At 51.9% G+C, this 115,343-nt stretch carries 104 protein-coding genes (2 of these 104 only partly in view); 53 read left to right on the top strand and 51 right to left on the bottom strand.

What is annotated here, in order from left to right:
• The 8 genes from ABKW30_RS09225 to ABKW30_RS09190 all read right to left on the bottom strand — a co-directional run.
• Nucleotides 1-2,095, bottom strand: partial view of a TonB-dependent siderophore receptor gene (locus ABKW30_RS09225; RefSeq protein WP_348598550.1) — the 5' portion only. Its footprint begins 323 nt before the window's first position; only the first 2,095 of its 2,418 coding nucleotides appear in the window; the start codon lies at nucleotides 2,093-2,095; its stop codon lies off the left edge, out of view.
• A 194-nt stretch (nucleotides 2,096-2,289) separates the two neighbouring features.
• Nucleotides 2,290-3,282: a FecR domain-containing protein gene (locus ABKW30_RS09220; protein ID WP_348598549.1), complete on the bottom strand. Its 993-nt coding sequence runs from the start codon at nucleotides 3,280-3,282 to the stop codon at nucleotides 2,290-2,292.
• A 95-nt stretch (nucleotides 3,283-3,377) separates the two neighbouring features.
• Complete coding sequence (locus ABKW30_RS09215) at nucleotides 3,378-3,890, bottom strand: RNA polymerase sigma factor (protein ID WP_348598548.1); 513 nt, start codon at nucleotides 3,888-3,890, stop codon at nucleotides 3,378-3,380.
• 187 nt (nucleotides 3,891-4,077) lie between these two features.
• Entirely contained in the window at nucleotides 4,078-5,514 is a 1,437-nt protein-coding gene (locus ABKW30_RS09210; protein ID WP_348598248.1) for an ISNCY family transposase, read from the bottom strand.
• Between the two features lie 179 nt (nucleotides 5,515-5,693).
• Nucleotides 5,694-6,728 carry an L-threonine 3-dehydrogenase gene (gene tdh, locus ABKW30_RS09205; protein WP_348598546.1) on the bottom strand — a complete coding sequence of 345 codons (1,035 nt, stop codon included), beginning with the start codon at nucleotides 6,726-6,728 and terminating at the stop codon, nucleotides 5,694-5,696.
• A 2-nt stretch (nucleotides 6,729-6,730) separates the two neighbouring features.
• Nucleotides 6,731-7,927, bottom strand: coding sequence for a glycine C-acetyltransferase (locus tag ABKW30_RS09200; protein WP_348598544.1), 1,197 nt, complete (start codon nucleotides 7,925-7,927; stop codon nucleotides 6,731-6,733).
• Between the two features lie 169 nt (nucleotides 7,928-8,096).
• Complete coding sequence (locus ABKW30_RS09195) at nucleotides 8,097-9,914, bottom strand: ABC transporter ATP-binding protein (RefSeq protein ID WP_348598542.1); 1,818 nt, start codon at nucleotides 9,912-9,914, stop codon at nucleotides 8,097-8,099.
• Between the two features lie 31 nt (nucleotides 9,915-9,945).
• Nucleotides 9,946-11,139, bottom strand: coding sequence for an aminotransferase class V-fold PLP-dependent enzyme (locus tag ABKW30_RS09190; RefSeq protein WP_348598540.1), 1,194 nt, complete (start codon nucleotides 11,137-11,139; stop codon nucleotides 9,946-9,948).
• Nucleotides 11,140-11,238: 99 nt separating this feature from the next.
• Here ABKW30_RS09190 and ABKW30_RS09185 point away from each other — a divergent pair, with 99 nt between their 5' ends.
• On the top strand, nucleotides 11,239-12,060 hold the full coding sequence (locus ABKW30_RS09185) for an IclR family transcriptional regulator (RefSeq protein WP_348598539.1): 822 nt from the start codon (nucleotides 11,239-11,241) through the stop codon (nucleotides 12,058-12,060).
• Nucleotides 12,061-12,063: 3 nt separating this feature from the next.
• Here the strand turns inward: ABKW30_RS09185 and ABKW30_RS09180 are convergent, their stop codons facing one another.
• From ABKW30_RS09180 to ABKW30_RS09150, 7 genes are all read right to left on the bottom strand, one after another.
• Nucleotides 12,064-12,561 (bottom strand): RidA family protein, encoded by a 498-nt coding sequence (locus ABKW30_RS09180; protein ID WP_348598537.1) that lies wholly within the window; start codon nucleotides 12,559-12,561, stop codon nucleotides 12,064-12,066.
• A gap of 9 nt (nucleotides 12,562-12,570) precedes the next feature.
• On the bottom strand, nucleotides 12,571-13,800 hold the full coding sequence (locus tag ABKW30_RS09175) for an amidohydrolase/deacetylase family metallohydrolase (RefSeq protein WP_348598535.1): 1,230 nt from the start codon (nucleotides 13,798-13,800) through the stop codon (nucleotides 12,571-12,573).
• A gap of 2 nt (nucleotides 13,801-13,802) precedes the next feature.
• On the bottom strand, nucleotides 13,803-14,672 hold the full coding sequence (locus ABKW30_RS09170; RefSeq protein WP_348598533.1) for an ABC transporter permease: 870 nt from the start codon (nucleotides 14,670-14,672) through the stop codon (nucleotides 13,803-13,805).
• Nucleotides 14,672-15,613, bottom strand: coding sequence for an ABC transporter permease (locus tag ABKW30_RS09165; RefSeq protein WP_348598531.1), 942 nt, complete (start codon nucleotides 15,611-15,613; stop codon nucleotides 14,672-14,674). The genes ABKW30_RS09170 and ABKW30_RS09165 overlap by 1 nt, the downstream gene beginning before the upstream one ends.
• Before the next feature lie 72 nt (nucleotides 15,614-15,685).
• Nucleotides 15,686-17,215 (bottom strand): ABC transporter substrate-binding protein, encoded by a 1,530-nt coding sequence (locus tag ABKW30_RS09160; protein ID WP_348598529.1) that lies wholly within the window; start codon nucleotides 17,213-17,215, stop codon nucleotides 15,686-15,688.
• A 144-nt stretch (nucleotides 17,216-17,359) separates the two neighbouring features.
• Nucleotides 17,360-18,652 (bottom strand): L-rhamnose catabolism isomerase, encoded by a 1,293-nt coding sequence (rhaI, locus tag ABKW30_RS09155; RefSeq protein WP_348598527.1) that lies wholly within the window; start codon nucleotides 18,650-18,652, stop codon nucleotides 17,360-17,362.
• Nucleotides 18,653-18,673: 21 nt separating this feature from the next.
• Entirely contained in the window at nucleotides 18,674-20,770 is a 2,097-nt protein-coding gene (locus ABKW30_RS09150) for a bifunctional rhamnulose-1-phosphate aldolase/short-chain dehydrogenase (protein ID WP_348598525.1), read from the bottom strand.
• A gap of 206 nt (nucleotides 20,771-20,976) precedes the next feature.
• On the opposite strand from ABKW30_RS09150, the gene ABKW30_RS09145 reads away from it, so the two are divergent.
• From ABKW30_RS09145 to ABKW30_RS09115, 7 genes are all read left to right on the top strand, one after another.
• Nucleotides 20,977-21,783, top strand: a complete 807-nt coding sequence (locus ABKW30_RS09145) for a DeoR/GlpR family DNA-binding transcription regulator (protein WP_348598524.1) — start codon at nucleotides 20,977-20,979, stop codon at nucleotides 21,781-21,783.
• A 52-nt stretch (nucleotides 21,784-21,835) separates the two neighbouring features.
• The gene (rhaS, locus tag ABKW30_RS09140) at nucleotides 21,836-22,834 is read left to right on the top strand and encodes a rhamnose ABC transporter substrate-binding protein (RefSeq protein WP_348598522.1); all 999 of its coding nucleotides are present in this window, start codon (nucleotides 21,836-21,838) and stop codon (nucleotides 22,832-22,834) included.
• Between the two features lie 63 nt (nucleotides 22,835-22,897).
• Nucleotides 22,898-24,424, top strand: coding sequence for a sugar ABC transporter ATP-binding protein (locus ABKW30_RS09135; protein ID WP_348598520.1), 1,527 nt, complete (start codon nucleotides 22,898-22,900; stop codon nucleotides 24,422-24,424).
• 2 nt (nucleotides 24,425-24,426) lie between these two features.
• Nucleotides 24,427-25,425, top strand: a complete 999-nt coding sequence (locus tag ABKW30_RS09130; RefSeq protein WP_348598995.1) for an ABC transporter permease — start codon at nucleotides 24,427-24,429, stop codon at nucleotides 25,423-25,425.
• Nucleotides 25,422-26,423: an ABC transporter permease gene (locus ABKW30_RS09125; RefSeq protein ID WP_348598519.1), complete on the top strand. Its 1,002-nt coding sequence runs from the start codon at nucleotides 25,422-25,424 to the stop codon at nucleotides 26,421-26,423. The genes ABKW30_RS09130 and ABKW30_RS09125 overlap by 4 nt, the downstream gene beginning before the upstream one ends.
• Nucleotides 26,423-26,743: an L-rhamnose mutarotase gene (gene rhaM, locus ABKW30_RS09120; RefSeq protein WP_348598994.1), complete on the top strand. Its 321-nt coding sequence runs from the start codon at nucleotides 26,423-26,425 to the stop codon at nucleotides 26,741-26,743. The genes ABKW30_RS09125 and rhaM overlap by 1 nt, the downstream gene beginning before the upstream one ends.
• Nucleotides 26,740-28,092 carry an FGGY-family carbohydrate kinase gene (locus tag ABKW30_RS09115; RefSeq protein ID WP_348598517.1) on the top strand — a complete coding sequence of 451 codons (1,353 nt, stop codon included), beginning with the start codon at nucleotides 26,740-26,742 and terminating at the stop codon, nucleotides 28,090-28,092. The genes rhaM and ABKW30_RS09115 overlap by 4 nt, the downstream gene beginning before the upstream one ends.
• Here ABKW30_RS09115 and ABKW30_RS09110 read toward each other — a convergent pair.
• The 3 genes from ABKW30_RS09110 to ABKW30_RS09100 form a co-directional block, all read right to left on the bottom strand.
• Entirely contained in the window at nucleotides 28,085-29,269 is a 1,185-nt protein-coding gene (locus tag ABKW30_RS09110; protein WP_348598515.1) for an MFS transporter, read from the bottom strand. The two genes, ABKW30_RS09115 and ABKW30_RS09110, sit on opposite strands and share 8 nt — an antisense overlap.
• Nucleotides 29,270-29,404: 135 nt before the next feature.
• A complete protein-coding gene (locus tag ABKW30_RS09105) occupies nucleotides 29,405-30,907 on the bottom strand; it encodes an argininosuccinate lyase (RefSeq protein ID WP_348598514.1) in 1,503 nt (500 codons plus the stop codon).
• A 79-nt stretch (nucleotides 30,908-30,986) separates the two neighbouring features.
• Nucleotides 30,987-32,321 carry a dicarboxylate/amino acid:cation symporter gene (locus ABKW30_RS09100; protein ID WP_348598512.1) on the bottom strand — a complete coding sequence of 445 codons (1,335 nt, stop codon included), beginning with the start codon at nucleotides 32,319-32,321 and terminating at the stop codon, nucleotides 30,987-30,989.
• A gap of 247 nt (nucleotides 32,322-32,568) precedes the next feature.
• Here ABKW30_RS09100 and ABKW30_RS09095 point away from each other — a divergent pair, with 247 nt between their 5' ends.
• Both ABKW30_RS09095 and ABKW30_RS09090 read left to right on the top strand, forming a co-directional pair.
• Nucleotides 32,569-34,419, top strand: coding sequence for an ATP-binding protein (locus ABKW30_RS09095; RefSeq protein ID WP_348598510.1), 1,851 nt, complete (start codon nucleotides 32,569-32,571; stop codon nucleotides 34,417-34,419).
• Nucleotides 34,419-35,759, top strand: a complete 1,341-nt coding sequence (locus ABKW30_RS09090; protein WP_348598507.1) for a sigma-54 dependent transcriptional regulator — start codon at nucleotides 34,419-34,421, stop codon at nucleotides 35,757-35,759. Before ABKW30_RS09095 ends, ABKW30_RS09090 begins: the two co-directional genes overlap by 1 nt.
• A gap of 4 nt (nucleotides 35,760-35,763) precedes the next feature.
• On the opposite strand, the gene ABKW30_RS09085 is transcribed toward ABKW30_RS09090, so the two are convergent.
• The gene (locus ABKW30_RS09085; protein WP_348598993.1) at nucleotides 35,764-36,804 is read right to left on the bottom strand and encodes a LacI family DNA-binding transcriptional regulator; all 1,041 of its coding nucleotides are present in this window, start codon (nucleotides 36,802-36,804) and stop codon (nucleotides 35,764-35,766) included.
• 267 nt (nucleotides 36,805-37,071) lie between these two features.
• Here ABKW30_RS09085 and ABKW30_RS09080 point away from each other — a divergent pair, with 267 nt between their 5' ends.
• The 7 genes from ABKW30_RS09080 to ABKW30_RS09050 all read left to right on the top strand — a co-directional run bounded on the left by ABKW30_RS09080 (nucleotide 37,072) and on the right by ABKW30_RS09050 (nucleotide 44,556).
• Nucleotides 37,072-38,052, top strand: a complete 981-nt coding sequence (locus ABKW30_RS09080) for an ABC transporter substrate-binding protein (RefSeq protein WP_348598505.1) — start codon at nucleotides 37,072-37,074, stop codon at nucleotides 38,050-38,052.
• A gap of 67 nt (nucleotides 38,053-38,119) precedes the next feature.
• Nucleotides 38,120-39,652 (top strand): sugar ABC transporter ATP-binding protein, encoded by a 1,533-nt coding sequence (locus ABKW30_RS09075; RefSeq protein ID WP_348598503.1) that lies wholly within the window; start codon nucleotides 38,120-38,122, stop codon nucleotides 39,650-39,652.
• Nucleotides 39,649-40,635, top strand: a complete 987-nt coding sequence (locus ABKW30_RS09070; RefSeq protein WP_348598502.1) for an ABC transporter permease — start codon at nucleotides 39,649-39,651, stop codon at nucleotides 40,633-40,635. Before ABKW30_RS09075 ends, ABKW30_RS09070 begins: the two co-directional genes overlap by 4 nt.
• Complete coding sequence (locus tag ABKW30_RS09065; RefSeq protein ID WP_348598500.1) at nucleotides 40,632-41,609, top strand: ABC transporter permease; 978 nt, start codon at nucleotides 40,632-40,634, stop codon at nucleotides 41,607-41,609. Before ABKW30_RS09070 ends, ABKW30_RS09065 begins: the two co-directional genes overlap by 4 nt.
• Before the next feature lies 1 nt (nucleotide 41,610).
• Complete coding sequence (locus ABKW30_RS09060; RefSeq protein ID WP_348598499.1) at nucleotides 41,611-42,630, top strand: aldose epimerase family protein; 1,020 nt, start codon at nucleotides 41,611-41,613, stop codon at nucleotides 42,628-42,630.
• Nucleotides 42,631-42,687: 57 nt separating this feature from the next.
• Nucleotides 42,688-44,007, top strand: coding sequence for an NAD(P)H-dependent oxidoreductase (locus tag ABKW30_RS09055; protein ID WP_348598497.1), 1,320 nt, complete (start codon nucleotides 42,688-42,690; stop codon nucleotides 44,005-44,007).
• A 189-nt stretch (nucleotides 44,008-44,196) separates the two neighbouring features.
• The gene (locus ABKW30_RS09050; protein ID WP_348598495.1) at nucleotides 44,197-44,556 is read left to right on the top strand and encodes a hypothetical protein; all 360 of its coding nucleotides are present in this window, start codon (nucleotides 44,197-44,199) and stop codon (nucleotides 44,554-44,556) included.
• Here the strand turns inward: ABKW30_RS09050 and kynA are convergent, their stop codons facing one another.
• From kynA to ABKW30_RS09035, 3 genes are read right to left on the bottom strand one after another with little or no spacing between them, the layout of a single operon-like run.
• On the bottom strand, nucleotides 44,557-45,396 hold the full coding sequence (kynA, locus tag ABKW30_RS09045; protein ID WP_348598493.1) for a tryptophan 2,3-dioxygenase: 840 nt from the start codon (nucleotides 45,394-45,396) through the stop codon (nucleotides 44,557-44,559). It abuts the gene before it with no gap.
• A complete protein-coding gene (kynU, locus tag ABKW30_RS09040; RefSeq protein ID WP_348598492.1) occupies nucleotides 45,393-46,628 on the bottom strand; it encodes a kynureninase in 1,236 nt (411 codons plus the stop codon). Before kynU ends, kynA begins: the two co-directional genes overlap by 4 nt.
• Nucleotides 46,629-46,643: 15 nt before the next feature.
• The gene (locus ABKW30_RS09035) at nucleotides 46,644-47,384 is read right to left on the bottom strand and encodes a GntR family transcriptional regulator (RefSeq protein WP_348598490.1); all 741 of its coding nucleotides are present in this window, start codon (nucleotides 47,382-47,384) and stop codon (nucleotides 46,644-46,646) included.
• 106 nt (nucleotides 47,385-47,490) lie between these two features.
• On the opposite strand from ABKW30_RS09035, the gene ABKW30_RS09030 reads away from it, so the two are divergent.
• From ABKW30_RS09030 to ABKW30_RS09015, 4 genes are all read left to right on the top strand, one after another.
• A complete protein-coding gene (locus tag ABKW30_RS09030) occupies nucleotides 47,491-48,465 on the top strand; it encodes an ABC transporter substrate-binding protein (RefSeq protein WP_348598487.1) in 975 nt (324 codons plus the stop codon).
• Nucleotides 48,466-48,563: 98 nt separating this feature from the next.
• A complete protein-coding gene (locus tag ABKW30_RS09025) occupies nucleotides 48,564-49,346 on the top strand; it encodes an ABC transporter ATP-binding protein (RefSeq protein ID WP_348598992.1) in 783 nt (260 codons plus the stop codon).
• Nucleotide 49,347: 1 nt separating this feature from the next.
• Nucleotides 49,348-50,262, top strand: coding sequence for an ABC transporter permease (locus ABKW30_RS09020; RefSeq protein WP_348598485.1), 915 nt, complete (start codon nucleotides 49,348-49,350; stop codon nucleotides 50,260-50,262).
• A 22-nt stretch (nucleotides 50,263-50,284) separates the two neighbouring features.
• A complete protein-coding gene (locus ABKW30_RS09015; RefSeq protein ID WP_348598483.1) occupies nucleotides 50,285-51,112 on the top strand; it encodes an alpha/beta hydrolase in 828 nt (275 codons plus the stop codon).
• A 67-nt stretch (nucleotides 51,113-51,179) separates the two neighbouring features.
• Here ABKW30_RS09015 and ABKW30_RS09010 read toward each other — a convergent pair whose 3' ends face one another.
• The gene (locus ABKW30_RS09010; protein WP_008121075.1) at nucleotides 51,180-51,446 is read right to left on the bottom strand and encodes a helix-turn-helix transcriptional regulator; all 267 of its coding nucleotides are present in this window, start codon (nucleotides 51,444-51,446) and stop codon (nucleotides 51,180-51,182) included.
• A gap of 260 nt (nucleotides 51,447-51,706) precedes the next feature.
• On the opposite strand from ABKW30_RS09010, the gene ABKW30_RS09005 reads away from it, so the two are divergent.
• Nucleotides 51,707-51,877 carry a hypothetical protein gene (locus ABKW30_RS09005; protein ID WP_348598480.1) on the top strand — a complete coding sequence of 57 codons (171 nt, stop codon included), beginning with the start codon at nucleotides 51,707-51,709 and terminating at the stop codon, nucleotides 51,875-51,877.
• Between the two features lie 31 nt (nucleotides 51,878-51,908).
• Here ABKW30_RS09005 and ABKW30_RS09000 read toward each other — a convergent pair whose 3' ends face one another.
• On the bottom strand, nucleotides 51,909-52,550 hold the full coding sequence (locus tag ABKW30_RS09000; protein ID WP_348598478.1) for a 3-oxoacid CoA-transferase subunit B: 642 nt from the start codon (nucleotides 52,548-52,550) through the stop codon (nucleotides 51,909-51,911).
• Between the two features lies 1 nt (nucleotide 52,551).
• Nucleotides 52,552-53,274 (bottom strand): CoA transferase subunit A, encoded by a 723-nt coding sequence (locus ABKW30_RS08995; protein WP_348598475.1) that lies wholly within the window; start codon nucleotides 53,272-53,274, stop codon nucleotides 52,552-52,554.
• An 80-nt stretch (nucleotides 53,275-53,354) separates the two neighbouring features.
• Here ABKW30_RS08995 and ABKW30_RS08990 point away from each other — a divergent pair, with 80 nt between their 5' ends.
• Nucleotides 53,355-53,942 (top strand): PAS and helix-turn-helix domain-containing protein, encoded by a 588-nt coding sequence (locus ABKW30_RS08990; protein WP_348598473.1) that lies wholly within the window; start codon nucleotides 53,355-53,357, stop codon nucleotides 53,940-53,942.
• Here ABKW30_RS08990 and ABKW30_RS08985 read toward each other — a convergent pair whose 3' ends face one another.
• The 5 genes from ABKW30_RS08985 to ABKW30_RS08965 all read right to left on the bottom strand — a co-directional run bounded on the left by ABKW30_RS08985 (nucleotide 53,943) and on the right by ABKW30_RS08965 (nucleotide 59,146).
• Nucleotides 53,943-54,728, bottom strand: a complete 786-nt coding sequence (locus tag ABKW30_RS08985; protein ID WP_348598471.1) for an ABC transporter permease — start codon at nucleotides 54,726-54,728, stop codon at nucleotides 53,943-53,945.
• Nucleotides 54,725-55,558 (bottom strand): ABC transporter ATP-binding protein, encoded by an 834-nt coding sequence (locus ABKW30_RS08980; RefSeq protein ID WP_348598469.1) that lies wholly within the window; start codon nucleotides 55,556-55,558, stop codon nucleotides 54,725-54,727. Before ABKW30_RS08980 ends, ABKW30_RS08985 begins: the two co-directional genes overlap by 4 nt.
• A gap of 11 nt (nucleotides 55,559-55,569) precedes the next feature.
• Nucleotides 55,570-56,589, bottom strand: a complete 1,020-nt coding sequence (locus ABKW30_RS08975) for an ABC transporter substrate-binding protein (protein WP_348598467.1) — start codon at nucleotides 56,587-56,589, stop codon at nucleotides 55,570-55,572.
• A gap of 160 nt (nucleotides 56,590-56,749) precedes the next feature.
• Nucleotides 56,750-57,865: a Fic family protein gene (locus ABKW30_RS08970; RefSeq protein ID WP_348598465.1), complete on the bottom strand. Its 1,116-nt coding sequence runs from the start codon at nucleotides 57,863-57,865 to the stop codon at nucleotides 56,750-56,752.
• Nucleotides 57,866-57,934: 69 nt separating this feature from the next.
• Nucleotides 57,935-59,146 (bottom strand): ROK family transcriptional regulator, encoded by a 1,212-nt coding sequence (locus ABKW30_RS08965; protein WP_348598463.1) that lies wholly within the window; start codon nucleotides 59,144-59,146, stop codon nucleotides 57,935-57,937.
• 196 nt (nucleotides 59,147-59,342) lie between these two features.
• On the opposite strand from ABKW30_RS08965, the gene ABKW30_RS08960 reads away from it, so the two are divergent.
• From ABKW30_RS08960 to ugpC, 6 genes are all read left to right on the top strand, one after another.
• Nucleotides 59,343-60,581: an extracellular solute-binding protein gene (locus tag ABKW30_RS08960; RefSeq protein ID WP_348598461.1), complete on the top strand. Its 1,239-nt coding sequence runs from the start codon at nucleotides 59,343-59,345 to the stop codon at nucleotides 60,579-60,581.
• Between the two features lie 81 nt (nucleotides 60,582-60,662).
• A complete protein-coding gene (locus ABKW30_RS08955) occupies nucleotides 60,663-61,544 on the top strand; it encodes a sugar ABC transporter permease (RefSeq protein ID WP_348598458.1) in 882 nt (293 codons plus the stop codon).
• Nucleotides 61,544-62,389: a carbohydrate ABC transporter permease gene (locus ABKW30_RS08950; RefSeq protein ID WP_348598457.1), complete on the top strand. Its 846-nt coding sequence runs from the start codon at nucleotides 61,544-61,546 to the stop codon at nucleotides 62,387-62,389. Before ABKW30_RS08955 ends, ABKW30_RS08950 begins: the two co-directional genes overlap by 1 nt.
• On the top strand, nucleotides 62,386-63,408 hold the full coding sequence (locus tag ABKW30_RS08945; protein WP_348598456.1) for an aminotransferase: 1,023 nt from the start codon (nucleotides 62,386-62,388) through the stop codon (nucleotides 63,406-63,408). The genes ABKW30_RS08950 and ABKW30_RS08945 overlap by 4 nt, the downstream gene beginning before the upstream one ends.
• A gap of 1 nt (nucleotide 63,409) precedes the next feature.
• The gene (locus ABKW30_RS08940; protein ID WP_348598455.1) at nucleotides 63,410-64,351 is read left to right on the top strand and encodes a carbohydrate kinase family protein; all 942 of its coding nucleotides are present in this window, start codon (nucleotides 63,410-63,412) and stop codon (nucleotides 64,349-64,351) included.
• The gene (gene ugpC, locus ABKW30_RS08935) at nucleotides 64,348-65,424 is read left to right on the top strand and encodes a sn-glycerol-3-phosphate ABC transporter ATP-binding protein UgpC (RefSeq protein WP_348598454.1); all 1,077 of its coding nucleotides are present in this window, start codon (nucleotides 64,348-64,350) and stop codon (nucleotides 65,422-65,424) included. The genes ABKW30_RS08940 and ugpC overlap by 4 nt, the downstream gene beginning before the upstream one ends.
• Here ugpC and ABKW30_RS08930 read toward each other — a convergent pair.
• From ABKW30_RS08930 to ABKW30_RS08915, 4 genes are all read right to left on the bottom strand, one after another.
• Complete coding sequence (locus tag ABKW30_RS08930) at nucleotides 65,421-65,789, bottom strand: YbaN family protein (RefSeq protein WP_348598452.1); 369 nt, start codon at nucleotides 65,787-65,789, stop codon at nucleotides 65,421-65,423. The genes ugpC and ABKW30_RS08930 overlap by 4 nt on opposite strands.
• Nucleotides 65,790-65,874: 85 nt before the next feature.
• A complete protein-coding gene (locus ABKW30_RS08925) occupies nucleotides 65,875-66,495 on the bottom strand; it encodes an ATP-dependent Clp protease proteolytic subunit (RefSeq protein ID WP_348598450.1) in 621 nt (206 codons plus the stop codon).
• A 35-nt stretch (nucleotides 66,496-66,530) separates the two neighbouring features.
• Nucleotides 66,531-66,878: an SRPBCC domain-containing protein gene (locus ABKW30_RS08920; RefSeq protein WP_348598448.1), complete on the bottom strand. Its 348-nt coding sequence runs from the start codon at nucleotides 66,876-66,878 to the stop codon at nucleotides 66,531-66,533.
• Complete coding sequence (locus tag ABKW30_RS08915) at nucleotides 66,875-67,189, bottom strand: metalloregulator ArsR/SmtB family transcription factor (RefSeq protein ID WP_348598446.1); 315 nt, start codon at nucleotides 67,187-67,189, stop codon at nucleotides 66,875-66,877. Before ABKW30_RS08915 ends, ABKW30_RS08920 begins: the two co-directional genes overlap by 4 nt.
• Nucleotides 67,190-67,383: 194 nt before the next feature.
• Between ABKW30_RS08915 and ABKW30_RS08910 the strand changes: the two genes are divergently transcribed.
• The gene (locus ABKW30_RS08910; RefSeq protein ID WP_348598444.1) at nucleotides 67,384-67,797 is read left to right on the top strand and encodes a DUF2147 domain-containing protein; all 414 of its coding nucleotides are present in this window, start codon (nucleotides 67,384-67,386) and stop codon (nucleotides 67,795-67,797) included.
• Between the two features lie 138 nt (nucleotides 67,798-67,935).
• Here ABKW30_RS08910 and ABKW30_RS08905 read toward each other — a convergent pair whose 3' ends face one another.
• The 3 genes from ABKW30_RS08905 to ABKW30_RS08895 all read right to left on the bottom strand — a co-directional run bounded on the left by ABKW30_RS08905 (nucleotide 67,936) and on the right by ABKW30_RS08895 (nucleotide 73,577).
• Entirely contained in the window at nucleotides 67,936-68,643 is a 708-nt protein-coding gene (locus ABKW30_RS08905) for a hypothetical protein (protein WP_348598442.1), read from the bottom strand.
• Nucleotides 68,644-69,280: 637 nt separating this feature from the next.
• Nucleotides 69,281-70,201 (bottom strand): response regulator transcription factor, encoded by a 921-nt coding sequence (locus ABKW30_RS08900; protein WP_348598439.1) that lies wholly within the window; start codon nucleotides 70,199-70,201, stop codon nucleotides 69,281-69,283.
• Nucleotides 70,191-73,577: an ATP-binding protein gene (locus ABKW30_RS08895; protein ID WP_348598436.1), complete on the bottom strand. Its 3,387-nt coding sequence runs from the start codon at nucleotides 73,575-73,577 to the stop codon at nucleotides 70,191-70,193. The genes ABKW30_RS08900 and ABKW30_RS08895 overlap by 11 nt, the downstream gene beginning before the upstream one ends.
• Nucleotides 73,578-73,834: 257 nt before the next feature.
• Between ABKW30_RS08895 and urtA the strand changes: the two genes are divergently transcribed.
• The 18 genes from urtA (at nucleotide 73,835) to ABKW30_RS08805 (ending at nucleotide 89,873) form a co-directional block, all read left to right on the top strand.
• Nucleotides 73,835-75,127 carry an urea ABC transporter substrate-binding protein gene (gene urtA / locus ABKW30_RS08890; RefSeq protein WP_348598434.1) on the top strand — a complete coding sequence of 431 codons (1,293 nt, stop codon included), beginning with the start codon at nucleotides 73,835-73,837 and terminating at the stop codon, nucleotides 75,125-75,127.
• 82 nt (nucleotides 75,128-75,209) lie between these two features.
• Nucleotides 75,210-76,826, top strand: coding sequence for an urea ABC transporter permease subunit UrtB (gene urtB, locus ABKW30_RS08885; RefSeq protein WP_348598432.1), 1,617 nt, complete (start codon nucleotides 75,210-75,212; stop codon nucleotides 76,824-76,826).
• Nucleotides 76,823-78,010: an urea ABC transporter permease subunit UrtC gene (gene urtC, locus ABKW30_RS08880; protein ID WP_348598431.1), complete on the top strand. Its 1,188-nt coding sequence runs from the start codon at nucleotides 76,823-76,825 to the stop codon at nucleotides 78,008-78,010. Before urtB ends, urtC begins: the two co-directional genes overlap by 4 nt.
• A gap of 3 nt (nucleotides 78,011-78,013) precedes the next feature.
• Nucleotides 78,014-78,766, top strand: coding sequence for an urea ABC transporter ATP-binding protein UrtD (urtD, locus tag ABKW30_RS08875; protein ID WP_348598429.1), 753 nt, complete (start codon nucleotides 78,014-78,016; stop codon nucleotides 78,764-78,766).
• Between the two features lie 2 nt (nucleotides 78,767-78,768).
• Nucleotides 78,769-79,464, top strand: coding sequence for an urea ABC transporter ATP-binding subunit UrtE (gene urtE / locus ABKW30_RS08870; RefSeq protein ID WP_348598428.1), 696 nt, complete (start codon nucleotides 78,769-78,771; stop codon nucleotides 79,462-79,464).
• A gap of 16 nt (nucleotides 79,465-79,480) precedes the next feature.
• Nucleotides 79,481-80,314 (top strand): urease accessory protein UreD, encoded by an 834-nt coding sequence (locus ABKW30_RS08865; protein WP_348598426.1) that lies wholly within the window; start codon nucleotides 79,481-79,483, stop codon nucleotides 80,312-80,314.
• Between the two features lie 15 nt (nucleotides 80,315-80,329).
• Nucleotides 80,330-80,632 (top strand): urease subunit gamma, encoded by a 303-nt coding sequence (locus tag ABKW30_RS08860; protein WP_348598424.1) that lies wholly within the window; start codon nucleotides 80,330-80,332, stop codon nucleotides 80,630-80,632.
• 19 nt (nucleotides 80,633-80,651) lie between these two features.
• Nucleotides 80,652-81,230 carry a HupE/UreJ family protein gene (locus tag ABKW30_RS08855; RefSeq protein WP_348598423.1) on the top strand — a complete coding sequence of 193 codons (579 nt, stop codon included), beginning with the start codon at nucleotides 80,652-80,654 and terminating at the stop codon, nucleotides 81,228-81,230.
• A 5-nt stretch (nucleotides 81,231-81,235) separates the two neighbouring features.
• Complete coding sequence (locus tag ABKW30_RS08850) at nucleotides 81,236-81,541, top strand: urease subunit beta (RefSeq protein ID WP_348598421.1); 306 nt, start codon at nucleotides 81,236-81,238, stop codon at nucleotides 81,539-81,541.
• Between the two features lies 1 nt (nucleotide 81,542).
• Nucleotides 81,543-83,255, top strand: coding sequence for an urease subunit alpha (ureC, locus tag ABKW30_RS08845; protein WP_348598420.1), 1,713 nt, complete (start codon nucleotides 81,543-81,545; stop codon nucleotides 83,253-83,255).
• Between the two features lie 10 nt (nucleotides 83,256-83,265).
• Nucleotides 83,266-83,775, top strand: a complete 510-nt coding sequence (locus tag ABKW30_RS08840; protein ID WP_348598418.1) for a DinB family protein — start codon at nucleotides 83,266-83,268, stop codon at nucleotides 83,773-83,775.
• Nucleotides 83,772-84,251, top strand: coding sequence for an urease accessory protein UreE (locus ABKW30_RS08835; RefSeq protein ID WP_348598416.1), 480 nt, complete (start codon nucleotides 83,772-83,774; stop codon nucleotides 84,249-84,251). The genes ABKW30_RS08840 and ABKW30_RS08835 overlap by 4 nt, the downstream gene beginning before the upstream one ends.
• Nucleotides 84,214-84,906, top strand: a complete 693-nt coding sequence (locus ABKW30_RS08830; protein WP_348598414.1) for an urease accessory protein UreF — start codon at nucleotides 84,214-84,216, stop codon at nucleotides 84,904-84,906. Before ABKW30_RS08835 ends, ABKW30_RS08830 begins: the two co-directional genes overlap by 38 nt.
• Nucleotides 84,903-85,520, top strand: a complete 618-nt coding sequence (gene ureG, locus ABKW30_RS08825; RefSeq protein WP_348598412.1) for an urease accessory protein UreG — start codon at nucleotides 84,903-84,905, stop codon at nucleotides 85,518-85,520. The genes ABKW30_RS08830 and ureG overlap by 4 nt, the downstream gene beginning before the upstream one ends.
• A gap of 122 nt (nucleotides 85,521-85,642) precedes the next feature.
• Complete coding sequence (gene repA / locus ABKW30_RS08820) at nucleotides 85,643-86,866, top strand: plasmid partitioning protein RepA (protein ID WP_348598410.1); 1,224 nt, start codon at nucleotides 85,643-85,645, stop codon at nucleotides 86,864-86,866.
• Nucleotides 86,863-87,867, top strand: coding sequence for a plasmid partitioning protein RepB (repB, locus tag ABKW30_RS08815; RefSeq protein WP_348598408.1), 1,005 nt, complete (start codon nucleotides 86,863-86,865; stop codon nucleotides 87,865-87,867). The genes repA and repB overlap by 4 nt, the downstream gene beginning before the upstream one ends.
• Nucleotides 87,868-88,026: 159 nt before the next feature.
• Complete coding sequence (gene repC, locus ABKW30_RS08810; RefSeq protein WP_348598406.1) at nucleotides 88,027-89,286, top strand: plasmid replication protein RepC; 1,260 nt, start codon at nucleotides 88,027-88,029, stop codon at nucleotides 89,284-89,286.
• Between the two features lie 104 nt (nucleotides 89,287-89,390).
• Nucleotides 89,391-89,873 carry a class I SAM-dependent methyltransferase gene (locus tag ABKW30_RS08805; RefSeq protein WP_348598404.1) on the top strand — a complete coding sequence of 161 codons (483 nt, stop codon included), beginning with the start codon at nucleotides 89,391-89,393 and terminating at the stop codon, nucleotides 89,871-89,873.
• Nucleotides 89,874-89,979: 106 nt separating this feature from the next.
• On the opposite strand, the gene ABKW30_RS08800 is transcribed toward ABKW30_RS08805, so the two are convergent.
• On the bottom strand, nucleotides 89,980-91,674 hold the full coding sequence (locus tag ABKW30_RS08800; protein ID WP_348598402.1) for an adenylate/guanylate cyclase domain-containing protein: 1,695 nt from the start codon (nucleotides 91,672-91,674) through the stop codon (nucleotides 89,980-89,982).
• Nucleotides 91,675-91,839: 165 nt separating this feature from the next.
• On the opposite strand from ABKW30_RS08800, the gene ABKW30_RS08795 reads away from it, so the two are divergent.
• Nucleotides 91,840-92,934 carry a glycosyltransferase family 4 protein gene (locus tag ABKW30_RS08795; protein WP_348598401.1) on the top strand — a complete coding sequence of 365 codons (1,095 nt, stop codon included), beginning with the start codon at nucleotides 91,840-91,842 and terminating at the stop codon, nucleotides 92,932-92,934.
• The gene (locus ABKW30_RS08790; RefSeq protein WP_348598399.1) at nucleotides 92,931-93,683 is read left to right on the top strand and encodes a polysaccharide deacetylase family protein; all 753 of its coding nucleotides are present in this window, start codon (nucleotides 92,931-92,933) and stop codon (nucleotides 93,681-93,683) included. The genes ABKW30_RS08795 and ABKW30_RS08790 overlap by 4 nt, the downstream gene beginning before the upstream one ends.
• On the opposite strand, the gene ABKW30_RS08785 is transcribed toward ABKW30_RS08790, so the two are convergent.
• Nucleotides 93,680-94,510 carry an MBL fold metallo-hydrolase gene (locus ABKW30_RS08785; protein ID WP_348598397.1) on the bottom strand — a complete coding sequence of 277 codons (831 nt, stop codon included), beginning with the start codon at nucleotides 94,508-94,510 and terminating at the stop codon, nucleotides 93,680-93,682. The two genes, ABKW30_RS08790 and ABKW30_RS08785, sit on opposite strands and share 4 nt — an antisense overlap.
• Nucleotides 94,511-94,712: 202 nt before the next feature.
• Here ABKW30_RS08785 and ABKW30_RS08780 point away from each other — a divergent pair, with 202 nt between their 5' ends.
• Entirely contained in the window at nucleotides 94,713-96,452 is a 1,740-nt protein-coding gene (locus ABKW30_RS08780; RefSeq protein WP_348598396.1) for a metallophosphoesterase, read from the top strand.
• A 5-nt stretch (nucleotides 96,453-96,457) separates the two neighbouring features.
• On the opposite strand, the gene ABKW30_RS08775 is transcribed toward ABKW30_RS08780, so the two are convergent.
• The 11 genes from ABKW30_RS08775 to ABKW30_RS08725 all read right to left on the bottom strand — a co-directional run bounded on the left by ABKW30_RS08775 (nucleotide 96,458) and on the right by ABKW30_RS08725 (nucleotide 111,916).
• On the bottom strand, nucleotides 96,458-96,925 hold the full coding sequence (locus ABKW30_RS08775) for a Crp/Fnr family transcriptional regulator (protein WP_348598395.1): 468 nt from the start codon (nucleotides 96,923-96,925) through the stop codon (nucleotides 96,458-96,460).
• Between the two features lie 29 nt (nucleotides 96,926-96,954).
• Nucleotides 96,955-99,669 carry an ABC transporter ATP-binding protein gene (locus ABKW30_RS08770; RefSeq protein WP_348598393.1) on the bottom strand — a complete coding sequence of 905 codons (2,715 nt, stop codon included), beginning with the start codon at nucleotides 99,667-99,669 and terminating at the stop codon, nucleotides 96,955-96,957.
• A gap of 158 nt (nucleotides 99,670-99,827) precedes the next feature.
• Nucleotides 99,828-100,958, bottom strand: coding sequence for a glycosyltransferase (locus tag ABKW30_RS08765; RefSeq protein WP_348598391.1), 1,131 nt, complete (start codon nucleotides 100,956-100,958; stop codon nucleotides 99,828-99,830).
• On the bottom strand, nucleotides 100,955-102,199 hold the full coding sequence (locus ABKW30_RS08760; protein WP_348598389.1) for a glycosyltransferase family 4 protein: 1,245 nt from the start codon (nucleotides 102,197-102,199) through the stop codon (nucleotides 100,955-100,957). The genes ABKW30_RS08765 and ABKW30_RS08760 overlap by 4 nt, the downstream gene beginning before the upstream one ends.
• Before the next feature lie 12 nt (nucleotides 102,200-102,211).
• The gene (locus ABKW30_RS08755; RefSeq protein WP_348598388.1) at nucleotides 102,212-103,426 is read right to left on the bottom strand and encodes a glycosyltransferase family protein; all 1,215 of its coding nucleotides are present in this window, start codon (nucleotides 103,424-103,426) and stop codon (nucleotides 102,212-102,214) included.
• A 77-nt stretch (nucleotides 103,427-103,503) separates the two neighbouring features.
• Nucleotides 103,504-104,679 carry an ABC transporter permease gene (locus tag ABKW30_RS08750; protein ID WP_348598386.1) on the bottom strand — a complete coding sequence of 392 codons (1,176 nt, stop codon included), beginning with the start codon at nucleotides 104,677-104,679 and terminating at the stop codon, nucleotides 103,504-103,506.
• Nucleotides 104,676-105,674: an ABC transporter permease gene (locus tag ABKW30_RS08745; protein WP_348598384.1), complete on the bottom strand. Its 999-nt coding sequence runs from the start codon at nucleotides 105,672-105,674 to the stop codon at nucleotides 104,676-104,678. The genes ABKW30_RS08750 and ABKW30_RS08745 overlap by 4 nt, the downstream gene beginning before the upstream one ends.
• A 2-nt stretch (nucleotides 105,675-105,676) precedes the next feature.
• Nucleotides 105,677-107,602, bottom strand: coding sequence for an ABC transporter substrate-binding protein (locus ABKW30_RS08740; RefSeq protein WP_348598382.1), 1,926 nt, complete (start codon nucleotides 107,600-107,602; stop codon nucleotides 105,677-105,679).
• Nucleotides 107,596-109,485 (bottom strand): ABC transporter ATP-binding protein, encoded by a 1,890-nt coding sequence (locus ABKW30_RS08735; protein ID WP_348598380.1) that lies wholly within the window; start codon nucleotides 109,483-109,485, stop codon nucleotides 107,596-107,598. The genes ABKW30_RS08740 and ABKW30_RS08735 overlap by 7 nt, the downstream gene beginning before the upstream one ends.
• Before the next feature lie 128 nt (nucleotides 109,486-109,613).
• Nucleotides 109,614-110,552 (bottom strand): polysaccharide lyase, encoded by a 939-nt coding sequence (locus ABKW30_RS08730; protein WP_348598378.1) that lies wholly within the window; start codon nucleotides 110,550-110,552, stop codon nucleotides 109,614-109,616.
• A 17-nt stretch (nucleotides 110,553-110,569) separates the two neighbouring features.
• Nucleotides 110,570-111,916 carry an adenylate/guanylate cyclase domain-containing protein gene (locus ABKW30_RS08725; RefSeq protein WP_348598376.1) on the bottom strand — a complete coding sequence of 449 codons (1,347 nt, stop codon included), beginning with the start codon at nucleotides 111,914-111,916 and terminating at the stop codon, nucleotides 110,570-110,572.
• Between the two features lie 365 nt (nucleotides 111,917-112,281).
• Between ABKW30_RS08725 and ABKW30_RS08720 the strand changes: the two genes are divergently transcribed.
• On the top strand, nucleotides 112,282-113,619 hold the full coding sequence (locus tag ABKW30_RS08720; RefSeq protein ID WP_348598375.1) for a nucleotide sugar dehydrogenase: 1,338 nt from the start codon (nucleotides 112,282-112,284) through the stop codon (nucleotides 113,617-113,619).
• 28 nt (nucleotides 113,620-113,647) lie between these two features.
• On the opposite strand, the gene ABKW30_RS08715 is transcribed toward ABKW30_RS08720, so the two are convergent.
• Complete coding sequence (locus ABKW30_RS08715; RefSeq protein WP_348598373.1) at nucleotides 113,648-114,802, bottom strand: DUF3095 domain-containing protein; 1,155 nt, start codon at nucleotides 114,800-114,802, stop codon at nucleotides 113,648-113,650.
• A 255-nt stretch (nucleotides 114,803-115,057) separates the two neighbouring features.
• Between ABKW30_RS08715 and ABKW30_RS08710 the strand changes: the two genes are divergently transcribed.
• A protein-coding gene (locus tag ABKW30_RS08710) for a LuxR C-terminal-related transcriptional regulator (RefSeq protein WP_348598372.1) crosses the window boundary here: on the top strand, nucleotides 115,058-115,343 show its 5' portion. It continues 506 nt past the right edge of the window; only the first 286 of its 792 coding nucleotides appear in the window; it begins with the start codon at nucleotides 115,058-115,060; its stop codon lies off the right edge, out of view.

Below are 115,343 nucleotides of genomic sequence, written 5' to 3'. Positions count from 1 at the left end.
GAACCATGACGAGATTTTTACCGAGTAGATTCCTTGTGCTTTCATTGACCCGGGTCACCTCCGAGTCCACGTATGCATAAGAGCCAATCAGATTAAGGCTAGCCGTGATCTCTGCCTTTACTTCGAGTTCCAACCCGCGGGCTCGGGCTTCACCAGCCTGCAGTTGGCCGGTGCCACCGGGCGTAGGATTGGGAGCTGCTACGTTCTGCTGGTTGATCTGAAATGCGGATAAAGTAGCGTAGAGAGTTCTGTCCTGAGATTGATATTTTAATCCGGCTTCTATCTGGTCGCCCTTCATTGATTTCAGCGGTCCGCCGGAGGGGCTCACGCCATCGACTGGGTCAAACGAGGTGGAATACGAGATATAGGGCGCGAAACCGTTGTCGAAAAGGTAGGTCAGGCCAACGCGACCTGTCAGCGCGGAGTCATCGGAAGAAAAGGTGGATGACGAGAGTGCCTCGACAGAATCAGATTGCACCCAGTCATTGCGAAGCCCTGCTGTCAGGATCCAGTTCTGCCACTTTATCTGGTCCTGGACGTAAACTCCCAGCTGCCGGCGCTTCATATGATAGTCGATGCGAGGGAAAAGCGCTGGGACCGGTGCACCATAAACCGGATTATAAAGATCAAACCTTCCGCTATAGAGACCGGAAGAAAAGCGATACTTATCGTCAAGTTTCAGGTAATCGATACCGCCAAGAACCGTATGCTGTAGAGATCCTGTGCCGATTTTTCCTTCAATACTCGTATCAACGGTGAAGCTATCGGCTGCCGCTTCGCCTCTTGTTGCCACCCGGTTGATATACCGTTCGGTAGGATCCAGCATGTAGGCTGGGCTCGCAGTCGTATCGACTTCAACGTGGTTAAGCTGAAGATTCTGCCGCAGTGTCCAATCTTCATTGAATTCGTGTTTAAAATTATAGCCTAGGGAGTATTGCTCGCGTTTGTAGCCGTCAAAACCAGGTTCTCCGGCATAACGGTTCACAGGAAACCTGCCGTTGGGATTGGAGCGGAGCGTTCCCGCCGCCGGCAGGCTGGCATAATCGGAGATGGTGTCGTCCTTCTGATAGTGGCTAAAGAACATCAGGGAGGTGGCGTCACTTGGCTTCCACGTGATGGAAGGCGCAATAAACTGTCGCTTATCGTAGCCAAAGTCGACACTGCCATCTGCATCCCGAGCCAAGCCAGTGAGCCGATAGAGAAACTTGCCCTCAGGATCGACGGGTCCGGAAAAATCAAACATTCCCTGCACCCGGTCATGGTTGCCGCCTTGCAAGACAACTTCGCGCAGTGGCGTTTCCGTTGGCGTCTTGCTGCTGAGATTGATCAATCCACCAGGCAGGTTTTGACCATAAAGGACGGATGCCGGTCCTTTCAGAATGTCGATGCGTTCAAGGCCGTAGGGCTCAATCCTCAACATGGCTATGCTGTAGGCACCATAGGGTAGCCGGGAACCGTTCAGATTATAGCGCACATTGAACCCGCGCGTCGACAGAACGTCGTTGCGGCTATCATTGCCACCCCAGGTAGCGACAACACCTGGCGAATAGCGGGTTGCTTCCGTTACATTCTGTGCGCCCTGCGCTTCAATCTGGTCGCGGGTCACGACGTTGACGGTCTGCGGTACCTCGATCAACGGGGTGTCTGTTTTGGTAGCAGTTGCATCATGTGTAGCAATATAGCCCTCGGTCTGGCCAAAGGCGCTATCAACGCGTGAGTTTATGGTAATCGGGTCGAGCAGAATGCTGCCATCCGTGCTCACTGCGCTGGTCTGAGCATCTGCATCAAGAACCGTGACGGTGTTTGCACTGCTGAAGCTGTAACGCAGATTGGAGCCGGAGAGTAATCTGGTCAATCCTTCTTCGGGGCTCATTGTGCCCTTGACAGCGGGGGCCATCTCGCCGTCGGCGACAGCGGTCCGATAGGCAATCTGTAATCCGGATTGTGACGCGAATTCACGAAGCGCGGTCTTCAGTGGCTGTCGGGAAATATTGATTTTTCGAGCAGTTGTCCGGGACCAAGCGGCTGAAACTGCATAATCCTGGAGGATTATGAAAGAACCTAGCGCTATGCTGATGGCTAACGTTAATGACAACCGGCGATGCCCGGATCGCGTAACCGACCTGTTTAAAGTTCTACACTTCATCAAAATCCCATGCCCTTTTTCAGGAACGCAAGTTCCTTATTATGGATGGGCGTGGGTAGCTAATTGCCTGGCCCTTCATACGCTTGACGCGCGAAAACTCCCAATGCCTAAAGAAAAAAAGCCGTTCTCCAAATTTTTTCCGATCAGGAGATTAGAATGACGAGGCCGGGAACGCGACGTACCGAAAGGCCTTGGGTTTTTGCGAGCGCTTGAATTGCAGCGAATGCCTGGCGCGCGGAGAACACGGCGCTGACCGGATCGTTGCTCTCAACAGATGGTCCAAGGACAATTCTTTCCGGAAGGTATCTGCCGATTTCCATGATGGCTGCAGCCAGCGGTCGCGCATCGAATATAATCTGGCCTTTGCGCCAGGCAAAAACCTCTTCGGAATCTATCGAGACGCCGGGACCAGGGATAGTGCCCAGCGCGTAGGTTGTTTGCTGATTTTCTTGCAGAAACACATGGCTTCCAGACGCATCGGCCATATCGTCTGGGGATGCAGGGCCAGTTACCTGGATATTGCCCCGGGATACCGTCACTGAAGCGACATCATCGATTGCTTTAACAGAGAAGTCGGCATCTTTGCCATCACTATTTCCGCCAAGCGCGGCCACCCGAAACAATCCTGCATCATCCGGATTGACGCGAAACTCTGCCTCACCTTTCAAAAGTTCCACAAGACGCAAATTGGGACGGAATTTGACCGCAACCGCACTATCAGTATTGAGAGCAGCAGTTGAACCGTCCGGTAGAGTAAACTCGGCCTGCTCACCAATGCCTGTCGCAAAGCTGGTGTTCCACCATATTCTGAATTGCGGAGCCGCTATTATACCTGCTGTTGCCGTTGCTCCACCGATGATGAAAGCGCGGCGGCCCCAAGATATCTTTTTTGCGGATTGAGCCGATTGGGCCGCCCGCAGCTTTGCCGTATCGTGATCACCAAGCTCCTGCAACTGCTGCCAAAAGAAACGTTCACGATCAAATGCGATGCGATGCTTGTCCGATCTCGCACGCCATTCCCTGAATTTTTCAAGATGACGTTCGTCTACGTCGCCGGATGTGAGACGCACAAGCCAATCGCGAGCTTCCTGGTCAAGCCGCAGATTGATGTCGTCATGGTCGTTGGGCTTGTCCATCTGGCGATACGATCGGAGTTCCGTGAGGCGTTTAAGTCAAACACCTTCATCTTATAGACGTTCGAACACGTTCTTTGCCTAAAGAACTCGGATAATCAATCGGCAATGTCGTCGCGCAGATGAGCCAACCGCTCCAAGGCTCTTCTAATGTGATAATACACCGCTTCGTCAGAGATACCGAGCTTCATCGCAATCTTGCGGTGCGAAATTCCGTCCAAACGATTCATGAGGAATATACTGCGGGTCTTTTCGGGCAGTTCCGCCAGCGTGGAACGGACCGCTTCAAGTTTTTCCTGTCCAAGCACAATCCGCTCAGGCGATGCCAAGTCTTCTGTCTCCCAGAGGAGACCTGTGACCTCGGCATCAATTTTTGATCTCCGTGCTTCCTTGCGGAGATGATCTGCAACGATGTTCATCGCAACGCGCGTAATAAAACCAGCCGGATTCTGCAATTCTTGACCTGAACTTCGCTCAAGTTTCAGCCAAGTATCTTGAACCAGATCCTCCGCAGCTTCTCGGGAACGAGTGCGCGCATGGGCAACACGCTCGAGCCGCGGACGGATTGCTGCAAAAGTAGCAGCGAGATTGGCAAGGTAAACTTTAGTCACAATCGTTCTTAGTAATGAGTGTTGCGGTCGCGATGGTTTAACCAGGGATGAAAGCAGCTTCAACAACAATGATTTAGAGCTCTTCTAGACTCATTGCTACAAAGTCGCACTTCATCCTTGAACCCACCCGGCTACACCTAATGTTGCAACCAAGTAGAAATGTCGCGTGTTCTGCAAAGTAGAAATGTCATCCTGACAGGCGCCGAGGCGCGTCGCCGGGCAGGGCGGAGACCTTACTATCGCAGCCCGGAGCGGCGGCGTTTGATGGAGCGCCAGAGGCCCGTTCAGCGGCTTGTCGCTCGACCATCTGATCGACCCAGCCCTTTCGTCCGGGCGGTTTGCGTCCACGTTTTTGATAGCCGATAACCTCGCTGTTGGTCTTCACTCTTGGCGGCGGCAGCTGATCCTGCCGTTCCCTGATGAAGGCCAGCACATCGTTCAACCGCTTGCTTTCGGTAATGGCCGCATGGGTCACGCGCTGCTCCTTGTCGAAGATCGTGTGGGGCAGGGTCATTCCTTTCCAGCGGACGTCGAAACGGCCGTCGGCAAAGGCATAGACGTCGACATATTTGCCGACGAGCCCACGGCTGACCCCATTCGCCTCCAGGATCACCCGCTGCCGCTCGTAGGAAAAAGCCAGTTGCCGCCCGACATAACGCTGTTCACGTTTGCACAGCACATCGCGCAGCCGGTGAACGTCGATGTTCAGGGGACGATGCAGATCGTCGGCTCGGGCAGGTGATGTGGCAAATCTGGCATTGTAACGCTCGGTAAAACCGTCAAGAAACCGGTTGCCGGCCGCCATGTCCGAGATCCCCGCCAGCCGCAGCTCCTTGACCAAACGATCCTGCAGCGTGCGGTTCGCCCGTTCGACCCGGCCTTTGGCCTGGCTCGAATTGGCGCAGAGAATCTCGATGCTGAGTTCAGACAGCGCCCGGCCGAATTGCGTCATGCCCTGACCACCCTCTGGATCTTTCTTCGCCACCCGGAACACCGAATGCTTGTCGGAATAAAACGCAACAGGCCGGCCATGACGGGTCAAATACTGTTCGAGTGCATCGAAATAGCTGAACGCGCTTTCCGAGGCGACGAACAGCAGTTGCTGCAGGCGGCTGGTGGCATCGTCGATGAACACCAGCAGCGTGCACGGCGGACCGCGGTCCTCGAACCAGCGATGCTCGCTGCCGTCGATCTGGATCAGCTCGCCATAACACTCGCGCCGCAGCCGCGGCGGATGGAACTGCAGACGACGCTTCTTGCGTGATGACCAGATGCCGGCGTCCGTCATCCACTGGCGCAGCGTCTCGCGCGAAACCGTAAATCCGTGCTCAGCCAGCTTCTCGGCGGCCAGCGTCGGGCCAAAGTCCGCGTAGCGTTCGCGCACCAGCTGCAGCGCCAGTTCACGCACGCCGTCATGGATGCGGTTGTTCGACCGGCGGCCACGGCTGCGATGACGCAGCGCAGGCGCACCTTCGACACAGAATGTCCGAACGATCCTTTGCACCTGGCGAACACTCAGCGACAGCACAATCGCCGCCGAGGCAAGTGTGCGGCGACGCTCAACAACTTCCGACAAAACTTCAATGCGATGCAGCTCGCGCTCGCTCATTAAAATCCATCCCAAAATCTGCTTCCCGAATCTCGTTGCGATGAACGAGAAGGTGACACAGCGACATTTCTACTTTGCAGAAACAGGACATTTTAACTTTGCGCTTACAGGGTTCTATTTCAAATGCTCACATAAGATAGCTTATGGAACTCGTGGAAATATGTATCGAAGACTTGTTCTCAGCTGAGAACAAGCTACCAGCTGAGCACAACCTTACCTGAGCTGCCGGAGCGCATTGCATCGAAGCCGGTTTGAAAATCGTCAATTGACAACCGATGCGTGATGACTGGTGTCAGGTCCAATCCGCCTTGGACAAATGCAATCATCTTGTACCAGGTTTCAAACATTTCACGCCCGTAAATTCCTTTAAGATTGAGCATCTTGAAGATCACTTTGTTCCAGTCAATCTCAAAACCGGTTGGCGCTATGCCGAGAATGGCGATCTTGCCACCATTGTTCATTTTATCGATCATGTCGCGGAACGCAGGCGCCGCGCCGGACATTTCAAGACCAACGTCAAAGCCTTCCGTCATGCCAATTTCCCGCATTACGTCTGCAAGGTTTTGCTTCGATGCATCAACGACATAATCAATGCCAAGCTTGCTGGCGAGTGCCAGCCGTGCAGGGTTGATATCCGTAATGACAACTTTGCGGGCACCAGAGCGCTTGGCGACGAGTGCGCCCATAATTCCTATCGGACCGGCACCTGTTACGAGCACGTCTTCGCCGACAAGATCAAAGCTCAAGGCCGTATGTACGGCGTTGCCGAAAGGATCAAAGATGGCGGCAATTTCATCAGGCACATCATCGGGGATCGGCACAACATTGTCTTCGGGAATACAAACATACTCGCCAAAAGAGCCCGGGCGATGGACGCCGACGCCAAGTGTATTACGGCACAGATGACCACGTCCAGCGCGGCAGTTGCGGCAGACGCCACAAACAATATGCCCTTCGCCAGATACGCGCTGCCCAACCATATACTTTGTTACTGCGGAGCCAATTTCTGCAATCTCGCCGCAGAATTCGTGACCTACCACCATAGGAACCGGAATGGTTGCCTGAGCCCATTGATCCCAATTGTAAATATGCACGTCGGTGCCGCAAATGGCAGACTTCTTGACCTTGATCAGGACATCATTGGGTCCCGGCTCTGGCACAGGCACCCGCTCCATCCAGATACCAGGCTCGGCTTTGGCCTTCACCAGTGCTTTCATCATGTTGGACATGGTTATTTTGCTCCAATGACGCCGAGTTCTCGACCGACTTCTGCAAACACTTCTATAACGCGCGCGACGTCTTCGGTTGTATGGACCGCAGACATTTGTGTTCGGATACGAGCCTGTCCTTTCGGGACAACCGGGAATGCAAAGCTGACAACATATACTCCTTTTTCCAGCATGCGCGCGGCCATTTCCTGTGCCAATGTGGCCTCACCGAGCATGACGGGAATGATTGCATGGTCTGCACCAGCCAGCGTGAAGCCAAGCTTGCTCATATCGCGCCGGAAATGTTCGGAGTTTGCCTTGAGGCGGGCTCGCAGATCACTGCCTTGTTCGATCAGATCAAAAACCTTTAACGAGGCCGCCGCAATAACGGGCGCAAGTGTGTTGGAAAAGAGATATGGGCGGGAGCGCTGACGCAGCCAATCGATCACTTCTCTTTTGCCGGATGTATAACCACCGGATGCGCCGCCGAGAGCTTTTCCGAGAGTGCCAGTGATAATATCGACACGACCTTCGACACCACAGTGTTCAGCCGAGCCACGGCCATTATTGCCGACAAATCCGACAGCATGACTATCGTCAACCATGACCATTGCGCCGTACTTTTCAGCAAGGTCGCAGACACCCTGCAGATTGGCGATAATGCCATCCATAGAGAAGACGCCATCTGTGGCTATCATCTTGAAGCGGCTGCCTTCTGCTTTCTTCAGTTCTTCTTCAAGTGCGGCCATGTCATTATTGGCGTAACGGAAGCGCTTGGCTTTTGATAAACGAACGCCGTCGATAATCGAGGCATGATTGAGGGCATCGGAAATGATCGCATCATCCTCACCCAGCAACGTTTCAAACAAGCCGCCATTGGCGTCGAAACAGCTAGAGTACAGAATAGTATCTTCCAGTCCGAGGAAACTTGAGATGCGGGCTTCAAGTTGCTTGTGTTCTTCCTGCGTCCCGCAGATAAATCGTACGGAAGCCATGCCATAGCCATAACGGTCCAATGCCGCTTTACCCGCTTCAGCCAATTCATCATTATTGGCCAATCCGAGATAGTTGTTCGCGCAGAAGTTGAGTACCTTTGCCCCAGACGCCACCTCTATCTGGCCCGCCTGTTTGGAGGTTATAACGCGTTCTGACTTGTATAGTCCGGACGTCTTAAGTCCTTCGAGTTCGGCGATAAGGTGATCGATAAATGGCTTGGTCATGACGGATCCTGCTCTGGCCTGATGCAGTCAGTGTCATCTCACGATCAGACGAATGTCTCAAGCCCTCCGATGAAAGCCGCTAAAAACCGCACGAGAACGAACAGTTCTGTTTATCTGTCAGCAATAATTCTTATAAAACGCTGCCATACTCGGCAATTTTCAGAATTTTCTATGCAACCTGCACGACATGTCCCGCAGAAACTTCGGTGTATTGCCGCAACGGAACCACAAAATCCGGTGTCCTAACAGGGCTTTTAATCTCATCATTGGAGACTGGTCGTTTGACCCCTCTCCGCGAAGGATCCGGAACTGGAACTGCGGATATGAGCTTCTTCGTATAGGGATGTTGCGGATTTTCGAAGATTGCTGCGCGTGGTCCAATCTCGACTATTTCGCCAAGATACATCACAGCAATACGGTGACTGACTCTCTCCACAACGGCTATGTCGTGCGAGATAAACAGGTAAGCAAGATTGAGGCTTGCCTGCAGATCCAGCAGAAGATTGATCACCTGCGCCTTGATGGATACGTCCAATGCAGAAACAGACTCATCCGCCACGATGATCTTCGGATCGAGTGCAAGGGCTCGCGCAATGCAGACCCGTTGCCGCTGGCCTCCAGAGAATTCATGCGGATAACGACCGGCCATATCCGCAGTGAGCCCTACCCGCTCCAAAAGATCGGCAACTCGGTCTTTTGCTTGCGCGCGCGTTCCCAGCCTATGTTCAAGATATGGCTCCGCAATGGCTGAACCGACAGTCATGCGGGGATTAAGGCTGGCGAATGGATCCTGGAATATCATCTGCATGGTGCGCCGCATATCACGCAGTTGCTTTGGCTCCATTGTCAGAACGTCTTTGCCGTTGAGCAACACCTCGCCCGATTGCGGTTGTACGAGCCGCATGATTGAACGGCCGGTTGTCGATTTGCCGCAGCCAGACTCTCCTACCAAAGACAATGTTTCTCCGGGTTGTAAGCTGAAAGAAAGGTTCTCTACAGCATGCACCCTACCCTCCAATTGGCCGAACATGCCGGAGTGAATGTTAAACCGTGTTGTAAGATTGCGGACTTCCAGCAGCGGTGGTTTTCCACTTTGAACCGTGTCTGCTGCCTCCACTGGTATATCTGATGTACCCGTTTTTCGATCTACAACTGGAAAACGTAGAGGGCGGCTTCGCCCCTTCATAGAACCAAGGATTGGTACGGCCGACAGTAGCGAGCGCGTGTAGGGGTGTTGCGGCTTGACAAAGATGTCTTCTGTGGGGCCTGTTTCAACAGCTTCGCCATTGTACATGACAACAGTTCGATCTGCGATTTCAGCAACAACACCCATGTCATGCGTAATGAAAAGGACGGAAGCCCCCTCCTCATCCTGCAAAAGCTTTATTAGGTCGAGGATTTGGCCCTGGATTGTAACATCAAGTGCCGTCGTTGGTTCATCTGCAATCAATAGCTTTGGTTTGCTGGCCAGCGCCATGGCAATCATGACTCGTTGCCGCATGCCGCCAGAGAAACGATGTGGATATTCGTCGAAACGTGACTTTGCTGCGGGAATGCGAACTTTTTCCAATAACCGGATCGTCTCGGCGCGTGCATCAGCCCGCGAGATATCGTGATGGCACAGCAAGGCCTCACTAATCTGTTGACCGATGGTGAAGAGCGGATTGAGACTGGTCATTGGCTCCTGAAAGATCATTGCAACGTCATTCCCACGTACCGAGCGCATTTGGCTTTCAGGCAAACTCAGGATGTCTTTGCCGTCGAGGAGTATCGTGCCTTCGATGCGGCTCTTGTCTTTTTGAAGAAGGCGCATGATCGACAATGATGTAACGCTCTTGCCGGAACCGGACTCGCCAACAATGGCGACAGTTTCGCCGGGAGCAACGTCGAACGACACGTTGCGTACTACAGGCCGCCATTGGCCGTCAGCCAGAAAGGATGTTGTCAGATTAGACACCGACAACACAGGGGAAACAGGTTTTTCCATAAGTTCTATCCTTTCAAGCCGTATCGTATGATTAGTCGGGCCAGCGCATCAAAGCATCAATGCGGGCCTGATAACGATCTTCGTAGGGTGAGGAGATGATTTGATTTGAGGCACTGGCCTTGGCGAGTTCCTCCTTCAAACGACTTGCCACGATTGTTTCTTCGCCGGGATGCAGATTGCATGGGTCCAAATAAAAGTACCCATGCTCTGCCTCATGATCGCGCACGATGACAGGGCGTGATCCGGAAGCGAGCGCATCAGCAAGATCCCAAGCTGCGATATGGGTTTCCTGCGGGTTGATCGTCACCCGAAGACGGTCAAGAGGATTATGCGTCGGATCGGCTTCAATCTCGGCAGTAACGCCCGGCTTGTCACTCAAGGTCTGTTTCCAGAGATTTAAGTAGCCGGTTTCCCGCTCGCGAATACCGGCGTGATCACGCTTTTCCCAAGCCTCAAGTGCGGCGATAGTACCAAGAATGCTTTCCTTGCCGATTTTCATACCGCGGCCAATGCCACGATTTTGCAGAAAGGCATCGCGGACAAGCTGCTTTTTACCGGCGACAATGCCGGCCGTTGGACCACCAAGGAACTTGTGTGATGAATAGAGCACGATGTCGGCGCCATGCTCCAGAAATATTTTGAGATCATATTCAGAGGCAGCGTCTACGATGACAGGTACGCCGCGCGCATGGCAAACCTCGGCAAACTGCTTCAAGGCAATCAGGCCATATTGCACTGTATGGTGTGACACGACAAAAACAGCTGCGGCAGTGCGTTCGTTAATCGCACCATCGAGATGATAGGGATAGCAGGATGTTGCCTGACCGATAAGGACAGCTTTGGCCCCAGCCAAGCGAATGCCCTGATCGACCGGCGCACCATAACTGACCACATGGCCAGTTTGAATAATAACTTCGTCTTTGAGGCCGGTGGCATCGGGAAGACGTTCAATTGCGGCCAAATCATTTCCCGTCATGGCTGCGGCTACAGCAAGAGTAATGCCTGCGGAACAGGACGCTGTAACAAAGCCAGCCTCCCCTCCCGTAAGACGTGCAATTACCGGGCTGGCAATCTTATGCAGGTCGTTGATTTCTACGAATTCCGGCAGTATGGCAGTCATCGCGGCAACTGCTTCAGGAACAACGATTGAAGCGCCAAGCGCGGTCATCGTTCCAGAAACGTTGATTACCGGCCGCAGCCCTCGCGATGCGCGAATATCAGTCATGCTATTCTCCTTGCAGTGCATTCCATTTGCTTGGCATGTATGCCGTTATAATGTAATAAAGATTTTGATAGACCGGATAGACTCAGCAGGAGCCATGACGTGAACGCCAAAATATCAGACATCGATCCACCTGGCGGTTACGAGAAAGCCGGTTCGGCAAAACGTTCGCGTGTAAGCGGTATGGACCGAGCGCTGCAAGTACTCGACTATCTCTATGAGACGGGTTCGCCGGTTGGTATTTACGCCATTGCAAAAGCGATCGGTGCGCCGCTCTCTACTGTCTATGTGATAATCGACGATCTGGTCGAAAAGAACATGCTTTCGCGCAACAGCGATAGCACTGTATGGCTTGGGGCTCGCCTTTACCATTATGGCCTTGCTTATGCCCGCTCTCTGGATTTTCTCAACGTGGCTAACCACGAGATGCACAGCCTGAGCCGCGTTTCCGGAGAGACTGTTCAGGTATGTGGCCGCGATGGCGACCACATGATGGTGCTTGCAATGGCTGATGGCCCGGGACATTTTCAGGTAACCTCGCGCGTGGGCACTCGTGTCCCTCTCAACTGGACGGCATCGGGCCGGTTGCTGGTCGGCCATCTTCCTGAAAAAGAGCGACTGGACCTGTTTGAGCATTGTGCCAAGTCCTCGCCGACCGGGCGCGCTGTCATTGATCCGGCGGCCTTGTCGATTGCGGCGGGTGAAGCTTTGAAATCTCGCATATCCATTCAGGCCGGTGAATCGGATTATGCGGTTGCGTGCATTGCCTCGCCGATCTGCGATGAAAAGGGTGCTTGCATAGCAACGATCTCCATTGTTCTTGCTGAGCAGAAGATTGCCGATAACCCGGATCGCTATTCTGCCGAGGTCAAAGCTTCGGCGGAACGTATTGAAACAATCATGGGTTGGCGCAGCCATTCTTGAATCCTAATCCTTCAAGGCGATAATGGCCTCGATCTCCACAGTAATGTTACCTGGAAGAGAACCGAAGCCGACAGCTGAGCGAGCGTGATTGCCGGCTTCACCAAAGACATCGATCAACAAATCGGAACAGCCATTGATGACGAGTGGATGGTCGCCAAAATCGGGCACAGCATTCACCATTCCTAGCAGTTTCACCACCCGCTTAACCTTGTTCAAATCGCCCAGCGCCGATTGCATCACAGCGAGAAGATTGATTGCTGTGAGCCGTGCATGCTTGTAGGCATCATCAACAGAAACATTGCCGCCCACCTTGCCGGTGTGCATGAAGCCATCGTTTTCGCGGGGTCCCTGCCCCGACAAATAGAGCAAATTGCCTTCCTGTATATGCGTTACAAAGTTTGCAATGGGACTTGGCGCCGGCGGCAATGTAATGCCGAGCGCCTTCAGCCGGTCGTAAGGCGATGTTTCAGCTTGTATCGCTGTACTGGTGCTATGGCTCAAGATGAGATCCTAACGGTATGAATAAGGTGCGATGGCGCCGGATTTTTCCGGCGCTACTGGCTGATAGCGACTTGCAGCAATTGTCTCAGCACCAAGAACAACCATACGTGGTTCGAACAGCTTGCTGAGTTTGGCCTCGTAACCCATCGAGTCGATGACCTGAAGGTCTGAATCAGCAAGGTCAAAGATCGTGAAGTCAGCTCGTTTGCCGACGGAGAGAAGGTCTTCTGTCGGTAGGCCAATGGCGGACGCTGGCGAAAGGGTAACAGCCTCGACCACCTTGTCGAAAGGCATCCCCACGCTCAGGAGTTTGGACATGGTTGTGCCGAGATCCCAGACTGAGAAGTTAAGGCTGCGGAGGTGGATATCTGTCGAGATGGAAAACGGCAAAAGCCCACGTTGGATGGCTACTTCCGCGACGCGGAAAGAGAAGGATGCGCCACCATGGCCGATGTCAAGACGTATCCCCTCGCCAGCGCAACGCTCCGCCAGTTCAAACAGATCGTCGTCTTCGATAATGCTGCTTCCGACCTTGCCATTAAAGCAATGGGTGATGATATCGCCCGGGCCCAGTATCTCCAGAACTTCCTCATACAAAGCCGGAGGTTCGCCGACGTGAACCATCATCGGAATCTTGAGAATCTTGGCAATCTTCTTGCCGAGTTTCACTGGAGTAACTCCCCAAGAGCCAGTAATGACGTGGCTTGCCCGGACTTTTAGTCCCACAATGTGGTCGCGGTTTTCGTTCACACAGGCTACGGTCCGGTCGATATCAATGGATCGAATATCGCTCAGTTCACTAACGCGGTTGCAAGCCACGAGGCCGATAGAGCCAAGATTGAGAAATGCCTTGATGCGTTCTTTCGCGGGATCAATGATATACTCGCGAAACCCATGGAAATTAGCCTCACCCGCCGAACCGGCATCTACAATAGTTGTAACACCGCGCTCTACTCCGCATACTTGCGGGCGAACGGAAATATCAGTTCCGCCATGCCAGACATGCGCGTGCAGATCGACCCATCCGGGGGAAATCCACGATCCTTTGGCGTCAACACGTTGCACATCCCCTGCGACATTCAAGGAAGGACCGAACTCAGTGATGTTACCGCTGGCATCAATCAGAATGTCGATTTTCGTGGACGGAGTATTGGGGCCGAATGCTACCGGATTTACGTTCGTCAGCAGCAAGCGCCCTTTCTTGGGAGAAGAAGCAGCGGTTGCGGAAGTGGCAGGCATGATCAGAGATCCTTTCTGAGGCGGGGGTCTAGAAGGTCGCGGAAGCCATCGCCAACCATCTGCAGGGAAAGAACGGCAAGCACGATTGCGATGCCGGGAAACAATGTCATCCAGTCCGCGGTGCCAATGTACTGGCGTCCCGATGCGATCATCGTCCCCCAGGTTGGAACTTCAGGGCTCACACCAAGACCAAGGAATGAGAGCCCGGCTTCGGCCAGCATTGCATTCGCAAAAAGGAAGGTCCCCTGGACAAGTATTGGAGACAGGAGGTTACGCAGGATGTGCCTCGTCATGATGTGCCATTTGGAGATGCCTAGCGATGTGGCAGCTTCCACGTAAGGTAGTTCGCGGATGACAAGGGTGGATGCGCGCACCACGCGCGCCAATCTCGGTGCGTAAACAATGCTGAGCGCTACAATAACCGTAGTCAGAGATGGGCCAAGTGCCGCAACGAGGGCAATGGCAAGCAGGATATCCGGAAATGCCATCATGGCATCGATCAAACGCGTTATTGGTGCGTCAAGTCTTTGAAAGAATCCGGCAAGGATACCCAGGGTGACACCAATCACCGATGCGAGGATCACAACGGCAAAACCAACCAGCAGCGATAGTCTTGCCGAAAAGATCGTACGGGAAAAGACATCACGGCCAAATTCATCGGTGCCGAAAAACCATTTTGCGTCTGGTGGTTTTAGCCTGTTGACGATTGAAAGCTTGTTGGGCGCGTATGGCGTAATCAGTGGCGCAAAAACCGCAAGCGTCACAAAAATCGCGAGGACAATCAGGCCGAAAAGCACAGTCTTACGCTTAATCAGCACCTTGAAGAATTTTGAGCGCTCGCTCTGAGGTGTTGTTGATACGATCTCGGTCATCAGTAACGCACTCTCGGATCAACGACGAGGTAAAGCATGTCGATAGCAAAGTTGATGAGCACGTAGAGTGCGGCGATGATGAGCAATGCGCCTTGGATAACAGGATAGTCGCGACGCAAAACGGCCGATACGACAAGGCTGCCGACACCAGGAAGCCCGAAGACTGTCTCCGTAACCACAGCACCCGAAATGAGAACTGCAGCAGTCAGGCCAATGACTGTAAGGATGGGAATGAGCGCGTTTTTGAAAGCATGCTTTAGTACAACCCGGCGCTCGTCAACACCCTTGGCGCGCGCAGTCCGGATATAATCATCGCCAAGAACGTCAAGCATGGATGCTCTTGTGAACCGCATAATCAAAGCAGAAGAGACAATGCCGAGAGCAAAGGCCGGCAATACGAGATAACCAAGGCGCTCTATGAGGGATGTGCCGGGGCCGCCATAGCCTGAGACAGGAAAAAGCCCGTACCGCACAGCAAAAATCTGCATCAGTATCAAGCCAAGCCAGAAGCTTGGAATGCTTGCTGCAAGCATGGCTATTGCAGTTGCAGCCTGATCGAACACTGAACCACGACGGTAGGCCGCGTAAATTCCAATTGGAATAGCGATGACACTGGCGATCAATAGCGAGAAGATTGTCAGGAAGAATGTAGGTTCAGCACGTTGAGCGAGGGCTTGCAACACAGGCTGATTCAGAAAGATCGACTGCCCAAGGTCACCCTTCAAAAGATTGCCGATGAAGTAGAGATATTGGAGTGGGATGGATTGATCGAGACCCAACTGTTGTCGCAAGGTCGCGACGTCTGCAGCCGTAGCTTCAGGCCCAAGCATAACAGCTGCGGGATCACCGGGCGTCACGCGGACGATGACGAACACGATCGTCACCACGAGAAACATCACGATGATCATGCCGATAAAGCGTTGAATTATATAACGAAGCATCTGGCGTCCTGCTGCAAGGGCAGTTCTTGAGGAGTTGCGGAGCTGGCTCACTCCGCAACCGGTTTGAAAGTCTTATTGCTTAAGCGAGACATTCCAGAAATAAGGCCATGGAGCCGGTGTGAAGCCTTCAAGCTTCGGAGACTTTGCCGAAAGTGCATTGAAATCACCAATCTTGATGATAGGCACTTCGGCATAAATTACCTTTTGCACCTCTGCCCATAGCGCTACGCGCTTTGCAGGATCGACTTCAGAGTTGAAGGCGTCGACCGCAACCTTGCGTGCCGGAGTATCCCAATTACCCGGAGCGCTGGTCGACATAGAGCCGATTAGTGCTGGTTCCGGCAGGAACGGGCTGTGACTGATATAAATGTCCCATAGCTTCGGGTCTGCCCGTCTTTGCGTAAGAGTGGCCCAGTCTACGACCTGCATATCAACCGTGAAGCCTGCAGCCTTCAGATATTCGGCGGCTACTTGTGCCATTTTGTAATGGAATTCGTATTGGCGACTGGTGAGAATGCGAATTGGCTCACCATTATATCCAGCCTTCTTCATCAGTTCTGCGGCCTTTTCCGGATCGGCGACATTATATGCGCCTTCCGTTCCAGCGTCGGTTTTCCAGCTATAGCCATCGGGATAAAGCGAAGCGTCCAGAGAATAGAAATCAGTACTCCCAAATGCCGCTGCCAACATGTCTTCCATGCTTAGAGAGTCGCGGATTGCCAGACGGATATCCTGATTTTTGGTGATACCGGCGCTGGTATTCATAACGAAGACGGGCCAGCCAAAAGGCTTCAACAGAACAGCCTCGGTTGTCTTTTGGTCTTTCAAACGGCCATAGGCCTCTACGGGCAGGCTGTCGACATAATCAAACTGACCCGCTACCGCACCTTCGACACGTGTATTGGCATCAGGTACAGGCACGAAGCGTATCTCGTCCAGATATTGGTGACGTGCGCCGCCATATCCCGTCTCCTCGCCTTCTGGTGATTTGTATTCATCGAAGCGCGAGAGCTGGATATATTGATCCGCTTTCCGTTCCTTAAGCTTGTAAGGCCCAGTGCCGACAGGCTCAGTCATCGGGTTTTGCTGCTTTTCGCTTGGGAGGATGATTGCAGCTGCGTTGTTGAACGCCAACAGAGAAAGCAAGGGGGCGTGCGGTGCATTGAGCGTGATCGTCACGGTTGCCGGATCGACAGCCTCAATCGAAGTGATCAAAGATGCAACCTGCTTGCCGCGGGAGGCGATCTCCGTCCAGCGTTTCAAAGAGGCGACTACGTCGGTCGCATCCATGTCCGAACCGTCGTGGAATTTGATGCCAGTGCGTAGCTTGATTGTGTAGATTTTGCCGTCCGATGATACTTCAGGCAGGCTAGCCGCAAGCAAAGGCGTCACGTTCCAGCTTTTGTCGAACGTATAAAGCGTTTCAAAAATGTGCTGTGAAACGATGCCAACCAGATCGGCAGTTGATGCCATAGCATCCAGTGTTGGCGGCTCGCCAATTGTAGCGACATTGATCACGCCGCCCTTGTTCTGGGCAAAAGCAGTTGGGTTCAACGCAATCAGGGCTGAACCGAGAAGCAAAGCAAGTTTTAGTGTTTTCATAGTCGTTCCCTTTGTTATTCTATTATTATGGATTATAATTCCTTATAGTAGAATAAGAACAAATGTGTGATCGACTGTCAATTCAAAAAATAAGGGCAGCGCTTGGAAGGCGCTGCCCTTGGTCTTCTGCAAAGCGGTAATGGATTAGATTATCCCGCCACCTCCCGCAGCACTTGCAGGACGTTCTTTCCCGATTTTTTGCCGGTACTGGCTATTACGATAAGTGGCGATTGGGTCAATTGAACCACCAGCCCGAATGCGCGCCTCAGCTAGAATGGGCTCTACATCGGTCCTGTAAGCCTGCTTCAAAGTGTTTGAAGCCATGAGCGCATCATTCTCGTCCTGATATGCTGCAAGTAACTTGCGATCAACGAGTAAAGCCTGCGCATAGGCGCGGCGGATTTCATTAGCGCTTGAGATTAAACTCTCTATCGGATCGGTGACGTTATGTGACTGATCGATCATATGTGCCGGATGGAAATCCTGCACGCCGCGGTCCTCTGCATCAGCCAGTTCATTAAAGACAAGAAACAGGCGATATGGATCTACCGAACCTGCATCGAGGTCGTCATCTCCATACTTGGAATCATTGAAATGGAACCCGCCAAGCTTCTTGAACTGAATGAGCCGTGAAACGATCATCTCGATATTGGTGTTCGGTGCATGATGCCCGAGATCAACAAGGCAAAATGCTTTCGGGCCCAAAGTTTGCGCAATGAGATAATTGGTACCCCAGTCCTGCACCACGGTAGAATAGAAAGCAGGCTCATACATTTTATGTTCGGAAAATATGCGCCAATCATCAGGAAGCGATTTATACACCTGAGCCATTGAATCGAGATAACGTTCGAAGGATTTGGCAAAGTTACTCTGACCGGGGAAATTTGAGCCATCTCCTATCCAAACGGTCAGTGCCTTGGACCCGATGGAGGCTCCGATTTCAATACATTCAATATTATGCTCGATAGCCTGCTTACGTGTAGCCTGATCTACATGGCTGAGCGAACCATGCTTATAGGAATATTTTTGATCCGGAGCATCGGAGAACGTGTTGGAGTTCATAGCGTCAAAGCCGAGACCAAGCGCCTCGGCATGAGCCCTTAGTTGCTTCGGATCAGCCTTGTCCCAAGGGATATGCAGTGAAACATTTGGCGTCGTTCGTGTCAGTTGTTGTATTACGGCACAATCATCAAGCTTGTCGAAAATGCCTCGAGGTTCGCCAATGCCCGGGAAGCGCGCGAACCGTGTACCACCGGTACCCACTCCCCATGATGGCACGGCAACGAAGAACTCCGCGACCTTTCTGGTAATGGAATCGATGTCGATTCCGCGACGGTCAAGATGGGCTCCAAGTGCTTCATAGTCGCTCTTGTGTGCGGTCAGCAGTCTATTGTTTTCGCTTGCTATCAACTCGCTGGAAATACGTAGCTCAACCATGATGTGTCCTTCCCAAATCGGCTAGCGGGTAAAGCTCTGTGCATTACCTGCATCGACATTGATGATATTGCCTGTCGACTTGGCTGACGCGTCCGAAGCAAGGAAATAAATTGCTTCGGCAATGTCCTCTGGAAATACATTCAGTTTCAGCATTGATCGTTTGCGATAGTGCTCCTCAAGCTCATCAACCTGTAGATTTGACGAAGCTGCACGCTGTTCCCGCCATTCACCATTCCAGATTTTCGAACCACGCAATACTGCATCGGGATTGACAGTATTGACTCGAATCCCCGCGTCCGCTCCTTCCAGTGCCAGACAACGTGCAAGGTGGATTTCAGCAGCCTTGGCAGCACAATAAGCGCTCGCATTCGGTGATGCCGCAAGGCCATTCTTGGAGGCAACAAACACGACGTTACCGCCAATCTTCTGTCGCCGGAACAGTCTGAATGCTTCCCGCGAAACAAGAAAATAGCCCGTTGCGAGAATGTCTATATTCCGCGTCCACATGGAGAGTTCTGTTGTCTCAATGGGAGCCGATGAAGCAATGCCGGCATTCGAGACGAGAATGTCGATCCCTCCGAATTCGGCCGATGCATCAGCGTAGCTGGCAATGACACCGACCTCGTCGGTCACATTCAGCCGCACGCTGCGCACTGAATCTGGTGTGTAGCGTTTAGCAAAATCATCGTAGGTGGATTTGAGTGCTTCCGCGTCAATGTCGGCGAGCACAACGCATGCGCCTTCTCCGAGCAACCGTTCTGCGGTCGCGCGACCAATGCCACCGGCGCCACCGGTAACGAATGCCACTCGTCCAGCCAGTGATTTTGGCTTGGGCATGCGTTGCAGTTTGGCCTCTTCAAGCAGCCAATACTCAATGTCAAAAGCCTCTTGTTCCGGAAGTCCCTGATATTCCGATACCGACGAGGCACCACGCATCACATTGATTGCATTGACGTAGAATTCGGCGGCGATGCGTGCCGTGGCTTTGTCCTTGGCGAATGAAAGCATGCCGACGCGCGGGATGAGAAAAATCACCGGGTTTGGATCGCGCATTGCCGGTGAATTGTCGTGCTTACAATCATTGTAGTAGCGCGCATAATCCACACGATAAGCCTCCAGCGCGTGATCAAGTGTGTCCGCTACTGCGTCGGCATCTGGTTTCGACGGGTCGAAATCAAGGACAAGTGGCCGGATTTTCGTGCGCAGGAAATGATCAGGGCAACTGGTGCCAAGCGCCGCCAGCGGCCTCAGATCATTCGAATTGACAAATTCAAGTACGGCTGGCTGATCGTCGAAATGTCCAAGCTTACGCTCGGCAACGCCAATTTTCCCTCGAATTTCAGGCATCAGCTTTGCTGCTATGGCGCGGCGCTCGGCAGCATCAAGGCTTTTCGCCGCCGCCCCACCAAAAGCAGTCTTTCCTGCGGTCTGTTGATCGAACCAGCCAATCGCTTTATTGATGATTTCCAACGTTAGCTCATAGCAATCCTTGGCATCATCCGCCCAAGTGAAAAGGCCGTGACTTTCCAACACCACGCCTTTGGAACTTGGATGAGCGTTGACATAGGCGCCAAGGTCGAGGCCCAGCTGGAATCCCGGCCGCCGCCATGGCAGCCAGCCAATATCATCACCGAATATTTGCTTCGTCAGTTCTCGGGAATTCTTTGATGCCGCAATTGCTATAATGGCGTCAGGATGCATGTGATCGACGTGCTTGAACGGCACGAAGCCATGAAGTGGCGTATCAATGGATGCAGCGCGGCTATTCAAGTTAAAGGTACAATGTGGAAGGAAACCCACCATACGGTCTTCATCCTCGACGCCCGTGTAGATAGACTTCAGAGAATTAAGCTTTTCCATGTACAACGTGGCAAAACCGTCAAGTTTGATGGTTCCTACGTCGCCGCCGGAGCCTTTGACCCACAACACTTCAACAGGCTGACCTGTTAGCGGATCAGTTTCAGATACTTTCGCCGACGTATTGCCACCACCATAGTTGGTGATGCGTTTATCGGCACCCAGCAGGTTGGAGCGGTAAAGCAGTTTTCCGGGTTCATCCAGGCTGGCTGCTTTTTTATCGTCCCAACGATTATCCAGAAGCTGGATCGTATCTGCCATGGTGGCCTCCCGTATATTCAGTAACGGCCTTCTAAGGCCTTTTGCTGCCGTAGCTATGCGGCAGGTTAAGCTTTCCTGTCAATCATTAACAGTCATATTCAATCATAAAGTTCCATTGTGCAATGCAATATGAAACTATTTGATTGAAGTTGATTGACACAAGGATGAAACTTGCGCAATAGATTGCAACAGGAGGGAATCCTTATATGCACGAGCGTGAGCGTCACCGTATCATTCTGAGCGCTGTTCAGGAAAAGCCGGTCATCACTATTCAGGACATTGCGGAACTGACGGAAGCGTCGGAAGCGACAATCCGTCGTGACATTGCATCACTGCATGTTCAGGGCAAGTTGAGACGGGTACGCGGTGGTGCTGAAGCCGTTCACCCGGCCCAATTGGCGCCACTTGCCGGTCGGCACTTCCATGTTTCGGAATCCGAGAACGCTGACAAGAAGCGCGCTATTGCGCGCGAAGCCGTTGCGCTTTGCGAAGAAGGTGATGCCATCATCATAAATGGCGGAACGACAACGTTTCAGATGGTGCATTTTCTCGCATTGCGTCGCCTTCAGGTTATGACAAATTCATTCGCAATTGCCGAGCATCTGGTGAAGAACTCCAAGAGTTCGGTAACCGTTCCCGGTGGGGCGATCTACCGGGAACAAAGCATCATTCTCTCGCCATTTGATAACGACGTGACCCGCAACTTTTATGGCAAGCGTATGTTTATGGGATCGCAGGGGGTGGGGCCATTCGGCGTCATGGAGTCGGATGCATTGATCATCCAAGGCGAACAGAAGCTGATCAATCAGGCTGACGAGCTTGTCCTGCTGGTGGACTCAACCAAATTTGCGCGACGGTCCAGCCTTATCCTATGTCCGCTTAGCCGGGTTTCGACGATCATTACTGATGATGGGGTATCAGACGCGGACCGGAGCATGGTGGAGGCGGCGGGAGTTCAGCTCATCGTTGCGAAGGTGCAGGAAAAATCAAGAAGTTCTGCGTCAGTCGCCTAACGACTGAAGCGGTGATCAGAATACAGTTTTTAATCTCTGGGAGGATGGAACAATGAAGCTACTGAAGAAAATCGCACTGGGATCGGCGCTCGTCGTTGCCATGTTTGCATCACATGCTCAGGCTGCCGATACGATCAAAATCGGTCTTGTGGCGAAATCTCTGGGCAACGGTTTCTTCGAAGCCGCCAATAAGGGTGCGCAGGAAGCCGCAAAGGAACTGGGCGGTGTCGAGGTTATTTATACCGGTCCTACCTCTACTACTGCTGAGGGCCAGATAGAGGTAATAAATTCGCTGATTGCACAGAACGTCAACGCGATTGCTATTTCCGCCAATGACCCGGATGCCGTTGTTCCTGCTCTGAAGAAAGCTATGGCACGCGGGATCAAGGTTATTTCCTGGGATTCCGCAGTGGGTAAGGAAGGCCGCATTGTCCACTTAAATCCCTCCTCCAATGAGTTGATTGGCAAGATGTGCCTGCAGTTGGCGGCAGATCATTTGAAAGATGGCAAGGGCGACTTCGCAATTCTATCCGCTACAACGACGTCGACCAACCAGAATACCTGGATCGAAGAGATGAAGAAGCAATTGCCAAATTTTGCAGGCCTCAATCTCGTAACGACAGTTTATGGCGACGATCTTGCCGACAAGAGCTATCGTGAGGCGCAAGGCCTCTTGACGTCTCAGCCCAATGTGAAGGTGATAGTCGCCCCTACGACAGTTGGCGTACTGGCAGCCTCGCAGGCTGTTGCCGATGCCAAGAAGATAGGCGAAGTTTACGTGACTGGTCTCGGTTTGCCTTCCGAAATGGCAGGTGCGATCAAATCCGGAGCAACCAAGGAATTTGCGATCTGGAACCCAATCGACCTGGGTTATTCCGCAACGCAGATAGCCTACCGTCTCGTAAAAGAAGAAACAGATGGCGCTCCCGGCAGCGAAATCGAAGCTGGTCGCATGGGCAAGATCAAGATCGGTGAAAATGGCGAGGCAGCGATGGCTGATCCGTTCATCTACGATGCAAAGAATATAGACGAGTTTTCCAAGATTTTCTGAGTAAGACTCCATCTACCCAGCCCGGCAGCCATTCTGCCGGGCAATTTTTCACCGGAAAAATTAATGAACCAAGCTGTTGCGTTAAAGCCATCGCCTGAGATGCCTCTTCTTGAAATGCGGGGTATCTCCAAGTCATTTCCTGGCGTTAAAGCTCTCAACGACGTGAATATTGCTCTATATCCGGGCAAGGTCACTGCCCTGATAGGCGAGAATGGTGCTGGTAAATCTACGCTCGTTAAAATACTCACAGGTATCTACTCTTGCGACGAGGGTGAAGTTCTCGTCGATGGTACGCCGGTCATATTCGCCAATGCACAAAACGCGATAGACGCTGGTGTAACCGCCATCCATCAGGAAACAGTGCTTTTCGATGAATTGTCGGTCGCTGAGAATATCTTCTTAGGTCATGCTCCGAAAACACGATTAGGGCTGGTCAACTGGAAGGCCGTCAATGCGCGGGCGCTTGCTCTGCTGCACTCATTGGAAAGCAATATCGATCCGCGTGTCCGTCTCAAAGACTTGTCGATTGCCCAGCGCCATCTCGTTGCTATTGCCCGGGCGCTCTCTGTCGACGCGCGTATTGTCATCATGGACGAGCCAACGGCCGCTCTGTCACGCAAGGAAGTTGATGATCTGTTCCAGATCGTCAAGCGGTTGAAGGCGCAGGGAAAGGCTATCCTTTTCATTAGTCACAAATTTGACGAGGTCTATGAGATCGCCGACCACTATGCGGTGTTTCGTGACGGCAAGGCTGTAGGCAGCGGTGAACTCGCTGAGGTCAAACAGGACGAAATCGTCAAGCTTATGGTTGGACGCTCTGTCGAACACGCTTTCCCCAAGGTGGATATTATATTGGGAGTAACGGTTTTTGCCGTTGAAAACTATACGCACCCCACCGAATTCAGAGGCATATCATTTGAACTGAGAAAGGGCGAGATTCTCGGCGTTTATGGCCTTGTAGGCGCTGGTCGCTCCGAACTTTGCCAGTCGTTGTTCGGGATAACCAAGCCATCGAGCGGTAAGCTGAAACTGGATGGGAAAGAAGTATTCATCCGCTCGCCCGGCGAAGCAATCAATGCTGGCATTGTCTATGTTCCGGAAGAAAGGGGACGTCATGGTGCGGTACTGCAACTGCCAATCTACCAGAACATCTCTCTCCCCTCTTTGCTGCGCACGTCCCGCTCCGGGTTTCTGCGTTCCGCAGAAGAATTTGCCTTGGCTCGCAAATATGCGGAACGCTTTGATCTACGTGCTGCGGCGCTTTCGGTTCCGGTTGGAACATTGTCCGGGGGAAATCAACAGAAAGTTGTCATAGGCAAATGGTTGGCGACACAACCTAAGATACTTATCCTCGATGAGCCGACAAAGGGCATTGATATAGGATCAAAAGCGGCAGTTCATGCCTTTATCAGTGAGTTGGCTGGGGAAGGCCTCAGTATCATCATGGTCTCCTCTGAATTGCCCGAAATCATGGGCATGTCAGATCGTGTGCTTGTTATGCGCGAAGGTCTTTCCGCAGGTATTTATGAGCGCGAAACTCTAAGTGCGGAAACGCTGGTTCGGGCGGCAACCGGCAATGTGAGCATGTGATGATCAAACTAATCTTTAGATACCGGGAAATGCTGCTGGTAATTATCATCGCAATCCTTCTCACGGCCTTTTCGACGCGAGCCCCGGGATTTGCAAAGCCGGGTAATCTCGCAAACATTTTCAATGACAGCTCCATCCTGATCATTTTGGCGTTGGGTCAGATGACGGTTATCCTGACGAAATCCATTGATTTGTCAGTCGCAGCGAATGTTGCCTTTACGGGCATGGCTGTGGGTATGTTGAACGCGACCTATCCAGATCTGCCCTTGGTACTTATTATCTTGGTCGCACTTGGTATTGGCGCCCTGCTGGGGGCGTTGAATGGACTGTTTGTCTGGAAGTTAAACATCCCATCCATTGTCGTCACACTCGGTACTTTGACCATTTTTCGCGGCATGGCATTTGTGCTGTCTGGTGGAGCTTGGGTCAATGCTCATCAGATGACCACGCCCTTTCTGCAAACGCCACGCCAATTGTTTCTAGGCCTCCCAATACTTGGCTGGATTGCCATTGTCATTGTTGCGCTCATGTATCTAGTGATGTCGCGCACATTCCTGGGGCGGGCCATTTATGCTTCTGGCGGAAATCCCACGGCCGCGGTTTATGCCGGTATCGATGTAGGACGGACACGCTTCTTCGCTTTTGTAATTTCCGGCACACTCGCTGGCTTGTGCGGTTATCTGTGGGTTTCGCGTTATGCGGTTGCCTACGTGGATATTGCTGCAGGCTTCGAACTTGACAGTGTTGCAGCCTGCGTAATTGGCGGGATCTCAACACTCGGCGGTATAGGCTCCGTTGCGGGTGCGGTGCTGGGTGCATTATTTCTTGGCGTCATCAAGAATGCTTTGCCGGTTATCAATATTTCGCCCTTCTCGCAGATGGCAATTTCCGGAGCTGTTATTATTGCGGCGGTTATTTTCAACGCACGACAAGAACGCCGGCGCGGGCGGATCATCCTGCGGGATCGCGGCGCATCGGAACAGATCGAGGTAGTGGTATGAGCGCTGTATCAGAAAAGCGGCACATTCCAGATCAACTAGGCACATCCACTTCGCGCCTGTTTGCAAGCTGGGAAGCACTCCTCCTCTGCGTTGCTGTCCTGATCTTTATTGCCAACAGCCTCGCATCGCCTTACTTCCTCAATGCCTGGAACTTATCGGACGCAACATTCAATTTCACAGAAAAAGCGTTGATAGCATTTGCTATGGCACTTTTGATTATCGCCGGTGAAATAGACCTGTCTGTTGCTGCGATTATTGCGCTTGCATCAACTGCCATGGGAGCTGCCGCTCAAGTGGGCATCGGTACATTTGGCATCGTCGCGATCGGCATAGGTGTTGGTCTTGGATGCGGTTTAATCAATGGCTTTCTTGTTGCGGGCCTGCGCCTTCCTTCGATCGTTGTTACGATTGGTACGATGAGTCTGTTCCGGGGCATTGCCTACATTGTTCTCGGCGACAAAGCGTATGGTGGCTATCCTGCGTCCTTTGCCTATTTCGGTCAGGGTTACGTTTTCTGGGTAATCTCATTTGAGCTTGTACTGTTTGCAGGATTGGCGATCGTCTTCGCAATCCTGCTGCATGCAACAAATTTTGGCCGTCGCATCTATGCAATTGGCAATAATGAATTTGCTGCACGTTTTTCCGGCATTCGTGTTGAACGCATCAAGTTCATATTGTTCCTGCTTACCGGTCTGATGTCGGGTATTGCTGCTGTTTGCCTGACGTCCCGTCTAGGCTCCACCCGTCCCTCCATTGCCCAAGGCTGGGAGCTTGAAGTCGTGACTATGGTTGTGCTTGGTGGTGTTTCGATACTTGGTGGATCAGGTCGTATTGGCGGCGTGGTTATTGCGGCCTTTGTAATGGGATTGGTTACATTCGGCCTCGGCTTGCTGAATGTGCCGGGCATAGTCATGTCAATTTTCATTGGGCTTCTGTTGATAACAACGATCACTTTGCCGATCATCATCCGTCAGTTCAGGCATAGAAGCACAGCATGATTGCCACTGAAAAATATGCGTTCACTATGACGCTTAATCCCGGCATGGAGACAGAATACCAGCGTCGCCACAATGAAATATGGCCTGAACTAGTGACCTTGCTCTGTGGTGCAGGTATCAGTGATTACTCAATCCATCTTGATCGCTCGAGCAATACTTTGTTTGGTGTTTTAAGCCGCCGTGCAAACCATGGAATGCAAGCGCTTCCGGAACATCCCGTCATGAAAAAATGGTGGGCCTATATGGCAGATATCATGGTAACCAATCCGGACAATTCGCCTGTGCAAACCGAACTCGCCTGCCTGTTCAAACTGCCATGAGACATGTAGCAGTTCTGGACATAGGCAAGACGAATGCCAAGGTAGTCGTAGTCGATGCGGCCACCGGTATGGAAATTGCCGCGCGTAATACGCCAAATCGGGTGCTGTCGGAAGGCATTTATCCCCATTACGACGTAGATGCAATCTGGGAATTTTGTATCGAGGCATTAAGGAAATTCGCTTCTTCACCCGGCTTTGACGCGATCTCTGTTACTGCGCATGGGGCCGCGGCAGTCTTGATAGGCGAGCAAGGGTTGGCGCTGCCTGCAATCGACTATGAATACATCTATCCGGATGATGTGCGTGCAGCTTATACCGCAATACGTCCGGATTTTGCCGAAACATTCTCACCATTGCAGTCAGGTGGTTTGAACGTGGGAGCGCAAATCCATTATCAGAAAACGCAATTTCCGGCTGAATTTGCCAAGGTCAAAACAATCCTGACCTACGCGCAGTATTGGGTATGGCGGCTGACCGGAATCGCCAGAAATGAAGTTACATCTCTCGGCTGTCATACTGACTTGTGGAACCCTCAAACAGGTGACTATTCCAGTCTTGTCGATAGGCTTGAACTGCGGCCTTTGCTTGCTCCGATAGCTTCGGCATTTGACAAGATCGCTGATCTGCAGCCCGTTCTGGCTGACCAGATCGGCGTTGGAAAAGCAATTCCAGTCTTTTGTGGCATCCACGATTCCAATGCTTCCCTCCTCCCGCATTTGATGGCCCGGACGGTTCCCTTTTCGGTGATCTCTACCGGCACATGGGTAGTGTCCTTTGCTGTTGGTGGCTCGCTTGATCAGCTGGATTCGGCGCGCGATACGCTTGCCAATGTCGATGCTTATGGCAAGGCAGTGCCATCTGCGCGGTTCATGGGAGGACGAGAATTTGATCAACTGACCCTAGGCAGTGTTCTGGAGCCGGATGCCGAAACGCTTTCCCGGATTATTGCCGATCAGATCATGATCCTCCCAAGTGTCGCTCAGGGTTCGGGTCCTTTCCCGGATCGCAAGCCGAACTGGATCAATGGCGAGCTGAAACTTCTGTCGGAACGTTATGCAGCAGCGTGTCTTTATGCAGCCATGATGACAGCAACGAGTCTTCAATTGATTGGCGCTTCCGGTTCGACGATCGTCGAAGGCCCGTTCTCGCGCAACCCGATATATCTTTCTGCTTTGCGGTCCCTGACATCGCGCGAGGTTATCGCAACCTCTGGCTCAACAGGTACCAGCCTTGGCGCTGCATTGCTTGCAGGTGCAACGCTTCCCACCGAGTCCAGCGGCGAAGCGATAATGCCCCTCGCCCCAAATTTCGATCTTTATGCGCAGCGGTGGCGGGACAGTATTATCTGATCCGAAGCGCTTGCCGTAGCAGAAGAGATGTGCTCATGCAAAGCACCGCAGCAAAAGCTGAAATTGTGACGACAGATGACCATCCGAAGGCTTGAATAAAACTACCCACAACGATAGGTCCGATCACCTGACCGAGATTGCTACCCTGCATGATCAAGCCGATGGTGAATGGCGTTAGACGAGGTTTCGATGAAAGCACCGGAGCCGTCGCTATTAGCGTGGCCGGGATTAGCCCACCGGCAGCAGAAAAAAGCATGCAGAGCAACAAGACGATTGGATTGGGCAAAATCGGCAGCAATATACCAAAGCTGCATAATCCCATGACGAGAGTTGCAGCGGCTACGAGGACCCAGCGTTGCGCTCCTTTTCCGATAAGCATTCCTGCTGCAAGGTTGCCCAGAATGTTCATTGCCGTTGCTATAGCACTTAGCGTTCCCGCGGCTTGAAGAGAGACATTCATCCGCTCGGTTAGCAACACTGGCAAAAAGCTGAAAATGGTGAAGAACTGCAGGCTGTAAAGAGCAAAGGTGATCGCCAGAATGATCGGGCCGCTTGACCCGAATGTCGCTCTTGTATTCGAGCGCAGTTCTTTCCAGGAAAATGGCGAACCTCTTCTGGACGATGGCAGCACAATCATGGAAATCGCAAAGGCTATAGCTGCCACTATTGAGCTGGCCCACCAAACAGCCTGCCAACTGGAGAAAAGCGGGCCGCACAGCATGGAAAGTGCGATCCCCGCTGGCATAAAACAGCTCCACAGTCCGAATGCCATTGGCCGGGTTTTTTCGGGAGCAAGTCGCGTGATGAGAGCGGGACCAGCGACAATCACCAAAGTGAAACCGATGCCTTCGAGAACACGTGTCGCAAGAAGTAATTCGAAACTCGTTGAAACTGCGCCGGAGGCTGCCGCCAATGCGATGGCAAAAAGGCCCCACAACAACATTCGGCGGTCGCCCCAAGCTGTTACAAAAGCTCCAGCAGGAATACCGCCGAACATTCCCAAGAGTGCAAAAATTGAAATTAGCCAACCAACAGAAGGCAAATCAATACCTAGAGAGCTTTTCAACAGAGGGGCAGCAATGGAAGGCTTGATCACCTGCATGGCGGCAATAATACCGGCAGCAACGATGATGAAGACATGCACCCAGTTTTGCCGCGCGGCGGCTCGCTTTTCCATAAATATCTCTTTGAACAATTCTCACTTGCTCAAAGAATGCAGCAAATAATAGATCGATGAAACTGACATAATCTGCATCAGTTTCATCGATGAAATCGATCACTGAGGGTAATTTACTACCCTCTTTGATTAAGATTATTCAGGCTTTTTCGACAGTTTGCCGAAGTCATTATCCAGGCGCTCAAGGGCTGTGTTTATTACCTTCTGCTTATCGTCCACCCAAGCGGCTTGGGTTGCGACTTTATCCTTGGCGGCCTTTATCATGCGAACCATTTCCACTGGCTGCGGCCCGCCGACAGTGGCACGATTCTTGACGATGGCGACTGGATCGAGGGTTGCACGAAACTCCTCCTCGCTCATTGGCAAATCACTCGTAAACGTAGTTCCCTTGACGGCATCAGTGTAGATTTTCTTTGCCTCTGCATATGGAAAATCAAGCGGCTTGATGTTGTGTGATTTAGCAAAGTCCACAACTTCGGAAGCAAAATGATGCCCGACCCGGAAAGGCAGTTTGTATTTACGCATCAAAACATCGGCCAACTCTTGTGAGGCAGTCCAGTCACTATTCAGCTCTTCGAGCGAGCGGTCCGGGTCGATCACGAGCGAACCCAGGATTTTTTCCCAGCCCTTCAATGCTTTTATTGCGCTTTCAACAACTTCTGTGTTGGCATCCACGTCTTTTGGGTCAGACATGCCGGGTGTGATGTTGTGGGCTTGAATGATGGGACCTAGAGCTAAAGTGACAGCTGTTGAGGCATCCTGTCTTGTGGAGTTCAGAATTCCAGGATTGCGCTTTTGGGGCATTGCACTGGATACGTAAGTGTTGTTTCCACCTTCTTGCAGCAGTATCCAGGGACGTGGCTGCGCGTACTGTGTCATGATATCCTCAATGAACTGGCCAGTATGCAGAGCAATGCTTGTAACAATCGCTCCAACTTCGACCGGTTCATCGACCGACGATATTTGTGATGCATCGTAGGCGTTATCGACAATACCGCTAAAGCCAAGATAATCTGCCATCCGCGCGCGGTTAAGTGGCCAGCTTGTGCCGTTCAGCACGGTTGTCCCCATGGGGCTTCTGTCAATTCGGGCGTAAGTTTCCCTGATACGTTGAGCGTCGCGTTCAAGTCCTGCAGCGTGACCAAGCAGATAATGACCGAAACTATTCGGCTGGGCAGCCACGCCATTGGTGTAGTTGGGAACAATCGTATCAACATGACGCTCTGCCAGATCGACCATCACACTCGTTGTCTTGTCCAACTGAGTTGCAAGTCTCAGGAGATCATCGCGCAGGATAGCTGCCCTGTATGTCGCGTGCATGTCCTGACTGGAGCGCCCGGCATGAATTAACGTAACCTCCGGGCCAGCTGCATCAATGAGTAAAGGTTCGAACGAGATTACGGTTGACGGCCGCTTTGCTCCGGGTTCATTACCGTCCTTAATAACTTTTTCAAGTCCCGCAGCGATCTTCGGCGTAAGCTCTTTGTCTAGCAATCCTTCCTCGGAATTGATGACGATCGTTGCCTTGTTGATCATTCCCAACCAGAAGAATTCGTCTCTGGGCGATTTTTCTGCGGCAATTGCAACACCAGTGTGGACAGTTGCAGCCAGCGTCAGTGCATAAAGAATAGGTTTCATAAATACCTCCCGATGCCTGCGGTAGCACTTCAAGGGTGCCCCGCAGAACTCTCTTATTAGATTGGACGAATCTGAACGATCAGCTCGCCAATGCTAAGGCGTCCTCATCTGCGAAATCGCCATTCAGCGCTTGAGCCAGCTTATCCTTGTCAAGCTCGCCTTCCCAACGCGCCACGACAATTGTTGCCACCGCATTACCAACAAGATTGGTCAACGCACGGCATTCTGACATAAAACGGTCGATGCCGAGAATTAGCGCCATACCTGCAACCGGAACTGCCGGTACAACAGATAGCGTTGCTGCAAGGGTGATGAAGCCAGCACCCGTGATACCCGCTGCGCCCTTGGAACTTAGCATTGCTACGAGCAGGAGCAGAATTTGATCAGACAGACTGAGATCAATATTCGTTGCTTGCGCAATGAATAGAGCTGCCAGCGTCATATAAATGTTTGTACCGTCGAGATTGAACGAATAGCCGGTTGGAATAACAAGACCCACGACGGATTTCTTGCAGCCTGCCTTTTCCATTTTTGCCATTAGGGTGGGCAAGGCCGCCTCTGATGAACTCGTACCAAGAACGAGCAATAGCTCTTCCTTGATATAGCGGATCAGCGCCAGGATAGAAAAGCCGTTATACCAAGCGACTGCACCAAGAACGATGAGAACAAACAGTAGGGAAGTTAGATAAAAAGTACCGATCAGCATGATCAAATTTGCGACCGAACCGATACCATACTTTCCGATAGTGAAAGCCATAGCTCCGAATGCGCCTATTGGTGCGGCTTTCATCAATATGGCGACGAGTTTAAAGATTGGAGCAGAAAGCATCAGGAGGAAGTTGGTCACCGGTTCTGCTTTTTCACCGACCATAGCCAGTGAAAGACCAAACAGCACGGAGAAGAACAGTACCTGCAGAATATCACCCGATGCGAAAGCACCGACAATCGTGGTCGGGATGATATTGTTGAGGAATCCTATGATGCTTTGCTCGTGAGCCTGCTGTGTATAAGTTGCCACTGCCTTGGGATCGAGCGATGCGGGATCAATGTTCATGCCAGCGCCCGGCTGAACCACATTGGCAACTATCAGCCCAACGATCAAAGCGAGTGTAGAAAATGTCAGGAAGTAGATCATTGCCTTACCGGCCACACGACCAACTTTCTTAAGATCGCTCATTCCAGCAATGCCAGTAGATACTGTGAGAAAAATAACTGGCGCGATGATCATTTTCACGAGCTTAATAAAGGCATCGCCAAGCGGCTTCATGGCCGTGCCAATGTCGGGATAGTAATGCCCAAGCGCGATACCAATTGCTATGGCAACGAGTACCTGAAAATATAGATGGCTGTAGATTGGGGTCTTCTTTGATGGCTGCGGGCTGGCACTGCTCGCGTTGATTGTCACCGGACTCATGACTTCCTCCATGATGTGAGCCTCGTCTGACAGGGTCAACCTGCTAGCCTCCCAGGCTCAGTTAAAAGGGCGGGCCTACCGTCCTCTTCTCATGTGTTTGCAAGCTGTGTGCCAGTTTCTCAATATTTTGATATCTATTTGAAAATACTGATATTTATATTCTTTGACAACGTTCGCACGTTTTGGGTTGTGCGATTTACCGCTCGGTTCAGTTGAGTCTTGTGCGGATTTATGCACAAGTAAGTGCATGGAGGAAGCAATACAGTCCGAAACTTCATATCCCGCCAGTCTCTCTGGCTGGGTAACCAAAGCCGTACTGGGCGTGACAGCGGCGCTAATAGTCATAGCGTCACTATTCGTTGCAGCCGATTATGGTCGCGAACGCGGGTATCAAATCGTAACTGAGCGTGCCCAAAATACCGCTGAATTGAATGCCGTCCTTTTGCGTACCGTACTCGAGAAACAGCGGTCGATTCCCTTTGTACTGTCGCAGGATAGGGATGTTGTCAGTGCGCTCTCGACGCGAAGTGAAAGCGTTTTGCAACTTCTCAATCGTAAGCTGGAAAGTCTCATCGGAGGCACTGGTTCAGCTGTTATTTATCTGCTTGATGCCGACGGATTGGCTATTGCCGCGAGCAATTGGAATGAGCCGATCAGTTTCGTCGGGACCAATTACAGTTTTCGGCCCTATTATACGCGCGCTGTCAAGAATGGCAGTGCAGAACATTATGCTCTTGGAACCGTAAGCAAGCGGCCAGGCCTTTACATTTCAAAGCGGATTGATGGGCCAGCAGGATTGCTTGGTGTCCTCGTCGTTAAACTGGAGTTCGATGAAATTGAAGCGGATTGGCGCCGAAACAGCGACCCAACATTGGTAGTGGATCAACGTGGCATAGTATTGGTCACAAGCTTTCCCGATTGGCGCTTCATGACAGAAGGTGTAATTCCTGCGGATCGCATGGGCCCACTTCGCGAAAGCCTGCAATTTGGTGGTGCTCCATTGGTGCCGCTGGATATTTCTCCTGCCCTACCCGAAGCTGAGCCGGATATCGTCAGAGCGAGAATGCCGGGGGCCCCTTTTAGAAGGGAGTTTGTGCGGGTTCAAACACAGGTTCCGACTACAAGCTGGAAACTCCAATCATTGACGCCTGTTGCCCCAACGGTAACCGAGTCGGTTCGAACGGCGCAATTGATAGCACTACTCTTCCTCACTCCCCTTCTTGGTCTTACCGCATTTTTTCTCCGTCGCCGTGGATTGGCATTACGGCGCGCGCACGAACAAGAGGTGGCACGAGTTGAGCTAGAGCGCCGTGTTGCTGCCCGAACTGCTGATTTGAGTGCGGCACATGCCGAGTTGGTCATGCAGGCCGAAGAGCGCCAGAAAACCGAAACAAAGCTTCAATCCGTACAACTGGAGCTTGTGCAGGCGAACCGTTTGGCAATTTTGGGTCAAGTTACCGCAGGTGTTGCACATGAAATCAATCAACCGGTGGCTGCAATAAGATCCTATGCTGATAATGCGGCAACGTTTTTGGGGCGGAACCAGGTTGATTCAGCGAAAGATAACCTGAAGGCAATCGCTGGTCTCACGGAGCGCATTGGCAGTATTACCGATGAGCTTCGAACTTTTTCCCGCAAAGGCACTAGAGAATCCGGGCCAATCAGCGTCGGCAATATAATTGAGGGCGCTATGTTGCTCCTTGGGAGCAGATTTCGTCAGCGAGCCGGGCAAATCCTGACCGCAATGCCGCCGCCTGAAGTGAAGGTTCACGGAAACCGCATTCGGCTCGAACAAGTTTTGATCAACCTTATGCAAAACGCGCTGGAGGCAACCGAAGGAGGGCCGGAAAGCAAGATCAGTGTGCGCTACATAGTCGATAATGAAGAAGTACGATTGATTGTTGCCGATAACGGTCCCGGTATACCCGATGCCATCATGCAGATGCTATTCACGCCCTTTAACACATCAAAGGATCGAGGATTAGGGCTTGGACTGGTTATCTGTCATGACATCGTTGCTGAATATGGCGGACGCATTGAGGTCGAAAGCAGCTCCGATGGTACCGAATTCACTGTCCATTTGAAAAGGGTCATCTGATGGTGGATTTGAATCATGTTGCTTTTGTCGAGGATGACAATGACCTTCGTATTGCTAACTGCCAAACGCTTGAGTTGGCAGGCTTCAAGGTGCAGCCATTTTCAGATGCCATGGCTGCATTGCAATCATTGACGCCGGATTTTCCGGGAGTGGTGATTACCGATGTCAGAATGCCCCACATTGATGGGCTCGAATTGTTTCGCCGTTTGCGTGAAATGGATTCAGATCTGCCAGTTATCCTTATTACCGGACATGGTGATATCGATATGGCTGTAGAGGCGATCCACAAAGGCGCTTATGACTTCATTGCCAAGCCCTATCCCGCTGATCGCTTGGTACAAAGCATAATGCGGGCGCTGGAAAAGCGCAGGCTGGTCATGGAAAACCGTGCATTGCGTTTGGCGGTAGAAAACTCAAACGAAACATTGATCGGTCAAACACCGGTTATGCAAAACCTTCGAAAAACCCTGCGCCATGTCGCAGGTGCTGATGTAGACGTGTTGATTGCTGGCGAAACAGGCACCGGAAAGGAAGTTGTCGCTGGACTTTTGCATGAATGGAGTAGGCGAAAACAGGGCAACTTCGTTGCTCTCAATTGTGGGGCGTTGCCGGAAACAGTTATTGAGAGTGAGCTTTTTGGACATGAGGCCGGAGCTTTTACCGGTGCTCAGAAAAAGCGCGTCGGTCGTATCGAACATGCAAGTGGCGGGACCTTGTTTCTCGACGAAATTGAGAGCATGCCACTTTCGACACAGGTAAAACTTTTGCGGGTTCTGGAAACGCGGGAGATTACTCCTCTCGGTACCAACGAACATCGACCTGTCGATTTGCGCGTGGTCGCGGCGGCTAAAGTTGACTTGGGGAGTGCAGAGCAACGCGCTAATTTTCGTGAAGACTTATTCTATCGGCTCAATGTCGTGACAGTTTCAATTCCGCCACTTCGTGAGCGCCGTGATGATATCATGCTTCTGTTCACTCATTTTCTGCAGCGTGCGTCCTTGCGATTCAAGACGGAACCGCCCGAAATTACAGCTTCCACGCGCTCGTATCTTATTGAGCATGATTGGCCCGGGAACGTGCGTGAGCTGGTGCACTTTGCAGAACGGGCTGCCCTCGGCCTTGATACTATTGAGACGGCAAAACCAGAGACTGACAGCAATGGTTCGAGTTTGCCGCAAGCTGTGGAACTGTATGAGGAAAAGCTAATCCGGCAGGCTCTGGTACTACACAACGGAGATGTGCGCTCGACCATCGAAGCCTTGGGTATCCCAAGGAAGACCTTTTACGACAAATTGCAGCGCCACGGAATCGATCGGTCAGATTACGTTGCAGGCAAATAAAAGGTTAGCCAAAGAGGGCGATCGGCTTGGCACAGGCGCTCACGGAGAGCCGTTCTACCAGCGGACACTCCAGCTTGGTAACAGGATAACGATTGTTGGCCAAATTCAATGGAGTTTCCAACTGTTCGATAGCCCAGCGCCCCATAGCACGATGCGGTAGAACGGAAGTTGTCAATTGTGGGTGTAGATGCCGGGAGATTTCTTCATCGTCATAGCCGATCACCGAAATGTCTTCCGGAATACGCATGCCGGCTTCTTTCAACGCTTCGTAGCAGCCTATCGCGGTGCGGTCATTCTGGCAGAAAATGGCCGTTGGCCTGTCTTGCAGCATTAATAATTTTTTTGTCGCCTCATAACCAGCACTTGCCGACCAGTCACCTTCAATGACGAGCGCTGGATCGAATGGAATATCGGCGGTTGCCAATGCGCGGCGATAACCTTTGAGCCGGTCTTTTGCGGCTTCCATCCACGGTTCGCCGGTAATCGTTCCGATGCGACGATGGCCATGCTGAATCAGGTGGCGCGTTGAATGTTGCCCTCCAGCAATCTCGCTCGGAACAACTGCTGGAAATGCATAATCCAAGCTGTAACAATTTAACAGAATAACCGGCACATCAAGATCATAAACTGCTTGGGGCAGTGTTACTTCACGCGTGAAAATCGCCATATAGATCAGCGCCGATATGCCTTGGTCGCCAAGTGCTCGGAGTGTGCGGGGTTCCATCTCAGGATCATTGAGTGTCTGAGCGACAAGAATGATATTTCCGGCATTCCATGAGGCCTGACGGGCACCTTCAATTGCAACCACAGCTTCAGGGCTTGTTGCCAGTTGATCCACTACAAAACCGATTTTTCCGTCAGTTGCCGGTGCTGCTGCGTTGACCATATCGAGATGAGCGAAATTGGGTGCGGCATAGCCCAGCGATCTTGCTGCTTCGATTACCCGTTCGCGCATTTCTGTGGCAAGTTTGATACCGGGCGTCTTGTTTAAAACGAAAGAAACGGTCGCTTGAGAACACCCGGCAACGCGAGCAATATCGGTCATCGTCACACGCTTGCTAATACGCTTACGCCTTGGCGCAACGGATGAACGCTTCGGTTTTGCAGTGGTCTTTTTTTCCACTGTGTCGGTCATCTGAAGTGTCGCCCCTGACTTGAAAATGTTCAAACGTGTTTGCGCCGATAGTAGGAGAAGATTGTTCGACTAATCAACATAAATAATTATTGACTAATTATTATAAATGGAGATGATCGCCGTAGTGGGATCGCCACGAGCTTAGAACTTGCTCTAAATTTCTGGGAGGAAATTTCAATGAACATTACCCGTCGCACGCTATTCTTGACATCGGCAATTGGACTTGCAGCAACGATGGTTGCAGGCAGCGCTTTTGCTGCGTCACCTCCACTTAAGAAGAAAGACACCTATAAAGTCGGTTTCGCGCAGACAGAAAGCAATAATCCGTGGCGTTTGGCTCAGACAGCCAGCATGCAGGAAGAAGCCAAGAAGCGCGGTTGGCAGCTTGTTTACACTGATGCTGCCAGCTCCGCTGCCAAGCAGGTTGCGGATGTCAATTCGATGATCGCTCAAGGCGTAGACCTGATTTTCCTGGCTCCCCGCGAAGAAAAGCCACTAATCCCGGCAATCAAGGCTGCAAAGAATGCCGGTATTCCGGTTATCCTGCTTGACCGTAGCGTTGATCCGACACTCGCCAAGGCCGGTGAGGATTATGTCACGTTCATCGGTTCGGATTTCATTGAGGAAGGTCAGCGCGTTGCGGAGTGGCTTGTTGCCAATGCCAATGGCAAAACAAAGATTATCGAGCTTGAAGGCAGCACCGGTGCATCACCTGCCAACGACCGGAAGAAAGGCTTTGATGATGTGATTGCCAAGCATTCGGACTTCAAGATTTTGGCCTCGCAGACAGGCGACTTTGCTCGCGACAAAGGTCGCCAGGTTGCCGAAACGCTCCTTCAGGCACATCCGGATGCCGATGTGATTTACGCTCACAACGACGAGATGGCTATTGGAGCGATTTCCGCGATCGAGGCTGCGGGAAAAGTACCGGGCAAGGATATTATCGTCCTTTCGATTGATGGCGGTAAAGAAGCTGTGCAAGGCGTTGTCGATGGAAAGATCGCAGCTGTTGTTGAATGCAATCCACGTTTTGGACCAAAGGCATTTGATACGGCAGTGGCCTACGCAAATGGCGACCAAATTCCGGAAAAGATTATTAATCCGGATCAGTTCTACGACGCCAAGAACGCAAAAGAACTACTCAGCACCGCCTATTGATATTGCGGTTTGGCCAGCGCTCCAGGAGGAGCGCTGGCTTTCCTTTGCGCTTGGGAGATCATTTCACATGACTGTCCTGCTGTCGATGATCGGCATCGAGAAACGTTTCGCTGGAATTCCTGCGCTCTCCGGTGCGAGTTTCTCGGTGAACCACGGTGAAGTTCATGCTCTGATCGGGCAAAATGGTGCCGGAAAATCGACGCTTATCAAAGTGCTCACCGGCTATCATAAACGTGATTCAGGCGACGTCATGTTTGAAGGAAAGCCCTTTGAGGTTTTCTCGCCGCAACAGGCGCAGGCCAGCGGAATCAGCACGATCTATCAGGAAATCAATCTTGTTCCCTATAGATCCGTCACGGAGAACATCTGCCTTGGTCGTGAGGCTCGTCGCTATGGATTGCTAGACTGGAAGCGAATGCACAGGGAAGCCGAAGCACTGCTGCAAAGGTTCAATGTGCGTATGGACGTGCGGCGCCCATTGATGGAGTTTAACACTGCCACTCAGCAGATGGTGGCCATCGCCCGTGCGATCGGCTTTTCAGCCAAACTTGTTATCATGGATGAGCCGACTTCTTCGCTGGATGAACGAGAAGTTGCCGTGCTCTTCAACGTTATCCGCCAATTGAAAAATGAAGGCGTGTCGGTTGTATTTGTTAGCCACAAACTTGATGAACTCTACGCGGTCTGTGATCGCGTTACCATTATGCGCGATGGCAGGACGATCACAACCGCGGCCATGAGCGAAATCGACAAAATTGGCCTTGTTTCCTCAATGCTCGGGCGATCCATCGAAAAGACAGATGGACACGCGACAGCTTTTGGCAAAAGAGACAAAAAGAACATCGGAAAAGTCCTGCTTGCTGCCGACAATCTCGCTGTGAACCAATCCGTTCAAGACGTTACATTCAATGTTCGCAGTGGAGAGATTGCCGGTTTTGCCGGTTTGCTGGGTGCTGGTCGCACGGAAACTGCGCGTATGGTTTTCGGCATTGATCGCCCGCGAGCCGGATCGATGCAATTCGATGGCAAAGCCTATGATCCCAAGAAGCCTGCGGATGCAATTGCCGCCGGAATGGGTTTTTGTACCGAAGACAGAAAAAGCGAAGGCATCGTACCGGAGATGAGCGTTGCAGAAAATATGATGCTGGCGCTCATGCCAAAGCTCGCTAAGTCCGGCATCATCGATGAGAAGGCCCAACGGCAGATTGTTGAACGATTCATCAAGCAGTTGGGTATAAAATGTTCTGGTCCGGACCAGAAGGTTCGTGAACTTTCCGGAGGCAATCAGCAAAAAGTTTTGCTGGCGCGCTGGCTTGCAATGAACCCGCGCCTGCTCATTCTGGATGAGCCCACGCGCGGGATTGATGTTGGAGCTAAGGGGGAAATCCAGTCGCTGGTGAAATCGCTGGCCGATCAGGGCCTTGCGGTGTTGATGATCTCTTCGGAACTGGAAGAAGTTACCGAGGGAGCTGATCGCGTTTTTGTCCTGCGCGAAGGTGTCAGTGTAGCCGAGTTTGATAGGGATGAGGCCACGGAGAACGTCTTGATGGCCGCCATGGCGGAAGGCAGCGCGCCTCGCATCGAGGGGGCATCATCGTGACCGACACCACAAACCAAGCCCGTATTTTTGACCCGTTTGATTTTCTGGCGCGCTACGGCACGCTGATTGCACTGGCCTTATTGATCGTTTTCAACCTGGCATTTACGCGCAACTTTGCGTCGATGCAGACTGTGAACGTTAATCTCACACAGGTCTGCACGATTGTGATTGTCGCTGTTGGAATGACGCTGGTCATAGGTACCGGCGGCATTGATTTGTCTGTGGGTTCGCTCATGGCCATTTCAGGTGCTTTGGCGCCCATGATATTTCTGGGCAAGATCGTTCCCATCGAAAACGTCTACCTAGCGGTTGCTGCCGCGATGATAATCTCGGTTCTGGTTGCAGGTGCCTTCGGCTTATTCAATGGCTGGCTCATTGCGCGGTTTAGAATCCAACCGATTGTCGCAACTCTGGTTTTGTTTATTGCTGGACGCGGAATCGCTCAGGTTATGACCAATGGCAATCTCCAGACATTTCGCGTTCCGGAGTTTCAGCTCATAGGGCTTGGCCGGGTTTTCGGCATTCCCGTGCAGGTCATATTGATGGCGATTATGGTCATCGTGGCGGCATGGGTTTTAAAGCGCACGGTCTTCGGTCGCCAGATCATCGCGATTGGTGGCAATGAGCGCGCGGCGGAATTGTCAGGCATTGCCGTTTCGAAGGTCAAACTGGTTGTTTACGGGATCAGCGGGCTTTGCGCGGGGATCGCTGGCCTGGTGGTCATAGCAATCAATTCATCCAGCGATGCCAATCTTGTCGGCCTTGGCATGGAACTTGACGCCATTGCTGCGGTGGCGGTTGGTGGAACGTTGCTGAGTGGTGGCAAAGCGACAATTGTCGGCACATTGCTGGGAGCCATGACAATTCAGCTGGTGCGCTACACCCTGCTTTCAAATGGAGTGCCTGATGCTGCCGCGCTGGTTGTGAAAGCTGGCATCATCGTTCTTGCCGTGTGGATACAACAACAGGGCAGACACGCATGACTCAGGTAAAACTTATCAAGATGCTTGGAAGTTATGGAGTCGTTCTCGCACTGCTTTTGCTGATCCTGTTTGGCTGGGCGCGCTATGATTACTTTCTGGGCTTGTTCAATATCACCAGCGTGTTGCGCTACAACTCGATGTTCGCTTTGGTTGCTCTCGGTATGTGCTTTGTCATCATGACCGGCGGTATTGATCTCTCTGTAGGCTCGACAGCGGCACTTGGTAGTGTGGTCGCTGCTCTCGCTAGCCCGCATGGAGCATGGATTGGTTTGGGTGCTGGAGTGGGCGCAGGCCTTTGTGTCGGAGTCATCAATGCGCTTTTGGTTACACGATTGCGGATTATGCCGTTTGTCGCGACGTTGGCGATGATGTTGGCTGCAAGTGGCACAGCGCTGCTTCTGGCTGACAACCAATCAGTATCGGTCTCTTATGAAAGCGGGTTTACAACCATTGGACAGGAAAATTTCCTTGGTTTCCCCATTCCCGCCTGGATCGCGCTTGCAGCCTATATTGCAGGCTGGGTCATTCTGAATTTCACCAGTACTGGACGCGGCGTTCTCGCCGTGGGCGGCAATGAAGATGCTACACGGTTGATGGGGCTGCCTGCTGACCGGATCAAGTTTCTTGTTTATCTCGCCAGTGGTGGCCTTGCAGGATTGGCAGGTGTCATTCTTGCGTCCCAGTTCGGCGCGGGGCAGCCTATTGAAGGCGTTGGCTGGGAGCTTTTTGCAATTGCTGCGGTTGTTGTTGGCGGTACTTTGCTGACGGGCGGAGTCGGTTCGGTTGGTGCGACCCTCGCCGGTGTGCTTTTGCTCGGTATTCTCTTCAATGTGCTGAACTTCGAAAACGGCAAAGGCTGGATATCTCTTTCAGCCTATTGGCAGTCAGTCATTCGCGGCTTGTTCCTTTTGGTGGTGGTCATCTTACAGGCAAAACTTGCGTCGCGTAGCAGTGCCGCCGTCAAGGATCATTGAGTTGCGTGCCATAGCTAGCCCTCAGCCTTTCGGCATGTTCGAAGGCCAACCAGTCTTTCAAACGACCATATTTTCTCCGGCGGGAGCTGTGGCGAACATCCTGAATTGGGGAGCCATTATCAGGGATTTGCAAATTCCGCTCAAAGAAGGAGCTTTACAGCGGGTGGTGCTCGGTTTTGATGATTTTGACTCGTATCTGAACAGGTCCCCTTATTTCGGCGCTCTTGTCGGTCGCTATGCCAACCGGATTGCCAATGGTCAGTTCAAACTGAATGGCAGAGTCATAGAATTGGACCGAAATGAAAACGGAAAACAAACGCTCCATGGCGGGAGCGGTGGCGTTTCCCAGCGGCTTTGGGAAATAACTAACTGGACTACCTCATCGGTGACCCTTGGCATAAAACTGCCGGATGGCGATCAAGGATTTCCCGGCAATATGGAGGTGCGGTGCACATACGCCTTCGTGGCAGACACAACCTTAAGGCTATCAGTAGAAGCGGTGAGTGACGCCGCGACCGTCGCAAATTTCGCTCAGCACTCATATTTCAACATGGATGGTTCCACCGATGTTCGTGAGCATCGCCTGCGCATTTATTCGGATGCTTATACACCCGTTGATGCAAATCTAATACCCAAGGGTAATATCGCTGCTGTTGCTGCTACGGCTTTCGACTTCCGCAGGGAGCGCAAAATAGGCAATGTGGACGGGGACACATATGATCATAATTTTGTTTTGTCCGAGGCATTGGAGAACGGTTTACGTCCGGCTGCCTCGCTAACCGGTTGCAATGGTCTTTCGATGCAAGTCTTCACAAGTGAACCAGGTCTCCAGTTTTATGATGGGGCAATGATCCCTACCCTCACAGGTCTGGGTGGCGTGCGCTACACACCTCATGCGGGGGTCTGCTTGGAAGCCCAGAATTTCCCCGACAGCCCGAACCAGCCCAGCTTTCCAAGCACATTGCTTAATGCAGGCGAAACATACCGGCAAACGACGGAATTCCGCTTCAAAAACATGTAGTCAGTTGCCAACTACGCGTTCTCGTCTTATTCCAGTTGTCAGAACACTGGAGGAATTATGAGCACAAATGTTGCATTGACGGGTTTGGCGCGTGATATGCAGGCGCGCGCTGAAACGGGTCGCCCAATTCGTATCGGTCTGATTGGTTCGGGCGAAATGGGAACGGATATTGTTACGCGCGTTGCCCACATGCCGGGCATCGAAATCGGTGCTATTTCCGAATTGAACACATCCAATGCGCTTAAGGCGGTTGACATCGCCTATCGGGAAGAAGGGCATTCACGAGAGGTGTCCAATGCATCAACGCTCACAGAAGCAATGGAAGCCGGAAAGATCGCCGTCACAAATGATGCTAACCTCATACTTGAGAACGGTCTCATAGACGTTGTTATCGATGCGACAGGCGTACCAGCCGTGGGCGCGGAAATTGGCCTGCGGGCTATGGAGCATGGCAAGCATCTCGTCATGATGAATGTTGAGGCGGACGTGACTATCGGCGCCTATCTGAAAAGCGAAGCAGACCGTCTCGGTGTTACTTACTCTTTGGGCGCGGGTGACGAGCCTTCCTCTTGCATGGAGTTGATTGAGTTCGTCTCGGCAATGGGTCATCCAATTGTTGCTGCCGGTAAAGGCAAGAACAATCCGTTGAATATCGATGCAATTCCTGATGATTATGAGGAAGAAGCAGCGCGCCGCCATATGAATGTTCGTATGCTTGTCGAGTTTGTTGATGGCTCCAAGACCATGGTGGAAATGGCAGCCATCGCCAATGCCACAGGGCTTGTACCAGATAAACCCGGTATGCACGGTCCGGCGGCAACCCTCGACCAGCTTTCAAAAACGCTTATACCGGAAAAAGATGGTGGTCTCCTGTCCCGCGTGGGTGTCGTCGACTACTCAATCGGCAAGGGCGTTGCTCCGGGCGTGTTTGTCATTGCCGATATGTCTCACCCGCGCATATCGGAGCGCATGGAAGATTTGAAAATGGGCAAAGGTCCTTATTTCACCTTCCATCGCCCGTATCATCTGACGTCTCTTGAAGTACCCTTGACCTGTGCACGTGTCGTTCTTTATGGCAAGGCCGACATGGTACCTCTGGACAAGCCTGTCGCGGAAGTTTGCGCGGTAGCCAAGAAGGATTTGAAGCCCGGCGACAAGCTCGATGCAATTGGGGAATATTGCTATCGCGCCTGGATAATGACGGCTCCGGAAGCTCGTTCAGCTGGAGCAATTCCTTGCGGATTGTTGCAGGGCGGCACAGTGACGAGCCAGATTAAAAAGGGTGAGTTGATTACCAATGCCAATGCGGCTCCGGTTCCGGGATCAAAGATTGTGGAGCTACGGGCTCGGCAAGACAAGTTGGTCTACGGAGTTTAGATCAAGTTTTATTTCGTTCTCGTAACGAGTGAAATTTGTATATTTCAAACAGTGAGTTAGGCGGAGAAAAGTTCTTTCGCCTGATTTGCATTCAGTGTGTATAAATCAGGCCGTAATCTTGCAAAAAGCGTGTCAAGTACCAATATTAATAATTGGTTAACGACTGAGTCTTTGATGCAGGAGCGTGCCGTGCCAGCCTATCAAGTAAAGTTTGCTTATCTGACAAAGTACAAACAGTCCCGCCATCTGTTCCACCAACTGGTGATTGCGGATGATGAAGCCAGTGCGCTGGCCCAAGGTCGCCAGCTTATGAGTAAGCGCTCGCCCCAAGCCAGGATTGTACACGAAGCTTGTACGCTGCGTCCTGACAGCTCCGAAGTGGAGAGTGCAACTGCGCGTGGCTGGACACTGAATGATAATTGGTGGTCGCGTCCGATCAAACCGGATGATGATCTGGTGGCCATAGCAAAGCACGGGTTCACTCACAGCAACCATATCCATGCCAAGTCGGCGATGGACTGTGTAGCGATCGATAAATATGCGGCCTGACTAGAGGTCAGTCCGCACAGCCCATAACTCTGGAAATAACACGACATCGAGCATTTTGCGCAGATAGTTGACGCCGGAAGTGCCACCCGTCCCGGTTTTGAAACCAATAATGCGTTCTACTGTCGTCACGTGGTTGAAGCGCCAACGCCGGAAGTAGTCCTCGAAGTCAACCAGCTTTTCGGCAAGCTCGTAAAGTGGCCAATAGCCCTCCGGATCGCGATATACGGTCAACCAGGCAGCTCGGACGCTTTCGTTTGATGCGTAAGGCAATGAGCAATCACGCTCCAATATGGACGTATCGATATAAAACCCTTTTCGGGCCAGAAGACGGATGGACTGATCGTAGATACTGGGCGCATGCAGAATCTGTTCAAGCCACGCATGAATGTCAGTCTTGTGCGCATGTGGGCGCATCATTGCAGCGTTCTTGTTACCTGCCAAAAATTCAATTGCCCGGTATTGAAATGACTGGAATCCGGAAGACATCCCAAGTGCTTCACGAAATGTCGTGTACTCGCTGGGTGTCATTGTCCTCAATACGTCCCAGGCGGAATTCAACTGGTCGAGTATCCGGGAAACTCTCGCAAGCATTTTGAATGAGGGCGCCAGATCGTCCTTGGCAATATGATCGCAGACCGATGTCAACTCGTGAATGACCAGACGCATCCAGATTTCAGATGCCTGATGCTGTACGATGAACAGCATCTCATCATGTGCATCGGACAGGGGAGCTTGCGCTGTCAGTATCGTGTCGAGTCGCAGATAATCGCCGTATGACATCCGACCGTCGAATGACATTTGCGCACCTTCGCCTGAGGGATCGTAAGGCGTGCGGGTCATGTCACCGCTCCGAGAACGCGATATTCTTCCGCATCCCAGCTACGAGTTTTCAGAATATCTTTGAGAATTGTCACAGCCTTTTCTACATCGGCAAAGCTAAGATAGAGAGGGGTGAATCCAAAGCGGATGATATCGGGTGCCCGGAAATCACCGATCACTCCGCGGGCGATCAGTGCCTGCATAATGGCGTAACCATTCTCGCAGGAATAAGAAACCTGACTGCCCCGCATATCGGCTTCGCGCGGCGTTACCAGCGTTAGGCCGTACTCTGCCGCGAATGCGTCAATGCCTTCGATGAAATAGTCGCACAGTGCTATCGACTTGGTGCGGAGGGCCTCCATATCGACATTGTCCCAAAGGGATAGAGCTTCATCCAGAGCTACCATTCCGAGGACTTGTGGTGTTCCGCAGAGATATTGTTCTATGCCAGTGGACGGAGCATATGCGGTCTCGAAGTTGAAGGGTGCCCGATGTCCAAACCAACCGGACAGTGGCTGATTGAAAGCTCCCTGATGACGCGGGTTGACGTACAGAAATGCCGGAGCGCCCGGTCCACCGTTCAGATATTTATATCCGCATCCAATGGCGAAATCTGCGTCTGCGCTTGTTAAGTCAACCGGCATTGCGCCGGCTGAATGGGCAAGATCCCAGATGACGAGAACACCTTTATCGTGCGCTGCCTGCGTTATTGCCGCCATATCATGGCGATAGCCTGTGCGATAATTGACATGGGTGAGCATAAGAACAGCAACGTCGCGATCCAGCATGTTCGCAATGTCGTCTGGTGTATCGGCCAGAACCAGTTGATGACCCTTGCCAATCTGCCTGGCAACGCCCTCTGCAATATAAAGGTCTGTCGGAAAGTTCTCTTTTTCGGAGATGATCTTGCTGCGTTCTGTATTGAGGTCAAGAGCAGCTGACAGGACTTTAAAGAGGTTGATGGATGTACTGTCAGCGGCGACCACAGTGTTTTCCGCTGCGCCGATCAATCGGCCAATCTTGTTTCCCACCCGTTGAGGCAGATGTATCCAGTCGGCGCTGTTCCAACTGCGGATGAGTTGTTCTCCCCACTCCTCACTGATCGTTCTTGCAACCCGTTGTTTTACACTTTTTGGCAGTGCGCCAAGCGAATTGCCATCAAGATAAATCACGTTTGCGGGCAGTTCGAATCCGTCCCGAAATGATTTTAACGGATCGGATTGGTCGGCCAATATGGCTTTGGTATTTTTCATGGGTTCATTGTTCCATTAGGTTTCTGTGTCAACGGTGGTTATTCCGCTGGCGCGTGCGAGTTTCAAAAATGCCTCTTTGGCGAGGCGTACATGATCGATCATCAAAGCCTCAGCCTTCGCTTTGTCGCGTGCGAGTGCGGCTTCCAGAAGGGCTGTATGCGCATCGATACCCAATGCCTCCCGTGAAAGGACAGCTTCTTCGTCTCCCCGCCCCTCTGCGGTGCGATTGAGATGATCTATTCGCAAGATAATATGACGGCGATATCGCTGGAGTTGTGCCGTAGTCTGTTGTGCAAAATTCATGAGCCATTTCGACGACGTTCCGGCGATCAGCGCCAGATGAAATTCCGCATGTGCCAAGTCCCATGCGTCGATGGCTTCGGATTGGGAAAACGAATTCGGCGTGACACAAGTAGTCAGGCGATAGTGCGCGCTGACCAGATTTGCTTCCCAATCACGATTACCCTCGTCGATTGAGCGCGTCAGCAATTGAGTCTCGATAACAGACCGGGCAGTCTCGAGATCTTCGAGTTCCTCCAAGGTCATTGTCGCGACGCGGAAGCCCTTATTGGCTTCCGCCGTTACAAAGTTTTCAGCATGAAGGCGGTTCAGTGCCTCGCGCATGGGCGTAGCACTGGCCCCGAGTTCCTGTGCTATGGTCCGCAAACGCAGCGACTGGCCGGGACGCAGTTCCCCATTGAGTATGCGCGATCGCAATACTGTATAGAGTCCATCAGATTTGACGCTATCGGCCATTGCTTCCCTTTGTTATCCGTGGACCTTAATTCCGTATTGTATATCATTTCACGTTTGTTATACTATTTTCAAGCCACAGAGCGGAACACAAAAAAGGATAAGTTGTATGATTTCGGCAAACAAATTGACTGGCTTGGTGATCGGCACGGCATTGGGTCTAGCCTTTGGATTAAGTGCTGCAGCGGCGGAGACGAGAATTGGCATCGCTCAGTTCGGCAAACACCCGCAGTTGGATGAAACGGTTACTGCTTTCAAAGCCGAGTTGACCAAGCTGGGTGTAATCGATGCGGTTTATGATGAACTGCAGGTAAACTTCGATGCAACATTGATCCCGCAGATGGTGACCAAGCTCGCATCCAACAGCCCTAAACTTATTCTCGCTGTCACGACACCAGTTGCACAAGGTGCACGCCAGATCGTTGGCAATACCAATACACCCGTCGTTTTTGCTGCCGTTACTGATCCGGTTGCCGCCAAGCTGACACCCTCGTGGGAAGCTGGTGACAAGGCAATGACCGGCGCATCCGATTTGCAGGATGTGGCTTCCGTTATTACCTTTATCAAGAAGCTTCTGCCCGACGCAAAGCGCGTCGCCTATCTTTATAATCCCGGCGAAGACAATGACGTGGCTGTTCTCAAGCTGATGCAGGAAATCACGAAGGCGCAGGGTATGGAATTGGTTGAAGTCGGTCTCGACAACACCAATGATATTCCTATTCGCGTTGGTTCATTGGCTGGCAAGGCAGATGTAATCTACGTGCCGGGTTCCAATCTTGTTCAGCCAGCAGTACCGGCAGTCGCCGCCGCTGCCCTTAGCATCAACATTCCGGTTGTAAATGCATCTGCACAAGCCGTCCGTGATGGTCTTGTCGCAGCCGCCTTCGAGGTTTCCTATACCAAGGTTGGTCAGAATGCTGCAAAACTCGCGTCCGAGATTCTTGCCGGTAAATCAACAGAGAGCCTGGCTCCAATCAAGCCAGCCTACGAGGATCATGCAGCGGCAATAAATGAAGCCGTTTTGGCAAAAACCGGGCAAAAAGTTCCGGATAGCCTCAAGGATTGCGGTTGTTTCGTTAAATAAGCCTTCTCTTGCAAGCCATAAGCATATAGTTCCCGCCTCATAGCGCGGGAACTTTCATATTTATAGCGGCTCAGCGTCAAGGGGCTCACATGACCGATATGCTCTCCGTCAAGGGCGGCACAAAAATCTTCTACCGTGGTACGCAGGATGAACGGCGTGCTCTCGACGGATTGGATGTGACACTTAAATCCGGTGACTTTTGCATTGTCATTGGCAGTAATGGTGCGGGGAAATCGAGTTTCCTCAATGCTGTTTCCGGCAAGCTGCCACTGGACTCCGGCAAAATATCCATTGATGGTCAGGACGTCACAAGGCTGAATGCCCATCGGCGCGCACAGTTCATAGCGAGAGTCTTTCAGGATCCGATGATAGGTACGGCTCCTACTATGACAATCGGTGAAAATATGCTCCTCGCAGAGTTGCGGGGAAAACCGCGCGGGTTTTCTTATGGGCTTACAGCGGCCCGCCGCGCGCGATACAGCGAGCAACTGGCCGAACTGAACCTTGGGCTTGAGAATCGTCTCGATATGCAAGTCGGGCTGCTCTCCGGCGGGCAACGGCAGTCGCTTTCACTGGTTATGGCCGTTTCGACACATCCTAAATTATTGCTGCTGGATGAACACACAGCTGCTCTTGATCCACGTACCGCAAAGCTCGTCATGGATACAACCGTGCGTGCGGTCGACCAATTGAAACTCACGACAATGATGGTCACGCACAACATGGAGCACGCCATCAACTATGGTAACAGGATCATCATGATGGATGCCGGCAAGGTGCTTGTCGATATAGGTCCGGAGGAAAAGCGCGGTATCACCGTTCCAGACCTGATTGACCGGTTCCATACAAAGTCTGACGCAATCGCGTTGCAGGGGGCCTGAGATGCTGGATGTTTTCAACAGTTTCTATGGTCTTATCCCGGTTACAATTGCGCAGAGCCTTATCGTTTCCTTTGTCGTCCTTGGCGTTATGCTGCCGTTTCGTATCCTGAATTTTCCCGATCTTACATCTGAAGGTGCGTTCCCGCTCGGCGGTTGTGTTTGCGGTACATTGATTGCAGCCGGAGTGAACCCATTCCTTGCCGTTTTCGTCGCTTTGCTTTGCGGGTTTGCCGCCGGCTGTACGACCGCATTCATTCACTTGCGCTTCAAGATCAATACGCTCCTCGCCGGTATTCTGGTGATGACGATGCTGTACAGCATCAATTTGCGCATTATGGGCCGTACCAACATTCCCCTTTTCACTTATGACACAACATTCACGCTGCTGGCTGGTCCGGCCGCTAATTTTGCGTGGGTCAAGATAGCTATTGTAGGTACGCTGATTGCGCTCGTGGTTGCGGCAATGTTGTATTTCTTCATGTCGGAAAAGGGCACGTCGATGCGTGCTGTTGGCGCCAGCCCGGATATGGCTGAGGCGCAAGGCATCAATGTCAGCACCGCGACTATTATCGGCGTTGGTGCGGCGAGTGCCCTCTCTGCGACAGGTGGAAGTATTATGGTGCAGACCCAAGGGTTTGCTGACGTCAATATGGGCTTTGGCATCCTTATCAATGGCCTTGCCGCGCTGATTATCGGTGAAGCAATCACTGGCCGCCAGACAATCCTGCGGCAGGTTCTCGCTCCCGTTGTCGGATCGCTGATATACTATCAGTTAATCTCGTTCTGCTTAACACTCGGGCTTGCGCCAGCCGACCTTAAATTCGCTACAGGTGCATTTGTGCTCCTGATGCTTGCCCTGCCAAACCTGCGTAAATCCGGTGGCGGAAGCCAGATACGTGAAAAGATCAGGGAGTAATCCGCAAATCGGGGGGACGATCATGACGGATGCTATCGACTGGGATGATGCTTACTCTAATTTTGCCTATATTCCGGATGGCGCCAGCTATCCGGATAAATGGCGCACGGAAGCCGCTGATTTCCGGGCGGAAATGGATAGTAAAGGCCTGCTGAGGGCAGATATTTCCTATGGGCCTGATCCTCGCAACCGGCTCGACCTCTTCATGCCTTGGGGCGATCTCAAGGGACTTATGATTTTTATCCATGGGGGGTACTGGAAAGAAGACTTCGACAAAAGTGTGTGGTCGCATCTGGCAAAGGGTGCGCACGCTCATGGTTTTGCAGTTGCAGTTCCTTCTTATTTGCTTTGCCCGCAAGTTCGTATCAGTGACATTACCGTTCAGGTCGGCCTCGCCATTGCGAGAGCAGCTGGAGAAGTTGCGGGACCGATTCATTTGACGGGGCATTCGGCCGGAGGTCATCTCGTAGCACGGATGGTTACAGCAACCTCTCCTCTACCCCAGGCTATTCGTCACCGTATTCGCAAGACGGTTCCTATCTCGCCGCTCACCGATCTTCGGCCGCTGATGAAAACAAGAATGAATGAGACACTCCATCTTGACGCGATAGAGGCGCGATTGGAGAGCCCTGCGCTTCTTGAGCCTCAAGAAGGTATTGATCTGACCACTTGGGTGGGTGCTGCAGAACGCCCGGAGTTCGTTCGGCAGAATGCGTTGCTGGCCAACATCTGGTCTGGCTTCGATTGCCGCATTGCTTCCGTTGAAGAGGCGGAAAAACACCACGCCAACATTATTGAAGGGCTAACAACCGCGGATCATCCGCTGACGCGCACGCTGCTGTGCCTGTAACAAAAAGGCTGCCAGGATTGGGATATCACCCTGGCAGCCTTTTTACCGATTTATTGTTATCGAAGGATCAAGCGCTAAGACGCTTTGAATCCTCAATGATCATTGCATTACTCGGCAAGCCGAGCGCGTGAGCAATACGTTCAAGCTTGCTCGGATCGGAGTTTTGACCACTTTCAATGGTTTCGATTTCAAGAGACGTCAAACCGCACGAAACGGCCAGATCTTCAATTGAATACCCGAATTGTTCGCGAAATGCCCTGACAATATTAATACCATTGGCTAATGCCGTCGTAATCGTTTCTGGCAATGAATAGTTATCGATGGTTTTGTTCATCGCTTTGCTCCTAACGTGAATGGTTTGGTTAACAAATCGGAAGGCAGAACTTATACGTCCATCGCTCCGGATCAACCCTTTTATGTCTGTTCACATAAAACGTGATCGAAAAACTATGTTGAACGCTTGCCTTAAAGTAGCACCAAATCTCAGTAAGATGACAGGTAGGCCGATCGTTGACTTGACCAATTGCTGAAGAATATCAGTGGATTGTAACGCCGCTGTGTCACTTGCAGCTCGATATATATAGGTAAGACACAATGGAAAAGAAGGCTTCCCGCCGGATTTATTTCACAGGTCTCATTCTGGGTTTTGTAACATTGGTCTCCGGTTGCGCTCAAGTCTACTACGGTTCATTTCGCTATGAGGCTGATTGTTTTGATCGCCCATCCCACAATGACACCGTCTGCACCGTCGAGAAGACGAAATAGCCTGAGCATGTCAGGCTATTTCGGTTCGGCTTTAGACAGCTACATCGAACGTAGCTTGTGTTTTTGCTTTGATTTCATCCACCGTCACGCCCGGTGCAACTTCAATCAAAGTCATTCTCGGCTCACCGCGGCGTTCAATCGTGAATACGCCGAGATCGGTAATAACGAGGTCTGTCACGCGTTGGCCGGTTAGCGGCAACGTGCACTCTTCGAGCAGCTTGGCTTCGCCTTTTGCCTCGTGCTCCATAACGACGACGACTTTTTTGACGCCTGCAACCAGATCCATGGCGCCGCCCATGCCTTTGACCATCTTGCCCGGCACCATCCAATTGGCCAGATCGCCGTTTCGGGCAACCTGCATTGCGCCGAGGATGGAAAGGTCAATATGGCCGCCACGGATCATCCCGAAGCTGTCGGCACCGTTGAAATAGCTCGTTGTCGGCAATTGAGTGATTGTTTGCTTTCCGGCATTTATGAGATCGGCATCCTCCTCGCCCTCATAAGGGAACGGTCCCATGCCAAGCATACCGTTCTCGCTCTGGAGCTGTACACTCATGCCAGTCGGAATGTAGTTGGCAACTAACGTGGGAATTCCAATCCCGAGGTTGACGTAGAAGCCATCCTGAAGCTCTTGCGCAGCTCGCTCAGCCATCTGATCGCGTGTCCAGGCCATCTCAGTTCACCTCGCTTGCAGCGACGAGCCGAGGGCGGGTCGTCCGTTGTTCAATGTGTTTGGTTGGATTTGGCACATGCACGATACGTTTTACGAAAATGCCGGGCGTATGGATATGGTCGCCATCGATTGTGCCTGCATCGACGAGATGCTCGACTTCCGCCACAGTGAACTTCGAAGCAGTTGCCATGATCGGATTGAAGTTGCGCGCTGTTTTACGATAGACGAGATTTCCCTCGGTATCGCCCTTATAAGCATGCACGATGGAAAGATCTGCAAAGAGCCCGCGCTCCATTACATACGACTCACTGTCGAATTCACGCACGTCCTTCCCCTCAGCGATAATCGTACCCACGCCTGTCTTGGTGAAGAAGGCTGGAATGCCAGCGCCTCCTGCCCGAATACGTTCGGCCAGTGTCCCCTGCGGGTTGAATTCCAGCTCGAGTTCACCTGAAAGATATTGTTGCGCAAAGAGTTTGTTCTCGCCCACATAAGACGAGATCATTTTCCGGATTTGCTTGGTTTCCAGCAATACCCCAAGGCCAATACCGTCGACACCGGCATTATTGGATATCACGGTGAGGTCTTTGACACCGGAATCGCGGATCGCATAAATCAGCGCTTCCGGAATGCCGCAGAGGCCGAAGCCACCGGCCATGATCGTCATACCGTCGAACAGCACACCGTTTAGTGCGTCGCCCACATTTGATTGAACTTTTTTCAAGAATAGTCTCCCATTTCTCTACTCCTCTGGATCAACGGTAGGGCTTGTAACGCCATCACAGATAGTCGTATTAATACGGTATGACAGCACCGGAGTTTTCCAGTCCCGACATCGTGAATGCTGCGAGCGGCAAACGCTTTCAGTTAACGGACCTGCCTGTTCCCATGGTCTATGCGACACACCGTATCATAAGGGATTGCAATTCTGAATTCGCTGACGCCTTCGGATATGAGCGGTCAGAGCTGATAGATCAGAGTTTCAGCCGGCTTTATCCCAAGATAAGAGATTTTGTGCGCACCGGTGAGATGTGGCGGGGTAATCTTGGCGGCGGAAAAGTCTATTACGACGAACGCCTGATGCGTCGACGGGATGGAAGCAGTTTTTGGTGCCGCGTTCGGGGGCGTAGCCGTAACCAGACCGATCCATTTGCTGAAGCACTCTATTGTTTCGAGCCGACAAACCGTGCCGTTACAGGTGATATCAATCTTGTCTCCGACCGGCAGAAGCAAGTTCTTACCTTGGTGTCTCAAGGTAAAACCAATGCACAGATAGCGCTTGAAATCGGTTTGTCGAGACGCACCGTCGAAGCGCATAGAGCGCGCCTCATGCGTGCTCATTCCTTGCGCAATAGCGCAGAGCTTATTGCATGGTTTTCCAGCCTGCGCTGATCAGAAAGAAGCAGCACTCTTCGGTCTCCAGACAAGTAGACGGTTTTCAACCAGCGTTACCAGCCAGTCAACGAGGATGACAAAGAAAGTCAGCACAAACATGCCGGCAAAAACGCCAGTCACATCGAAGACGCTCTCTGCCTCATGGATCAGATAGCCAAGTCCGGCGGCTGAGCCCAAATATTCGCCAACAACTGCGCCGACCACAGCAAAACCGACTGATGTGTGCAACGATGAGAACATCCAGGACAATGCAGAAGGCATGTAAACATGACGCAGGAGTTGCCGTCCGTTCATGCCAAGCATGCGTGCGTTGGAAAGCACAGCAGGGCTTACTTCCTTGACGCCTTGGTAGACATTGAAGAACACGATGAAGAAAACCAGGGTCACGCCGAGCGCCACTTTGGACCAAATGCCGAGACCGAGCCAAAGCGCAAATATTGGTGCAAGGACAACACGCGGCAAAGCGTTGGCTGCTTTCACATACGGATCGAACACAGCAGCAAGCAAAGGTTTACGCGCGAACCAGAAGCCGATGATCACACCGCCGAGCGAACCGATGACGAATGCCAGCGCGGCCTCGGTCAGCGTGATGCCAAGATGATACCAGATCGATCCATCGACGAACCAGTCGATAATGCGGCTACCCACAGCCAGCGGTTCGGCGAAGAAAAAGCTTATCGTCTTCGGATTGCCAATGAGCGTGGTCGTCGAAGCAATGTGCCAGACAACAAGAACGACGACGGCAACGAGAATTTGCAGGAGAAGCAGAAGGCCCCGGTTCATGATGTTTTTTCCGTCTGCCGGTAACCCTTGAGCACTTCTTCCTTAAGTGCGTTCCAGATTTCCCGGTGCACTTCATGGAACTGCGGCTCGGACTTGATATCAGCCATATTACGCGGGCGAGCCAGCGGAATTGCATAGTCCCCGATAATTCGCGATGATGGCCCTGCCGACATGATCACAACGCGGTCCGCGAGCCCGATTGCCTCATCAAGGTCGTGCGTAACAAACATCACGGCCTTGCGATCTGCGGTCCACAAGTCGAGCAGCAGATCGCCCATGATGAGACGCGTCTGTGCATCCAGAGGACCGAAAGGTTCATCCATCAGTATGATTTTGGGATCGCGAATAAGTACCTGTGCCAACCCCACACGTTTGCGTTGTCCACCGGAGAGCACATGCGGATAGCGGTCACAAAATGCGGAAAGCCCGACCTTTCCCAGCCATGTGCGAGCGCGCTCCAAGGCTTCACGCCGCGACACGCCTGCTACCTCGAGCCCGATTGCAACATTGTCGAGGGATGTCTTCCAGGGCATGAGCGAGTCCTGCTGGAAGAGATATCCGGCATGCCTGTTGATCCCGTTATGTGTCTTGCCGAATATTTTGATCTGGCCACGCGCCGGTTTGAGCAGCCCGGCCGTCGCGTTCAACAAGGTGGATTTGCCGCAACCGGTCGGGCCAACGATGGCGACAAACTCACGATCGCGAACGCTTAGTTGCGTCTCGCCTACCGCCTCATAAGTCGCTCCATTGGCCACAGGAAAAGCAATTGTAATGCCTTGCAGCTCAACAGCGTCTGCGCGGCTGCCTGTCTCAGATTTCAGTTCGGTCATCGGCTCTGTGCTTATCCTTTGATGAAGCGGTCATCGAAGGTCGCAGCAAGATCGATATCTGCTTTGGCAAATTCCGGGTCCAGCACTTTCAATGTGTTGAGAACCGACTGCATACCCTCCATCGTCAGAACACCATTAAGCGAATAGGTGGGAAGCGAATTGGCAATTGCCTTCAGGTAAAGCGGTTTGTCGCCCAGCTGATATTCTGCCGGGACGGCGTCCGCAATCTCCTCCGCGGAAGCACTGTGCAACCATTTCAGAGATTTTACGAAGGCATTGACCAGAGCTTTCGACGTGTTGGGATTGGCGTCGGCAAATTCCTTTTTGACGTAAAGAACTGCCGCCGGGTTTGATCCGCCAAACAGTGCCCGCGTTCCCTCCTCGGTCCGTGTATCGATGATGACGGTGATGTCACCATCCGATTCAAGCTTTGCGATCACAGGGTCCAGATGTGAAATTACATCGACCTGGCCCTGCTTGATCGCAGCTACGGCACTGGCGCCGCCTCCGATGCCGATCAGAGGAGCGGCGTTGGCTTTGAGCCCTGCCTTGACCATCGCATATTGCGCGGTCAATGCGGTCGATGATCCGGGTGCTGTAACGCCGATCTTCAATCCTGTGAAATCCGCTGGAGACTTGACCTTTTCTGCAAGCTCCTTGCGTACAGCGATGACAATGGCAGGAAACCGGCCGAGTTCGCACAGCGCCCTGATATCCTGTCCTTTGGCCTGCATGCGGATCGTGTGTTCATAAGCACCGGTAACAACATCGACGGAGCCTCCGACCAGTGCCTGGAGTGATTTTGCACCCCCACCGAAATCATTGACGGTAACGTCGAGACCTTCCTCTTTGAAGAAACCTTTGCGTTCAGCGATCGTCAGCGGGAGATAATAAAGAAGAGGTTTGCCACCAACACCCAGTGTAAGGCTGGTTTTTTCCAAAGCGCCAGCCGTTTGAGCGAAAGCTTTGACATTGGAAGTACCGATTAAAGAAAGTGCTGCTGCACCAACAAGAAATTGACGGCGTTCCATAATCTTCCTCCCTGATATGGATTGCACAACCGAGCTACATGCTGACGACGTCAGCGCAGCTGTGCATTTGTTTTCTCATTATGAAAAAAGTTAGCATCAGGATTCCGGCAAGACAAGCAATTACGGGAAAGGTAACGATGGGTACGAACAGAAAGAGGTTTTACACCAGACGCGCCTGATTGAAATAATACCGTGTGTGGCGACGCTCCCCTGTCTTGTGTAGCGCTCCTTTTTCTACAAGGTCCTGCAGGTCTCTGGTTGCAGTCGCGCGCGATGTTTTTGTGATGCTGATATAATTCTCGGCGCTTAATCCACCTTTGAAACCGTCAATACCCTCAAGGAACATCCGGGCAATGACCTTCTCCTGCCGGGGATTGAATTGCCCACGGAGTTGATCGTAGAATTTTGCCTTGATGATATAGAATTCCACACGTTTTAACGTCGTGCGCTGTGCCTCTAATATGGTCTTCGCGAAATAGATCAGCCAGTCTGTAATCTCATTGGTTTTGTTGCTGATTTCCAGCATGTCATAATATGCTTTGCGCGCTCTCTGGATTGTATAAGCGAGTGCAATAAGGCTTGGCTGTCCCAGATTTTGCGCGAGAGATTTTTCCGATATTGCGCGGCCGATACGACCATTTCCGTCTTCAAAAGGATGGATGCTGACAAAATAAATATGCGCCAGACCAGCGCGGGCCAACGCAGGCAATTGCCTTGCCCCGTCCGGAGCTGTCTCGTTGAACCATTGCGAAAACAAATCCATTTCCCGCTTCATTTGTGAGGATGGAGGTGCTTCGAAATGAATTGTTGGCTTTTCAACCCGCCCGGATACGACGCGCATTGGCTCACTATGCGTTCGGTATCCGCCGACGACCTGAATATGGTCTGTATTGCCTGACATCAGCATCTTGTGCCACGTGAATAGTGTTTCGTGCTCAAGAGGGGCTGCAAAAGAGTGATAGAGATCGACCATCATTTCAGAGATGCCACGTTCGGCAGCCGGAACTGTTTGATTGTCGTACGCCAACCCGAACTGTTGCCGAAGCGATGTTTGCAGACTGTCGCGGTTGAGGAACTCGCCTTCAATCTCCGAAGTCTTTAATGCCTCATCGCTGATCAACTCGATCCGCAACATGTCCCGGTCGTTGTCATTGACATGTCGGAATGCCCCAAAGAACTCGCCGGAATGCAAAAGAAATTCGCGTTCCAGCGGTTCCAGTAGCGTTTTGTCGTAGATAAAGTCGGGCCAATCAGGCTGCTGCCAATTCCATGTCATGAGCTATAGAATACCTTTCTATAGCTCAGTATCATACGATGTATGAGTTATAGCAAGCGTTTCTATAACTCATGCATTCTTGAGGATTGCAGAAAATCGTGGATCGAAGGCCCGGGCGATAGGTTCAGCTGCCGCCCCTAAAGCTGCAGACCAGGGGTCAGCAAGCCCAGCTTGCAGTCGCGGCTGAGAACGGCTTGCCCGCTCAGCAATTGAAGGCAGCAACGGTTCGATTTTTTCTACGAGCTTATCTATCAGGACACGAGGAGCCCCACCGCATAAAATTACTGTCTGGGGGTCGAAGACGAGTTCGAGCATCTGGACTGCACGGCGCAATCGTTCTGCAACGTCATCCATCCACTGTTCAAGTTTTGATCCGCCGAGTAACACCGCATCCGTAACCATTGCAAAGAGATCGGGCGCGGATGGATCAAGTTCCAGTAGTTTGCATAGCGCGGCCATCGACGCGTAATGCTCCAATGGCTCGACGTCCGCACCGTCTCCCGGCACCAAAGTCAGCATCATGCCAATCTCACCGGCATTGGAATAGGCTCCGCCATAGAGTTCGCCATTGAGGATCAGACCTGTACCCAAGCCATAACCGAAATAGATGCAAATGGCGTGGTCAAGTCCATGTGCTGCGCCAAGCAATCGCTCTGCAGTAGCCGCCGCCGAAGCATCGTTTTGCAGAGCAACCTCAAGCCCCGTACCTTCGGCAATACGCTCTACAAGGGGAAAGCTCTGCCAAGCCGTCATCATCCATGGATCATCGTAGAGTGTGTTGATGCCAAAAGGTCCGGGCATGGCGATCCCAAGCCCGACAAGACGCTCTTCCGCTCCTGAAACCTTCTCGGATAACATTGTCCGAACTCGTGCCACCAGATCAAGCACAACGACTACCCCCGTCTCCGGTCCACCCGGCGGTAGAATTGCTTCGATTTGCACCAGCACATCGCCAACAAGATTGACGATAACAGTACGGGTCACGTGACGATCAATCTGCAGGCCGATGGCAAAAGCACCTTCGGGTACCAGTTGATACGGCGTAGCCGGCTGGCCCCTGCCCTTTCGGACACTTGCCTGCGAGCGCACGAGGCCTTCTCCGGCAAGCTCTTCGATGATGTTGGATACTGTCTGAGGTGTCAGGCCGGTGGCTCTCGCCAAGTCAGCACGAGACAAAGCGCCATTCACCCGCAACGCATCAATCATGATGCGGCGGTTGTGCGCGCTGGCCCCACCAAGGTTGGTGCCGCTTTTCGCCCTTATCAACGGTCTGTCATCCATGCGCGAGCCCTCTTGACAGCAGAAGAATATTGATCGACTAATAAGTCAAGAGAATTGATTTAATAGTCGGCCGATAGAGTCGTCGAACAATCGTCTCCAGGGGAACGTGAGCAAAAGCTCTCGATCTGTAACGATCACCGAGCTCTGTCCATAACGGTCAGCGTTCAGAACTGCCAGAGCTAAATAGGAGGTAAGAATGTTGAAATCCGTCACGACCGCGCTTCTCGGCGCAACACTTCTGGCGGCAGCGCTATCTGCGCCTGCTCACGCCGAAACCAAGATCAATGCATTGTTCATGGCACAGGCCGCCTATAGCGAAGCCGATGTGCGCGCCATGACAGAATCCTTTACGAAGGCGAACCCGGATGTAACGGTAAATCTTGAGTTCGTGCCTTATGAGGGCTTGCACGACAAGACGGTGCTCGCGCAAGGATCGGGCGGGGGCTATGACGTTGTGCTGTTCGACGTGATCTGGCCCGCTGAATATGCATCGAACAAGGTATTGCTCGATGTTTCGGACAAGATCACTCCCGAGATGAAATCAGGCGTTCTTCCCGGTGCATGGACCACGGTTGAGTACGAGAGCAAACGCTATGGCCTGCCATGGATTCTCGACACCAAATATCTGTTCTATAACAAGGAAATTCTCGAAAAAGCCGGAATCAAGAATCCTCCCAAGACCTGGGCCGAACTTTCCGAGCAAGCCAAGACCATCAAGGACAAAGGTCTTCTCGCAACGCCTATAGCTTGGAGCTGGTCACAGGCTGAGGCGGCGATTTGCGATTATACCACGCTGGTCAGCGCCTATGGCGGTAGCTTTATCAAAGATGGCAAGCCGGTTTTCCAGACAGGCGGTGGCCTGGATGCGCTGAATTACATGGTTGAAAGCTACAAGTCAGGTCTGACCAATCCCAATTCAAAAGAGTTTCTCGAAGAGGATGTACGCCGGGTATTCCAGAATGGTGAAGCTGCGTTCGCTCTGAACTGGACCTACATGTACAACATGGCCAACGACCCGAAAGACAGTAAGGTTGCTGGCAAGGTCGGCGTGGTTCCAGCTCCTGGCATTGAAGGAAAAAGCACGGTTTCGGCGGTTAACGGCTCCATGGGGCTTGGGATCACCTCAACCAGCAAACATCCTGACGAAGCATGGAAATACATTGCCTTCATGACTTCGCAGGCAACACAGAACCAGTACGCCAAGCTCAGTCTACCAATCTGGACATCGTCCTATGATGACCCGGCTGTTTCGAAAGGTCAGGAAGAGTTGATCGCGGCGGCCAAGGTCGGTCTCGCTGCCATGTACCCGCGCCCGACAACACCAAAATATCAGGAACTGTCGACAGCATTGCAGCAAGCAGTTCAGGAATCGCTATTGGGTCAGGAAGAGCCGGAAGCCGCATTGAAGACAGCGGCTGAAAACAGCGGACTATGATTTATCGGAAAGGCGGCCGCGTTGTCTGCCGCCTTTCCTTCATTATAGTTGTATGATTGTTAGTATAACGGGCAATATTTCATGACGAACAATTGGATTACGACCCGGGCATGGCTGCTCATGTTGCCGCTGCTGATTGTCATGATCGCGATTATCGGCTGGCCGCTGATTGATACTGTACGGCTGTCATTTACCGACGCCAAGCTCGTCGGAACTCAGGGAAATTTCGTCGGGTTCGACAACTATGCGAAGATCCTTTCCGGCTCCAATTTCCAGCGTTCACTCATAACTACTTTCTGGTTCGCTGTTCTCTCAGTTTCAGCGGAAATGGTTATCGGCGTTCTGGCGGCACTGCTTCTCAATCAGCCATTCTACGGTCGTTCAGTTTTGCGAGCCTTGATGATCCTGCCTTGGGCACTGCCAACAGTGGTTAATGCCACCTTATGGCGGCTGATATACAACCCTGAATATGGCGCTTTGAATGCACTCCTCGTGCAGATTGGCATGCTGGATTCCTATCGGTCCTGGCTCGGTGAACCCGGTACCGCGCTCGCTTCATTGATCCTTGCGGATTGCTGGAAAAACTTCCCGCTGGTTGCTCTTATTGCCCTCGCTGCTCTGCAGGCGGTACCACGGGATATTATTGCTGCTTCCATGGTGGATGGTGCGGGTGTCTGGTCACGCTTTCGCTTTGTCACCCTGCCTTATCTGGCAGGTCCCTTGATGGTTGCGCTCGTCTTGCGGACAATCGAAGCGTTCAAGGTCTTTGACATTATCTGGGTGATGACCCGTGGTGGTCCTGCAAACAGTACACGCACCCTTTCAATTCTCGTCTATCAGGAAGCATTCTCCTTTCAGCGCGCTGGATCTGGCGCATCGCTGGCACTGATTGTTACCCTGCTCGTGACAGTGCTTGCCGTTGCATATGCTGCACTTATCCGCAAAACAGCAGGAGCGTCATAATGGAACGTCGTAGCCTGACCGCAGCCATATTCGTTCACATCGCGGCGCTGCTCTTGGCAATTGTCATTCTTGCTCCGGTCGCGTGGCTGTTCGTCATGAGCATTTCTTCGACAACAGATCTGATAGCAAAGCCACTACATTGGTGGCCGGATACGGTCGATTTTTCGCGATATGGTGTGCTGCTCTCGTCGGTTGCCAACAGCGCAGGCGAAGCTTTTGTCGCCTCTCTTTTCAACAGCCTGAAGGTTGCTGGCATGGCCACGATTGCCGCCATAGCAGTTGCCATTCCTTCTGCATGGGCCGTGTCACGGACGCCATCGGTTGGCTGGTCACTTTATGCGGTGATCGCCACCTATATGCTGCCACCGGTGGCTTTGGCTGTCCCGCTTTACATGGCGCTTGCATGGTTGGGATTGCTCAACAATGTTTTCGGCCTTGCACTCGTTTATCTTACAATTCTGGCACCCTTCACCACGTGGCTGTTGAAGTCTGGTTTTGATTCTATCCCGCGCGAGATCGAAAGTGCTGCCGTCATGGACGGGGCGCGACTGGATCAGATACTGCGGCTCATTACCCTGCCGCTTGCCGCCCCTGTTGTGGCGACCGCTGCCCTGTTTGCATTCCTGCTTGCGTGGGATGAATTCTTTTATGCGCTGCTGTTCACCTCAGATCAGCGCGCAAAGACATTGACTGTGGCTATTGCCGATCTGGCTGGTGGACGTGTCTCGGATTATGGATTGATCGCCACTGCGGGTGTGCTGGCTGCCCTCCCCCCGCTGTTGATCGGTCTCTTTATGCAGCGTGCCCTGATTTCGGGCCTGACAAGTGGTGGCGTTAAAGGATGAACATGTCTTCTGAAACCAGCAAACCTGCAGGCCTTGTTGCTATTGAAAAGGAAATGGCGCGGCAGAATGCAGATGCGATTGCGTCGTTTGAAAATGCATCGGCCCTTGCGGCAACCATTGCGCAGTCATTGCGGAAAACCGGTCAATTGCTGCTGCTCGGTATGGGTGGCTCACATGCCGTTGGTCGTGCGGTGGAACCGTTCTATCGCAGCCTTGGCATTGATGCGATTGCAGTGCCGTTATCCGAGCAGTTGGGGCAACCCTTGTCGTTAGCGGGCAGAACAATTCTCGTCACATCGCAATCAGGCGAAAGTGCCGAGGTTCTGCGCTGGTTTGATGAAGCAGGCGTTCCTGCCGATACGTTCGGTCTCACGCTGGAAGAAGGATCAACGCTGTCACGTACAGTTCCATCGCTTGTCGGTGCGGGCGGAACTGAAAAGGCCTTCGCGGCAACGCGAAGCCTGACGATCAGCTTTGCCTTGCACCTTGCGATAATAGGTGCGTTGGGCGGAGACACCGCGGATGCCTTGCGCATTTTGAGATCGTCCGGCAGCGCGCAGGCCAATGCAGCAGTTTCTGCCCTGTCTAATGTGAAGGCTGTGATTACATCCGGACGGCGAATGCAGGGTGTCGCCGAAGCCATTGCACTTGGCCTTACAGAATTATCGCGCGTTCCCTGCTTCTCATTGGAGGGCGGACAATTGCGGCACGGGCCGATGGAGATGCTCGGCCCTAATGTGGGTGTGGTCTTATTTCGCGCCAATGATGGAACGTCAGAATTCGTCAATCGCATGGCCGTCTCCGCGTTGGAGGCCGGGTCGCCAGTTGTCATTTTTGATGCGTCCGGTGAACAACCAATCGAGGGAGCGGTAATGGTCAATGCTGAAACAGCCAGCGATATAGCCGCTGTTTTTGCTCTTTTGCCCGCCGCGCAACATTTCATGCTCGGTTTCGCCGGCGCGCGTGTGGCGGACCTCGGTACACCTGTCCGCTCAACCAAGATCACACGGAGCGAATAAGATGACGCTTCGGCCTCTAGCCGTTATTGGTAATGTCAATGTCGATCTTATCCTCGGCCCCGCGGATCCGTGGCCGACGCCGGGAACCGAGATTATGGTCGATCATGACGAACTTCGGGTGGGTGGCTCGGCGGGTAATGCTGCTTTGACCTTGTTGGGGTTGGGTCTCGATTTCCAGATCGCAGCCAATGTCGGCAATGATCAGTTTGGTGAGTGGCTGCGGCAGGGCTTTGGTTCTCATGCCATCCATTGGTCGGTGGAACAAATGGGTACGACCCTTTCTGTTGGCATTACTCACCCGAATGGTGAGCGTACATTCTTTACAACGCGGGGGCACATTGCCCATCTGTCGTGGCCGGAAGTGCGAACAATGCTTGATGCGGAGCGACTTAAAGGGGGCACGGCGATCCTTTGTGGAGCGTTCCTTACCGACGTGCTTGTCAGTGATTATGATGCTCTGTTCGATTGGGCTGATACACATGATATCGAGATCGCGCTCGATACCGGATGGCCTATTGACGGTTGGACAGAAGAAAATCGCACCCGCACAAGGCATTGGCTGAGCCGCTGCCATATAGCCTTGTTTAACGAGGTGGAGACGACACGCCTCACGCATACGACTGATCCAATCGAAGCGGCCCACAAGCTCAAGTCCTTGATGCCCGAAGGCGCGATCGTTGTCGTTAAACGTGGCCCGGAAGGTGCGCTGGCAGTAGGCCCCGACAATGTTGTGGCATCGGCTGCGGCTCCGTTGGTTGCTGTGGTTGATACTATTGGGGCCGGGGATGTTTTCAACGCAGCTTTTGTTGCCGCGCAAGCCAGCGGCCAGAGCATTGAAGAAAGCCTGCGTGCCGGAGTGCGTATTGCATCCATGGCGATATCTACCGTGCCGCGCCGGTATGATGGCGAAGATTTTACAGTTGTGTCGGAGAAAGCGTCATGAGCGCTCTTGAGCTTGTCGATATCCGCAAACGCTACGGCAGTATTGAAACGCTGAAAGGGATTGACCTGTCGCTTGCCGATGGCGAGTTCCTTGTGCTGCTAGGTTCTTCCGGTTGTGGCAAGTCCACGCTTTTGAACATCATCGCGGGACTGGCCGAGGCGACGGGTGGCGATGTGCGTATAGGGGATCGTTCAGTTATCGGCATTCATCCCAAGAATCGCGATATTGCAATGGTCTTCCAGTCCTATGCGCTTTATCCGAATATGACAGTGGCGCGTAATATCGGTTTCGGCCTCGAAATGCGCAAAGTCGCTGAAGCAGAACGCAATATTGCCGTGCAGAAGACCGCGAAAATACTGCAGATCGAAAACCTTCTGGCGCGCAAACCATCAGAGCTTTCCGGTGGCCAGCGCCAGCGCGTTGCCATTGGCCGGGCCCTTGTCCGCGATCCGCAAATATTCCTTTTTGATGAGCCGCTTTCAAATCTGGATGCGAAGTTGCGCATGGAGATGCGAACCGAGTTAAAGCGGTTGCATCAGATGCTGGGAACCACGATTGTCTATGTGACGCACGACCAGATAGAGGCAATGACGTTGGCAACGCGTATTGCTGTCATGCGGGACGGCCAGATAGAACAGCTGGCCACGCCGGACGAGATTTATAACCGGCCAGCCACGCGCTATGTCGCCAGTTTCGTAGGCTCCCCACCGATGAATATGCTGGATGCCACCTTTGCGGACGGGATTGCTCATATTGATGGAACATTAAGCGGTATTCCACTGCTCCCGGAATTGCATCAGGCTGCGACTGCCGCTCGCGAGATCACAGTTGGAATTCGCCCTGAGAGCTTGATGCTTGCCAATGCGGAAGAAACGGGATTCGGCATCGATGCCAAGATCGAAGTGGTTGAGTTGACGGGCCCGGAACTCGTTGTCACCGCTACAGTCGGTAATCAACGCCTCACTGCAAGCTTGCCACCGCGAACGCAAGTAATGGTCGGAACCACGCGACGCTTTTCTATCGACGCCGGCGCTTTACACGTCTTTGACAAGGCAACAGAAAAGCGAATTTAAACGCTGGGCCGACTAAGTACATAAGTTGCACTGGCGATAAAAAATATGGCGACGAACCCGGCCAGCAGCGGCGATGGCCGGGCGAAATAATAAAACGATGCGTAGCCGAAGGCCATGCCTCCACAAGCAATCCATTTGATCCGGATTGGAATAGCGCCATGCTCGCGCCATTTGACCAAAGTCGGCCCGAACAATGGGTGTTCGAGAAGCCATTTTTCAAAACGCGGCGAGGAGCGGCCAAAGCACCACGCGGCAAGAATGAGAAAGATAGTTGTGGGCATTACTGGAAGAAGCGCACCAATAAAGCCGAGCGCAACCATAATCCAACCGAGCACGAAATAAATCGTCCGCTTCGTCTTGTTCATAACGCTTGCTTTCCGGCCCACTATTTATAGTTGGGAACGGTCTACATGTTTTTGCGCGTGATGTCAGCGGATTTGCAGCGCTAACTCAAGTCGGAAGCAGTGCCTGCTGCCCTCCCCTTCTGGATAGAACTGTGTCGACCAATCCCCAATCTTTAGCCTCCTCGGCAGTCATGAAGTGATCACGGTCCAAGGTGCGTTCCACATCCTCGAAAGAGCGCCCGCAGTGCTCGGCATAAAGCCTTATCATCCGGTGTTTGGTTTGCCGCATTTCTTCGGCGTGAATGAAAATATCGGACGCTTGACCCTGAAAGCCGCCAAGCGGCTGATGCACATGGAGGCTGGAATTTACCAATGCGGTTCGATGACCCGGCTCTCCAGCCATCAGCAGAAATGAACCCATTGATCGCGCCGTACCCATGCACAGTGTTGCGACGGGACATGTGATGAATTGCATTGTGTCATATATGGCCAAGCCGCTGGTAATGACGCCGCCCGGTGAATTAATGTACATGGAGACCGGTTTGGTGGGACTCTCGGATTCAAGGAATAGCAACTGTGCGCAGATCAAAGCTGCCATTCCATCTTCCACCTGCCCGTTGAGAAAGACGATGCGTTCACGCAGCAGCCGGGAGTATATATCGAAAGACCGCTCTCCCCGGCTGGATTGCTCCACTACCATAGGGACAAGTTGCATCATGTCGCGCATAGGCGAGTTCCTCTCTGTCATGTCTTAAGTATTGATCAGGCCGCTTGGCGGAGAACCGGTAAGTTGCCGTTGGCTGCGATCATTGCCTGCTCATGTACGATACGAAATGTGGTGCCGCCATTTCCGTTTGCATCGATCTGAAATGTCACCGTGCTTACCGCTTCATCATCTTTGATGCTGTATCGAACACGGGTATCCGGTTCTGCCGATATGAGCCGTAGCTCAAAGTTATTTTCTCGTGGCCCATCGTCATTATTAGAATCGACAGGGTTGCCCAGCCATTGCGAAACGTATTCGGGGACGGTCAAGGCGCGCCATACTTTCGTCGGGGCAGCATCAAGTTCGTAGGTCAGACTGATGCGCGTTTCTGGATTGCGTGTCATTGATCCATCTCCTTGAGAAGTCTTTTCAGCTCGTCGACGCGTTTCGGCCAGAACGCATGATACCGGCTCAACCATTGGTGTATTTGCGCAACCCCATCAGGGTTGATCCGATAGATTACGTTGCGTCCAAGCTTTTGTTCAGCGATCAGGCCTGCACTACGCAGTACCGCAAGATGTTGCGACATGGCGGGCTGAGACATCTCAAAACCCTGACGCAACTCCGTGGCGTTCATTTCGCCGTCAGCGAGACGTTCGAAAACCTCTCGTCGTGTCGGGTCTGCAAGTGCTTTGAAAAACTCTGTTTCGCTCATGCTCAATACATAAGCATACACTTATGTGATTCGCAAGCGCCATCGAAATCCTTTGATAGATGGGTGCTGTATTGCGGCTATAACAGATAGTCGGCTTGCCCGTAATCTTGTCCAATTCTTGATCTAAGTTATCAGCCAGCAAATCAAAACCACATGCGTTATGTATGGATTGATCATTCTTACGGAGATTCTATTTGTCTAATATTCTAAAATTTGGCCTGCCTCTTCTTCTGGCAGCAACCTTGTCGACCGGGGCTGTTGCGCAGATACAGGAAATAGCGGGGACTTATATCAATCAGTCCGGAGGCACCAAGGTTGAACTCGCTCCTTGTGGAGCCAGCCTTTGTGGAACCGTTGTATGGATGAAGACGCCGGTAAATGACGTGAACAATCCGGATGTTTCCAAAAGAAGCCGTTCTGTTATTGGTATTCAGGCTGTTAGCCTGAAGTCGACCGGTGCAGACACCTACGCTGGATCGCTTTACGACACCGAGAGCGGCAAAACTTATTCAGGTAAAGCAAAGTTTTCCGATAAGGATGTTGAATTGTCGGGATGTATTCTTGGCGGACTTCTTTGCAAGACGTCAATCTGGCAGCGTGTTGAATAGCCAAGGTTGTTCCATCGACCTATAAGGTAACCAATAGCCAAAGTCAGCGACGGTTTCACTGAAGGTCATTCACCTTAGGAAGTCTCCGGTAGCATTGGACGATGCTACCGGGTTGTCTGTAGGTAATGCCAGTATGGCTTACTCTGATTTCAGACGCGTATTACAAGCACTCCAATATTGAGGCCATGTCTTGCCACCTGTACGATTGCTGGCCTTGGCTTGTTGCCATTGATCACCGCATTCGCTGATGCGTGCACGGAATGCAATCTGGGCGGGTGACAATGGTTTACCATTAGCCGATGTCTGGGTTGATGCTGTCTGTGTTTTTGCGGGTTTGCTGGCAGTGGTTTTCTTGGGCGCTGCCACTGGTTCATCAGGGGTCACATCGTCCGAATTGTCGGCTTTCAGGCTGGCGCTGCACTCGGAAAGAAACTGCGGCCACTTTTGACCATTCAGAGTGCCAGCTTCTTTAGCGGCTTGATATTGCGAACTACATTCTTTGGTTACAGCTTTGCCGGATATGCCGGTCTTGGATGCTGCTGCGGTTTCTGTTTTCTTCGCCTTGGTCGTTGTTTCCTTTGCTTCCTTTTTTGTGGCTTTCTTGGCTGGCGCTGCGGCCTCTGAATCGTCATCGCCTTTCAGCTTTGCACTGCATTCAGAAAGAAATTGCGGCCACTTCTGCCCATTGAGAGTGCCAGCTTCTTTCGCAGCCTGATATTGCGTGCTGCACTGTTTTGTTGTGGATTGCGCTTCCGCAGTTGTCATGGTGACCGGCAATGTAAGAAATGCCAGTCCTGCGCCAGCGACCAGCGCCGCGGCAAAGCTATTGAAACGAAACTGGTTCATCGTCCTGTTCCTTGACATATGTGTTGGGATTCTTCCGGCATGCACCATGCGTCGCCAGATTGCACTGCCATATCGGGATCGTTGTTGGAGATTAAATGCAGAGACCGGCTTGCTGCCATTATGGCATCTCGGATCAATTTAAAGTTGGATCGTTTTTCAAGCATCGAATGGGCCCGTTCTGCGATCAATGGCATTGCGAGGCGAGCATGGCGCTTTCATCTACTGATTGCAAGTAAGCGAATGTTACACGCAAAAGTCTCCGTGATCAGATGATCTGGAGAATCATAGACGGCGCAGACGCAACAAAACGAGCCGAAACGAGAAATTGCGCTGTAATAGTCAAGTCGTTGAGAAATAATTAACCATGTTGAATAGCAGCAGTTAAAGACAAGTTAGTTTCTGCTGCTGTGCAAGTGTTGTCGCGGCCCGTCTGGCGATACTCAAAGATAGTCCTGGTGTGCTGGGGTTGGTAATCCAGATTCGCACCATTATGGCGCAAGTCAAGATCACGTTTCCGTAGGGCACGGATTAGCGCAATGGACTACAGCGTAGCTTAAAGCAAAAAGTTCTCAGCTGAGAACTTTTTGCTTGGATGGGATGCCACTCAGAAAGTCTGAAAGTTCTCAGCTGAGAACTTTCAATTGCTGTGCAATATATGAGCAGCTTTTACCGCAGCTGTGGCGCGGTTCTCAACGCCCATCTTTACATAAACCTGTTCAAGATGCTTATTCACAGTTCTGGCACTCAATCCCAGAATTTCACCGATGTCGCGGTTCGATTTCCCCTTGGCAATCCACAGGAGCACTTCTGCCTCCCGTCCCGTCAACCCAAAGTGCTGGCGAAGCAACTCATCGTCGCTGGCCTGATTTGCGAGCGTTAGTCGAAACAAATGCTCGTCCGAGTTCAACGCGCCAAGGAAACTTAACTGTAGCCCACCCTGCCCTCCCGGAATCACCACGGCGCTCTTGTCGTTGTGAACTTGCCGCTGAGCAATCCATTCAGCCACATGTGCGGCAAGGGCCCGGTGCCCTTCTTCCGTGGAACCCATGGTTATTTCGATCAAGTGGTTTGCTTGGGGTGTCGACCAGCGCAATCGCCCATCCTTGCCAATAGCGAGAAGGTGCCTGCCTGCCGCGTCGAGGGCTACACGCGCATTTTGAGCTGCACGCGCATTAGCCAGGTGAACCTTGATGCGGGCCCGTAACTCATCGATGTTGATGGGCTTTGTCAGGTAGTCGACACCGCCGGATTCGAGTGCGTGCACGATGTGCTCGGTTTCTGACAGGCCGGTCATGAAGATAACCGGGACCTGGGCAATTGATGCAGTGGATTTGATACGCGTACACGTTTCAAATCCATCCATCTCGGGCATTACCGCATCCATCAGGACGATATCAGGAGTAATGCGCTGGACGACGTTGAGAGCGGCGTGTCCTGACGTTGCGATCAGCACGGAAAATCCCGATTGCTCAAGTGCGTCAGTCAGGAAACCGAGTGTTTGCGGCGAGTCGTCAACGATCAGAACGATATCGCGGGGACTGGTCGCTTCACTCGCCACTGGCCGCCTCCTTTTTGTTTTCGAACTTACGAAGGAAGCGATCATAGCCAGTCAGGTCGAATGCTTGAACGAGTTGACTTAGTGCGTTGGCGAACGCACGGTTATCTTCAACTTTGGCTATTTCTGCGATCTTTGTTTCGATGCCGCGGACGTAGCCAATTTCGCCAAGACTGATCAGTTCGCGTATGTGCGCTTCACCGGGACTTATGATTTCACCCGGCCGGGCAGATACTGGCAAAGGTGTCTCATCATCATAAATCCAGCTTAACCCTAGAAGCTGTGCGATTTTGTTCTGAAGTTGTCGTATGTCAAAGGGCTTCGCCAATGTGTCGTTATGGCCGGCTGGTCCACCCGTGGGAGCAGCGTCGCCTATATTGGCAGAAAGCATAATGATTGGGGAAAGCTCTCCAGTCTCCCGAAGCCGCGTTACCAATTGCCATCCATCCATTTGCGGCATGGAAATATCGATCAGAAAAAGGTCGGGTATAACGCCTTCAATGAGAGTAAGGCACTCAGGCCCGCTGGCGGCGGTCAGTACCACGAAATCGAGCGGGACCAGCACTTCCCGCACCAACTCACGATGATCTTCATTGTCATCAACAACTACGATAGTACGGCGCTGCCCAGCATAGCTATGGATTTTTCGTGGCAGTGATTGTTGTATATAAGGACGCGTTACGGCAGAAAGCATCAGCCGGACCCGAAATGTAGACCCCTCCCCGTGGACACTCGAAACCAGGATTTCGCCACCTAACGTCTCTGTCAGGAGGCGGGTAATCGTCAGGCCCAGTCCAAGGCCCGGCATTGGGCGAATGCTTTCCGCCTCGCCTCGTTGAAAGGGTTCGAAAATGCGCGAAAGATCCGCTTCCGGGATGCCCCGGCCAGTATCCGTAATGGTGAATGTTGCGACCTGACTACGATAGGTCACGTCGAACAATACGCTGCCGCTTGTTGTGAATTTGATCGCGTTGGACAAGAGGTTCACGAGAATTTGCCGAAGACGCTTCTCATCTGTACGGACATAGTTTGGAACGTTCTCCGATCGCGCATGCTTGAACGTTAGCTGCTTGGCATCCGCTTGCGGCTGAAACATCTGCACAATCTGATCCAGAAAGTCGCTCAGATTAATCTCATCTGAAAAGACTTGAAGACGGCCGGCTTCGATGCGTGAAATATCGAGTAGGCCGTCAATAAGTCCGGAGAGGTGGTCAGCACTGCGTTTAATCACACGAATTGCAGATTGGCGCGGGGCGGGGATCGTCTCGTCACGTTCCAGAATTTGAGCATAACCAAGGACGGCATTTAATGGCGTACGCAGTTCGTGACTCAAGCCAACCACATAACGGCTTTTGGCGCGGTTAGCGGCTTCTGCTGTTTCCTTTGCTTCCTGAAGCGCCGCATCTGTCTTCCTGTGTGCTGCAATTTCCTTAAGCAACAAGGTGTTCTGACGCGAGGATTCCTCTTCAGCGACGACACGGCTGTCGTGCGCCAGCACATAAAACCAGCAGGCAATTCCTGTTACAACAGCAAATACAAAGAAGACGATCAGCAGTGTCCGGTCTACGACGCCAGACGTTTCGGGAGGGCCACCAGCCTGATAGGCGATCATTGCGAGGATGATGCCGATTGCTGTCAAGGCAATCGCCACCGAAGTTCCATAGCGACCTAGCCGCGATGTTAGTATCTGGATCGCACGTTGCGGCAGCAAGGAACGCGCTACAGCTGCTACTTGTGCATTAAGGTTGGCATTGGGTTTGCACATGTCGTGGCAACGACTATCGAGCGAACAGCAAAGCGAGCAAATCGGAGCGCTATAAGCCGGACACCACGCCATATCTTCCGGTTCAAAATCATGCTCGCAAATCGAACATTTAAGCGTTGGCAATGTTTTCCATGTTTGGCGTGGTTTGCGAACGAGATAGTATTTCCCCTTGGTTTGCCAGGCGAGCAACGGCGAGATGATGAATGCCACGATCAGAGCTATAAATGGGGCGAGCGCCGAGGCCATCTCACCAAGAAATCCGAAATGTGCGATCAACGAAACCAGAGTCGCCATTGCCATCGTTCCAATGCCCACCGGATTGATGTCGTAAAGATGGGCGCGTTTGAACTCTATGCCGGGCGGTGCCAGCCCAAGCCGTTTGTTGACAAAAAGATCCGCAGAGATAGCACAGAGCCACGCCATGGCGATAAGCGAAAAAATACCCAAAGTTTCTTCAAGCAGCCGATATATGCCCAGTTCCATCAGCAAAAGAGCAATGGCGACATTGAACAACAGCCAGACAACGCGTCCGGGGTGGCTGTGGGTGAGACGGGAAAAGAAATTCGACCAGGCCAATGAGCCCGCATAGGCATTCATCACATTGATTTTAAGCTGTGATACCACAACAAATGCAACCATCAGCATCAACGCCCAGCTCTGCGATGGGGTGACATATCCAAATGCAGTCAAATACATTTGCGAAGGGTCTGACGCTCGATCCACCGAGACACCACTGCTAAGTGTAAGCACAACAAGAAATGAGCCTGCGAGCAGTTTCGGAGCGCCGACAAGCACCCAGCCGGAGCCTGCGAGAAACACTGCAATACGATGTCGCAGTTTGCGCTGTCCCTGTGGCGGCAAAAATCGCAGAAAGTCCACTTGTTCGCCGATCTGAGCCATCAGGGCCAAGATAACTGCGCTGGCAGCACCAAACTGCGCTAACACGAAAGGTGCAGTGGTTCCGGGAGTTGCAGCCGGCGCATGAATACCTGCAAAAGCCCGCCAAAGATCGAACTTTTCCCAATCGACGAAGGCAATTACGACGAAGGGAAGAACGTTCAATATGATCCAGAAGGGCTGTGTAATCAGCTGGAACTTGCTGATCATCCGGACACCATAAGTGACGAGCGGAACCACGACGACGGCACTGATGATGTAACCAATCCAGAGGGGAATTCCGAAAGCCAGCTCCAACGCACCGGACATGATCGAAGCTTCTATTGCGAAAAGCAAAAACGTGAACGTTGCATATATCAACGAGGTAATAGTTGATCCGATATAGCCAAAGCTTGCTCCCCGGGTCAAAAGGTCAATGTCCACACCGTGGCGGATGGCATAACGGCTTATCGGTAGCCCGACACATAGCATGACAAGGCACGCGACAATTGTAGCGGCGATTGCGTTGGTGGTGCCGTAAGACAAGGTAATTGCGCCGCCAATGGCTTCCAGTGCGAGGAATGATATTGCCCCGATTGCAGTCTGCGCGATTCGCTGTGATGAGTAGCGTCGCGCGCTCTTCGCCGTGAAGCGAAGGGCGTAATCCTCCAATGTCTGATCCGCTACCCAGCGATTATAGTCGCGTCTGATAGGAACGATGCGTTGACGGGCAACCATTCGTCCTGTTTTCCCTTGGCAATGATCCGCGCTCCAAGTGAGGGCACTGACCGGATTGTCTTTTTCTTACTTAAACACTGGATGCACTGTGGAAGAAAGCACCGATGTGACAACTTTGGTCATGGCACCTACGTCGTTTAACGTATGTGGGATCGCCGGTCACTGACGGATAGTCCTCAAACGCAGCGGATTTGCTCTGCTGCATCTGGATAACAAGGCGCAATTAGCGTCGGTTCAAAACAGTGGGGATCACGATAATGAATATCAAAGCACGAATCACAGGTGCTCTGTTGGCCGGCATGCTATCGGCCACAGCGCTGCAAGGCGCATTTGCCGCCGAAGACACAATCAAGGTTGGTATCCTGCATTCACTTTCAGGAACCATGGCTATTTCTGAAACCACCCTCAAAGACGCCATGTTGATGCTTATCGATGAGCAGAACAAGAAGGGTGGCATCCTGGGTAAGAAGATCGAAGCCGTGGTAGTCGATCCGGCCTCCGATTGGCCGCTTTTTGCGGAGAAGGCCCGCGATCTCATCGAGAAGGACAAGGTTGCGGCGGTGTTCGGTTGCTGGACTTCGGTTTCCCGTAAGTCAGTCCTGCCGGTGTTCAAGGAACTCGACAATCTACTCTTCTACCCTGTCCAGTATGAGGGCGAAGAAAGCGAGCGCAATGTGTTCTACACTGGTGCTGCGCCGAACCAGCAGGCAATCCCAGCCGTTGATTATCTTGCTGAAAATGAAGGTGTGGAACGCTGGGTTTTGGCAGGCACAGACTATGTTTATCCCCGTACGACAAACAAGATTCTTGAAGCCTATCTGAAAGCCAAGGGCGTAGCCGCCGAAGATATCATGGTGAACTATACTCCATTTGGCCATAAGGACTGGCAGACCATTGTTTCTGATATCAAGAAGTTCGGCTCAGCTGGCAAAAAGACAGCAGTTGTCTCGACGATCAATGGCGATGCCAACGTTCCATTTTATAAGGAACTCGGCAATCAAGGGATCAAGGCCGAAGACATCCCCGTTGTAGCATTCTCCGTTGGTGAGGAAGAACTTGCCGGCTTGGATACCAAGCCACTCGTCGGCCATCTGGCAGCCTGGAATTACTTCCAGTCAGTAGACACTCCGGCCAATGCTGAATTCATCAAGACATGGAAAGCCTACACCAAGAACGACAAACGTGTGACCAATGACCCAATGGAAGCGCACTATATCGGGTTCAACATGTGGGTGAAAGCTGTTGAGGCTGCGGGCACAACCGAGCCGGACAAAGTGATAGACTCTATCGTTGGTGTCTCTGTCCCGAACCTTTCGGGCGGATACTCAACGATGATGCCGAACCATCACATCACCAAGCCGGTTTTGATTGGTGAAATCCAGTCAGACGGTCAATTCGAAACAGTGTTTGAAACACCGGGATTGGTGGTCGGCGATGAGTGGTCAGATTATTTGCCAGACTCCAAAGAGCTAATATCTGATTGGCGCAAGCCTATGTCGTGCGGCAACTTCAATGTGGCTACCGGCAAGTGCGGTGGCAAAGGTTCCTGATCAATCAGCAAGCCACGGGCGATCCTGCCCGTGGCCTTCCTTTGCTCGACAAGAGGACGGGGCATCACGCCTTTCAAAACCCATGTATCGCGCAGTTAAAATACTAACGCTTCTTGCCTGTTTAATATTGGCGCTCCCGGTTTCAAAGGGTGAAGCTCAGCAAGATATTCGTCTAGGTATAAATTCCTTGGGCAAAGGTGGCTTCTCGCAGGTGGCTACCAAGGTCGCTGAACTGTCCCGCACTGGCGACATCAAACTTGTGCCAGTCTTCGAGGCACTTGCGGCAGGCAATCTGTACGCGAGAAAAGCTGACGATGTTGTATTCATAGCCAAAGAAGATGGCAGCGTTTTGCATTTGACTGATGCTGTCACCGGGAACCCGGACGGGGAGGGGGCCAAGGCAGACTTCGAGCGCATAAAGGTTAACAATAGCTTGCGGCGCGCGGTCAGAACCGCCATTGGCGCTCTCACACTACTTAGCCCTGATAGAGACGTTCGCCTTCGTGCTGCAAATTCGGTGTTTTCATCACCAAGCGAAGATGCGCTCGAACTCATAGAGACAGCTATAGCAAGTGAAAAGGACGCATCCATCAAATCCGTTATGGAGCAGGCGAGGGCTGCCGCCGTTCTGAAATCAGATCGCTCGATTGGTGATAAGCGCTTAGCCATAAAGACAATTACGGAGCGCGGCGACAGGGATGCCCTCAGCATCCTGAGCGCAGCTCAGGAAGACGCGAACGTCGATCTCCGTACCGATATAGATAAGGCCATTGAGGGCCTACAGTCGGCGCAAGCACTCTGGAATGCTGGGCAGAACGTTTGGTATGGATTGTCTCTCGGATCGGTGCTCTTGTTGGCTGCGATTGGCCTTGCCATAACGTTTGGCGTGATGGGCATCATCAATATGGCACACGGCGAGATGGTAATGCTCGGTGCTTACACGACGTTTATCGTGCAGGAGGTCATTCGATCTTCTTATCCGGGTCTCTTCGACTGGTCGTTGATGATCGCGCTTCCAATTGCGTTTGGTATTACGGGTTTGATCGGCCTTGTCATTGAACGAGGTATTATCCGCTTCCTCTACGGGCGTCCGCTCGAAACATTGCTGGCGACATGGGGCGTATCGCTTATCCTGCAACAGGGCGTGCGTTCCATTTTCGGGCCAAGCAATCGGGAAGTCGGAAATCCATCCTGGATGTCGGGAGGCTTCGAACTTGGTGGCCTGACGCTCACCTATAACCGCATGTGGATTGTTGTATTTTCTGCGGGCGTGTTCCTTACACTGCTGTTCGTACTCAAGCGCTCCAGATTTGGCCTGCAGATGCGTGCTGTTACCCAGAACCGGCGCATGGCTTCTTCAATGGGTATCAAGACGCCTTGGGTTGATGCTTTTACATTTGCTTTGGGTTCAGGCATTGCGGGGATTGCCGGCGTTGCTCTTTCACAAATCGACAATGTTTCGCCCAATCTTGGTCAGAGCTATATTATAGACAGTTTCATGGTTGTGGTTTTCGGTGGAGTCGGAAACCTTTGGGGTACGCTCGTCGGCGCACTTTCACTGGGCATCGTCAACAAGTTGCTCGAGCCATATACCGGTGCGGTACTTGGTAAAATTCTCATCCTGATTCTCATCATCCTCTTCATTCAAAGACGGCCACGCGGGCTCTTTGCACTCAAAGGAAGGGCGGTGGAAGCATGATAAGCATGTTCCTTTTCAAGTCGCTCGACAGGAACATATCGATCTGTATTGCGATCCTTTTGGCCATCGCATGCATCGTGCCCGCACTTAATCTCTTAGTGCCTGCCGATAACGTGTTTCATGTACCGACCTATGCGGTATCGTTATTTGGCAAATACCTAACCTACGCCTTGCTGGCATTGGCACTTGATCTCGTCTGGGGTTTTTGCGGGATTTTGTCTCTGGGACACGCGGCATTCTTCGCCCTTGGCGGATATGCGATGGGTATGTATCTGGTTCGTCAGATAGGGTCGCGCGGCGTCTACGGTAATCCGCTGCTGCCAGACTTTATGGTCTTCCTGAATTGGAAGGAAATGCCTTGGTATTGGTATGGCTTCGATCATTTCTGGTTCGCTGCCCTCATGGTGCTCGCCGTTCCCGGGCTTCTTGCTTTTGTCTTCGGCTGGCTGGCATTCCGGTCACGTGTAACGGGCGTTTATCTGTCCATCATTACACAGGCTATGACATACGCTCTTCTGCTCGCCTTCTTCCGCAATGAAATGGGTTTTGGCGGCAATAATGGGCTGACTGATTTCAAAGACTTGCTCGGATTCAATATTCAATCACAGGGTATGCGGACATCGCTGTTTGCCGTCTCGGCAATTGCGCTGGCAGTCGCATTGCTCATCAGCTCCGCCATTGTCAGATCAAAGTTTGGCAAGGTTCTCGTTGGCTTGCGCGATGCCGAGGGCAGGACACGTTTTCTAGGCTATCGCCCGGAAAACTATAAGCTGGTGACCTTTACCGTTTCGGCAATGATGGCAGGTGTTGCTGGTGCGCTTTATGTACCGCAAGTCGGGATTATCAATCCCGGCGAGTTTGCACCGGCGAACTCCATTGAGGTCGTGATCTGGACCGCCGTTGGAGGGCGGGGAACGCTTATTGGGCCTATCATTGGGGCTACACTTGTGAATTTTGGCAAGAGTATTTTTACTGCCCAGTTCCCGGAAATCTGGCTGTTCGCGTTAGGTGCACTGTTCGTGGCAACGACCCTTTTCTTGCCAAAGGGCATTGTCGGGACTGTTCAACAAGTTTGGAGATCCAACAAAGACCGGAAGAGGGCAGGGGCCCTTGAACGTCTGCGTGCCGCCAAAGATGCCGAAAAAGGTGCCAAGCTTGCCACTGAACCCTTGGCAGCGGAGTAGGCGATGTCTGAAGTCAAACCAAAGAGCCTGCTATATCTGGACAACGTGTCGGTGTCGTTCGATGGTTTCAAGGCATTGAACGCGCTGTCCTTCGTTATCGCACCGGGGGAGCTGAGAGCCATCATCGGACCGAATGGCGCCGGCAAGACGACGATGATGGATATCATCACCGGAAAAACGCGGCCTAATGAAGGCCAGGTATTTTTTGAAGACAGTATCGATCTGACGACGAAGGATGAGGCCGACATTGCCCGGCTCGGCATCGGCCGGAAGTTTCAGAAGCCCACGGTCTTCGAAAGCCATACCGTCTGGGATAATCTTGAATTGGCCCTCAATCGCAAGCGTGGAACATTTGCAACGCTCTTCTATAGCCTATCAAAGGGAGATAGTGCCCGTATTGAGGAAATCCTCGAAACGGTGCGACTGACAGCACGCAAAGACGAACTCGCCGCCAATCTGAGTCATGGCCAAAAACAATGGCTTGAGATCGGTATGCTTTTGGCACAGGAACCCAAGTTGCTGCTGGTCGATGAGCCTGTTGCTGGAATGACCGATGCTGAAACGGTCGAAACGGCAGTTCTGCTCAAAGAAATTGCCAAGTCCAGAGCAGTTGTTGTTGTCGAACACGACATGGGATTCATTCGCGATCTGGGTGTGAGGGTTACGTGTCTTGCTGAAGGCTCTGTGCTTGCGGAAGGTTCACTGGACTTTGTCAGCAACGATCCCCGGGTCATTGAAAACTATTTGGGTAGATGAATATGCTGACAGTTGAAAAGATCAATCTGCACTATGGCGCTGCGCAAGCATTGCGTGGTGTTTCGTTGCAGGCAGAGACAGGGAAGATCACCTGTGTGCTCGGTCGAAACGGCGTTGGTAAAACCAGCCTGCTCCGGGCTATTACCGGTCAGCATAGTGTCAGCACGGGTAAGGTCGCATTCGACGGCACCGAGTTGAATGGCATGGCGCCATACACGCGTGCAAAACATGGCATTGGCTATGTGCCGCAAGGCAGGGAGATATTCCCGCTGCTGAGCGTCAAGGAAAATCTCGAAACCGGATATGCACAGCTACCTCGTTCAGAACGTAATATACCCTCCGATGTATTCGATCTGTTTCCGGTGTTGAGTTCGATGCTGTCGCGTCGCGGCGGCGACCTTTCGGGGGGACAGCAGCAGCAACTTGCAATCGGGCGTGCACTGGTTATGCGCCCCAAAATTCTGGTGCTTGACGAGCCCACAGAAGGAATCCAGCCATCCATCATCAAGGATATTGGCCGCGCCATTGTCTACCTGCGGGATTCCTTTGGAATGGCTATACTTCTAGTCGAACAATATCTCGACTTTTGCCGCGAACTCGCTGACCATGTCTACATCATGGATCGAGGTGAGATTGTGACTGACGGTGCCGCCGAAATACTCGACACGACCGAAGCACGGCGTCACCTGACGGTCTGAACATTGGGGATACGGCTTGGATATACTCGACTACCCGTTGGTTGTTCAGAGCCGGGCGCAACGCGCGTCTGGAGCAGGACGTTTGTCAGTTCGGCAGGTAGAAGAGAAAACACGGATTTCGACATTGTTTCAGGAGGGGTGTGCGAAGCTGCGTTTCCCGATTGTTCCCGGTAATCATCTCGAGGCAGTGATGATCAATAGCGCAGGCGGCCTTACCGGCGGTGATGCAATGCATTGGGATTTCGCCCTTGGCGAGGAATGTTCGGCTCAAATAACCACACAGGCTTGTGAGAAAATCTACAAGGCTGTTCCAGGGACGGTTGCTACAGTTTCAACTCATATTGACGCGGGACGAGATTCGTATGTCGCATGGCTGCCGCAGGAAACCATCCTGTTTGAAAACGCTGATCTGAAACGTTCCCTCAATGTAAATCTGGCTGCGGGTGCACGAGCATTGATCGTTGAATCGACCATATTCGGGCGGAAGGCATTTGGGGAAACAATCGGGACTGCCCGTTTTTCTGATCAGTGGCGCGTTCGACAAAAGGGTCGACTGCTCCATGCTGAAAATTTTTTAATTGGCCCCCATGCGGCTTCGTCGTCGAACCGGCCTGCACTGCTGGGCGGTAATCGTGCCGTCGCAACGGTGCTTCTTGTCTCCGAGAATTGCGAGCGGTTGCTTGAACCGGCCCGTCTTATCATCGGCGAGCAGGGAGGGGCATCGGCATGGATGGGTAAGCTGGTGGCGCGTCTGGTAGACCTTGACGCCTATCACTTACGTAAACGCCTGATACCTTTGCTCGGTCTCCTGAATGGTGGAGTTGAGCTGCCACGAATATGGTCAACATAAAAGGGAAACTGAACGATGAATTTGCTGCCGCGCGAGAAGGACAAGCTGCTGATTTCCATGGCAGCCATGGTCGCAAGGCGTCGTCTGGAACGTGGTGTGAAACTCAACCATCCCGAAGCCATTGCCTTGATTACAGACTTTGTCGTTGAAGGCGCACGCGATGGCCGTTCCGTCGCGGAACTCATGGAAGCGGGTGCACATGTCATCACCCGCAGTCAGGTGATGGAGGGTATCGCCGAGATGATTCACGATGTGCAGGTCGAGGCAACTTTCCCTGATGGCACCAAACTTGTCACCGTCCACGAACCAATTCGTTAGTTAGTTTGAAAGAGAACCCATGAAGAAGACATTGTTCTTGACGTTGCCTCTGGCCTTGACTGCAACCACGCCAGCTTTTGCTCACCTCAATCCCGCAGAACACGGCTCGTTTGCGGCAGGTTTCTCCCACCCGATGTTCGGAGCGGATCATATTCTGGCGATGGTAGCAGTCGGCCTTTGGGCAGTGTTGCTGGGCGGCCGTGCTCTCTGGATGGTTCCGGCAGCATTTGTCGGCACTATGATGGCAGGCTTCTTGTTGGCTATAGCTGGCGCACCTTTGCCGTTTGTTGAACCTACAATTCTTGCCTCGGTTGTCGCCATCGGTTTGTTTGCCGCAATGGCGATCAGAGTTCCTACACCGTTGGCAATGCTTATGGTTGGCTTCTTTGCCTTGTTTCACGGCCATGCTCATGGCGGTGAAATGGGAGCTGCGACAGCAGCGAGCTATCTTCTGGGCTTTGCAGTTGCCACGGCCCTTCTTCATGCTATCGGCTTGGCTCTTGGCATGCTGTTGGGCGCTGGTCGTGGGCGCTTGATTATTCGGGCAGCAGGCGCCGGCACGGCATTTGCCGGTCTCTGGCTGGCATTTGGAGCGTGAGCAATATGATCCCCGGAGAAATCATCACTGTTGCAGGGGAAATCGTGCTCAATGCAGGAGCTCCAACAACTATCCTGAAGGTCGCCAATACTGGCGACCGTCCAATACAGGTTGGCTCCCACTATCATTTCTACGAGACGAATGAAGGGCTGGTTTTTGACAGGGAACAGGCACGCGGTAAGCGGTTGGATATTGCCGCAGGTACGGCAGTGCGGTTCGAACCTGGCCAGGAACGTGATGTCACGCTCATTCCTTTTGGCGGCGATAGGACTGTTTACGGGTTCCAACAAAAAATCATGGGGAAGCTGTAAGATGCCAGCCACAATCAAACGTTCTGCCTATGCCCAGATGTTCGGCCCGACTGTTGGCGACAAGGTTCGTTTAGCGGATACAGAACTTTTCATCGAGGTAGAAAAGGATTTCACCATCTATGGAGAAGAGGTGAAATTTGGTGGTGGCAAAGTCATTCGTGACGGCATGGGCCAGAGCCAGGTTACGCGCGCAGAGGGTGCAGTAGACACTGTTATTACCAACGCGCTTGTTGTTGACGTAACCGGTATATTCAAGGCTGATATAGGCCTGCGTGATGGACGAATTTTCAGCATAGGCAAAGCCGGCAATCCGGATACGCAACCGGGTGTTACGGTGATCGTCGGACCGGGAACCGAAGTCATTGCGGGGGAAGGCAAAATACTGACGGCAGGCGGCATGGACGCTCACATCCATTTTATCTGTCCTCAACAGATCGATGAAGCTCTCATGTCGGGGATAACCACCATGTTTGGCGGGGGGACAGGACCAGCTCACGGAACGCTTGCTACAACGTGCACGCCGGGGCCATGGCATATCGGACGAATGATCCGCTCCTTCGACGCTATACCGATGAACATCGGGCTGTCAGGTAAAGGTAACGCGTCGCGTCCGGCAGCGCTGGAAGAAATGATCCTTGGAGGTGCCTGCTCGCTGAAGCTGCACGAAGATTGGGGGACTACTCCCGCAGCCATCGACAATTGTTTGACTGTGGCTGATCAATATGACGTGCAGGTCATGATCCATACCGACACTTTGAATGAAAGCGGGTTTGTCGAGGATACGGTTTCTGCGTTCAAAGGGCGGACTATTCACGCCTTTCATACCGAAGGCGCGGGCGGCGGACACGCGCCGGATATCATCAAGATTTGCGGATTGCCCAACGTTATCCCATCTTCCACCAATCCCACGCGACCCTATACGAGAAATACCATCGCCGAGCACTTGGACATGCTTATGGTCTGCCATCACCTGTCGCCATCCATTCCGGAAGACGTGGCTTTCGCAGAGAGTCGTATCCGCAAGGAGACTATTGCTGCCGAGGATATCCTGCATGACATCGGTGCGTTTTCGATTATCTCATCAGACAGTCAGGCTATGGGCCGTGTTGGTGAAGTCCTGATCCGAACCTGGCAGACGGCAGACAAGATGAAGCGCCAGCGCGGAAGCCTGCCGCAGGAGCAGGGCGATAACGATAATTTCCGCGTGAAGCGTTACATCGCCAAATATACGATCAATCCGGCAATTGCGCAGGGCGTGTCGCGACATATCGGTTCAATCGAAGTCGGTAAGCGTGCCGACCTTGTTCTATGGAACCCGGCATTCTTCGCCGTCAAACCAGACCTTGTGCTGCTCGGCGGTTCTATTGTTGCTGCACCAATGGGCGATCCGAACGCTTCGATCCCGACGCCGCAGCCTGTGCATTATCGTCCCATGTTTGGTGCATTGGGCAAGAATGTCACCGCATCTTCTGTGACTTTTGTGAGCAAGGCTGCCGTCGAGAACGGCCTTCGGGCAAGTCTTGAAGTCGAAAAGGAGCTAATTCCAGTTGAGAACACGCGGGGTGGTATTTCCAAGGCCTCGATGGTGCATAATGCGGCTACTCCGCATGTGGAGGTCGACCCGGAAACTTACGAAGTTCGAGCTGACGGTGAGCTGCTTACATGCGAACCCGCAACTACTCTGCCGATGACGCAGCGCTACTTCCTATTTTGAGTACAAGTAAATGAAGCAACATTTCTTGAGACTGGCCCGTTACAATCAATGGGCGAACAAACAGATTTATGACGCAGCAGGCGTGCTAGACAGAGAAGATTATTTTGCGGATCGTCGGGCCTACTTCAAATCGATGCATGGCACGTTGAACCATTTGCTGGCGGTCGATAAACTATGGTTTGGCCGGTTCACGGGTGATCTTTACGCATTGCCGTCATACGACGTAATCTTGCACGATGACTACGATGCGCTACGGGCCGCCCGCGTTGTCTTTGATGAACACATCATCGCTGTGGTGGAAGGCATGAGTGAAGCGGATATCGTTGCGCCTTTCAACTGGATCATGATGAATGGCAAGCCTTATGCATCTACACTTGATCGCTGCCTTACCCAGATTTTCAATCACCAGACGCACCATCGTGGCCAAGCTCATACACTCTTGTCCCAGCTTACCGGCGGTGCACCGGCGCTGGATTTCTTCTTTCGCATGAATGACGACTTCAATGAGGTTGGGGCATGAGGCGCGTTATCGGGCACGATCATTTCGGCCATTACCATGGCACTCCGTTTGACAGGATTGTGCTCGCCCATGATGAACGGCATTTGCGCCGCAAGGTTTTAACCCTGCAGCAAGGAGAGCAGATATTGGTGGACCTCCCCGAACCTGTCCTCTTCGGCCATGGAGATGTGCTGGTCCTTGAAGATGGAAGTTTGGCGGAGATTATCGCGGCGGAAGAAGCTCTCTACGAGGTGCTGCCGCGAAGCCGTCAGCATTTGACAGAGCTGGCTTGGCATCTGGGAAATCGTCATCTGCCTGCACAGTTGGAGGAGACCAGAATCTTGATCCTTAAAGATCATGTGATCAAAGCAATGCTGGAAGGACTGGGCGCAAGGGTGAGTGAGATTATGGCTCCGTTCCAACCCCTGCGTGGTGCCTATCACAGTGGTCATGGCCACGATGATCATTCCCACGGGTCGCATCATCACCATGATTGAAAATATGGCTTTGCTGCGTTTGATGACCTGGCTTTCTCCTGCTTTTCCGGTAGGGGCATTCTCGTACAGTCACGGTATTGAGCAGGCGATCCAATTGGGTTTGATCCACAACAGGCAAAGCTTGGAAGATTGGCTTGTCGATATTCTGCATGAGGGCTCGGGATGGAACGACGCAGTGCTTTTTGCAGAGAGCCATCGCATTGCCAGAGCAAAAGCCGACTTCTCAAATGTTGCCGACCTTGCCGAAGCACTCGCTGGTTCGCGCGAACGTCATATGGAAACCATGTTGCAAGGGGAGGCCTTCTTGTCTGCAGCTCAAGCTTGGCCGAATCCGGTTTTTGATAGACTGCCTGTCCAGATTGCCAGTCCTGTTGCTGTGGGTGCGATAGCCGGGGCTCATGGCATTGAGCTTGAGGCGGCCCTTTGCGCTTTTCTGCATGCTTTCATTTCCAATCTGGTGCAAGGCGCTGTTCGGCTTGTGCCATTGGGACAGCGCGACGGCGTCTCAATACTGGCGAGTATGGAAGCAGATATACGGTCCTGTTCCGAGAGAGCTGCGGAGGCGTCCCTTGATGAACTTGGCAGCTGTGCGATCATCTCAGACATCATGGCGATGCGCCATGAAACACAATATTCCAGGGTTTTCAGATCATGATTTCCAAGAACGGTCCACTTCGGGTTGGCATTGGCGGGCCTGTTGGTTCAGGCAAGACAACCGTCACCGAAATGCTCTGCAAAGCTATGCGCGAGCGCTATTCGCTGGCCGTGGTCACCAACGATATCTACACCAAGGAAGATGCGCTGATCCTGAACAGACTGCAGGCGCTGCCGGAAGACCGGATCATGGGTGTCGAGACGGGTGGTTGTCCGCATACTGCGATCCGCGAAGATGCGACGATCAATTTGCAGGCGATTGCGGCAATGAACAGACTGCACCCCGATCTGGATATCGTATTCATAGAGTCGGGTGGAGACAATCTTGCCGCTACATTTTCGCCGGACCTCGCGGATTTAACGCTCTATGTCATATCGGTTTGCCAAGGGGAAAAAATACCGCGTAAGGGTGGACCGGGTATTACGCGCTCTGATCTGTTAATCGTGAATAAGAAAGATTTGGCTCCCTATGTAGGTGCTGATCTTGATATCATGGCCAGTGATACCAGAAGTCAACGCGGGGCAAAACCTTTCGTATTTACTGACATGCTAAGGCGCGATGGGCTTCAGGAAGTTGTCTCATTCATCGAGAATGCCGGAGGATTGCGTCAGTAATTTTGCCAGTCGAGTTCCTTGTAAAAGTCCATGTGTGGCGGCGAAAATTGAAATCGCTTGACGACTCAGCCAGACTCAGGTGAATTTACGCTTTAATCTCATAAATTGGATTTAAAGCGTGTATGTTGTCTCCAACTGAAAAAGACCCGAGCCACCGTACCGGCAAGAAGGTTCGTTCGCTGACACGGCTGGTGGAGGCGGACGCTGACCTTCTCAGCGCGCAGTTGCAGGAATTGCGTTCACGCGCCTTTCCACCAACGGCAGAAAAGGAATTGAGAAAGTTTACCTCTGGTGAGGCTGCTCGTTTAATTGGTATCACAGATGCTTACATAAGGCATCTGTCATTGGCCGGCGAGGGACCGGAAGCGGAAAAAACTTCCGGCGGCCGCAGACTGTATTCTCTCGAACAAGTTCATGAGATACGGCGTTATTTGGCTAAATCCAAGAAAAGCTACCTGCCTTTGCGTCAGGGCAATGAGCATATGCAAGTCATCGCGGTAACCAATTTCAAAGGTGGCTCAGGCAAAACCACGACTGCCGCTCATGTTGCACAGTATTTTGCAATGCGCGGATATCGCACGTTGGCTATCGATCTCGATCCGCAGGCTTCTTTGTCTGCGTTGTTCGGCATTCAGCCGGAATTTGATCTCGAAGATAACGACACGATTTATGGCGCGATCCGCTATGACGATCAGCAGCGGCCGCTTACAGATATCATTCGCAAGACCTATTTCGCCGGTCTGGATATTATTCCGGGTAATCTGGAACTACAGGAATTCGAACACGATACGCCGCGGATACTTGCCGAGAAGCGTCGGGGCACGGAAAGGCTTTTCTTCTCCCGGATAGCCAATGCACTGGCAACGGTAGACGATCGGTACGACGTGGTGGTTTTGGATTGCCCACCGTCGCTCGGCTTTCTTACGTTGTCAGCTCTCTGTGCAGCGCGAAGCGTGCTTGTAACCATTCATCCGCAAATGCTTGACGTGGCGTCGATGTCTCAATTTCTCCACATGACAGCAGGGTTACTCGATGTCGTTGAGCAGGCCGGCGGCGATGCCGACTATGATTTCTTCCGCTATGTGGTGACACGATACGAACCTAGCGATGGTCCGCAAGGACAGATCGTCGGCTTGTTGAAAAGCCTTTTTGGAGAGCGTGTTTTAACGAACGCCTTGCTCAAATCGACAGCGATCTCGGATGCTGGTCTGACAAAGCAGACATTGTATGAAGTGGGTCGGGAGTATTTTACACGTGCAACCTATGATCGGGCAATTGAAGCACTGGATGCGGTGAACCTCGAAATAGAAGAACTTGTACGCGATGCGTGGGGGAGGACTCCATGAACAAACGAAGAGACGCTCTCAAAGCCATGATGACGCCAATCAATGACGGGTCACATACAGAACACAGGCACGCCAAGCCTGCCCAAAAGTCTGGTTCTCTGAAAGCTATGGGACTGTCACTACAAAGCCTCTCGGACGATGCCGACGAAGCACAGGCTTTGCGCGAGCAGATAGCCGCCGGAGAGCATATTGTTCATATTGAGCCGGATCTTATTGACGCGTCGTTCATCCGTGACCGGCTTGACGATATAAATACCGATGATTTCAGTGACTTTAAGGTCAGCATCGAAGAACACGGCCAGCAGGTTCCGATTCTCGTGCGACCGAATCCGAACGATGACCGCCGCTATCAGGTAGCTTACGGGCACAGAAGGCTTGCAGCGCTCCGGGCGATTGGCAGGCCTGTCAAAGCCATCGTGCGCAATCTCTCCGATGAGGATTTGATCGTCGCCCAAGGTAAAGAGAACCTGGAGCGTAAGGATCTTTCATTCATTGAACGGGCGTTGTTTGCGGCGAAGCTTGAGGCCCATGGTATCGAGCGCAATGCGCTGATGGCTGCACTGGCCGTTCATAAGGGCAATCTTTCGACAATGATTGCGGTGGCCAATTCGCTGCCGGAAGACTTGATTCAGGTAATCGGTCCTGCACCAAAGGTTGGCCGGCCACGATGGGAACAACTCTCTCAGTTGGTGCAGGAGGATGAGATTCCATGGAGAGAAAGAGTTGATCTGGAAAAGTTGCTCCGGATCGATAGCGATGCCCGTTTCGCGCTGATCCTCAAGAGCCTATCACCCAGACCATCCGGGCCGTATGTTTATCCGCTCAAATCCAAAGAAGGGCTTTCTTACGCCCAGATTGAACAGGCGAATGGCAAGACCAAGGTGACCGTTGATGAAGCCCTGACACCAGAGTTCGGGCATTATCTGATAACGCACCTTCCCGAAATCTACGCTGCATATCTTCGCGGCGAGAAGAGTGAACCGCGTATTAGAAAACTCTAACTGGAGAGAGATCACAAAAGAAAAGGCCCCCGAAACCGACGTCCCGGAAGCCCTCTCAAAGTCTAAGCAGCTTGAGAATCGCATTTCCGAGAATCACTGTCAAGCGTTTAGCGTCGTTTCGGCGAGCAGATTTCTTTTGCCTGATTGAGGGTGAAAGCAATGAATAGGGAAATGATGACGACGCCCTTTGGGCGGCGGCCGATGTCGTATGCCATGCTGGATGCGCAGACGGAGGCCCGAAAGAGCGAACGAGAACAGGTTGCCGACAAATGGAAACTCTTCCGGGTGATTACGGAAGCCAGACCTCTGCTTGGCGTCTCTGATCGAGCGTTAGCGGTGTTGCATGCGCTGCTCAGTTTTCATAAGCCGAACGAACTGGACAGCACGACGAATCTGATCGTTTTCCCCTCAAATCGTGAACTATCACTTCGTTGCCACGGTATGGCACCGGTTACGTTGCGCAGGCATCTGGGCTCTTTAGTAGAAGCGGGAATGATCATTCGACGCGATAGTCCGAATGGGAAACGTTATGTTCGTCGTGATCAAGAGGGGGAATTGAAGACCGCATTCGGTTTCGACTTGATACCGTTGGTTGTTAAAGCCGCTGAGTATGAAGAACTTGCTGCAAATATCCGTGCTGAAGACTTGTCGAAGCGCATCTTGCGGGAGCGCATCAGCCTTGATCGCCGCGACATAGCAAAGATGATCATTTTTGCTGAAGAACAAGCTCTTGATGGTCCGTGGGCTGCACTCAGCGAGCGGTTCATGCCGTTGGCACGACCACTTCTAAGGGGCTTCGACCGCATTGGATTGGAGACTTTGGCGGATAGTTTGGACGATTTACGTGCTGACGTAGAGAAGTTGCTGCAATTACACAATAATTCGACAAAAACAAACGCCAGTGACGTTCAAAATGAACGGCATATACAGAATCAAAACCCAGACTCTTATACTGAATTTGAACCCGGCTTTAGAAAAAACCAGGGGGCAAATGTCAGCGTTAATCTGGACAGGAACAGTGAACCTGTTGAGGATGTAAGTCGGCGACAGCCAAGAAATACACCAAAGTCACCCAAAGCTTTTCCGCTTGGACTTGTCTTGAAGGCTTGCCCGGACATAATCGATTATGCGCTCGACGGGATCGACAGTTGGCCGGATCTCGTACAGACCGCAAATCTCGTTCGCGTAACTCTTGGAGTAAGCCCGGACGCATGGAGCCAAGCTGTAGAGGTCTTTGGATTAAACGAAGCGGCTATTGTTGTTTCCGCGATCCTTCAGAAAGGTGAGAATATTTTGAGCCCTGGAGGATATTTGCGGGCTTTGACCGATAAAGCTCGAGATGGTTCATTTTCATCCGGCCCCTTGCTGATGTCACTACTCAAGTCTAACCAGATCAAACATGATGCCGAGGCGGGTTAAGCTATGGAGTATAGCGCACTCTTTTGTGACCGATTGATGATCGACGCATCTGGCATCTGCGTGTTATGCCACGCTTGCAGTGATTTACAGGCAGTAGAATATTTATGAGCAGGCTTGACAGTTTTATTCGCCGGATGATGGCACAGCGCGATATTCTCGATCATATTTGTGACAGTGTGAAGGAATTGGAGGGACCAGTAATCGAGCTCGGGCTTGGTAACGGCCGCACATATGATCATCTTCGCGAGCGATTTCCAGAGCGGCGGATTATTGCTTTTGATCGCGCCGTAGGCTCGTATAAAAGCTCTACACCACACCCGGAGAATCTCGTCATTGGTGAAATTCGCGATACAACCCAGAGATTTCTCGGTATAAATGCTGCCCTTGTTCATGCTGACATCGGCACCGGGTACGATGAAAAAGATGCCGTGACATTGACGTGGCTGCCGGACCTTGCAGCTGCGCTGTTAGCCCCGCACGGTATTGTGGCCAGTGGTCTCGAACTCAATCATCCCTTGCTGGAGCAGTTGCCGCTTCCGGCAAGCGTGAAACCCGGCCGCTACTTTTTATATCGCCGGGTCGAATAACGGAATATCGAATTGGGCTTCATCGAGTGGCAGCTCCGTACCGCGTATAAAGAAACGTGAGACAACACCATATTTTCATCTATTGAAACTGCCTGCCCATTTACTTTCATGTGAAGTGGGCGCTCATTTCCTGAGTAACAACATAGATTCTAAGTGGCTCAGCCCTGCCTCGGATAGCTATTTCTCGGCTCTCAAGGTGCTTGGTTTCAGAGCCAGCCTTCATGATGGTCGGTTCTGAAACCACGAGCACTACATCAAGTTCTTTGGCAATCGTTTCAAGACGGCTTGCAACATTCACTGTGTCACCTATTGCCGTAAGGCTTTTTACTCTGCCATAACCCATGGCTCCTACAATTGCTGGTCCGGAGTGCACACCTATTGCTACTCGTAAAGGCATTGCCAAGTCAGTTGCAAGCTCTTGGCTCAGCCGGTCTATTTCACTCACGATCATTGCGGAGGCCCTGAGCGCTTGCCGGCACCCATCTTCTGGTGATCCTTGCAACCCAAACAAGGCCATCGCGCCATCGCCGATAAACTTGTCCAAGCGTCCGCCTGCCCGTTCGACGGCTTGGCCCACAATGGCAAAATAACGGTTGAGGAGGAATACAACGTCATAGGGCAATTGCGCCTCGGTCAGAGCGGTGAAGTTGCGAATGTCGCAAAAAAGGATGACGATCTCCTGTTCGCGCCCGGGATTGACCTGTTGGCTATTGGCCGGCAGGTTGCCTTCCAATGTTGGGACAAGCAAAGGTACAATACTGATGTTGTTTAACGGGCGCAGCTGACAGGCGAGCCGTACATCCGGATCGGCGTTGATCCGGTTCAACGTTGCCTGCTCCGTAGTATCAGGCTTCACGAGAGTGTCTGCGCCCTCGATTATCTGGACGCGGCAAGTGGAGCAGCGTCCTTTGCCACCACACACAGCGTAGTGAGGAACGCCGCCAATTCGGCTTGCTTCAAGCACGCTGAAACCTCGCGGCACGCGAACAACCTGACCTTCAGGATATCGAATCTCGATCTGATTTGAACGTTCGCGCCAACTCCGCAACATGCGAAGAGTAACCACACTTAGAAGACTGGTGGCGAAGACTCCATAGAGCATGAACTTTACAACGGCTAACTGTTGCAACGCCTCTGCGCTGATGAAGGTGTTTCCGTGGGCGATGCCACTTCCATAGCTGGACTGGATAGGCTCACTTGCAAGTATACGTCCGGTATAAGCGAAACCGAGAAGGCTGAGGACTGGCAGGAGAATAGCTAAAGTCAGGAAGAATGGAGCTGCCCGAGAATACCAATCACGATATCGTAACCAGAAATGTATGCCGATGCATCCGTGCGCCCACACGACGAGGAGTGCCAGTGTTTGCCTGATAGCACTGCCGGGTGACTCTACCCATAGACTTCTGATAACAAACTCATACGTGTCATTAAGTCCCGCGATTTCGTATCGGATACGCGTACCAATGATATGCTCGATCAGAAGGATGGGAATCAATAATCCAAGTATGATCTGGCTGGCTTCGCGCAATGGCATGACCAGTGTCCGGCGGAGATAAAGTGATCTTATAATAAGCGCCACATGCACGATTGCGGCCCCATAGAAAAGGACCGTACCGACAGGATTTCGCCAAATGGCAAGAAACCAGTGCCGGCCTTCTTCCGCTGCTTTAAGTGATATGAGATTCAACGAATGATTGGCCAAATGGAGCATGACGAAAACAAGCATGATCAGACCTGAGATCAAGCGTAGCCTGCGCAATGACCGTTCAGAACTGACGTTACTAGCAACAAATGCTGTCATGAAATCCGGAGCAATTTCTATTGGGTTAACTTAATTGAACCAGTGTGATTTGGCGAGTGGACAATACGCTCGCTTTACCCACCAAAAAGGTACGAAAAAAGCTCTGACGATCACACATTTGTTAGATATCTTTCCGTTTTGCCGAGAAGACTGTACTGCTTCGCAATGCACATTGCTTTTTACGCACCGTTGAAATCCCCATGTCATCCTGTACCGTCCGGTGATCGCGAGATGGCACGGCTTTTGATCCGGGCATTGGAAAATGCCGGGCACAAGGTAGAACTCGTTTCTGAACTCAGAAGCTTTGCAAAAGTACTCGATCAAGTCGCTCAAACGGTGATTTATACCAGTGCCGAGCAGGAACGAAAGCGTCTCATCCAGCACTGGCAAACCGGGTATACCCCTGATCTTTGGTTTACTTACCACCCTTATTACAAAGCGCCGGACTTGCTTGGACCCAATTTGGCAAGAATGTTCGACCTCCCATACATCACGTGTGAGGCATCATATTCAAAGCGTCGCGACGAAGGAGGTTGGCGTAACCAGCAAACACTCGTTGTCCAAGGTGTTGGACAGGCCGCATTAAATATCTGTTTCACGGGGAGGGATGAGCTTGGACTTCAGCACATTGTTCCCAAGGATCGCCTGCAGAGACTACCTCCATTTATCGATACTGCCGCCTTTGCGACCGAACCTGTTCAGCAAGATTCTCACCAGTTGGTGACGGTCGCAATGATGAGACCGGGAGACAAAATGGAAAGTTATAAGATGCTTGCGGCGTCGCTTGCTCTCTTGAACCACGTTCCATGGAAATTGAAAGTGGTGGGTGACGGTCCCGACATGGCAGCAGTGCAAGAGTGTTTTACCCGTATCGAGAAAGATCGTATTGAATGGGTCGGGCAAAAGGAGTCTCAAGAGGTTGTGAGCATACTTTACAATTCGGGACTTTATGTCTGGCCGGGGTTTGGCGAAGCTTATGGAATTGCTTATCTGGAAGCGCAGGCAGCAGGGCTACCTGTTGTTGCGCAGGCAGTGGCTGGTGTCCCTGAGGTCGTAAGGAATGGCATAACCGGAATTCTTACTCCAGTAAACGATGTGGCCACCTTCAGTAGAGCAATAGAACAATTGTGCGTGAACGAAGATCAACGCAGCGAAATGGGGCTCGCCGCAAGGCAGTTTGTTCTGGAGGAGCGCTCACTTGAACTGGCATCGCAGCGGCTGGACTTGTTGCTGAAACCATTTGCGAGGCAAGATCAATGACTGAGAATGTTGTTTGGCAGCCTTTACGCGACGAGTTATCCCGCTGGATCAATGCCAATCGCAGTATACGGTTTTGGCTCCGCGATGACGATGCCGTAGAGCCTACCGATGCTTTAGAGCGATTACTGGCGCTGAGCAATAAGTATGAGGTTCCAGCGTTGTTGGCTGTGATACCTTCGTTGACTGGTATGCCTCTGGCCGGAAGGTTGAAATCAGAGCGCCTAACCAGGGTTGCCGTTCATGGCTGGTCGCACGTAAATCATGCCAGGACTGGCGAAAAGAAGCAGGAACTCGGGGCGCATCGTGCGCTAAAAACAGTGCTTGCCGAGCTTGCCCAAGGATGGGAGCGGGCACGGGAGTTATTTCCCAAGCAGGTCTTGCCTATACTTGTACCGCCATGGAATCGCATCGACATTGCGCTACTGCCGCACTTGAATAGTTTGGGATTCGCCGCACTTTCAGTATTTGGAGCGCCAAAAAATAATCAGACCACTCATATTCCTGTCGTAAATACTCATATCGATTTGATGGATTGGCACGGTACGCGTGGCTGCCGCGTTCATGGCGAGCTGGTGAACGAAATAGTTGGGGAGATGCGCAATCGTTTTGATGGCGAAGACAGCACAATTGGCGTTCTCGCTCATCATCTTGTGCATGACGAATCTGCATGGATATTTTTACAAACACTTTTCGAGATCACGGCTGAAACGGGAGGATGCCGATGGGTATCCGCCCGGGAGCTGATCTAAAGGTCTATAACCTGAAAATCGCGTGCAGCGAATGTTCCCTCGAAACGCATTTTCGCAAGCCGCTCAAACTCATCGATCTCATCGTCTGTCCGCGAGGGAGCATGATGGAACAAAGCCAGCTTACCAATTTTTGCAGCCTCGGCTAGCTTGACTCCGTGTTGCCATGTCGAGTGACCGTAACCAAAACGCCTTGGCATCTCGTCTTCGGTATAGGTGCAATCATAGACAACGAGGTCTGCATCTTTGATGAGGCCGAGAACGGCGGGATCCAATTCACCGCTGACATGTTCTGTGTCGAAAATCAACGCAAGAACGCGCCCTGCCCATTCAATCCTGTAGCCGACGCATCCACCTGGATGATTGAGTTTATCCGTACGGATCACTACGTTCTCAAACGGGGTGAGAATATCTCCAGTTCGGAAATCCTGAAAGTTGAGGCAGGCCTGGCAAATATCTGATTCTATTGGAAACCAGGGCGGGCGCATAAACTGCTTCACCATTTGGCCAGTTGTCATCTGCCCGGCCAGATGGCCTGACCAAAGGCGTACATTCATCATCGGGTTATAAAGAGGTGTAAAATAAGGTAGGCCGATAATATGATCGTAGTGACAATGAGTATAAATAATATCGAGTTGCTCAACGCCTTCCCGTGACAAAGCCTCACCTGCCTGCCGTACCCCAGAGCCAGTATCAAAAATCAGCCGTCGGCTTCCACACTGAACCTCGATGCAGGCGGTATTTCCGCCATACCGTATGAATTCTGGTCCGGAAACCGAAACACTGCCTCGAGTTCCCCAGAATTTCACCCGAAATACTTGGTCGTTCATTATGCTCTTTACACCTGGTTCCCCATTTTGGGGATATCGTAGTCAAACTGCGACGGTTATGCGAGGCTTGTATTCCTTTTTATTGGCAAGCTACGCATTAAAAATTCGCTTCTGTTGATATGTAGGAAATAGCAACTTGCTTTTTAAGGTTTATGACAATTAACCAGTACGAGTAGATTAGTATCACCAGAACGGCTGAGTCATGTCTTCTTCGAAGTTTCCCCGTATTGCCGTTATTGCAGACGCTCATTTTCACGATCTTTATGGTGACTACGATTTCGAGGGTGTGGAAGTTGACGGTGGTCGTATGGTTGCCCGGAGATTGACAGATACGCTTCGCTCTACCCGGGTATTCAACGAGAGCTATTACGCGCTGAGAGGTGCTCTCGATGATGTCGTTGCACGCGATATTAAACTTGTAGTCCTGCTTGGTGATTATTCAGATGACGGCCAAATCAGCACGCTTTCGGCGCTGAAGCAGCTTCTTGACAGATATAGCTGCGATCATGGATTGGTTTTTATTGGAACGACAGGAAATCACGATATTGTGGGCCCATCTGGGCGTCATCATGCAAAACGTTTCCTGAACGCAGACGGTACCTATACCACCGTGGCAAGTGACAGTGAGTTTGTCGACGAAGACGCTGAAGCGATGGTCTTTACCGATAAAATGTACTGTCTGGGCTATCCCGAAGGTTTGGGTGTGCTTCCAGACCTTGGGTTCTTTTCAAGGACGGATGCGATCTATTGGGAAACACCGTTTGGAACGAACAGCGAGGCGGAATCTCGCCTTTATACGGTTTGTTCTGCGGATGGCCTTAATGAGTACCAACTGATGGATGCATCCTATCTGGTTGAGCCAGTCCCAAACCTTTGGTTGCTCATGATAGATGCCAACGTATTTGAGCCTCGCAATGGCGATGTTCCGCGGGACAGTTCAGCAGCATTTATCGATAGTACAAATGCTGGCTGGAATGCCATGCTTGTCCACAAGCCGTTCATTCTGGAGTGGATGAAAGACGTTTCTGCGAGAGCGAAGCTTGAGGGTAAGACGCTTCTCACTTTTTCCCATTATCCTATGATCGACATGATGGATGGGACGACCACAGATGAGCAGGCTTTGCTTGGTAATACGAGTTCCGTTGCGCGAACACCTTCCGTGAACGTTGCGGCTGCAGTGATAAAAGCTGGCATATCAGTACATTTCAGTGGCCACTTGCATGTCAATGATACGGCCAGCACTACAAATGACGACGGGACGCTGACCAATATCGGGGTGCCGTCACTTGTAGCGTTTCCTCCGGCGTTCAAGATTCTGACAATCGAGAATGAACGATTGGATGTTGCGACCATATCGCTGGACTATCTCCCGATAGATGCTGAGATCAACAGGCAGTACCGAACAGAGATTGCAGTGACAAAGAAGCATGTTGGCTCCATGCTGGACGCCAGAAACTATGGCGAGTTCCTTTCCGGGCATGTGGATCAACTGCTCGTGCATCGATACCTCAAGCGTGAATGGCCGGCAAATCTCGTGCAAGCAGTTAAACTGCTGAATCTTGGGGATCTGTTTCGATTGGCACGTTCCGAGAAAACCCTAACGATCGAAGACGTCGTTCTGACGACGAAAACAGAACATGCGAATGCGATGAATGCCAACTTGGAGGCGTTGGATTCCATTTCAGCTCTGGATTTGCTTGGTGACTGGTATCGCTTGCGAATGGGCAGTGAGATGGCGATGGATTGGATATCGCCTGACAGGCTGGCAATGTATCGCCTGTTGATCGACGCCTATGCGGTTGCACCGGCGAGTGGGGCGGGTGAAGCCAGACAGATATTCGCCACCATTTTTCGAATGATGGCTTCGTATATGGCTGGTTTACCGTCTCGTAATTTCACGGTTTCTCTTGAAACAGGTAAGTTGACGGGTCAGCAAAACTGATAGATTTACTTTGCAGCGTGCTGTTTTTGCTTACTGCGGGCTTCGCTGAGTTCGGTTGTCGTGTGACTCAAGCGGTCGGCAAGAACGCGCATGATTTCGATTGTCATTTCCGGGTAATCGCTCAAGAGCTTGATAAAATGGTCTTTGCTTATGCGCAGGGCCTCAAGTGGTGAATTCGCCTTAACTGTAGCAGTACGAGAAACGTCACACAGGATTGCAATTTCTCCAACGATTGAATCGTGTTCAATTTCGGCAACCTTGATTTCCCCGCTAGGGCTGTCAGCGAGAATATCCGCCCCACCGGATAATATTACATAGGCTGCATCGGCGGGGTCACCTTGATGGAACAGTACTTGCCCGGACTTGTAGCTCACGCGTTCCGAAGTGAATGCGAGCAGCTTTAGCTTTGCGGGAGCGACTCCCGAAAACAATGGCACCCGTCGCAACATTTCCACTTCGTCTTTGAGCAGCATAGGTAGCATCCCCTGTGGCATCATTGGATTTATGAAGCCAGTTGTTTAAATACACCGTTTTTCTGCAGAAGAGTAGCATGTGTTCCGTCTTCTACCAGAGCCCCATTGTCAAATACTACGACTCTGTCGAACAATTTGGCGAGGCTGGTATTGGAAATTACCCAAATTATCGATGGTGAATGACCTTCTTCATGAAGGTTTTCCATGATGTTGCGAGTAATTCTGTCCTGAATGCGTTGGTCGAGTGCGGGGAAGGGGCGGTTGAAAATCAGATAGTCAGATCGCTTGAGCAATGCCCGTGCGACGTTTAACTTTTGACGTTGAACATTTGTCAGACGCTTGCCACCCGCGCCCACGTCGAAATCAAGGCCAATGGAAAGCACGCTTTCGAAGAGATCAAGCTTGTTGAAGATATCACGCATGATATCCCGAAGCTTGTCGGAGCCGTCAGCTTGGGCGAACCCGATTCTGCCAAAAAGAACATTATCCAATAGTGTTGCGGACGAGATAAACTTTTTCGGGTCGTACCGTTCGATGACTTCCTTGAGATCGTCAGGCAGGTTTTGATGAAAACGAGCACGCGCGTCTACGATCTTTGCCATGAGTTCGTCATTGAGCAGACCAAAACGATGCCTTGGCTCAATATAGGAGAAGCTCAACCGGATGATGTTTGAACGCTCCTCCGGCGATGCTGCTTCAATTCCACGGCCTTGCAGCTTTTGCAAAAGAACCTGATAAGCGGGGATATCGTCAGCAGTCATGAATGTGAGCTGCTGAAAGAACGGATGGTCTGGCGGCAGGTCTTCAAAGAGTTCGACAGCGTTTGATGCAATTTCCAAACCCATCGAGTAAAGATCGATATAGAGGTCTTTCTCCCGCAAAACCGATCGGAAATAAGGATGAGCTGCCAGTTTCCGGTTGGTCATCATCGGGCGTTTCATTGTCCCGAACAGCAGGTTCTCGCCGATAGTCGCTTGCGGATTGTATTCTTTGAGCTTGAATGGAACGACGAGATCTTCGAGGTCTTCCTTCTTCAGCCGCTTGCGAAGAGCCTCGCGAAGCTCCACGATCCTGTCGGTAAGATCACTGTGGTTTGTGGTATTGACCAACGAACGCAGTGCCATATCCTGAATATCCTGCGAGATCATCACAGCATCGAGAACAGGACGAACGACTTTGAAGAGATCTTCGGGACCAGTTACACCGGCTGAGGCGTAGTCTACCCAATCGCTATTGAGATCAAGTTCCGGGTTACCGGCGCGACGCGCCTCATTCAAGTTCCATTTATACTTGATTGCCTGCTTTCCCTCATACTCTACTTTAGTCAGAGGGGCATGTTTAAGCCCGTAAAGAAGATTGTCACGCAGCGTTCCATGGAAGAAATATGTGTCAGATGCAGCATAGGCAATCCGGCGGCCTGTTACCGATTCCGGAAGCTCAAGCAGGTCTGCTCCGTCAATCGTAATACGTCCTTGGTCCGGCCATACCAGACGAGCAAAAGCTTCTGCCAGCGCTTCAGCGCCGCTACTACTATTGCCGACAATCGCGACGGTTTCAGATGGCTTTATCTCCAGCGAAATATGGTTGAGCAGCGGCGCGCCACTATCATCCGATACGGTTAGATTGACTGCATGCAACGAGTGCTCAAGGCGGGTTGCTGGAGCGGGCGCAAGTGCTTGGATCTTGGGGTCCACCAACCTGTCAACGTTGAACTGTTCGACAACCTGCGCATATTTAACCTGCACATCCTGACGCGCCTGATCCCAATCGATCAGTTCTTTCAACGGACCGGGCAGATCTTTGTACGCATTGATCACGGCAACCAGCTGTCCAATGTCGAGCCGTCCTTGCAGAGCAAGAACACCACCAATGGAATAGAACAGGAATGGCGTGACTTGCGCGAGGAAGTTATTGATGAATTTGACGAGAAACTTCCATTGATAAAGGTCATATCGGATCGAAAAGATAAGTCCCAATCGTGAGGCAATGTCAGCGCGTTCGTAGTTCGAGGTATCATTGCCGTGGATGGTGCCAATACCATCCACGATCTCGCCAACACGCCCCGACAATTCGCGCGCTGTAAGCTGTCGCTGCCGTCCAAGTTCAAGCAGCCGCTTGCGCATGCGCGGGATAACAACACCTTGTATGGCCACAATCCCGGCGGCAATCATGCCCAGCCAGAAATTCTGCATGATTATGAAAACGAGAGCCGTAAGCGCTTGACCGCCAAGCAAGGCAGGCTGGACAAAAGCATCGCCTGTGAAGCCGCCCATAGGCTCCACTTCGTCTTTGATCATGGTCGCAATTTCAGCAGATTTTACCCGCTTGAACTGCGACGGGGGAAAACGGAGCACGCGATCAATCAGCTCGAAACGGATGCGTCGCAGCATTCGTTCGCCGAGACGGCCCTTGTACGTATTGATATAGAGTTTAAAGAGTCCGTTTATGATAACGAGCACCAAGAAAACAAGGCTGAGAGCCATAAGCATCTCGAAGCGTGTCAGCTCAAGGCCGTTGAAGAACGTTACCTCACCAAGATAAGGAATATTGAACCGGATACGCATGAACGTCTGCGTGGCGCCGGGGGATTCGAAACCCGTTCCCTGTATAGGTCCGTTAACAATCTGCTTTGGCAGATCGAACGATAAGAAATATGGGACCATCGAAACGGCTACAACAATCAGAATCCATATCTGCTGCAGTCGTGTATTCGACCAGATGTATCGACCTAAACTTTTTTCCATGAACAACCGTGGGCTGTGACTTCAGCAGTAATTTATATAGTGAAACAGGCGTAGCGTTGAGGGCGACCTTGTTGGTTGAATCACCTGAACTTACATCATCAAGCCCAATGAAGCTATATAACATGGCGCCATCGGTGCGTATTCTTAAAGCCGCCTGTTTAGAGCATCTGTCGCAGCAATGCAGCCGTTTGCTGAGCACCGTTCAAGTCCAAGTTGTGTTTTGGAGGAGGAGCCGCTTCGAAAGCAGATTTAATGGCGCTTGTAAGACGATCGCTGCTCAAGCCATTTTCCGGCAATGTAATGGCCAGACCGAGGGCTTCGAGCCGCGTTGCACGAACACTCTGTTCGGTTTCACCGCCCGCCGTGAAGGGAATGAGTATGGAGCGGCACTGCGCTCGAAGTATATCGCAAACCGTATTGTACCCGGATTGTGAAATTGAGAGGCGGGCACTGCGAAGCAAGCCGGGAAAGTCCTGCCGAAACCGTATAACAGTAACATTGTCTGGGGCATCAGCAGACAGGTCAGTAAAATCAGACTGAGGAAGGTTGGGGCCGGTGATAAGGCACCAACTGCCCTTGAAGTTTGATTGCGTAGCGGAACGATACGCCGATTGGAGGAGATCATAGCCGACAGCGCCACCACCCGCCGAGACAACAATATCAAAACTATCAGTGGAGGGAGCAGGCGTGGGCCCGGTTACGAGCCCAGTATAAATGATCTTGTCCGCAATCGATTTTGCCAACGGAAAAGTATCAGGCAAAGTTACAAAACCGGGGTCGCCATGAACCAGCACATGGTCGAAATGTGATTTAATCAGCGCAACAGTTTCTTCATCCCGCCCCGGCTTCGTCCGCTCTTGCAGGATATCGCGGACCGAGGTCACCAGCTTTGGCTTGGGAGTTGCCTTTTCAACCGCTTCCAGCAGAGGTAAAAGCTCAAAACGCATTTGCCTTCGGCCGAATGGGAACGCCTCAATGATAACGATATCCGGTTTTGTTTCATTGAAGGCATCAAGCAGAAGTTTGCGTCGATTGGTAAGGTAACTTTCGCTGGCAGGTTCCGAATTACCGTCGACTAGCCCGCTAAAGGCTGCACTTCCCGCCAACAAGGGAGGCAATGCAATCTGTCTCACTTCCGGATCAGGAAAGCCGGATACGCTTGAACCTCCCGTGATCATGGTCACATCAAAACCGTCGTCAACGAGCGCTCGCGCAATATGACTCGCCCTCGCGAGATGTCCTATTCCAAGCAAATGCTGGACGTAAAAGAAAACGCGGGGCGATCTCATGGCCTTTGCCACTCATCTTCAAACAGCCGCGTGAGCTGCCGTATGCTTGAGTTGTGATCAAAATGCTCCCGGACGCGGCGTTCAGCAGTCAGACCAAGACGGTGCCTGAGATCAGGCTCGCGAATGGCCCGTTCAAGGGCAACGGCCATAAGGCGGGGGTCTTCGGGCGGCACGACCAGACCATTTTCACCACCGGTCAATAGCTCCGGAATTCCTGAAATATTGGTCGAGATACAAAGGAGGTTTTGACTGGATGCCTCAACAAGTACATTGGGCAATCCATCGCGGTCACCGTCAGCTGCGACACGGCATGCCAATGCAAAAATGTCTGATTGTCGGTAATGGTTGAGTACATCTTCCTGAGCAAGCGCACCCTTCCAGACTATACGATCAGCAATGCCGAGTGACTCAGCAAGGGGTTTCAGAGTGGCCAACTCATCGCCGCCACCGATATGGGTGAAACGCCAGTTGATATCCGATGATAACTGCGCGAGAGCTTTCAATAGAACATCGTAACCCTTCTTTGGCACGGCGCGCCCGACGCTCAATATCTGTACGGGATCGGATTTATCTTTGCCGTCACGATCAGATCGTCGTTGGCCAAAATGTCCGAACCGCGTCAGGTCCAGGCCATGGTAACTCAGATGTACCCGGTCTTTCCGGTTGGTCAATTGGCGCATGTGGTCAAAACCGGAGCGTGTACAGGTAACGCTCCACCGCGCCTTTCCGAGTTTCTCAGTCAGTTCCCAATCCGGAGATGTCCAGATGTCCTTGGCGTGCGCAGAGCAGGTCCACGGAACGCCGGTCAGAATGCTGGTATAGGCGGTCACTGATGCAGGCGTGTGGATAAAGTGTGCATGCAACCATTCCCCGGCATCGGGCCATTCGTTCGCTAGAACCAATGCCTGTCCAAACCGGCGAAATCGATTGCGGGTTCTGTCACGTAAAAGGTCAGACCAGAATTGACGAAGCAAGGACCGGAATCCCGGACGTTTCCAACTGCCAACGAGACCGCGCAAGACGCGAAGTGGCTCGTCATGCAAATATTCCGGCAAATAGACGACCCGAGCCTTGATCTCATCGTGGATCGGATGGCGTTTTTTGTCGGTAGGCTTGCGCATGGAAATGAGGGTCAGGTCAAAACCCGCACGTTCAAGTCCGAGCAATTCCTGCGCGATGAAAGTTTCTGAGAGGCGTGGATAGCCCTTCAGGACTACCAATGTTTTGCGGCGTACAGGCAACTATGTCTACTCTTACTCAGCAACTGCGGGAAGCTGCTCATTCTCACGGTCGTCCAACCATTCACCGACGATTTCAGAGATATGCACAAGTCCCTCCAAACGCATGCCTTCTCCTTTGCCGCTTTGGGATGGAGGAGCACGTTCGGGGAGACGTTTCAATACTTCCGCCAGCCTTATCGGATCTTCGGCCTCTTCCGGTAGGAGCATCTCAATCAGGCCGAGTTCTGCCGCGCGTTTTGCCCGGATCAACTGCTCTTCGCGGGGAGCAATGCGGGGGACAATCAATGCAGGCTTGTCGAACGACAATATCTCGCAATAGGTGTTGTACCCACCCATAGCGACTACGGCTTTTGCACCGGCAATCAACTCTTCCATGCGGTTATCGAACTCAATAACCTGAATGTACGGAATTTTGCTTCCTTTTTTTACCAGCTTCGCACGTTGTTTGGCAGGCATGTATGGGCCGAGCACAATGAACGCTTTATGTTGCAATGTAGGATCTTGTTGATAGGCGTGAATGACGTTGTGAACGAGGTCTGCACCATCGCCGCCGCCGCCCGTTGTAACAAGAATATAATCGCCATCAGGGACATGTTCGGAGGCTGCCTCATGAGATACGCTGCGCTGCAGAAAGCCAACGAATTTCATTTTATCCCGGATCGTTTCAGGCACATCAAGGTCGACCAGTGGGTCATAAAAGTCTGGGGGGCCATAAACCCATACGGTGTCATAGAGCTGATCGATTTTACTGATGACCTGATTATGCTTCCACTCCGCCTCCAGAAGGTGCGGCGCATCCATAACTTCACGCAAGCCTAAAACGAGCGTGGTGCCCCGTGATTTGAGGTAAGTCAGGGTCTCTTCGACCTCTCCCTTCAACCCCATGGGTTCTTTGTCGACGATAAAAATATCTGGCTGGAAAGTTTCCGCGGTGTGTCTGATAATTGATTGCCGCATCTTCAGGGTTTCATGCAGATCAATATGACGGGCAAGGGACGTGTATTCGCCATTGCGCAGCTTGATGACGCTTGGAACTTTAACAAAATCCACGCGCGCGCGATAATCAAACGCACCAGCAATAGTCGCGCCCGAGATGATCAGGATGTTCAATCCCCGATAATCTTCAACAAGCGAATGTGCAATAGTCCTGCACCGACGCAAATGACCCAAGCCGAACGTATCGTGACTGTACATCAGGATTCGTGCATCCTCGAAACGACGCATCATGGTTGGAACTTTCTTTTTTGCGGGCGGGCCCGCGCAATACCATTCAAATAGGTGATCAAAAGCAATCTACCAGCCTCTTATCTGTATGGATCGGCGGCGTCGCGCAACCCATCTCCCAAGAAATTGAACGCCAGTATGACAAGAATGACCGGAACCATTGGAAACAATAGCCAAGGGTAGAATGCAATGACGCTAACGCTTCTGGCCTCCGTAAGGAGTATACCCCAGCTGGTTATGGGCGGTCTCAAACCCAAGCCCAGAAAGCTCAGTGCGGTCTCGCCAAGGATCATTCCGGGGATAGAAATTGTTGCAGTCGCAATCAGGTGCGACATAAAGCCAGGAACCAGATGTCTGCCGATAATGCGGCTGCTCTTCGCCCCCATGAGCTGTGCGGCCAATACATAGTCTTCCTCGCGCAAGGCGAGCAACTTGGAACGGACCGATCGCGCTAGTCCGGTCCAATCGAGCATGCCGAGAATTATCGTGATGCCGAAGTAAATCAGAATGGGACTCCAGGTTACAGGCATGATGGCTGCGAGTGCCATCCAAAGCGGTAAGCTAGGCAAAGATTGTAAAACTTCGATAACACGCTGGACCAGGAGATCAAACACACCACCATGATAGCCCGCAAGGCCGCCAATAATGATACCAAGCACGAAGCTTATGGTGATGCCGATCAATCCAATGGTCAAAGAGATTCGCGCACCATAGATGATCCGGGACAGCACGTCGCGGCCAAGACGATCTGTTCCAAGCAGGAACATCTGGCCCCCTTTTGCCGGACACACAAAATGAACGTTGGACTGTATTAATCCCCAAAAACGGTAGTCATCACCCCTGCAGAAAAAACGGATCGGCTGAACAACGTTCTTGTTGTCGGTGTAGACACGCTTCAGCGATTCCATATCCAGCTTCATTTCGCGGCCATAGACGAACGGCCCGATAAAATTTCCGTCCTGAAAAAGATGCACGCGTTGAGGTGGGGAGTGGATGAAATCAACATTGCGTGTATGCAGGTTATAGGGAGCCAAAAACTCCGCAATGATAATCATGCCGTACAGCAGGAGCAGAAAAATACCGGAAGCCAGAGCAACCCTGTGCCGCTTGAATTTCCACCACATCAGTTTGAGCTGTGAGGCGAGGTGAACCTTGGCCTGTGCCTCGGTCATTTCCTCGACGGACATAGGATCGAATGGAGCCGTGGAAACATAATGCTGTAATGGCGCGCCGGGGAGAGGTATCTGAGTCGTCACTTCGTGCTCCTGCCAGAAAGCCGGATGCGCGGATCCAGAAAAGCAAGAGCGATATCGGAGATCAGGACGCCGATAACGGTCAAGAATGCGAGAAACATGAGGAACGAGCCGGCAAGATACATATCCTGACTCTGAAGCGCTTTTATGAGCATGGGGCCTGTGGTTTCAAGAGAAAGTACGATTGCCGTGATTTCGGCACCGGAGATAATCGCCGGCAGGATTGATCCGATATCAGATACAAAAAAGTTCAGCGCCATGCGAAGAGGATATTTGATCAAAGTCCGAAATGGATGAAGCCCTTTGGCCCGTGCTGTCATGACATATTGCTTTTGAAGCTCGTCCAGCAAGTTCGCGCGGAGGCGGCGGATCATCCCTGCTGTACCGGCCGTACCAACGATGATGACCGGTATCCAAAGATGCGAAAGAATTGATCGCGCTTTCTCCCAGCTCATGGGCTGGTTGAGATACTGCTGGTCCATGAGATGCCCTATGGACGTGCCGAACCATACATTGGCAAAGTACATCAGGATGAGTGCTAGCATGAAGTTGGGGATGGCAATGCCGAGTAGGCCCAGAAACGTCAGTCCATAGTCGCTCCAGCTATATTGGTGCGTGGCTGAGTACATGCCGATCGGAAAAGCAATCAGCCAAGTAAAAAGAATGGTCACGAACGACACAAGGATAGTCAGCCACATTCGATCGCCAATGACCTCACTGACTGGCAACTGATACTCGAACGAGTAGCCAAAATCGCCTTCAAGCATGCCGCCAACCCAATAAAAGTATCGCAGCACAGGGGGCTTATCCAGACCATACTGGGCGCGCAGTTCTTCCAGATCCTGTATGTTGACAGTTTCACCTTGAGCCTGCATTTCTGCAATTTGGCTATCGATGAAATTGCCTGGAGGCAGTTCAATAATTACGAAAACGAGAGCGGATATGATAAGCAAAGTCGGGATCATGGCGGCAATGCGCCAGAGAATATAACGAAGCATGCTTAAACTTGCTCCGTCTCAAGCCAGAATGTATCCGGCATGTAAATACCGAGATAACATGTCGGATCAAAGCCATAGAGAGCCTTTTCGGGAACATTCTGCAGCTTGTTTGTGTGAAGAACAGGCTGCAGGGTTCCGTTAATCAACCCTATGGAGAAAACCTGACTTGTGAAGATTGAAAGCATCTGGTGCCAGATAGCAGTGCGTTCTTCCATGTTTCTGGAGCCGCGCCAGCTGTTTTGCAGGCGAACCAGTTCCTGCGCTTCCGGCAGATCCGGCGCCTGGCCATTCTGACCGAGAGAAAGGTGATACATGCCCCATAACGGCCATTGGAGCTGGTCATCTGCAGTAGGTGCGAGTTGCTGCGGATTCATGTCCGCCGTAGCAACGCCGTTCTCAATGCCGTACCAGATCGACATCATAATTCTGCCAGCCTGTGCACGGCTACGGAAAATGTCACGCTGCGACGTCCGGGTATAAAGAGCAATGCCGATCTTCCGCCAATGATCCGCTACAAGCTCCAGAACATCTGTGTCCAATGTGCTTTCGCCCGGTGTTTCGATAGTGATTTCGGCCAGACGACCGTCTGGCAATAACCGGATATCGTCTTCATTGCGATTATGCAGGCCGGCGGCATCCAGCAGGGCATTGGCTTGGTCCGGATCGTGGTCGATCCATGCTTTCGCGTATTCCGGTTTGTAAAGCGGACTATCCGGAAGCACAGTGTCCGCGCTCGCCGTCCCAAGGCCGTAGAAAACTGCCATGTTGATTTCATGTCTGTCTATTGCCAGTGACAGCGCCCGGCGCACGCGCACATCACGGAACAATCCGCGCCAGACAGCATCTGCACAATTCAGGTTTGGTAGAATTGCAACGCGTGATCCACGGGTCATTTTCCACAGATTGACCTTTACGGGATAGCGTTTTTCGGCATCTTTCAAGAAGGTATAGTCATTGAAATCAACGCCCGTAACTTGAAGGTCGCTTTCTCCAGCACCGGCTTTGGCAGGGATAATCGAAGACGAACTCACGTTTAGAATAAAGCGGTCGATATACGGCAATTGTCTACCGTTTTCATCGACACGATGGAAATAGGGATTGCGCTCAAAAATGAACTGCTCTGCAGGAGGGGCCGTGGTGTTTCGCCAAGGATAGAGCGTTGGGAGACTGGGATTTTCGGGCCGGTACTCACGCGCCATCTTGATGTGCAGGTCAGCCCATTTTTTTACGCGGTTTTCCTGCATCAGTGCAGAGAGCCGGAATTGATCCTGATACTTCTTGTGAAACTGTTTCAGATAAGCTGACGGGCCGTGAATAGCGAGCGGTTGAGGCGCTGCAAGACTTGGCAGGAAATTGGGATTTGGCGCATCCCATGAATAGCGTACAGTCAAATTATCGAGGACTTCAAACTTAGGTAGTTTGCCATTGACGCGGAGATCAAGTGACCCGCCGCCCGGCGTCAAATCCTTATTGAGAAGAACGTCTTCCCACCAGTAACGGAAGTCGTCTACGGTTAGAGGCGAACCATCGGACCAACGATGCCCTTCCCGGATGGTAAAGGTGAAAATGGTATCATTTTCTTCGTGAAATGCCTCGAGAATATCCGGTTGCAGCACCAAATTCTCGTCATATCCCACAAGCCGGGCATATCCATAGATAGTCATAAAACGAATGTCTTTGGCACTGCCAATAATGGTGCGAACAGTGCCGCCATAACGCCCGGGCACCCGCCCCATTTCCTTCAGACCGATAATTCGGGGCCTTGTAGGCAATCGTTCGGCGAGAGGTGGAAGACTGCGGGCCTTGAGCCTGTCCGATAAAAACTCAGGTTCAAGATCACGGTCAGCCGCCAACGCGAAATTTGGCGATAGCAGATATCCGAGTCCGCCCAGGCCCAATGTGCCGAGTATTTTGCGTCGCGTTACCACGTCCGCAACTCCTTGGCATCGACATTGCGTCTAGCCAAAACAAGATGGCCACCACCCAGATCGGCCTGTGCAAGATCACTTGAGCCAGCTTCGCCGGAAAACTGTGCTCCCCAAGCCCGCTTATCCGACGCACCGCTTGCGTTGAGAGTTTTGAAATCAAGTGGCCTATCCAGATCAGGAAAAGGGACTGCGGCGAGAAGCGAGCGTGTATAAGGGTGCACTGGATTGCGCAGAATAATCTCCCGGGGAGCCAGTTCAACGATACGGCCTGCACACATGACTGCTATCCGATCAGCCATGTAATCAACCACCGCAAGATTGTGGGAAATAAACAGGTAGGTTAGGCCCAATTTCTTTTGCAAATCTTTGAGCAAGTTCAAAATTTGTGCTTGAACGGAAACGTCGAGTGCGGAAACCGGTTCGTCACAGATCAACAATTGCGGTCCAAGTGCCAGTGAGCGTGCAATCCCTATACGCTGGCGCTGTCCACCTGAAAAGCTGTGCGGGTATCGGTTGAGATAGCGTTGATCAAGACCGATAGCTTGTATCAATGCGCGCACTTTTTCCAGACGATATGCCTTATCCCCGCGTCCATGGATTTCCAGTGGCTCGCTGAGAATGTTCTGGATTGTCATGCGCGGAGAAAGAGAAGAGACCGGATCCTGAAAGACCATCTGGATATGCGTTCTGAGATCCATCAAGGCGTCACCATGTGCTGCCAGAACGTCGATCTCACCCTTACCCTCATCAAAGGTAACGCTGCCACTATCGGGAGTTATGGCCCGCATCAAGATTTTGCTAAGCGTGGTCTTGCCGCAGCCACTTTCACCTACAAGTCCCAGGCATTCGCCCCGGCGAATATCAAAACTGACGTCATCGACGGCTTTTATGCGGGTTTTATCTTGTTTGCCAAACATACCGGATTTGCGAATGGCATAACTCTTTGTAAGATTACGAACACTGAGCAAAACTTCGGGTGTATTTTCCGGTGTGGGTTTTTTTGCCCAGAGCGTGTCGGAGTTAACAGGCACCTCACGCAGAGCCTTCAACCGTTCACCCGGTTTCATATCAAAATGCGGGACGGCGGCCATTAATCCTTTCAGATAAGGATGTTGAGGCTTGCGGAAAATGACATCTACCGGACCAGCCTCCATGATCTCGCCGTGATAAATGACCACAACTTCATCGGCCATGTTGGCTACCACACCAAGATCGTGTGTTATGAGCAGCATAGCCATATTCAGCTTTTGCTGAAGGTTCTTCAGCAACTCCAGAATCTGGGCTTGAATTGTTACATCGAGAGCAGTTGTAGGCTCGTCAGCAATCAAAAGAGCGGGGCGGCAAATCAGGGCCATTGCGATCATCGCCCTCTGACGCATTCCGCCTGATAACTCGAACGGATACATGTCGTAAGTACGCGCGGGGTTATGAAACCCTACGAGTTTCAGCATTTCCTCTGTCTGAGCCCTGCGCTCCTCCTTGGTTGCTTCGGTGTGGATTTGCAAAACCTCACTTATCTGGTTGCCGACCGTATGCAACGGCGACAGTGAGGTCATCGGCTCCTGAAAGATTTTAGCCATTCGCTTGCCGCGCAAGTCTCGCAGCTCAGCCCCGTCACGTGACATCTGGAGTATGTCGGTCGTTTTGCCATTCTCGGGATCCGTGAAGAGGATTTTGCCCGTGACGCTGGCCGTATTGGGCAGAATACCCATAACAGACTGACTTATTACAGATTTTCCGGAACCGGACTCTCCAACAAGAGCCGTCACTTTACCTGGCAGGACGCGAAGATTTGCGCCCTTTACCACACTCATTCGACCACCCAGCATTGCAAATGAAATGCCAAGGTTCTCTATACGCAACAAATCCGTTCCCGACGTCATGCGAGCGACTTAATCCTTGAAGGCTGTCGTTTTCTGTCAACTGGAATTGAGACTAGCTTACGCTATTGGATGAGTCCAGTTGGTTGAAAGGCGATTGCCCAAGCAGATCAAATACATATCCTTTGCGGTCAGGGAGTGGGACAGACGGAAGCGTCAAGGACATCGGAGCAGCGGGGAGAGCGGCGGAAATTGTCGAAGTAGAGCGCCCATTCGGTCTTGTCGGCCGCGCGATAGGGACCGAATTTGAAATACTGATTGTCGCCGAGTCCTTTGTCGCCGTGGCCAATGTGACCTTTGACCGTCACAATCCATTTTTTGTTGGCAAAAATTTCGACATGACCAGATCCATCCGGACCCGGCTTTGTGTATATGGCAAAATCAATCCACCCGGAATCCGGAGTCGGCAACTTGTTGCCTCTGTCAGTTACAACAAGAGCATCGGTACAGCTGTTGAACTGCTTGCCGTCTTGCGGGGTCCATTTATCGTCAGTCGCAATAAGTGCCCGCATTTGGTTGGTCTCGGGCCGGAACCAGACAGGCGTTTGTTTGTCACCGCAGGCTTTCACAGTGCTTAACCCGGCAGCCTTTGATGGCGCGACATAGTTGGTTTCAATCGTCGCAAAAAGCTTTCCCTGATTAAGGCGCAATGCCAAAAACGGGCTGAAATCACCGACAGCTTCCGGTCCAATTTCTCTTTTCCACTGCGCAATCAAATAGCGATGGTCACCTTTTGGTATGGGGTCTGCAAACTTGACCGCAAAACCATACCAGACACCTTGATCATAGGGTACGCGGTGTTGGGTTTTCTCCCAGACTTCAGCGCGCTCACTGCAGTTTTTCCGCACTTTCGGACAAAACGGCCTGACGCTCAACTTCAACGCGCCAGCGCCGGTTAGTTTAACCTCGGATTGAAATTCGACCTTGCCCGCCTGTTGCTCAAAATTCTGGCGATAATAAAGACCGCCAGCAGCGGAAAAGTCTTTTCCGTCGAAACCATCGATTAACACGTCGCTCGTGGAGTCCGCTGCTGCACCCGTTGTACTCAAAGCTGCCGCAAGAAAGGCCATGGCGATGTGTTTTCCTATCATTGCATGAATTTCTCTAGGAGTGGGCGTTTTGGAGGAGCAGTCTTGGCATCTCTGTGAAGTAGCATGACCTGTTCTGCTTCCGAAAGCCCGTCATAGGTAATCTCATCGTAGGCATCGTCAAGCTGTGCTGTCTGGTCGGCTTGCTTTGGCAGAAGGACCGTTACTTTCTGACCAACACCCCGCAATTTCTCTTCACCAAGCGTTGTCCAGTCGCCGCCACAATAAGTTGCAAATGCCTGACTGGCGACAACTTCACGATCGTATTTTTTTGTAAGACCTTGAAGGCGCTGCACTTCATTTACAGCCGAACCGAAAGCTGAAAATGTCAGCCGGTCCTTTAAGCCGACATTGCCAAACATCACATTGCCTACATGCAGGCCAATGCCGTATCTGATAGCGCTGAGACCGTCTTGCTGGCGCATCGTGTTTAGTTCGGCAACGCGTGCCTGTGCCTTGGAAACGGCTGAAAGCGCCGACTGGCAAGCGACCTTGGAAGGGTCCTTGTGCCGACCGCACGGATAGACCGCAAGAAAACCATCGCCCATGAAGCTCAGAATTTCACCGCCGCCGCGGTTAAAGGGCGCAGCGATTGCGTCAAAGAAGTGGTTAAGAGTGTCAATATAAGCCTGTCGGCCTTCTTTTTCGGCGAGCATCGTGGATTGACGCATGTCGCCCATGACCAGCGCCGCACGAATAGTCTCTCCATCGCCTCGCCGAATCTGACCATTGAGAACGCGCTTGCCGGCATTGCCACCCAGATAGGTGGTCAGCATGTTGTCGGCGAGCTTTCCAAGAACAGCCATTTTTGCGGCCACGGCAAGGTGATTTTGCAGGCGCAGAAGCTTGGCAATCATTGCGTCACTGAAACCTTCAGTGGAATCGGTTGCCCAAGATCCCATCATGCCTTGAGTAGATTGGCCGCCAAATGATTGCAGAAAAGCAAGATAGTCCGTCATTCCTTCAAGTTTCAGTTCGTCGAGAACCGGAAACTCGGAGGGACCATCCAAATCGATGCGTCGCCGCAAATGTTCCAGATTATTGCTGAGCAGATAGAAGTAGGGGCTCAGGAGGAACCGTTCGGGCTTTTCACCCGGATTATGGCGATAACCCTCGACTGTCATGCCACTCGAACGTTTCCAGGTAAAACCGAGAGCGTCGTAAAGGGGATGAAGCATCGAGAAGGAAAGATTAACGCGGGCTATTGGTAAGCCTGCCGCCGCTATGCGCTCGCAAAACCCGCGAACGATTACTTCAAGGCTGTCACCTGCCAAGGCAGATTGAGTAACCCAGTCTGCTACTTTGTCGAGAAGTATTGTGGAAATATCCGCTTGGGTCGCGCTCATCCCTCGTCCTTACAAATTCGAGCCACGTCCATTTCCCACGCATGCCATTTGTCGAACGTATCAGCTACGCGCGAACAGGAGAGTAATAACAACAGGATGAGTGAATCCGGGTGCGGTGTCAACGCTGGCAAACAATCCACCGCAAAGGCGGTTTACCAGCTTCACTCGGCTTTCGCAGGCAAACAGACGGGCGTCCTCTAATTGATTATGTTGATATGGTTTAAATGGGAATGTCGGTAGCCGCAAACAATAGGACAACGTCACTTCATTGTGACATAATCAGGAGTACGCCCATCGCTTGACAGCCATGAATGCAACGGCCATCTAACGTTGAGGGAAACAGGCGATAAAGACCGGGATATCCATTGACCAATACTTCTTTCACCGAGCTTTCGAACAAAATACAAACGCAGGAAGCAAGGGCCGGGGTTATCGGGCTTGGCTATGTTGGACTGCCGCTGGCTATCACGCTTGCAAACAGCGGGTTTCGCGTCACAGGATTTGATGTCGATCCGGCAAAGATTGTCGATTTGAATGCCGGAAAATCCTATATCGAGGCTGTGAATGATAAAGCTCTTACGCGAGAAACCGCCGCGGGAAGATTTAGCTCGACGGATGATTTTTCGGAACTTGCTTCGTGTGATGTGATCGTGATTTGTGTCCCCACACCACTGACAAAACATCGTGATCCTGACCTGTCCTATGTAGAGGCAACCAGCCATTCTATCGCGGCGACGCTTCGTCCGGGTCAACTGATTATATTGGAATCGACCACTTATCCCGGCACGACGGACGACATCGTCAAAATCATTCTCGAAAAGACAGGTTTGAAATCCGGCAAGGACTTCTTTCTGGGGTTTTCGCCAGAGCGTGAAGATCCGGGTAATCGCGATTTTGATACGTCGAGCATTCCCAAAATTGTTGCTGGTGATGGTGCGGAAGCTAGTGAGTTGATGCAAGCCTTCTACGGTAAAGCCGTCAAGACGGTTGTTCCGGTATCGTCCAATGCAACCGCTGAAGCGGTAAAACTTACAGAGAATATCTTCCGGGCTGTAAACATCGCCTTGGTCAATGAACTCAAAACGCTTTACGCCGCAATGGGGATCGACATCTGGGAAGTTATTGAAGCAGCAAAGACCAAGCCCTTCGGATACATGCCATTCTATCCCGGCCCGGGTCTTGGCGGGCATTGCATTCCCATCGATCCCTTCTACCTGACGTGGAAATCGCGGGAGTATGAACTGCCGACACGATTTATTGAACTTGCAGGCGAGATCAATTCAGCCATGCCGCGTTATGTAGTAGGTAAGCTGGCAGAAGCGCTGGATATCCGTATGGGCAAGGCACTCAGCCGTTCGCGCGTTCTGATCATAGGTTTGGCATACAAGAAAAACGTCCCTGATATTCGCGAAAGCCCATCGCTTCGATTGATGGAAATCATCCATGAGCGCGGCGGTACTGCTGATTATCACGATCCTTATGTTGGCGAAATTCCTTCAACGCGGGAGTATATGGCTTTGAAAGGGCGCCGATCAGTCGACCTCACCAAGGAAGAGGTTACATCCTACGACGCGGTTTTGATTTCAACCGACCATGACAGCGTCGATTATGCATCACTTGCAGCGTGGTCTCCTCTTATAGTGGATACACGTAATATTTTCACGAAACGTGGTCTGATGGCTGACCATATTATAAAGTCTTAGAAGCTTCGTCGGTCGCCCGGAATCCCAATCAAACGAGCTTGGCCTTGAGATTGCTGGCCGCCATTGCATAGCCTCCAGCTGCACCGTCTATGAAGTGGATATGGTCATGTGCAAGTGGTGTCGGGACGAAGCAGGTTATCAAAGCTGTGCTCTGCCTGTGTAGTCCATATCGGCAGGTTCCATCGTTGGCTGCTTTTTCCAATAGTATTTCAATCCGGCTCAGCCGAGTAGCGTCGATGTCGATTGTCATCTTGAGACCGTCGTCGAACTTACGGAAGTCAGAATTCTGCACCAGTTCACGTTTATAGACTTTCGGATCGAAACCTCCAGCCGTCATGCCCAGTCTATCAAGGATCACCGTCAAGCCGATCTGAAGCAAAATAGCCAATTTTTGATAAATTCTCTTTCCAGCTGAAGCCGCTGCCTTTGCCTCCGTATCAATGCCTTGTAATGTAAACTCAATCGGCGGGCCTTCTTCGGGGATTGGATGAGCACCGCGATTCTGCTCGGCAGCCACCGCGATTACATCGGCTACCAATTGCTGAAAGCGAACATCTGCCCCTGATGTCCCAGGAACCGCAATAATAGAGACGATTTCGCCATTACGGGCTTGAATTGGGTTCCACCTGCAGGACAATCCTGTCAGATCAGGCCGCGAGCCCGATGATGCAGGTTCGACCGCATATTTACCGGCCTTCATTTGGGCCTCGGCCCAACTGGCACCTCCACCGGCAAACATTGCATAGGATACATCCGGGCTGACTTTAAATCTGGCAACACGCACATCCAAACCTTGGGCGCGGACATCCGCCATTGGAACGAGAGCCGCACGAAGGTTCAATTGCAGTTCGTCCTGAACCCATGCTTGTACCGTAGCGAGAGCTTCGCGAGCCTCTGTTTTTTGTGATGCGGGTAGTGCGACCAAAGCGCCATCGCCCCCAAACACAAATGGATGGTTGTGCTTACCCAATGCATTGAGAAGAGCGGATATAACGCTGGCGCCTGCTACATTGACGGCCTTGTAGCGTCCTTGTTTTATTGCCTCCGTTGAACCCACGATATCCGCGGTGGCCAATATCCAATCGTCTGGCAAAGACTTGTAATTGGAGTTGTCGGCAACGCCTTCGAACTGTTCGAACACAGGTAGGGTTTTAAAAAAATCGTCGGTCGATTCAGTTGCCATGACGGACAGTATCATAGGCACTTACAGCAAGCGATTATCAAGTTGGTTTGTTAGGGCTGCGAATGCCGAATATCACGGATTATTTAAATATGTGAAAGTTTGAAAATACAATTGTTCATGTCTTGTGTGCGCCGACAGGGGTGTGCAACCATATGCCTGCTGCTGATTCTTGCTCAATAAAACCAGACATTCCTTTGAGGGTGCTAATAACGTGCAGGCATATCATGCTCGCAAGGGGGACTAGTTCGTTATCCGATGCATTTTGATTTAGCCCATTTCCCGGACTTTCAGGAAGGTTTTTTTGGTGGCTCTGCCAAGCTTGATACGCTGGAGACGCTTATTGAAATCCGGCAAAGACTGGACTGTCTGCACATCACCCACGTTGGCTATTCCAACCAGACTACTGCGCTTAGCGGATCAACCCCGGACATTTCCGTTACGACGACTTTGCCCTTCAACTGGGTTATGCGTTATTCCGCCAAAGGGTACCATAAGGTGGACCCGCTGCTTGATGCCGTTATTACTTCGCGCCACCCTGCAC

Origin of the sequence: Phyllobacterium sp. SB3 (assembly GCF_040009165.1) — a bacterium.
Classification (GTDB): Bacteria; Pseudomonadota; Alphaproteobacteria; order Rhizobiales; family Rhizobiaceae; genus Phyllobacterium.
This window is presented reverse-complemented; position numbering and strand designations above follow the sequence as displayed.

What these genes read in the sequence shown, in the direction of transcription:
- ABKW30_RS08830 (WP_348598414.1), top strand. Translation starts at nt 84,214, where the DNA reads ATGATCATTCCCACGGGTCGCATCATCACCATGATTGAAAATATGGCT.
- repB (WP_348598408.1), top strand. Translation starts at nt 86,863, where the DNA reads ATGAACAAACGAAGAGACGCTCTCAAAGCCATGATGACGCCAATCAAT.
- ABKW30_RS09075 (WP_348598503.1), top strand. Translation starts at nt 38,120, where the DNA reads ATGACTGTCCTGCTGTCGATGATCGGCATCGAGAAACGTTTCGCTGGA.
- ABKW30_RS09055 (WP_348598497.1), top strand. Translation starts at nt 42,688, where the DNA reads ATGAGCACAAATGTTGCATTGACGGGTTTGGCGCGTGATATGCAGGCG.
- ABKW30_RS09065 (WP_348598500.1), top strand. Translation starts at nt 40,632, where the DNA reads ATGACTCAGGTAAAACTTATCAAGATGCTTGGAAGTTATGGAGTCGTT.
- ABKW30_RS09105 (WP_348598514.1), bottom strand. Translation starts at nt 30,907, where the DNA reads ATGAAACCTATTCTTTATGCACTGACGCTGGCTGCAACTGTCCACACT.
- ABKW30_RS08975 (WP_348598467.1), bottom strand. Translation starts at nt 56,589, where the DNA reads ATGGAACGCCGTCAATTTCTTGTTGGTGCAGCAGCACTTTCTTTAATC.
- ABKW30_RS09170 (WP_348598533.1), bottom strand. Translation starts at nt 14,672, where the DNA reads ATGACCGAGATCGTATCAACAACACCTCAGAGCGAGCGCTCAAAATTC.
- ABKW30_RS08925 (WP_348598450.1), bottom strand. Translation starts at nt 66,495, where the DNA reads ATGCGCGACATGATGCAACTTGTCCCTATGGTAGTGGAGCAATCCAGC.
- ABKW30_RS08980 (WP_348598469.1), bottom strand. Translation starts at nt 55,558, where the DNA reads ATGACCGAACTGAAATCTGAGACAGGCAGCCGCGCAGACGCTGTTGAG.
- urtE (WP_348598428.1), top strand. Translation starts at nt 78,769, where the DNA reads ATGCTGACAGTTGAAAAGATCAATCTGCACTATGGCGCTGCGCAAGCA.
- ABKW30_RS08920 (WP_348598448.1), bottom strand. Translation starts at nt 66,878, where the DNA reads ATGACACGCAATCCAGAAACGCGCATCAGTCTGACCTACGAACTTGAT.
- ureG (WP_348598412.1), top strand. Translation starts at nt 84,903, where the DNA reads ATGATTTCCAAGAACGGTCCACTTCGGGTTGGCATTGGCGGGCCTGTT.
- ABKW30_RS08940 (WP_348598455.1), top strand. Translation starts at nt 63,410, where the DNA reads ATGACGCTTCGGCCTCTAGCCGTTATTGGTAATGTCAATGTCGATCTT.
- ABKW30_RS08945 (WP_348598456.1), top strand. Translation starts at nt 62,386, where the DNA reads ATGAACATGTCTTCTGAAACCAGCAAACCTGCAGGCCTTGTTGCTATT.
- ABKW30_RS08770 (WP_348598393.1), bottom strand. Translation starts at nt 99,669, where the DNA reads ATGGAAAAAAGTTTAGGTCGATACATCTGGTCGAATACACGACTGCAG.
- ABKW30_RS08775 (WP_348598395.1), bottom strand. Translation starts at nt 96,925, where the DNA reads ATGCTGCTCAAAGACGAAGTGGAAATGTTGCGACGGGTGCCATTGTTT.
- ABKW30_RS08735 (WP_348598380.1), bottom strand. Translation starts at nt 109,485, where the DNA reads ATGACGTCGGGAACGGATTTGTTGCGTATAGAGAACCTTGGCATTTCA.
- ABKW30_RS08805 (WP_348598404.1), top strand. Translation starts at nt 89,391, where the DNA reads ATGAGCAGGCTTGACAGTTTTATTCGCCGGATGATGGCACAGCGCGAT.
- ABKW30_RS09145 (WP_348598524.1), top strand. Translation starts at nt 20,977, where the DNA reads ATGCACGAGCGTGAGCGTCACCGTATCATTCTGAGCGCTGTTCAGGAA.
- ABKW30_RS09220 (WP_348598549.1), bottom strand. Translation starts at nt 3,282, where the DNA reads ATGGACAAGCCCAACGACCATGACGACATCAATCTGCGGCTTGACCAG.
- kynA (WP_348598493.1), bottom strand. Translation starts at nt 45,396, where the DNA reads ATGACCCGCACGCCTTACGATCCCTCAGGCGAAGGTGCGCAAATGTCA.
- ABKW30_RS09190 (WP_348598540.1), bottom strand. Translation starts at nt 11,139, where the DNA reads ATGACTGATATTCGCGCATCGCGAGGGCTGCGGCCGGTAATCAACGTT.
- ABKW30_RS08785 (WP_348598397.1), bottom strand. Translation starts at nt 94,510, where the DNA reads ATGAACGACCAAGTATTTCGGGTGAAATTCTGGGGAACTCGAGGCAGT.
- urtC (WP_348598431.1), top strand. Translation starts at nt 76,823, where the DNA reads ATGATAAGCATGTTCCTTTTCAAGTCGCTCGACAGGAACATATCGATC.
- ABKW30_RS09095 (WP_348598510.1), top strand. Translation starts at nt 32,569, where the DNA reads ATGGAGGAAGCAATACAGTCCGAAACTTCATATCCCGCCAGTCTCTCT.
- ABKW30_RS08960 (WP_348598461.1), top strand. Translation starts at nt 59,343, where the DNA reads ATGTTGAAATCCGTCACGACCGCGCTTCTCGGCGCAACACTTCTGGCG.
- ABKW30_RS09125 (WP_348598519.1), top strand. Translation starts at nt 25,422, where the DNA reads ATGAGCGCTGTATCAGAAAAGCGGCACATTCCAGATCAACTAGGCACA.
- ABKW30_RS09080 (WP_348598505.1), top strand. Translation starts at nt 37,072, where the DNA reads ATGAACATTACCCGTCGCACGCTATTCTTGACATCGGCAATTGGACTT.
- ABKW30_RS09090 (WP_348598507.1), top strand. Translation starts at nt 34,419, where the DNA reads ATGGTGGATTTGAATCATGTTGCTTTTGTCGAGGATGACAATGACCTT.
- ABKW30_RS08965 (WP_348598463.1), bottom strand. Translation starts at nt 59,146, where the DNA reads ATGGATGACAGACCGTTGATAAGGGCGAAAAGCGGCACCAACCTTGGT.
- ABKW30_RS08930 (WP_348598452.1), bottom strand. Translation starts at nt 65,789, where the DNA reads ATGAACAAGACGAAGCGGACGATTTATTTCGTGCTCGGTTGGATTATG.
- ABKW30_RS09015 (WP_348598483.1), top strand. Translation starts at nt 50,285, where the DNA reads ATGACGGATGCTATCGACTGGGATGATGCTTACTCTAATTTTGCCTAT.
- ABKW30_RS08795 (WP_348598401.1), top strand. Translation starts at nt 91,840, where the DNA reads ATGCACATTGCTTTTTACGCACCGTTGAAATCCCCATGTCATCCTGTA.
- ABKW30_RS08755 (WP_348598388.1), bottom strand. Translation starts at nt 103,426, where the DNA reads ATGATGCGTCGTTTCGAGGATGCACGAATCCTGATGTACAGTCACGAT.
- ABKW30_RS09110 (WP_348598515.1), bottom strand. Translation starts at nt 29,269, where the DNA reads ATGGAAAAGCGAGCCGCCGCGCGGCAAAACTGGGTGCATGTCTTCATC.
- ABKW30_RS08970 (WP_348598465.1), bottom strand. Translation starts at nt 57,865, where the DNA reads ATGACATGGAATTGGCAGCAGCCTGATTGGCCCGACTTTATCTACGAC.
- ABKW30_RS09115 (WP_348598517.1), top strand. Translation starts at nt 26,740, where the DNA reads ATGAGACATGTAGCAGTTCTGGACATAGGCAAGACGAATGCCAAGGTA.
- ABKW30_RS09135 (WP_348598520.1), top strand. Translation starts at nt 22,898, where the DNA reads ATGAACCAAGCTGTTGCGTTAAAGCCATCGCCTGAGATGCCTCTTCTT.
- ABKW30_RS08835 (WP_348598416.1), top strand. Translation starts at nt 83,772, where the DNA reads ATGAGGCGCGTTATCGGGCACGATCATTTCGGCCATTACCATGGCACT.
- ABKW30_RS09020 (WP_348598485.1), top strand. Translation starts at nt 49,348, where the DNA reads ATGCTGGATGTTTTCAACAGTTTCTATGGTCTTATCCCGGTTACAATT.
- ABKW30_RS08840 (WP_348598418.1), top strand. Translation starts at nt 83,266, where the DNA reads ATGAAGCAACATTTCTTGAGACTGGCCCGTTACAATCAATGGGCGAAC.
- repA (WP_348598410.1), top strand. Translation starts at nt 85,643, where the DNA reads ATGTTGTCTCCAACTGAAAAAGACCCGAGCCACCGTACCGGCAAGAAG.
- tdh (WP_348598546.1), bottom strand. Translation starts at nt 6,728, where the DNA reads ATGTCCAACATGATGAAAGCACTGGTGAAGGCCAAAGCCGAGCCTGGT.
- ABKW30_RS09085 (WP_348598993.1), bottom strand. Translation starts at nt 36,804, where the DNA reads ATGACCGATATTGCTCGCGTTGCCGGGTGTTCTCAAGCGACCGTTTCT.
- ABKW30_RS08955 (WP_348598458.1), top strand. Translation starts at nt 60,663, where the DNA reads ATGACGAACAATTGGATTACGACCCGGGCATGGCTGCTCATGTTGCCG.
- ureC (WP_348598420.1), top strand. Translation starts at nt 81,543, where the DNA reads ATGCCAGCCACAATCAAACGTTCTGCCTATGCCCAGATGTTCGGCCCG.
- ABKW30_RS09025 (WP_348598992.1), top strand. Translation starts at nt 48,564, where the DNA reads ATGCTCTCCGTCAAGGGCGGCACAAAAATCTTCTACCGTGGTACGCAG.
- ABKW30_RS08990 (WP_348598473.1), top strand. Translation starts at nt 53,355, where the DNA reads ATGACAGCACCGGAGTTTTCCAGTCCCGACATCGTGAATGCTGCGAGC.
- urtD (WP_348598429.1), top strand. Translation starts at nt 78,014, where the DNA reads ATGTCTGAAGTCAAACCAAAGAGCCTGCTATATCTGGACAACGTGTCG.
- ABKW30_RS09150 (WP_348598525.1), bottom strand. Translation starts at nt 20,770, where the DNA reads ATGGCAGATACGATCCAGCTTCTGGATAATCGTTGGGACGATAAAAAA.
- ABKW30_RS09195 (WP_348598542.1), bottom strand. Translation starts at nt 9,914, where the DNA reads ATGGAAAAACCTGTTTCCCCTGTGTTGTCGGTGTCTAATCTGACAACA.
- ABKW30_RS09030 (WP_348598487.1), top strand. Translation starts at nt 47,491, where the DNA reads ATGATTTCGGCAAACAAATTGACTGGCTTGGTGATCGGCACGGCATTG.
- ABKW30_RS08895 (WP_348598436.1), bottom strand. Translation starts at nt 73,577, where the DNA reads ATGGTTGCCCGTCAACGCATCGTTCCTATCAGACGCGACTATAATCGC.
- ABKW30_RS08730 (WP_348598378.1), bottom strand. Translation starts at nt 110,552, where the DNA reads ATGGCCTTTCTTGCGGCAGCTTTGAGTACAACGGGTGCAGCAGCGGAC.
- ABKW30_RS09165 (WP_348598531.1), bottom strand. Translation starts at nt 15,613, where the DNA reads ATGCTTCGTTATATAATTCAACGCTTTATCGGCATGATCATCGTGATG.
- ABKW30_RS08780 (WP_348598396.1), top strand. Translation starts at nt 94,713, where the DNA reads ATGTCTTCTTCGAAGTTTCCCCGTATTGCCGTTATTGCAGACGCTCAT.
- repC (WP_348598406.1), top strand. Translation starts at nt 88,027, where the DNA reads ATGAATAGGGAAATGATGACGACGCCCTTTGGGCGGCGGCCGATGTCG.
- ABKW30_RS08850 (WP_348598421.1), top strand. Translation starts at nt 81,236, where the DNA reads ATGATCCCCGGAGAAATCATCACTGTTGCAGGGGAAATCGTGCTCAAT.
- ABKW30_RS09200 (WP_348598544.1), bottom strand. Translation starts at nt 7,927, where the DNA reads ATGACCAAGCCATTTATCGATCACCTTATCGCCGAACTCGAAGGACTT.
- ABKW30_RS08765 (WP_348598391.1), bottom strand. Translation starts at nt 100,958, where the DNA reads ATGAGATCGCCCCGCGTTTTCTTTTACGTCCAGCATTTGCTTGGAATA.
- ABKW30_RS08985 (WP_348598471.1), bottom strand. Translation starts at nt 54,728, where the DNA reads ATGAACCGGGGCCTTCTGCTTCTCCTGCAAATTCTCGTTGCCGTCGTC.
- ABKW30_RS08915 (WP_348598446.1), bottom strand. Translation starts at nt 67,189, where the DNA reads ATGAGCGAAACAGAGTTTTTCAAAGCACTTGCAGACCCGACACGACGA.
- ABKW30_RS08790 (WP_348598399.1), top strand. Translation starts at nt 92,931, where the DNA reads ATGACTGAGAATGTTGTTTGGCAGCCTTTACGCGACGAGTTATCCCGC.
- urtA (WP_348598434.1), top strand. Translation starts at nt 73,835, where the DNA reads ATGAATATCAAAGCACGAATCACAGGTGCTCTGTTGGCCGGCATGCTA.
- rhaI (WP_348598527.1), bottom strand. Translation starts at nt 18,652, where the DNA reads ATGGTTGAGCTACGTATTTCCAGCGAGTTGATAGCAAGCGAAAACAAT.
- ABKW30_RS09005 (WP_348598480.1), top strand. Translation starts at nt 51,707, where the DNA reads ATGGAAAAGAAGGCTTCCCGCCGGATTTATTTCACAGGTCTCATTCTG.
- ABKW30_RS08905 (WP_348598442.1), bottom strand. Translation starts at nt 68,643, where the DNA reads ATGAACCAGTTTCGTTTCAATAGCTTTGCCGCGGCGCTGGTCGCTGGC.
- urtB (WP_348598432.1), top strand. Translation starts at nt 75,210, where the DNA reads ATGTATCGCGCAGTTAAAATACTAACGCTTCTTGCCTGTTTAATATTG.
- ABKW30_RS08745 (WP_348598384.1), bottom strand. Translation starts at nt 105,674, where the DNA reads ATGCTTCGTTATATTCTCTGGCGCATTGCCGCCATGATCCCGACTTTG.
- ABKW30_RS08715 (WP_348598373.1), bottom strand. Translation starts at nt 114,802, where the DNA reads ATGGCAACTGAATCGACCGACGATTTTTTTAAAACCCTACCTGTGTTC.
- ugpC (WP_348598454.1), top strand. Translation starts at nt 64,348, where the DNA reads ATGAGCGCTCTTGAGCTTGTCGATATCCGCAAACGCTACGGCAGTATT.
- ABKW30_RS08855 (WP_348598423.1), top strand. Translation starts at nt 80,652, where the DNA reads ATGAAGAAGACATTGTTCTTGACGTTGCCTCTGGCCTTGACTGCAACC.
- rhaS (WP_348598522.1), top strand. Translation starts at nt 21,836, where the DNA reads ATGAAGCTACTGAAGAAAATCGCACTGGGATCGGCGCTCGTCGTTGCC.
- ABKW30_RS09010 (WP_008121075.1), bottom strand. Translation starts at nt 51,446, where the DNA reads ATGAACAAAACCATCGATAACTATTCATTGCCAGAAACGATTACGACG.
- ABKW30_RS09000 (WP_348598478.1), bottom strand. Translation starts at nt 52,550, where the DNA reads ATGGCCTGGACACGCGATCAGATGGCTGAGCGAGCTGCGCAAGAGCTT.
- kynU (WP_348598492.1), bottom strand. Translation starts at nt 46,628, where the DNA reads ATGAAAAATACCAAAGCCATATTGGCCGACCAATCCGATCCGTTAAAA.
- ABKW30_RS09100 (WP_348598512.1), bottom strand. Translation starts at nt 32,321, where the DNA reads ATGAGTCCGGTGACAATCAACGCGAGCAGTGCCAGCCCGCAGCCATCA.
- ABKW30_RS09175 (WP_348598535.1), bottom strand. Translation starts at nt 13,800, where the DNA reads ATGCCTGCCACTTCCGCAACCGCTGCTTCTTCTCCCAAGAAAGGGCGC.
- ABKW30_RS08800 (WP_348598402.1), bottom strand. Translation starts at nt 91,674, where the DNA reads ATGACAGCATTTGTTGCTAGTAACGTCAGTTCTGAACGGTCATTGCGC.
- ABKW30_RS09160 (WP_348598529.1), bottom strand. Translation starts at nt 17,215, where the DNA reads ATGAAAACACTAAAACTTGCTTTGCTTCTCGGTTCAGCCCTGATTGCG.
- ABKW30_RS08950 (WP_348598457.1), top strand. Translation starts at nt 61,544, where the DNA reads ATGGAACGTCGTAGCCTGACCGCAGCCATATTCGTTCACATCGCGGCG.
- ABKW30_RS08860 (WP_348598424.1), top strand. Translation starts at nt 80,330, where the DNA reads ATGAATTTGCTGCCGCGCGAGAAGGACAAGCTGCTGATTTCCATGGCA.
- ABKW30_RS08725 (WP_348598376.1), bottom strand. Translation starts at nt 111,916, where the DNA reads ATGAGCGCGACCCAAGCGGATATTTCCACAATACTTCTCGACAAAGTA.
- ABKW30_RS09035 (WP_348598490.1), bottom strand. Translation starts at nt 47,384, where the DNA reads ATGGCCGATAGCGTCAAATCTGATGGACTCTATACAGTATTGCGATCG.